The organism is Roseateles sp. GW821-FHT09G09 (genome assembly GCF_059415965.1).
Genome location: NZ_JBWKOG010000006.1, coordinates 389,736 through 474,372 on the forward strand (window position 1 = coordinate 389,736; position 84,637 = coordinate 474,372).

The 84,637-nt window shown below is 70.0% G+C and carries 65 protein-coding genes, 2 tRNA genes and 1 pseudogene (1 of these 68 running past the window's edge); 37 read left to right on the forward strand and 31 right to left on the reverse strand.

The window, feature by feature from the left end; all coding sequences use genetic code 11:
• Together AC07O8_RS18460 and AC07O8_RS18465 are read right to left on the reverse strand one after the other, a co-directional pair.
• Nucleotides 1-477: the 5' portion of a hypothetical protein gene (locus tag AC07O8_RS18460; protein WP_495049410.1), read on the reverse strand. 93 nt of this gene lie to the left of the window's left edge; 477 of the gene's 570 nt are visible here — the first part of the coding sequence; the start codon lies at nucleotides 475-477; its stop codon lies beyond the left edge, outside the window.
• Between the two features lie 160 nt (nucleotides 478-637).
• Nucleotides 638-1,360 carry a pirin family protein gene (locus tag AC07O8_RS18465; RefSeq protein WP_495049411.1) on the reverse strand — a complete coding sequence of 241 codons (723 nt, stop codon included), beginning with the start codon at nucleotides 1,358-1,360 and terminating at the stop codon, nucleotides 638-640.
• A gap of 131 nt (nucleotides 1,361-1,491) precedes the next feature.
• Between AC07O8_RS18465 and AC07O8_RS18470 the strand changes: the two genes are divergently transcribed.
• The 4 genes and pseudogenes from AC07O8_RS18470 to AC07O8_RS18485 all read left to right on the forward strand — a co-directional run bounded on the left by AC07O8_RS18470 (nucleotide 1,492) and on the right by AC07O8_RS18485 (nucleotide 4,177).
• Nucleotides 1,492-2,454 (forward strand): LysR substrate-binding domain-containing protein, encoded by a 963-nt coding sequence (locus AC07O8_RS18470; protein WP_495049412.1) that lies wholly within the window; start codon nucleotides 1,492-1,494, stop codon nucleotides 2,452-2,454.
• A complete protein-coding gene (gluQRS, locus tag AC07O8_RS18475; protein WP_495049413.1) occupies nucleotides 2,451-3,362 on the forward strand; it encodes a tRNA glutamyl-Q(34) synthetase GluQRS in 912 nt (303 codons plus the stop codon). Before AC07O8_RS18470 ends, gluQRS begins: the two co-directional genes overlap by 4 nt.
• An 89-nt stretch (nucleotides 3,363-3,451) precedes the next feature.
• Nucleotides 3,452-3,796: pseudogene (locus tag AC07O8_RS18480) on the forward strand (FKBP-type peptidyl-prolyl cis-trans isomerase); the annotation flags it as partial.
• Nucleotides 3,797-3,829: 33 nt separating this feature from the next.
• Nucleotides 3,830-4,177 carry an FKBP-type peptidyl-prolyl cis-trans isomerase gene (locus tag AC07O8_RS18485; protein WP_495049485.1) on the forward strand — a complete coding sequence of 116 codons (348 nt, stop codon included), beginning with the start codon at nucleotides 3,830-3,832 and terminating at the stop codon, nucleotides 4,175-4,177.
• 717 nt (nucleotides 4,178-4,894) lie between these two features.
• On the opposite strand, the gene mnmH is transcribed toward AC07O8_RS18485, so the two are convergent.
• The 4 genes from mnmH to AC07O8_RS18505 form a co-directional block, all read right to left on the reverse strand.
• Nucleotides 4,895-5,983, reverse strand: a complete 1,089-nt coding sequence (gene mnmH / locus AC07O8_RS18490) for a tRNA 2-selenouridine(34) synthase MnmH (protein WP_495049414.1) — start codon at nucleotides 5,981-5,983, stop codon at nucleotides 4,895-4,897.
• Nucleotides 5,984-5,987: 4 nt separating this feature from the next.
• A complete protein-coding gene (locus AC07O8_RS18495; protein WP_495049486.1) occupies nucleotides 5,988-8,687 on the reverse strand; it encodes a [protein-PII] uridylyltransferase in 2,700 nt (899 codons plus the stop codon).
• 47 nt (nucleotides 8,688-8,734) lie between these two features.
• Nucleotides 8,735-9,553, reverse strand: a complete 819-nt coding sequence (gene map / locus AC07O8_RS18500; RefSeq protein WP_495049415.1) for a type I methionyl aminopeptidase — start codon at nucleotides 9,551-9,553, stop codon at nucleotides 8,735-8,737.
• A gap of 153 nt (nucleotides 9,554-9,706) precedes the next feature.
• Nucleotides 9,707-10,534 (reverse strand): undecaprenyl-diphosphate phosphatase, encoded by an 828-nt coding sequence (locus AC07O8_RS18505; protein ID WP_495049416.1) that lies wholly within the window; start codon nucleotides 10,532-10,534, stop codon nucleotides 9,707-9,709.
• A 308-nt stretch (nucleotides 10,535-10,842) separates the two neighbouring features.
• Here AC07O8_RS18505 and AC07O8_RS18510 point away from each other — a divergent pair, with 308 nt between their 5' ends.
• The 6 genes from AC07O8_RS18510 to AC07O8_RS18535 all read left to right on the forward strand — a co-directional run bounded on the left by AC07O8_RS18510 (nucleotide 10,843) and on the right by AC07O8_RS18535 (nucleotide 16,325).
• Nucleotides 10,843-11,568 (forward strand): TetR/AcrR family transcriptional regulator, encoded by a 726-nt coding sequence (locus AC07O8_RS18510; RefSeq protein ID WP_495049417.1) that lies wholly within the window; start codon nucleotides 10,843-10,845, stop codon nucleotides 11,566-11,568.
• An 85-nt stretch (nucleotides 11,569-11,653) separates the two neighbouring features.
• The gene (locus AC07O8_RS18515; RefSeq protein ID WP_495049418.1) at nucleotides 11,654-12,307 is read left to right on the forward strand and encodes a protein-L-isoaspartate O-methyltransferase family protein; all 654 of its coding nucleotides are present in this window, start codon (nucleotides 11,654-11,656) and stop codon (nucleotides 12,305-12,307) included.
• 252 nt (nucleotides 12,308-12,559) lie between these two features.
• Nucleotides 12,560-13,930, forward strand: coding sequence for a TolC family outer membrane protein (locus tag AC07O8_RS18520; protein ID WP_495049419.1), 1,371 nt, complete (start codon nucleotides 12,560-12,562; stop codon nucleotides 13,928-13,930).
• A gap of 153 nt (nucleotides 13,931-14,083) precedes the next feature.
• Entirely contained in the window at nucleotides 14,084-14,869 is a 786-nt protein-coding gene (gene yaaA, locus AC07O8_RS18525; RefSeq protein ID WP_495049420.1) for a peroxide stress protein YaaA, read from the forward strand.
• A gap of 94 nt (nucleotides 14,870-14,963) precedes the next feature.
• Nucleotides 14,964-15,836, forward strand: coding sequence for a 2OG-Fe(II) oxygenase (locus tag AC07O8_RS18530; RefSeq protein ID WP_495049421.1), 873 nt, complete (start codon nucleotides 14,964-14,966; stop codon nucleotides 15,834-15,836).
• Nucleotides 15,837-15,926: 90 nt separating this feature from the next.
• The gene (locus tag AC07O8_RS18535) at nucleotides 15,927-16,325 is read left to right on the forward strand and encodes a hypothetical protein (protein ID WP_495049422.1); all 399 of its coding nucleotides are present in this window, start codon (nucleotides 15,927-15,929) and stop codon (nucleotides 16,323-16,325) included.
• 142 nt (nucleotides 16,326-16,467) lie between these two features.
• Here the strand turns inward: AC07O8_RS18535 and efp are convergent, their stop codons facing one another.
• Nucleotides 16,468-17,022: an elongation factor P gene (efp, locus tag AC07O8_RS18540; RefSeq protein WP_495049423.1), complete on the reverse strand. Its 555-nt coding sequence runs from the start codon at nucleotides 17,020-17,022 to the stop codon at nucleotides 16,468-16,470.
• Nucleotides 17,023-17,100: 78 nt separating this feature from the next.
• Nucleotides 17,101-18,210, reverse strand: coding sequence for an elongation factor P maturation arginine rhamnosyltransferase EarP (earP, locus tag AC07O8_RS18545; protein ID WP_495049424.1), 1,110 nt, complete (start codon nucleotides 18,208-18,210; stop codon nucleotides 17,101-17,103).
• 218 nt (nucleotides 18,211-18,428) lie between these two features.
• Here earP and uvrC point away from each other — a divergent pair, with 218 nt between their 5' ends.
• The 7 genes from uvrC to AC07O8_RS18580 all read left to right on the forward strand — a co-directional run bounded on the left by uvrC (nucleotide 18,429) and on the right by AC07O8_RS18580 (nucleotide 24,542).
• On the forward strand, nucleotides 18,429-20,411 hold the full coding sequence (uvrC, locus tag AC07O8_RS18550) for an excinuclease ABC subunit UvrC (protein WP_495049487.1): 1,983 nt from the start codon (nucleotides 18,429-18,431) through the stop codon (nucleotides 20,409-20,411).
• A 27-nt stretch (nucleotides 20,412-20,438) separates the two neighbouring features.
• Nucleotides 20,439-21,041 carry a hypothetical protein gene (locus tag AC07O8_RS18555; protein ID WP_495049425.1) on the forward strand — a complete coding sequence of 201 codons (603 nt, stop codon included), beginning with the start codon at nucleotides 20,439-20,441 and terminating at the stop codon, nucleotides 21,039-21,041.
• 62 nt (nucleotides 21,042-21,103) lie between these two features.
• Nucleotides 21,104-21,670 carry a CDP-diacylglycerol--glycerol-3-phosphate 3-phosphatidyltransferase gene (gene pgsA, locus AC07O8_RS18560; RefSeq protein ID WP_495049426.1) on the forward strand — a complete coding sequence of 189 codons (567 nt, stop codon included), beginning with the start codon at nucleotides 21,104-21,106 and terminating at the stop codon, nucleotides 21,668-21,670.
• Between the two features lie 267 nt (nucleotides 21,671-21,937).
• Complete coding sequence (locus tag AC07O8_RS18565) at nucleotides 21,938-22,210, forward strand: HU family DNA-binding protein (protein WP_067270581.1); 273 nt, start codon at nucleotides 21,938-21,940, stop codon at nucleotides 22,208-22,210.
• A 9-nt stretch (nucleotides 22,211-22,219) separates the two neighbouring features.
• Nucleotides 22,220-22,295: transfer RNA gene (locus AC07O8_RS18570), tRNA-Val, on the forward strand.
• Between the two features lie 138 nt (nucleotides 22,296-22,433).
• Entirely contained in the window at nucleotides 22,434-24,347 is a 1,914-nt protein-coding gene (locus AC07O8_RS18575) for a peptidylprolyl isomerase (RefSeq protein WP_495049427.1), read from the forward strand.
• A 119-nt stretch (nucleotides 24,348-24,466) separates the two neighbouring features.
• Nucleotides 24,467-24,542: transfer RNA gene (locus AC07O8_RS18580), tRNA-His, on the forward strand.
• A 122-nt stretch (nucleotides 24,543-24,664) separates the two neighbouring features.
• Here AC07O8_RS18580 and AC07O8_RS18585 read toward each other — a convergent pair.
• Both AC07O8_RS18585 and AC07O8_RS18590 read right to left on the reverse strand, forming a co-directional pair.
• Nucleotides 24,665-25,477 carry a sensor histidine kinase gene (locus tag AC07O8_RS18585; RefSeq protein ID WP_495049428.1) on the reverse strand — a complete coding sequence of 271 codons (813 nt, stop codon included), beginning with the start codon at nucleotides 25,475-25,477 and terminating at the stop codon, nucleotides 24,665-24,667.
• Between the two features lie 87 nt (nucleotides 25,478-25,564).
• Nucleotides 25,565-26,290 (reverse strand): Crp/Fnr family transcriptional regulator, encoded by a 726-nt coding sequence (locus AC07O8_RS18590; protein WP_495049429.1) that lies wholly within the window; start codon nucleotides 26,288-26,290, stop codon nucleotides 25,565-25,567.
• 190 nt (nucleotides 26,291-26,480) lie between these two features.
• Between AC07O8_RS18590 and AC07O8_RS18595 the strand changes: the two genes are divergently transcribed.
• Both AC07O8_RS18595 and AC07O8_RS18600 read left to right on the forward strand, forming a co-directional pair.
• Complete coding sequence (locus AC07O8_RS18595; protein WP_495049430.1) at nucleotides 26,481-26,609, forward strand: hypothetical protein; 129 nt, start codon at nucleotides 26,481-26,483, stop codon at nucleotides 26,607-26,609.
• Nucleotides 26,610-27,308 carry a hypothetical protein gene (locus AC07O8_RS18600; protein ID WP_495049431.1) on the forward strand — a complete coding sequence of 233 codons (699 nt, stop codon included), beginning with the start codon at nucleotides 26,610-26,612 and terminating at the stop codon, nucleotides 27,306-27,308. It abuts the gene before it with no gap.
• Between the two features lie 85 nt (nucleotides 27,309-27,393).
• Here the strand turns inward: AC07O8_RS18600 and AC07O8_RS18605 are convergent, their stop codons facing one another.
• From AC07O8_RS18605 to AC07O8_RS18620, 4 genes are all read right to left on the reverse strand, one after another.
• A complete protein-coding gene (locus AC07O8_RS18605) occupies nucleotides 27,394-27,897 on the reverse strand; it encodes a YciE/YciF ferroxidase family protein (RefSeq protein ID WP_495049432.1) in 504 nt (167 codons plus the stop codon).
• Nucleotides 27,898-27,986: 89 nt separating this feature from the next.
• Nucleotides 27,987-29,174, reverse strand: a complete 1,188-nt coding sequence (locus tag AC07O8_RS18610; protein ID WP_495049433.1) for an extracellular catalytic domain type 1 short-chain-length polyhydroxyalkanoate depolymerase — start codon at nucleotides 29,172-29,174, stop codon at nucleotides 27,987-27,989.
• A 112-nt stretch (nucleotides 29,175-29,286) separates the two neighbouring features.
• On the reverse strand, nucleotides 29,287-29,874 hold the full coding sequence (locus tag AC07O8_RS18615; RefSeq protein WP_495049434.1) for a hypothetical protein: 588 nt from the start codon (nucleotides 29,872-29,874) through the stop codon (nucleotides 29,287-29,289).
• Nucleotides 29,875-29,982: 108 nt separating this feature from the next.
• A complete protein-coding gene (locus tag AC07O8_RS18620; protein WP_495049435.1) occupies nucleotides 29,983-30,366 on the reverse strand; it encodes a hypothetical protein in 384 nt (127 codons plus the stop codon).
• Nucleotides 30,367-30,769: 403 nt separating this feature from the next.
• On the opposite strand from AC07O8_RS18620, the gene AC07O8_RS18625 reads away from it, so the two are divergent.
• Both AC07O8_RS18625 and AC07O8_RS18630 read left to right on the forward strand, forming a co-directional pair.
• Nucleotides 30,770-31,429 carry a hemerythrin domain-containing protein gene (locus tag AC07O8_RS18625; RefSeq protein WP_495049436.1) on the forward strand — a complete coding sequence of 220 codons (660 nt, stop codon included), beginning with the start codon at nucleotides 30,770-30,772 and terminating at the stop codon, nucleotides 31,427-31,429.
• Between the two features lie 111 nt (nucleotides 31,430-31,540).
• On the forward strand, nucleotides 31,541-33,988 hold the full coding sequence (locus AC07O8_RS18630) for a catalase (RefSeq protein ID WP_495049437.1): 2,448 nt from the start codon (nucleotides 31,541-31,543) through the stop codon (nucleotides 33,986-33,988).
• A 135-nt stretch (nucleotides 33,989-34,123) separates the two neighbouring features.
• Here AC07O8_RS18630 and AC07O8_RS18635 read toward each other — a convergent pair whose 3' ends face one another.
• From AC07O8_RS18635 to AC07O8_RS18645, 3 genes are read right to left on the reverse strand one after another with little or no spacing between them, the layout of a single operon-like run.
• A complete protein-coding gene (locus tag AC07O8_RS18635; RefSeq protein ID WP_495049438.1) occupies nucleotides 34,124-35,302 on the reverse strand; it encodes a PAS domain-containing sensor histidine kinase in 1,179 nt (392 codons plus the stop codon).
• Complete coding sequence (locus AC07O8_RS18640) at nucleotides 35,299-37,407, reverse strand: carbamoyltransferase family protein (protein ID WP_495049439.1); 2,109 nt, start codon at nucleotides 37,405-37,407, stop codon at nucleotides 35,299-35,301. Before AC07O8_RS18640 ends, AC07O8_RS18635 begins: the two co-directional genes overlap by 4 nt.
• A 47-nt stretch (nucleotides 37,408-37,454) precedes the next feature.
• Nucleotides 37,455-40,199 (reverse strand): ATP-binding cassette domain-containing protein, encoded by a 2,745-nt coding sequence (locus AC07O8_RS18645; protein WP_495049440.1) that lies wholly within the window; start codon nucleotides 40,197-40,199, stop codon nucleotides 37,455-37,457.
• A 439-nt stretch (nucleotides 40,200-40,638) separates the two neighbouring features.
• Here AC07O8_RS18645 and AC07O8_RS18650 point away from each other — a divergent pair, with 439 nt between their 5' ends.
• The 9 genes from AC07O8_RS18650 to AC07O8_RS18690 are packed head-to-tail and all read left to right on the forward strand — an operon-like array spanning nucleotide 40,639 to nucleotide 51,031.
• Nucleotides 40,639-42,015, forward strand: coding sequence for a glycosyltransferase (locus tag AC07O8_RS18650; RefSeq protein ID WP_495049441.1), 1,377 nt, complete (start codon nucleotides 40,639-40,641; stop codon nucleotides 42,013-42,015).
• A gap of 2 nt (nucleotides 42,016-42,017) precedes the next feature.
• Entirely contained in the window at nucleotides 42,018-43,031 is a 1,014-nt protein-coding gene (locus AC07O8_RS18655) for an amidohydrolase family protein (RefSeq protein ID WP_495049442.1), read from the forward strand.
• Nucleotides 43,032-43,071: 40 nt separating this feature from the next.
• A complete protein-coding gene (locus tag AC07O8_RS18660; protein ID WP_495049443.1) occupies nucleotides 43,072-44,301 on the forward strand; it encodes a glycosyltransferase in 1,230 nt (409 codons plus the stop codon).
• A 19-nt stretch (nucleotides 44,302-44,320) separates the two neighbouring features.
• A complete protein-coding gene (locus tag AC07O8_RS18665) occupies nucleotides 44,321-45,658 on the forward strand; it encodes a glycosyltransferase family 4 protein (RefSeq protein WP_495049444.1) in 1,338 nt (445 codons plus the stop codon).
• Nucleotides 45,655-46,908 carry a glycosyltransferase family 9 protein gene (locus tag AC07O8_RS18670; RefSeq protein ID WP_495049445.1) on the forward strand — a complete coding sequence of 418 codons (1,254 nt, stop codon included), beginning with the start codon at nucleotides 45,655-45,657 and terminating at the stop codon, nucleotides 46,906-46,908. Before AC07O8_RS18665 ends, AC07O8_RS18670 begins: the two co-directional genes overlap by 4 nt.
• Nucleotides 46,905-47,936 (forward strand): glycosyltransferase family 2 protein, encoded by a 1,032-nt coding sequence (locus AC07O8_RS18675; protein ID WP_495049446.1) that lies wholly within the window; start codon nucleotides 46,905-46,907, stop codon nucleotides 47,934-47,936. The genes AC07O8_RS18670 and AC07O8_RS18675 overlap by 4 nt, the downstream gene beginning before the upstream one ends.
• Complete coding sequence (locus AC07O8_RS18680) at nucleotides 47,933-49,180, forward strand: glycosyltransferase family 9 protein (RefSeq protein WP_495049447.1); 1,248 nt, start codon at nucleotides 47,933-47,935, stop codon at nucleotides 49,178-49,180. Before AC07O8_RS18675 ends, AC07O8_RS18680 begins: the two co-directional genes overlap by 4 nt.
• Complete coding sequence (locus AC07O8_RS18685; RefSeq protein WP_495049448.1) at nucleotides 49,104-50,054, forward strand: glycosyltransferase; 951 nt, start codon at nucleotides 49,104-49,106, stop codon at nucleotides 50,052-50,054. The genes AC07O8_RS18680 and AC07O8_RS18685 overlap by 77 nt, the downstream gene beginning before the upstream one ends.
• Nucleotides 50,051-51,031 (forward strand): UDP-glucuronic acid decarboxylase family protein, encoded by a 981-nt coding sequence (locus tag AC07O8_RS18690; protein ID WP_495049449.1) that lies wholly within the window; start codon nucleotides 50,051-50,053, stop codon nucleotides 51,029-51,031. The genes AC07O8_RS18685 and AC07O8_RS18690 overlap by 4 nt, the downstream gene beginning before the upstream one ends.
• Before the next feature lie 130 nt (nucleotides 51,032-51,161).
• Here the strand turns inward: AC07O8_RS18690 and AC07O8_RS18695 are convergent, their stop codons facing one another.
• Nucleotides 51,162-51,749, reverse strand: coding sequence for a DUF4142 domain-containing protein (locus AC07O8_RS18695; RefSeq protein WP_495049450.1), 588 nt, complete (start codon nucleotides 51,747-51,749; stop codon nucleotides 51,162-51,164).
• 273 nt (nucleotides 51,750-52,022) lie between these two features.
• On the opposite strand from AC07O8_RS18695, the gene gntA reads away from it, so the two are divergent.
• Nucleotides 52,023-52,709 (forward strand): guanitoxin biosynthesis heme-dependent pre-guanitoxin N-hydroxylase GntA, encoded by a 687-nt coding sequence (gntA, locus tag AC07O8_RS18700; protein ID WP_495049451.1) that lies wholly within the window; start codon nucleotides 52,023-52,025, stop codon nucleotides 52,707-52,709.
• Entirely contained in the window at nucleotides 52,702-53,316 is a 615-nt protein-coding gene (locus tag AC07O8_RS18705) for a DUF1989 domain-containing protein (protein WP_495049452.1), read from the forward strand. Before gntA ends, AC07O8_RS18705 begins: the two co-directional genes overlap by 8 nt.
• An 18-nt stretch (nucleotides 53,317-53,334) precedes the next feature.
• On the opposite strand, the gene AC07O8_RS18710 is transcribed toward AC07O8_RS18705, so the two are convergent.
• The 11 genes from AC07O8_RS18710 to AC07O8_RS18760 form a co-directional block, all read right to left on the reverse strand.
• On the reverse strand, nucleotides 53,335-54,513 hold the full coding sequence (locus tag AC07O8_RS18710) for a beta-glucosidase (protein ID WP_495049453.1): 1,179 nt from the start codon (nucleotides 54,511-54,513) through the stop codon (nucleotides 53,335-53,337).
• The gene (locus AC07O8_RS18715; RefSeq protein ID WP_495049454.1) at nucleotides 54,510-55,196 is read right to left on the reverse strand and encodes a D-sedoheptulose-7-phosphate isomerase; all 687 of its coding nucleotides are present in this window, start codon (nucleotides 55,194-55,196) and stop codon (nucleotides 54,510-54,512) included. Before AC07O8_RS18715 ends, AC07O8_RS18710 begins: the two co-directional genes overlap by 4 nt.
• Complete coding sequence (locus AC07O8_RS18720) at nucleotides 55,193-56,137, reverse strand: bifunctional heptose 7-phosphate kinase/heptose 1-phosphate adenyltransferase (RefSeq protein WP_495049455.1); 945 nt, start codon at nucleotides 56,135-56,137, stop codon at nucleotides 55,193-55,195. Before AC07O8_RS18720 ends, AC07O8_RS18715 begins: the two co-directional genes overlap by 4 nt.
• Nucleotides 56,134-56,643 carry an adenylyltransferase/cytidyltransferase family protein gene (locus tag AC07O8_RS18725; protein ID WP_495049456.1) on the reverse strand — a complete coding sequence of 170 codons (510 nt, stop codon included), beginning with the start codon at nucleotides 56,641-56,643 and terminating at the stop codon, nucleotides 56,134-56,136. The genes AC07O8_RS18720 and AC07O8_RS18725 overlap by 4 nt, the downstream gene beginning before the upstream one ends.
• A complete protein-coding gene (locus AC07O8_RS18730) occupies nucleotides 56,616-57,308 on the reverse strand; it encodes a D-glycero-alpha-D-manno-heptose-1,7-bisphosphate 7-phosphatase (protein WP_495049457.1) in 693 nt (230 codons plus the stop codon). Before AC07O8_RS18730 ends, AC07O8_RS18725 begins: the two co-directional genes overlap by 28 nt.
• Nucleotides 57,305-58,171, reverse strand: a complete 867-nt coding sequence (locus AC07O8_RS18735; RefSeq protein ID WP_495049458.1) for an SDR family oxidoreductase — start codon at nucleotides 58,169-58,171, stop codon at nucleotides 57,305-57,307. The genes AC07O8_RS18730 and AC07O8_RS18735 overlap by 4 nt, the downstream gene beginning before the upstream one ends.
• Nucleotides 58,172-58,457: 286 nt before the next feature.
• The gene (locus AC07O8_RS18740) at nucleotides 58,458-62,195 is read right to left on the reverse strand and encodes a chemotaxis protein CheB (RefSeq protein WP_495049459.1); all 3,738 of its coding nucleotides are present in this window, start codon (nucleotides 62,193-62,195) and stop codon (nucleotides 58,458-58,460) included.
• Between the two features lie 163 nt (nucleotides 62,196-62,358).
• Complete coding sequence (locus AC07O8_RS18745; RefSeq protein WP_495049460.1) at nucleotides 62,359-62,580, reverse strand: hypothetical protein; 222 nt, start codon at nucleotides 62,578-62,580, stop codon at nucleotides 62,359-62,361.
• Nucleotides 62,581-62,732: 152 nt separating this feature from the next.
• The gene (locus AC07O8_RS18750; protein WP_495049461.1) at nucleotides 62,733-63,332 is read right to left on the reverse strand and encodes a PEP-CTERM sorting domain-containing protein; all 600 of its coding nucleotides are present in this window, start codon (nucleotides 63,330-63,332) and stop codon (nucleotides 62,733-62,735) included.
• An 11-nt stretch (nucleotides 63,333-63,343) separates the two neighbouring features.
• A complete protein-coding gene (locus tag AC07O8_RS18755) occupies nucleotides 63,344-66,979 on the reverse strand; it encodes an alpha-1,6-glucosidase domain-containing protein (protein WP_495049462.1) in 3,636 nt (1,211 codons plus the stop codon).
• A 150-nt stretch (nucleotides 66,980-67,129) separates the two neighbouring features.
• Complete coding sequence (locus AC07O8_RS18760; protein ID WP_495049463.1) at nucleotides 67,130-67,990, reverse strand: helix-turn-helix transcriptional regulator; 861 nt, start codon at nucleotides 67,988-67,990, stop codon at nucleotides 67,130-67,132.
• Nucleotides 67,991-68,086: 96 nt separating this feature from the next.
• On the opposite strand from AC07O8_RS18760, the gene AC07O8_RS18765 reads away from it, so the two are divergent.
• Nucleotides 68,087-70,522 carry a hypothetical protein gene (locus AC07O8_RS18765; RefSeq protein WP_495049464.1) on the forward strand — a complete coding sequence of 812 codons (2,436 nt, stop codon included), beginning with the start codon at nucleotides 68,087-68,089 and terminating at the stop codon, nucleotides 70,520-70,522.
• A gap of 77 nt (nucleotides 70,523-70,599) precedes the next feature.
• Nucleotides 70,600-72,288 (forward strand): ATP-binding protein, encoded by a 1,689-nt coding sequence (locus AC07O8_RS18770; protein ID WP_495049465.1) that lies wholly within the window; start codon nucleotides 70,600-70,602, stop codon nucleotides 72,286-72,288.
• Between the two features lie 121 nt (nucleotides 72,289-72,409).
• Here AC07O8_RS18770 and AC07O8_RS18775 read toward each other — a convergent pair whose 3' ends face one another.
• Together AC07O8_RS18775 and AC07O8_RS18780 are read right to left on the reverse strand one after the other, a co-directional pair.
• Nucleotides 72,410-74,632, reverse strand: coding sequence for a TonB-dependent siderophore receptor (locus AC07O8_RS18775; protein ID WP_495049466.1), 2,223 nt, complete (start codon nucleotides 74,630-74,632; stop codon nucleotides 72,410-72,412).
• 265 nt (nucleotides 74,633-74,897) lie between these two features.
• Nucleotides 74,898-75,518: a cysteine dioxygenase family protein gene (locus tag AC07O8_RS18780; RefSeq protein WP_495049467.1), complete on the reverse strand. Its 621-nt coding sequence runs from the start codon at nucleotides 75,516-75,518 to the stop codon at nucleotides 74,898-74,900.
• A gap of 153 nt (nucleotides 75,519-75,671) precedes the next feature.
• Between AC07O8_RS18780 and AC07O8_RS18785 the strand changes: the two genes are divergently transcribed.
• The 3 genes from AC07O8_RS18785 to AC07O8_RS18795 form a co-directional block, all read left to right on the forward strand.
• A complete protein-coding gene (locus AC07O8_RS18785) occupies nucleotides 75,672-76,757 on the forward strand; it encodes an LLM class flavin-dependent oxidoreductase (RefSeq protein WP_495049468.1) in 1,086 nt (361 codons plus the stop codon).
• 37 nt (nucleotides 76,758-76,794) lie between these two features.
• Nucleotides 76,795-77,805, forward strand: a complete 1,011-nt coding sequence (locus tag AC07O8_RS18790; protein ID WP_495049469.1) for an ABC transporter substrate-binding protein — start codon at nucleotides 76,795-76,797, stop codon at nucleotides 77,803-77,805.
• Nucleotides 77,806-77,919: 114 nt separating this feature from the next.
• On the forward strand, nucleotides 77,920-84,637 hold a 6,718-nt coding region (locus tag AC07O8_RS18795), incomplete at its 3' end, for a hypothetical protein (RefSeq protein ID WP_495049470.1).

An 84,637-nucleotide genomic window follows, 5' to 3' on the forward strand; every position in this document is an offset into this window, starting at 1 on the left:
GTCGTTGTCGTTGTCGATCTCGCTGTCGAGGGCCAACCCCGTGGCTTCGGCAGGCGGCACGCCGTGCGGCCAGATCTCCAGCAGCGCAAGGGCACCCTGCAACAGCGCCGCCGCCGCCGCGGCGGTCAGGCCGCGCACCACCGCGCGGACGAAGCCGCCGTCCGACTCACCCTGGACCGAGGGCGGCAGGTCGAAGTCCGCGGACTGGCAGTTGGTGCACTCGTAGCGACCGGTCGAGGGATCGAACAGGATCTCGATCACGTGCCGCGACGTGGCGACGCGGCAGGCGGTGAGCGACGCTTGTCGGCCGACGCGTCGCACGCGGATCCCATGGTCCTTGGGCCAGTCGCTCAGGTCCATCAGCAGGTCGATCAGCGACGGCAAGGCGGACGGCAACGCGGACGGCGAGGGCCAGCCGGCGGGGCCGGCGTCGACGGCGAGCGGTGGAGTGGGGAAGGTCAAGCGGCCGGACTTCATGCGCAATCTCCATCCGGTGGCGGCCCGCCGCGGCATGCGACGGGTCCGTCCCGGAGTGAAGCGGCGAAGTGCCGGCCCTGCGCGGGCGGGTTCATGCCCGCCCGTGGCCGACATCGGGCTGCCTGGTCCGGCGGCCCAGTCGGCAGCCCAGTCCGGCAGCTCAGATGGGCAGGTCGAACACCAGCACCTCGGCGTCCTGGCCGGCCTCGATCGAGACGCCGGTCTCCTTGGCAAGCTGGAGCGCGTCCCCCGTGCCCAATGCCTCCCCGTTCACGGTCGCCTGACCGCGCACGACGTGCACGTAGGCGACCCGGTCCGCCGCGAGCGGCAGCTCGGCGCGTTCATCGCCGTTGAACAGTCCGGCGTACAGGCGCGCATCCTGATGGATGGACACCGAGCCCGCCGCGCCGTCCGGCGACGCCACCAGCCGCAGCTGGCCGCGCTTCTCGGCGTCGGTGAAGTGCTTCTGCTCGTAGCCCGGTTCGACACCCTGACGGTCCGGCATGATCCAGATCTGCAGGAAGTGGGTCTGGCCGTCCTTCGAGTGGTTGAACTCGCTGTGCCGCACGCCGGTGCCGGCGCTCATCCGCTGCACGTCGCCCGGACGGATCACGCCCGCGTTGGCGCCGCCCGGCGTGCCGTTGCCCATGCTGTCCTGGTGCGCCAGCTCGCCGCTGAGGACGTAGCTGATGATCTCCATGTCGCGGTGGCCGTGCGTGCCGAAACCGGTGCCGCCGGCGATGCGGTCCTCGTTGATCACGCGCAGCGGGCCGAAGCCCATCCGGCGCGGGTTGTGATAGTCCGCGAACGAGAAGCTGTGGAAGCTCTTCAGCCAGCCGTGGTCGGCGTAGCCGCGATCCGAGGACTTGATGACTTCACGCATGTCGATGCTCCTGGTGGGGCCCCCCCGGGGGGTGGAGGGGGCCTGCTTGTTGGCGATGGACTCACTGTAGGGACGCGGCCCTCTGCCGAGGGGGAGGGGGCTTGAAGCCAGCGTTCAAATAAGATGAAGCAATGGCTCAACAAGACAAACGACGGGTCCTGACGCCGGAAGCGCTGGCCATGATGGACAGCATCGCGCGCAGCGGCAGCTTTGCCGCGGCGGCCCGGGAGATGGGGAAGGTGCCGTCGGCGCTGACCTACTCGGTGCGGCAGCTCGAGGACGCGCTGGACGTGCTGCTGTTCGACCGCAGTTCGCGCCAGGCCGTGCTGACCGCCGCGGGGCACGAGCTGCTCACCGAAGGCCGGCGCCTGCTGCAGGAGATGGACGCGGTCGCGAACCGCGTCAAGCGCGTCGCCACCGGGTGGGAGAGCGAACTCACCATCGCGTTCGACGATGCGATCGCGCGGCGCGCGATCTTCGACCTGATGGAGGCCTTCTACCAGCAGGCCGAGGACGGCAAGCCGCCGCCGACGCGCCTGAAACTGCGCACGGAGGTGCTGTCGGGCACCTGGGAGGCGCTGATCTCGGGCCAGGCCGATCTGGCGATCGGCACCAGCGCGCAACCGCCGGGCAGTTCGGTCGTCTGCGAGGTGCTCGGACCGATGGAGATGGTGTTCTGCGTCGCGCCGCATCACCCGCTGGCGGGATTCGACGGGGTGCTGACCTCGGCCGAGATCGCGCGGCACCGCATCGTCGCGGTGGCGGACACGGCGCGCAGCCTCGCGCCGATGACCGTCGGCGTGGTGCCGGGGCAGGAAGTGCTGACGGTGCCGTCGATGGCGATCAAGCTCGAGGCGCTGCTGCGCGGCCTGGGCGTCGGGTCGCTGCCGACGCCGATGGTGCGGCGGCATGTGGACGCCGGGCGGCTCGTCCAGAAGGAAACCTTCCAGGGGAAGCGGATCTCGCCGATGCATTACGCGTGGCGCAACAGCAGCCAGCGCCCGGCCAAGGCGCTGGCCTGGTGGCTGGAGCGGCTGCAGAGCGAGACGACGCGGCGCTCGCTGATCGAGCAGCACGAGGGTCTGCTGCTGTGACCCAGGCGGGACGGGGCTACGTCGGCCGCTTTGCGCCGTCGCCCACGGGGCCGTTGCATGACGGGTCGCTGGTCGCCGCGCTGGCGAGCTGGCTCGATGCGCGTGCGCATGGCGGCCGCTGGCTGATCCGGATCGAGGACGTCGACCGGCCGCGCTGCCCGGCCGGCATGGACGCGGTGGTGCTGTCGCAGCTCGCCCAGGTGAGGCTGCTGCCGGACGAGCCGCCGGTCTGGCAATCGACGCGGGATGCGGCCTACCAGGCCGCGCTGGATCGGCTCAAGGCCTCGGGGTGGGCCTACCCCTGCGGCTGCTCGCGCAAGGACATCGCCGAGGCCATCGCCGCCCGGGGCGGTCAGCGGGAGCGGCATGGGGAACTCGTCTACCCGGGGACCTGCCGGCACGGACTCCGCGGCAAGCCCGCGCGGGCCTGGCGGCTGCGCAGCACGGCGACGGTGGACGGCGACGAGCCGCTGCGCATCGCGTGGCGGGATCGGCGGCTCGGTCCGCAGTCGCAGGACCTGACCGACGAGGTCGGCGATGTCGTCCTCCTGCGCGCGGATGGGCTCTGGGCCTATCAACTCGCGGTCGTCGTCGACGACGGCTGGCAGGGCATCACCGACGTGGTCCGCGGCGAGGACCTCGCCGACAACACGCCCCGGCAGATCCGGCTGCAGGAATTGCTCGGCCTGCCCCGTCCACGCCATCTGCACACGCCGCTGGTGCTCGGCGACAACGGCGAGAAGCTCTCCAAGCAGAACGGCGCCCAGGCCCTCGACCTGGGCAACCCGCTTGCCGCTTTGCAGCGCGCCGGCGCCCGCCTCGGGCTGCCGGCGCTACAGGCGCGGACGATGCCCGAATGGCTCGCCAGCGCCGTCGCAGCGTGGCCTGTACGGCAGCGCGGGGAGTAAGGACCCTCGGCGGCTGGCATGATCACGCCTTTGCTCCTGTTTCTGTTTCTTGGGACGCGGTCCGGCGTCCCCCTTTCAAGGAAAACTCGATGAAGACGACCGACAGCGGCCTGCAATACGACGACACCACCGCCGGTACCGGCGCGACCGCCCGCGCCGGCCAGGACGTGAAGGTGCACTACACCGGCTGGCTGTTCAAGGATGGCGAGAAGGGCACGAAGTTCGACTCCAGCAAGGACCGCGGCGAACCCTTCGAGTTCGAACTCGACGGCGGCATGGTCATCAAGGGCTGGGATGAAGGCGTCCAGGGCATGCAGGTCGGCGGCACCCGCGTGCTCGTCATCCCGCCCCAGCTCGGCTACGGCGCGCGTGGTGCAGGCGGCGTCATTCCGCCGAATGCGACGCTGATGTTCGAAGTGGAACTGCTGGGCGTGTCCGGCGGCGCGGAAGCCATCGAGCTGAACCAACTGGCCACCACCGCCAGCGGCCTCCAGTTCGAGGACGTCAAGGAAGGCGAAGGCGCCACTGCGGAAGCCGGCAAGCGCGTCACCGTCCACTACACCGGGTGGCTCTACAAGGACGGGCAGCGAGGTCGCAAGTTCGACTCGTCCAAGGACCGGCGCGATCCGTTCCGCTTCCACCTCGGCGCGGGGGAAGTCATCAAGGGATGGGATGAAGGCGTCCAAGGGATGAAGGTCGGGGGGACGCGGTTCCTCGTCATTCCGTCGGAACTGGGCTACGGCGCCTATGGCGCAGGTGGCGTCATTCCGCCTCATGCGACGCTGCTGTTTGAGGTGGAACTGCTGGCGGTTTGAGCCGGCTGTCTCTTTTACTCTCTTTCTCTTCGACTCTCTGCAGCCCGCCGGGTCTCGGCCCGGCTGCCGAGTCCCTTTGTCAGCCGACAAAGGAACCAAAACGGCCCTGACGACGCTCATATGCGCTCGCTGTCCGGCATTCGTCGCTCTCACGCTTCGCTCGCGAGACTCCTCCAACGATGCCCTCAAACGACCACCACCGGAGTCCTCGCACCACCTCTCTCTACAGGCTTGCTCGCTCCGCTCGTCGCGCCAGCCACTCAATGCGCCTTGCATCCGCCTTGCACGCTCGCCCCTACCGGGGTCTCGCAGCGATCGGTGACCAGCGATCGGTGACCAATGAACGAGGACCAGTGACGGAGACCGTTGAGCGCGGACCAGTGATCGGGGATCAGTCTTGGCGCTTCGGTGGTTTCATCAGGGCTTTGGCTGTTGAGCGACCTGTTGCTGCGAGACCCCGGTAGGGGCGAGCGTGCACGGCTGACGAGGGCCGCGTTGAGTGGCTGGCGCGACGAGCGAAGCGAGCAAGCCTGTAGAGAGAGGTGGTGCGAGGACTCCGGTGGTGGTTGTTTGAGGGCATCGTCCGAGGAGTCTCGGAGCGGAGTGACGAGCGACGAGTGCCGGACAGCGAGCGCATATGAGCGTCGTCAGGGCCGTTTTGGTTCCTTTGTCGGCTGACAAAGGGACTCGGGTGCCGGGCCGAGACCCGGCGGGCTCTCACGCGGTGAGAAAGCCCACCGGCAGCGCCGCCAGCGCGATGAGTTCCTGTGCGGCCCTGCTGGTTTCCCCCGCATTGCCGTCCACCAGCGTGACCCGAGGCGCGTTGACCAGTTTCGGGAAGTGGCTGGTGAGCGAGCGTTCATAGCCGGGGTCGTAGTGATCCCGCATGAGCTCCCCGAAGACTTCTGCCCAATGCCCACCGAGGGCCAGGTCTTGCCACCGTCCGACGCGCTCCCGTCCACGCAGGGCCACCAGTCCGCCGATCAGCGCGTTGAACGTCTCCGGCCTGTCCTTGAAGTGCGCATAGTCCTCGAGCAGCAACTGCACGCGCCCGGCGTCGGTCATGTCGATCCAGACGCAGCGCCCGTGCTGCCGCAATTGCAGGTGAAGCGACTCGGGCAGCTGCACGCCGCCGATCTTGCGGCTTTCGCTTTCCACAAAGACGGGCCGGGACGGATCGAGTCCGACCATCGCCTGCCAGAGCGCCGTGTCGAAGGCTTTCTGACTGGGTTGCGGCTGATCGGGCAGGGCGCCCAGCACGGAGCCTCGATGACGGGCCAGCGCCTCGAGGTCGAGCACCTGCGCGCCTGCCGCGGCGAGCGCCTGCAGCAGCCGCGTCTTGCCTGACCCGGTGCGCCCGCACAGCACGACGAAGTCGAACCGCGCCGGCTGCTCCGCCAGGGTCTTGATGACCTCGCCGCGGAAGGCCTTGTACCCTCCCACCAGTTGCAGCGACTTGAACCCGATCTGGTTCAGGAACCAGTTCATCGCCCCGGACCGCTGCCCGCCGCGCCAGCAATAGACCAGCGGCCGCCAATGCTTGCGCATCAACGGCCGGTTGGCGTCGAGGTGGTTGGCGATGTTGCGCGCCACGATCGCCGCGCCCAGCTTGCGCGCTTCCAGCGGATCCTGCCGGTAGAGCGTGCCGACGACGCGTCGTTCCTCGTTGTCCAGCACCGGCCAGTTCAGGGCGCCGGGCAGGTGGTCTTCCTCGAACTCCCCGGGCGACCGCACGTCGATCACGCTGCTGAACCCGTCGAGCCGGGCGAAGGCCTCGGTGGACGGGATCACGTGGTACTGGCTCATCGCCTCACTGCACCGACAGTGCGTCCAGCAGTTCCGTCTCGATCTGGAGCTGCATGCGGCTCTGCTGCAGCGCCGCGCCGTCGAGCAGGAACGTATCTTCCACGCGCTCGCCGAGGGTGGACACCTTGGCGAGCTGCAGGTTGATCCCGTGCCGCGCCAGCACGCGGGCGATCGCGTACAGCAGCCCCGCGCGGTCGGTCGCGCTGACGGAGAGGAGCCAGCGCTGCGCGCGCTCGTCGGGTCGCAGCGCGATGCGGGGCGTGAAGGGGAAGCTCTTCACGCGCCGCGAGAGGCGGCCTTTGCGGGGCTCGGGTAGCGGCCCCTGCGCAACCAGCGCCTGGCTGAGCTTGGACTCGACCAGCGCCGTGAGGTCGCGATGGTGGAGGTCGAGTTCGGGCGCGATCACCTGGAAGGTGTCGAGCGCATACCCGCTGCGGGTCGTGTGGACCTTGGCGTCGAGGATGTTGAAGCCTGCGCCGTCGAAGTAACCGCAGATGCGCGCGAAGAGGTCCTGCAGGTCCTTCGCGTACACCAGCACCTGCAGGCCTTCTCCGACGGGTGACGGCCGCGAACGCACGACGGGCTCGACGCTTTCGACGTGCCGCCACAACGCGCGGGCGTGCCAGGCGAGGTCGGGGGCGTCATGTCGCGCGAAGTAGCTGAGGTCCAGCGTCTTCCACAGCGCGTCCTCGGTGCCGGGCAACTGCGCCTTCAGCGCGAGCTCCTGCCGCGCCTCCTGCTTGCGCGCCTCGATCTCCGCGGCCATGTTGAGCTTGGCGCCGCCCAGCGCGCGCAGCGTCAGCCGGTAGAGGTCCTCGAGCAGCTTGCCCTTCCAGGCATTCCAGACCTTGGGTCCGGTGCCCCGGATGTCGGCCACGGTCAGCAGGTAGAGCGCCGTCAGCGTGCGTTCGTCCCTGACGAGCTGCGCGAAGTGCTGGATGACCTCGGGATCCGAGAGGTCCTCCTTCTGCGCGACGCGCGACATCGTCAGGTGGTGCTCGACCAGGAACACGACCAGCGCCGCGTCTGCCTTCGGCAGCCCGTGCGCGCGGCAGAAGCGCTTGGCCTCGGCCGCGCCCAGATCGGAATGGTCCCCGCCGCGTCCCTTGGCGATGTCATGGAACAGCGCCGCGACGTACAGCGACGACGGCCGGTCGAACTGCGCCGCCAGCTGCGAGCAGAACGGGTACTCGTGCGTGTGTTCGGGGATGAAGAAGCGCCGGATGTTGCGCAGCACCATCAGGATGTGCTGGTCCACCGTGTAGACGTGGAACAGGTCGTGCTGCATCTGCCCGACGATGCGCCGGAACACCCACAGGTAGCGCCCCAGCACCGAGGTCTGGTTCATCAGCCTGAACGCGTGCGTCTGTCCCTGCGGCTCCTCCAGGATGCGCATGAACATCGCGCGGTTGGCCGGGTCGCGCCGGAACGCGCTGTTCATCAGCCCGCGCGCGTTGTACAGCGCGCGCAGCGTCTTGGCCGACAGCCCCTTGATGCCGGGCGTCTGCTGGTAGATCAGGAAGGTCTCGAGGATCGCGCGCGGCTCGCGTTCGTAGAGATCGTCGCTGGCGATCTCCAGCATGCCGCTGCGCTCCAGGAAACGCTCGTCCACTGGCCGCAGCTCGTTGCCGACGGTGCCGTTGATCTGCTCCTCGAGGTTGAGCAGCGTGATCTGGTTGAGCTGCGTGACCGCCTTGGCCGCCCAGTAGTAGCGGCGCATCAGCTTCTCGGACGCCCGCAGCGACCGGGTCGACTCGTAGCCGAAGCGCTCGGCCACCGAGGTCTGCAGGTCGAAGACCAGCCGATCCTCGCGCCGCCGCGCCGCCAGATGCAACTGGCAGCGGATGCTCTTGAGCACGCCCTCGTTGCGCTGCAGCTGGCGCGCCTCGAAGGGCGTGATCAGCCCCCGGGTCGCCAGCTGGGGCCAGGTCTTGCCCAGGCCGGCGCCGCGCGCGATCCAGATCAGCACCTGCAGGTCGCGCAGACCGCCGGGGCTTTCCTTGATGTTGGGTTCGAGCGCGTAGGGCGTCTCTTCGTACTTCGTGTGGCGCTGGCGCATCTCCAGCGTCTTGGCGCGCATGAACGCGCGCGGATCCATCGCCGCACGGAAGGCCTGGTCGAAACGCTTCACCAACGGTTTGGCGCCCGCCAGCCAGCGGGATTCCAGCAGCGCGGTCTGGATGGTGACGTCGCCGGCGGCCTCGTCCAGGCATTCCTTGACCGAGCGCACCGAGGAGCCGATCTCCAGCCCGATGTCCCAGCAGGCGGTGATGAAGGCCTCGATCGCGTGCTTGAGCGGCCCGGGCTGGTCCGGCTGGATCGGCTGGATGGGCGAGGGACCGTCCTGCAGCGCATCGGGCAGCAGCAGCAGGACGTCCACGTCCGAGTGCGGGAACAGTTCGCCGCGCCCGTAGCCGCCGACCGCGACCAGCGCCGCGTCGGGCGCCGCCGCGGCGATGCCCGATTGCGCCCACAAGGCCTGCAGCGTGCCGTCCACGTGCCTGGCCAGCAGCCGCATCAGCCGCGCCGCCGCGGACACGCTGGCCTTGGCGGACGCGAAATCGTCCAGCAGCAGTTGCTTGCCGGCCTTGAAGTGCTGGCGCAGCTCGGCGACCGACAGGGTGGCGGCCGGCGCTGTGGGTACGTTCGGCACGTGGGGCACGTTAGGCACGGCAGGCACGTCGGGCGCGACCTTGGCACCCATGCCGACGTCGCCGGGCGTCCTGGCGTTCATGGGCGGCGTCGCGCGGATCAGGCCGGAACGGCCTGGGGCAGGGCGAAGGCCGGGGGCGGCGGCGTGCCGGCCGACTGCGTGAGGATCTCGAAGCCGGTCTCGGTGACCAGCACCGTGTGCTCCCACTGCGCCGACAGCGAGCGGTCCTTCGTGACGATGGTCCAGCCGTCGCCCATCTCGCGGATCTCGCGCCGACCGGCGTTGATCATCGGCTCGATCGTGAAGACCATGCCGGGCACCAGCTCCTCGAGCGTGCCGGGACGGCCGTAGTGCAGCACCTGCGGCTCCTCATGGAACTTCTGCCCGATGCCGTGGCCGCAGAACTCGCGCACGACGCTGAAGCCGGCGTTCTCCGCGAAGGTCTGGATCGAATGGCCGATGTCGCCCAGGCGCGCGCCCGGCTTGACCTTCTGGATGCCCTTCCACATCGCCTCGTAGGTGAAGGCGCACAGCCGCCTGGCGGCGATCGAGCCCTCGCCGACGACGAACATCCGGCTCGTGTCGCCGTGCCAGCCGTCCTTGATGACGGTGACGTCGATGTTGACGATGTCGCCGTTCTTCAGCGGACGGTCGTTGGGGATGCCGTGGCAGACCTGGTGGTTGATCGAGGTGCAGATCGACTTGGGGTAGGGCGTGTAGCCTGGCGGCTGGTAGTTCAGCGGGGCGGGGATGCCCTGCTGGACGTTCACGATGTAGTCGTGGGCCAGCTTGTCGAGGTGGTCGGTCGTGACGCCCGGCTTGACGTGCGGGGTCAGCATGTCCAGCACCTCGGACGCCAGACGGCCGGCGATGCGCATGGCGTCGATGTCGGCGCCGGTCTTGATCGTGATGGTCATGGGTTCGATTTTAGCTGCCGCCAGTCGGAAACGCCGGACCGTCGGCGGAGGCCCCGAAGGCGGCCGACTTTTCAAGCGGAGCCCGGCGATCTGGCTTTGCCAGGCGCACGGGCTCGCCCCCTTGGGGGGCCGGCGTAGCCGGTAGGGGGGAGCTTATTCAGCCCAGACGATCACGCCGGTGTAGGCGGTGATCAAGACCACGATCCCGAAGGCGATGCGGTACCAGGCGAAAGGCACGAAGCTGTGGCTGGCGATGTACTTCAGCAGCCAGCGCACGCAGATCCAGGCGCTGACGAAGGAGAAGAACAGCCCCACCGCGAACAGCGGGATGTCGCCCGTCGACAGCACCGAGCGCTCCTTGTACAGGCTGTACAGGCCGGCGCCGATCAGGGTCGGGATCGCCAGGAAGAAGCTGAAATCGGTGGCCGCCTTGCGCGACAGGCCCAGCAGCATGCCGCCGATGATGGTCGCGCCGGAGCGGCTGGTGCCCGGCACCATCGCCAGGCACTGGACGAAGCCGACCTTCAGCGCGTCCATCGGCGACATCTGGTCGACGTCCTGGATGCGCACGGCGGTCTGCTGGCGGCGCTCGGCCCACAGGATGATGAAGCCGCCGATGATGAAGGTGCTGGCCACCACGACGGGGGTGAACAGGTGTTCCTTGATGACCTTGCCGAACAGCAGGCCGAGGATCACCGCCGGCAGGAAGCCGATCGCCACGTTCAGCACGAAGCGGCGGGCGCGCGCGTCGCTGCCCAGCCCGGCGGCGGTCTCGCGCAGGCGCTGCCAGTACACGATGATCACGGCGAGGATGGCCCCGGTCTGGATCGCGATGTCGAACACCTTGCCCCGGGCATCCTCGAAGCCGCCGAGCAGCGAGCCCGCCAGGATCAGGTGGCCGGTCGACGAGATCGGCAGGAATTCGGTCAGGCCTTCGACGATCCCCATGATCGCGGCCTTGATCAGCAGCACAGTGTCCAAAACGACGACTCCAGAATGCCGCCTCGCTCGGGGTGGAGGCGGGTCGGCGGGGATCATAGCCGTGGCTCGAACCCGGTTTGCCGCAGTGCAGCACCCGGATGGGCGGTCCGGCGTAAGAGGGGCGTGAGGGGGGCGTGAAGGGGCAATGTGAAGGTCGTCAGTCCCTCCTGAAGGGTGCCGCGCCCGGGGGAGCGCTTGACCGGGTCGAAAGCTGGCCGCTACATTACTGACCGGTTAGTCAGTTATTGACTGCGCCGACCCCGCGCGCTGCGCGCGCCTCTCACCCCCTCTCCCGCAGTTCCTTCCACATGCCTCGCGCTTCCGCCAAGACGGCCGCTCCGGCGCCCTCGTCAGCTGCTCCGGCGCCGTCGTCCACCCGACAGCGGCGCAAGGAGGCGCGGCCGCAGGAGTTGCTCGAGGCGGCGCTGTCGCTGTTCGTGGAGAAGGGCTTCGCCGCCACCCGTTCGGAGGAGGTCGCCGCCCGGGCGGGGGTCTCCAAGGGGACGCTCTACCTCTACTACCCGTCCAAGGAGGAACTCTTCAAGGCGGTGGTGCGCGAGGCCATCGGCACCAAGATCGCCGAAGGCGTCTCGGAGCTGGGCAAGCACCAGGGGTCGATGGCGGAGCTGCTGACCTGGATGCTGTGGAGCTGGTGGGAACGCATGGGACTGACGCCCGCCGGCGGCATCCACAAGATCATGATGAGCGAGGCGGGCAACTTCCCGCAGCTGGCCGCCTTCTACAACGACGAGGTCATCGAGCCCAGCTGCGCGTTGCTGGCCGAGGTCGTGCGCCGCGGCATCGCCTCGGGCGAGTTCCGCGACGTGGACCCCGACGTCTGCGTGATGGTGCTGATCGGGCCGGTGCTGCATCTGGTGCTGCATCAGCACTCGATCGGCGCCGCGGGCGTGGTGCACGACCACAAGCCGGCGCCCGAGGCCGTGCTCAGGCTGCAGCTCGACCTGATGTTCGAGGGACTCCTCAACCGCCCGCGTCCCCCATCGGAGCCGGCCACGCCGCATCCGGCCGCCTAGAATACCGCCCGCATTGACGCCCCCGCTTCCTGACCGCTTCCTGACCGCATTTGGCGCGCCGTGCGGCGCCAGAGGATCAAAGAACATGAACTTCGAACAAGCCCGCTTCAACATGATCGAACAGCAGATCCGCCCCTGGGATGTGCTGGACACCTCGGTGCTGGCCCTGCTGGCCGTGGTCAAGCGCGAGGATTTCGTGCCCGCCGCCTACCGCAACGTGGCGTTCACCGACGTCGAACTGCCGCTGGCCCACGGCCGCAAGATGCTGCCGCCCCGGGTCGAGGCCCGCTGGATGCAGGAGCTGCAGATCGAGCGCCATGAGAAGGTGCTGGAAATCGGCACCGGCGCCGGCTACATGGCCGCGCTGCTGGGCCACAAGGCGCAGCAGGTCTTCAGCGTGGAGCCGGATGCGCAGCTGGCCGGCGCCGCCCGCGACGCGCTGCGCCGCAACGGCGTGCTGAACGTGACCGTGGTCGAGGGCGACGGCGTCAAGGGCCTGCCCGGCGAGGCGCCCTTCGACGTGATCCTGCTGTCGGGCTCGGTGGCGCAGGCGCCGCAGGCGCTGCTGGACCAGCTCAAGGTCGGCGGCCGCATGGGCGTGATCGTCGGCGAGGAGCCCGCGATGACCGCGCGCATCGTCACCCGGACCGGCGAGCGCGCGTTCACGACGAAGAACCTGTTCGAGACGGTGGTGCAGCGCCTGGACGGTTTCGACACCGGTTCGCACTTCACGTTCTGAGGAAGGCCGCGGCGGGGGGGCTTGCAGCCCGTCGCGCGGAATTGCCGTCAAGGGGTGCGAAGACTGCAAGTCGTCGCATTTCTTTCGAGACAAGCGGGGGAGGTGATCTATAACCTCGCCCGCGGCACCGGGGTCGGATCGGAGGCGATCGATCCGGCGGTGCCGAGGTACTGAATCCCGGTCGCGGACCCTCCGCGGCCGGTCCGCAGTTGGATCGATCCGAAGAACATCACATCGACACGAGGATGCCTCATGGCCGCTGAACGCCGTCCGTCTCCCATCTCCCGCCTGCCGCGGGTCTCGCTCCTGGCCGCGGCGCTCGCCCTGGCGGCGGGCGCGGCCCAGGCGCAGAGCCTGCAAGAGCTGTACGACGCGGCGCGTGTCTACGACGCCACCTACCTGGCGGCGCGCGCCACGGCCGACTCGGCGCAGTACCGCTACGGCCAGGCGCAGGCGCTGGCCCGTCCGAGCGTGGGCCTGGGCGTCGGCGCGACGCGCAACGAGGTCGACCTGCCGGCGATCGCCGACGGCAAGGGCGGCACGGTCAACTCCGGCTGGCAGGGCAACACGGTCAGCACGGCCGGACTGAACGCCAAGTACGCGATCTTCAACCGCCCGAACATCGGCAGCATCGAGCAGGCCCGCCTGGGCGTGGACGTCGCCCAGTCCGACCTGGACACGGCCGAGCAGGACCTGATCGTGCGCGTGGCGCAGGCCTACTTCGACGTGCTGGGCGCCAAGGACACGCTGTCGACCTCCAGCGCGAACAAGGCCGCGATCGCGGAGCAGCTGGCCTCGGCCAAGCGCAACTTCGAGGTCGGCACCGCCACCATCACCGACACCCGCGAAGCGCAGGCCCGCTATGACCTGGCGACGGCGCAGGAACTGGCCGCCGACAACGACCTGCGCGTCAAGCGCGTGACGCTGGACCAACTGGTCGGCCGCGTCGGCGTCGAGCCGCGTCCGCTGGCCGTGCCGGTGGCGCTGCCGCCGGTGGTGCCGTCGACGGTGGACCCCTGGGTCAGCGTGGCCGAGGGCGCCCATCCGGCCATCCGCAAGGCCCAGCTGGGCCTGGACATCGCCAAGATCGAGATCGAACGCGCCCAGGGCGCCCGGTGGCCGACGGTCGACCTGAACGCCTCGCTGGGCGTGCAGCGCCAGACCGGCGAGGGCGTCAGCTACACCGGCAACACCAAGCAGGGGTCGCTGGGCGTGTCGGTGAACCTGCCCGTGTACACCGGCGGCCAGATCACCAATCGCATCAAGGAAACGATGTCGCTGGAGGAGAAGTCCCGCAACGACCTCAACTTCGCCCGCCGCAGCGTCGAGGAAGGCACCAAGCGCGCGTTCTTCGGCGTGCAGTCGCTGCAGGCGCAGGTGAAGGCGTACGAGGCGGCCGAATCCTCCACCAAGCTGGCGCTGGAAGCGACGCAGCTGGGCTACAAGGTGGGCGTGCGCGTCAACCTGGACGTGCTCAATGCCCAGACCCAGCTGTACACGACGCAGCGCGACCTGGCCAAGGCGCGTTACGACGTGCTGGTGAACAGCCTCAAGCTGCGCCAGGCGTCGGGCCAACTGCGCCCCGAGGACGTGACGGCGATCAACACGCTGCTGGCGCAATAAGCAAAAGAAGTCACCCGCAATCCCCGGTCGCAAATCCGTCGAAGCACGGTGGTGGTCGGGGACGGCGGGCCAACGCTCGAACGTCTGCGGGTGGGCGGTCTTGCGCCGGCAAGGGCCAGGTCTTGCGCCCGGAACGAGCGACAATCAGCGCCCATGCTGTTTGTGATTTCTCCCGCGAAGTCCCTGGACTACGACACCCCGACCCCGGACACCCTCGCCGCGCTGGCGACCCGTCCGCAATTCGTGCCGCAGTCGGCCGAGTTGATCGAGATCCTCAAGACCCAGTCCGCGTCGGACATCAGCGGGTTGATGGACCTCTCCGAAGCCTTGTCGAACCTGAACGTCGCCCGCTACCACGCGTGGTCGACCCGCTTCACCGACAAGAACAGCAAACCGGCCGTGCTCGCCTTCGACGGCGACGTGTACGACGGCCTGCAGGCGTCGACGCTGTCGCTGGACGACCTGCAATGGGCGCAGCGCCACCTGGCGATCCTGTCGGGCCTGTACGGCGTGCTGCGGCCGCTGGACCGGCTCCAGCCCTACCGGCTGGAGATGGGCACGGCGCTGAAGAACGACCGGGGCGGCAACCTCTACGCCTATTGGGGCGACACGATCGCCGAGCATCTCAACGCGCAGAGCGCGCAACTCCAGTCGCCGGTGATCGTGAACCTGGCGTCGCAGGAGTATTTCAAGGCCGCCGCCCGCAAGGTGCTGAAGCCGCGCGTCATCGAATGCCAGTTCGAGGACTGGAAGAACGGCCGCTACAAGATCATCAGCTTCTTCGCCAAGCGCGCGCGCGGCCTGATGGCGCGCCATGCGATCCAGCATCGCATCGGCACGCCGTCCGGATTGCAGGACTTCGCCGCCGACGGCTACGCCTACGCGCCCGAGGCGAGCGAGCCGGACCGGCTGGTGTTCCGTCGCCGGATCGCCGAGTGATCATCGATGAGTGAGCGGCCACGCGTCAGCAGGACCTGCTTTCGGGCACACCGGGATACAGGCACAGACCGATCAGTTTGATACCGTCGCGGATATGAGCAACTCGCAATACCTCACGCCCGAACTGCGCGACTGGGTGGCCACGCAACTGCGCAATGGCATCACCCGCGAGGCGCTGTACCAGGCCATGCTGACCAGCGGCTGGCAGCCCGACATGGCGCAGCAGGCGCTGGCCGAGCATCGACCGTTCGAGGCGCCGATCGAGACGCCCTTGCGGCTGCCGGAGCTCCCGGAGCCCGCGATCGCGGCCGGCTCCCTGCCCGAACCCGACCTCAGCGAGCAGCGCAGCGTGCTGCTGCCGGACGGTCATCGGGTCGAGATCCTGATGGCGCTGCAGCGGCCGCGGGTGATCGTGTTCGGGAACCTGCTGTCCGAGCAGGAGTGCGACGCGATCGTCACGAACGCCGGGCAGCGTCTGGCGCGCTCGGAAACGGTCGCGGCGCAGCGCGAGGGCAGCGAGGTCAACGCCGCCCGCACCAGCGAGGGCATGTTCTTCGAGCGCGGCGAGAACGAGGTCGTGGCCCGCATCGAACGCCGCATCGCGACGCTGCTGAACTGGCCGGTGCGCAACGGCGAGGGCCTGCAGGTGCTGCGCTACCGCGCCGGTGCCGAGTACCAGCCGCACTACGACTACTTCGACCCGCGTCACGCCAGCAGCAAGGCGATCCTGGAGCGCGGCGGCCAGCGGGTCGCCACCATCGTGATGTACCTGAACACGCCAACGCGCGGCGGCGCGACGGTGTTCCCGGACATCAAGCTCGACGTGATGGCGCAGAAGGGTAACGCCGTGTTCTTCAGCTACGACCGGCCCGACCCTGCGACGCTGACGCTGCACGGCGGCGCGCCGGTGGTCGATGGCGAGAAGTGGGTCGCCACAAAATGGTTACGCCAGGGCGAGTTCGTTTGACGCGGCCTTCACCGGCCGCCCGCTAGACTCGTGTCCATCGCCACGAGCGCCGGCCCCGGCCGGCGCGTCCCGAAGAAGAAGGAAATCCCCATGAAGTCGTTGATCGCCGCCCTGAGCACCGCCTTGCTGGCCACCGTCGCGCAGGCGCAGGTCCAGCCGCAGGCGCAACCGGCGCCTCCCGCGACGGCGCCTATCCCGGCCGCGCGTGCCGAGATGGCGGCCCCGGCCGCGCCCATGGCCAAGCCGGCCGAGGACACCCACGGCGCCGGCAAGCACAAGGCGGCCGGCAAGACGGCGAAGCAGGGTGCAAAGCAAGGCGCGAAACAAGGCGCTAAACAAGGCGTAAAGCAAGGCGGCAAGCACGCTGGCGCCAAGAAGTCCGGCGCCAAGAAGAAGCCGGCGCAGCATGCCTCGTCGGGCAAGTCGGGCTCGAAGAAGGTCGCCAACGCCAAGCCGAAGAAGAGCAAGCAGCGTCACGCTGCGGCTTGATGCCGGCACGCCTGGCCCCCTCCGAGGGGCCGTGCCGGAGATCGGGTCGTGGATCGCGGATCTCGAAAAGCAAAAAGCAGCCCGCGGGCTGCTTTTTTCGTGGGGCGCCGGGCCGTTCAGGCGCTGGCGCGTTGCCGTCGACTCAGACGCGCTTGCGGTACTCGTGCGTGCGCGTGTCGATTTCGATGTTGTCGCCTTGCGCCACGAAGATGGGCACGGGGATCTCAAAACCGGTGGAAATCTTGGCGGGCTTCAGGACCTTGCCCGAGGTGTCGCCCTTGACGGCCGGCTCGGTCCAGGTGACTTCACGCACGACGCTGGTGGGCAGTTCCACGGAGATGGCCTTGCCGTCGTAGAACACCACTTCCACTTCCATGCTGTCCTGCAGGTAGTTGATGGCGTCGCCCATGTTCTCGGCTTCCACCTCGAACTGGTTGTACTCGGAGTCCATGAACACGTACATCGGATCGGCGAAGTACGTGTAGGTGCACTCCTTCTTCTCCAGGATGATCTGGTCCATCTTGTCGTCGGCCTTGAAGACGACTTCGGTGCCCGAGTTGTTCAGCAGGCTCTTGAGCTTCATGCGCACGGTGGCGGCATTGCGGCCACCGCGGCTGTATTCGGTCTTCAGCACGACCATGGGGTCCTTGCCGTGCATGATCACGTTGCCGGCGCGAATTTCTTGTGCGATCTTCATGATGATTCCGGGAGAAAGAGTCCGAAAGCCGCGCAATCAGAACGCGGAAAAGCCGCGCATTCTAGCTCGAAAGGCCCCTCACGCGCCAACCGGCGGCCCGGCGAAGTCCCGCAGGCGGGCGGTCAGGGCCGGTCGGGCGGCCAACCCGGCGCGCCACGCGCGGGCATGCGCCGTGGCGGCGCCCAGGTCGCGGAGGGCCTGCGCAGCGTCCGGCGCCCACGGCGCCAGGCCGTTCCAGGCGCGGGAGAGTGCGCCCCAATGCGTCCGCAGCGGCGCCGGCGCGCCGGCCAGCGATTGCGCGAGGAAGGCCTCCAGCTTCGGCCCGTGGGCGCCGTCGTCCTGGAAATAGATCTGCCAGAGCATCGGCCGCCCGGCCCACTGCGCGCGGACGAAGGAGTCCTCGCCGCGTACGAGGTTCAGGTCGCAAGACCACAGCAGCCGGTCATAGTCGGCCTGGCTGAGGTGAGGCAGGGCGATGGCGCGCTGCCCGGTCCGCAGCAGCGGCGGGAGTTCCGCCTGCGGTGCGCCCGGGCACAGCAGCAGCAGCAGCCATCCCGGGCCGAGCGCGTCGAGGAACGCCGCCAGCGACGCGTGCGGGTAGGCGAACAGGCTGAGCACCCGTTCGCCGGGCGCCGCTGCCCAGCCGCGTTCCCGCAGCCAGGACGCGCCGTCATGCGCGTCGACGGCCTCGACCAGGCCCGGCTCCCGCAGCAGTCCGCCGGTGCGGTCGTTGAAGCCGGGGTAGAAGAAACGCTTCTCCAGGCCCGCGCCAGGCCCGGAGAACTGCGGCGAACTCAGGCCGTGGCTGCGCTCGACATAGCTTTCGGCGCTGAGGTATTCGAGGTTGATCCACGCCGGCTTCACCGCGCGGGCGGCCATCGCCGCGACGAAGGACGCCGGCAGCTCGCAGCCGAAGGTCTCGAGGACGACATCGCCCGGCTCGGCCTGCGCGCTGCCGGCCCAGGGCAGGCAGGCCAGGCCCTCGACGGCGTCCGGCTGCATCCACGCCAGCGGCGACAGATCGTCGCTCCACAGCCGCACCCGCGCGCCGTGTCGCGCGAGGTCGCGCGCCAGGCGCAGGCACACGCCGAGATCCCCGTAGTTGTCGATGACGCGGCAGAAGATGTCCCAGGTCCGTCCGTCAGGCGTCTGCGCGTCGGGAGAGGATTCGGCGGGGGTGTCGGGCATGGCCGGATTATCCGGCGGCACAATCGCGCCCCATGAGCACGACCCCCGCCGGCGCCAGCGAAGTGCCGGAGCCGACCCCCGATCCTTCCCTCGGCCCATCCGGCCCATCCGGCCCCGCCGCCGCCGCCGCCCCCGCCGCGCCCGCGGCGTCCCCTGCCGACGAGTGGAACGCCCAGTCGACCGCCATCGAGGCGGCCGAGTCGCGCCGCGTCGCCGACATGGAGCGCGCCGCGCGCGAAGGCCGCGACCGCCTGCTGGCCGAGGTGCTGGCGCTGCCGGCGCTGCCCGGCGTCTACCGCTACTTCGACGCGCAGGACCACGTGCTCTACGTCGGCAAGGCGAAGAACCTGAAGCGGCGCGTCTCGAGCTACTTCCAGAAGGACCACGGCGGCACGCGCATCGGCATGATGATCGCGCGCATCGCGCGGCTCGAGACCACGGTGGTGCGCACCGAGGCCGAGGCGCTGCTGCTCGAGAACAACCTGATCAAGGCGCTCAATCCGCGGTTCAACATCCTGTTCCGCGACGACAAGAGCTATCCCTACATGCGGCTGTCCGGCCATGCCTGGCCGCGCATCAGCTACTACCGCGGCGCGGTCGACCGGCGGCACCGCTACTTCGGCCCGTTCCCGAGCGCCTGGGCGGTGAAGGAATCGATCCAGCTGATCCAGAAGGTCTTCCAGCTGCGGACCTGCGAGGACACCGTCTTCAACAACCGCAGCCGGCCCTGCCTGCTGCACCAGATCCATCGCTGCACTGCGCCCTGCGTGCCGGAAGGCCAGAACGACGACTACCGCCGCAACGTCAGCAACGCGGAGCGCTTCCTGCTCGGCGAGACGCAGGAAGTGATGGACGCGCTGCAGGCGCAGATGATGACGCACGCCGAACGCTTCGAGTACGAGCAGGCGGCGGGCATCCGCAACCAGATCACCGCGCTGTCGAAGGTGCTGCAGCAGCAGGCCGTCGACGAGAACAGCGCGACCGGTCGCGACCGCGACGTCGACATCCTGGCCGTGAAGCTGCAGGGCGGGCGCGCCTGCGTGAACCTGGCGATGGTGCGCGGCGGCCGGCATCTGGGCGACCGCGCCTACTTCCCCAAGCACGTCGACGATGCGACCGCCGTCCAACTGCTGGACGACGATGAGCTGGCGCCCGTTGAAGTGGAAGGCGAAGGCGAGGGCGGCGTCCAGGGCGGCGTCCAGGGCGACGGCACCCGCCGCACCCGCGTGGAGCCGCCGAGCCCCGAACGCCTGGTGCTGGAAGCCTTCATCGCGCAGCACTACCTGGAGATGGCGGTGCCGTCGCTGCTGGTGCTGTCGGAGGCGGTCGACCCGGCGCTGGCCGAGGCGCTGAGCGTGCAGGCCGGCTACCGCGTGACGACGCAGGCCCAGCCGCGCGGACAGCGCCGCATCTGGCAGGAGATGTGCGTCAAGGGCGCGGAGATCGCGCTGGCGAGACTGCTCTCGGAAGAGGGTTCGCAGCAGGCGCGCACGCGCGCGCTGATCGACGCGCTGGACCTCAGCGTCACCGAGCTCGACAAGTTCCGCATCGAGTGCTTCGACATCAGCCACACGGCCGGCGAGGCGACGCAGGCGTCCTGCGTCGTCTTCGAGGGCCACCAGATGCAGAGCGCCCAGTACCGGCGCTTCAACATCGAAGGCATCACCGGCGGCGACGACTACGCCGCGATGCGCCAGGTCTTGACACGCCGTTACAGCAAGATGGCCGAGGCCGCCCAGAATGGCACCGGCCGGATGCCGGACCTGGTGCTGGTGGACGGCGGCAAGGGCCAGGTGTCGATGGCGCGCGAGGTCTTCGAGGAACTCGGCGTCGACCTGGGCCTGATCGTCGGCGTTGAAAAGGGCGAGGGGCGCAAGGTCGGTCTCGAGGAGCTGGTCTTCGCCGACGGCCGCGAGAAGGTGTACCTGGGGCGCGACTCGGCGGCGCTGATGCTGGTCGCGCAGATCCGCGACGAGGCCCACCGCTTCGCCATCACCGGCATGCGGGCCAAGCGCGCGTCCATCCGCACCGGCGGCTCGCGCCTGGAGGACGTGCCCGGCGTCGGCCCGAAGAAGCGCGCGCAGCTGCTGCAGCGTTTCGGCGGCGTGCGCGGCGTGGCCGGCGCGAGCGTCGAGGAGCTCTGCAGCGTCAAGGGCATCTCGCGCGAACTCGCGGAAGAAATCTATCGCGCGCTGCATTGAACGGCGCGCGGCTTGTTGGGAACAGACATGACATCGATCCATCGAACTTCCGGGCGCCGTTCCTGGCTGCTTGCGGCGCGCTGGAGCGGCAAGCTGGCGCTCGCGCTGTCGCTGGCGGCCTGCGGCTCGCCGACGCAGCGCCAGCCGGAGCGTCCTCCCGTGCAGGAGACGCCTCGCGCGCCGGTCGCCACCCCGATCGCCACCCCGATCGCCACCCCGATCGCCACCCCGATCGCGCCGGGCGGGCCGGTGCCGACCTCGCCGGCGGTGCGCCGCGGCCTGCCGCTGCCGGCACCGCACGCGGTCAGCTCGCATGAGGACCTGCGCCGCCAGGCCGCGCAGCGCATGGTCGCCGCCAATCCGGACGGCACCTACATGGGCGAGGTGCCGGCGGAGCTGCTGGCCATTCCGGTGCTGGAGGTCGAACTGAACCAGGACGGCTCGATCAGGCACATCCGCGTGCTGCGCAAGCCGACCCAGGCCGAGGACACCATCGAGGTCGCCATCGCGGCGGTGCGCCGCGCCGCGCCGTTCGGCGACGTGAGCCGCCTGTCCAAGCCCTGGAAGTTCGTCGAGGTCTTCCTGTTCGACGACGACCGGCGCTTCAAGCCGCGAACGCTGGACGATTGAGGCTCGACGATTAGGCGTCGACCGACGGTTCCTCGCCTGGAAACGTGGGCACAATGCCGCCCATGTTCTGGACGCTGCCAACCTTGCTGACCTGGGCCCGCATCGTGGCCATCCCGCTGATCGTCGGGGTGTTCCACCTGCAGATCTCGCCCGCCCATCAAAACCTGCTGGCCACCGTCCTGTTCATCACGGTGGCCTTGACCGACTGGGCGGACGGCTACCTGGCGCGCAAGCTCAACCAGACCTCGTCCTTCGGTGCGTTCCTGGATCCGGTGGCCGACAAGTTCCTGGTCTGCGCGGCGCTGCTGGTGCTGCTGGAGCAGCAGCGCGTCGACGCGCTGGTCGCGCTGGTGATCGTCGGGCGCGAGATCGCGATCTCCGCGCTGCGCGAGTGGATGGCGCAGATCGGCGCCTCGCGCTCGGTGGCGGTGCACGTGCTGGGCAAGCTCAAGACGACGGTCCAGATGGTGGCCATCCCCTTCCTGCTGTTCGACGGCAAGGTGTTCGAGGTCATCAACACCCGGATCTGGGGCACCTGGCTGATCTACCTGGCCGCGGTGCTGACCATCTGGTCGATGGTCTATTACCTGCAGAAGGCGCTGCCCGAGATCCGGGCCAAGGCGCGTTGAACCCCCGGCATCGGCGGGCACGTCGCCGTCCACGCTGAAAGTCACGTTGCATCGCACGTTGCAGTGCACGCTGAAGTCCACGTTGCAACAGCGTGTGACGTGTGCGTTCGGATGCGCGATTTCAAGCCGGCCGCTGTCCCCTGGGTGACCGTCGGACACCCCCCTCGTATCGGGACTTCCCCCTTGTCTGGGCCGCGGGTCAATGCGTCTAGAATCCGCTTCCCGCGCCGTTCGGGCGGCCTGGCAAACCAATGAGGGGGTACCTTCGTGAACAAGTCCGAATTGATCGAGCACATCGCCAAGCAGGCGGACATTTCCAAGGCGGCCGCGGGGCGCGCACTGGAAGCCGTCATCGGCGGCGTGAAGACCACGCTCAAGAAGAACGGGACGGTGTCGCTGGTGGGCTTCGGCACCTTCAGCGTCACGAAGAGAGCGGCCCGCACCGGCCGCAACCCGCGCACGAACGAGGCGATCAAGATCAAGTCGGCGAAGGTGCCGAAGTTCCGTCCGGGCAAGGCCCTGAAGGACGCCGTGAACTGACAAGTTTCCGGGCGCTTAGCTCAGTTGGTAGAGCACCTCCCTTACACGGAGATTGTCGGCGGTTCGAGCCCGTCAGCGCCCACCAGAAAACCGAGGCCGGTCCACGTGATCCGTGGACTAGAATGCCGCGGCCCAAAGGCGAACCCCGGTTCGCCTTTGTCGTATGTGACGTGCCACTGAGACGTGTCTTAGAAACGTGTCTTAAAGAGACCTGAGGTTGTTGATGTTCGATTTCGTACGCAAGCACACGCGGCTGTTCCAGTTCCTGCTGCTGATCCTGATCGTGCCGTCCTTCGTGCTGGTCGGCGTGGAGGGCTACAGCCGCTTCATGGAAGGCGGGAACACGGCGGTCGCCTCCGTCGACGGCCACAAGATCACGCAGGCCGAGTGGGACCAGGCGCAGAAGACGCAGGTCGAGCGCATGCGCATGGAAGCGCCGACGGCGGACCCCAAGGTCTTCGACTCGCCGGAAGTGCGCAAGGACGTGCTGGAGAACCTGCTGCGCGAACGCGTGCTCGCCGCCGTCGTGGCCGACGAACATCGCACCATCAGCAACGACCAGTTGCTGGAGCTGATCCGCACGGATCCGCAGCTCGCGCCGCTGCGCGACGTGGAGACCGCCAAGCGCATCGCCGCGCAGCAGGGCCTGACGGTCGACGGCCTGCTGCAGAACGTGCGCCAGAGCCTGCAGATCAACGGCGTGCTGGGCCCCATCGCGCAGAGCGCGCTGCCCACGCAGGCGAGCGCCGGCCTGGCCTTCGACGCGCTGCTGCAGCAGCGTGAGCTGCAGTTCCAGACCTTCGCCGCGAAGGATTTCGCCGCGACGCTGACGCCGAAGGACGCGGACCTCGAGGCCTACTACAAGGACCCGAAGGTGGCCGCGAAGTTCCAGTTGCCTGAAAGCGCCGACATCGAGTACGTCGTGCTGGACGCCGGCGCGCTGCAGGCGGGCGTGACCGTCAACGCGGACGACGTGCAGAAGTACTACGACGAGAACAAGGCGCGCTTCACCAGCGACGAGGAACGTCGCGCCAGCCACATCCTGATCAAGGCCGGTGGCGACATGCCGGCCGCCGACAAGGCCAAGGCGAAGGCCAAGGCCGACGAGCTGCTGGCCGAGGCGCGCAAGAACCCCGCCGGCTTCGCCGAGCTGGCGAAGAAGAACTCCGAGGACCCGGGCTCGGCCGCGAACGGCGGTGACCTGGACTTCTTCGGCAAGGGCGCGATGGTCAAGCCCTTCGAGGACGCGGTCTACGCGCTGAAGAAGGGCGAGATCAGCAACGTGGTCCAGTCCGACTTCGGTTACCACATCATCATGCTGACCGACGTCCGCGGCGGCCAGGTGCGTCCGTTCGAGACGGTCAAGGCCGGCATCGAAGCCGACCTGCGCCGTCAACTGGCGCAGAAGCGCTACACCGAGCAGGCGGACAGCTTCAGCGACACGGTCTACAGCGACGCCGATTCGCTGAAGCCGGCGGCTGACAAGTTCAAGCTGACGATCCAGAAGGCGACCGTGCAGCGCAAGGCCGCGCCGGACGCGACCGGCGTCCTCGCGTCGCCGAAGCTGCTGGAGGCGGTGTTCGCGGCGGATTCGCTGAAGGACAAGCACAACACGGCCGCGGTCGAGGCGGGCGGCAACCAGCTGGTGTCGGCGCGCGTCATCGCCTACAAGCCGGCGCGCGTGCCGCCGCTGGCGGAGGTCAAGCCGATGCTGACGATGGCGTGGGTGGCCGATCACGCCGCGCAAGCCGCGAAGAAGGCGGGCGAGGCCCGCCTGGCCGAACTGCAGAAGGGCGGCGACGCCAAGGGCCTGGGCGAGGCGCTGACCGTGTCGCGCGCCAAGCCGGGCGTGCTGCCGCAGAAGGCGCTGGACCAGGTCCTGCGCGCGGATGCCTCGAAGCTGCCGGCGTATGTCGGCGCGGACGCCGGCAACGGCGACTTCCTGGTGGTGAAGATCGCCAGGATCCTGCCGCGCGATCCGGCGCTGATCGATGCCAAGCGCGCGGCGGACCAGTACGCCCGGGCGTGGAGCGCGGTCGAGATGGCCGGCTACTACAACGTGCTCAAGGCCGACTACAAGGCCGCGATCAAGCCGGCGGTGCTGAAGGCGACGGCCGCCTCGGCGCCGGCGAACTGATCGCTCGCCAGACAAGGCAAAGGGCGGCACTCGCGCGATTCGAAGGGTTTCTCAAAAGAATCGCAGAAAGTGCTTCCCACAGAGGAGAAAAGTGGCCATAATCTAAGGCTTCTCCAGTGGTGGCTATAGCTCAGTTGGTAGAGTCCCAGATTGTGATTCTGGTTGTCGTGGGTTCGAGTCCCATTAGCCACCCCACCGAATGAAGAACGCCCGCAAGACGCAAGTCCTGCGGGCGTTTTGCATTGCGGCGTCGACAGCGGGTCGGACGGGTCCTGCACCGGTGCCGGGGCGTCCGGCATGCACCCCCCGAGGAGACGTCAGATCGCCTTCGGCGCCTCCCAGAGGGGCAGCTTCAGGCAGAACTCGCTCCCGTGGCCCAGGCCCTCGCTGTGGGCCGTGATCGCGCCGTCATGCAGCTCGGCGATGGCCCTGGCCAGCGCGAGTCCCAGACCGAGGCCGTGGTACTCGGTGTTGAGCGGATGTCGGCCCTGGACGTACGGTTCGAAGATGCGCCCGATCTGATCGACCGCAATCCCCTGGCCGTTGTCCTTCACATGCACGACGCAATGCTGGGCGGACTTCACCGTCCACACCTCGATGCATCCGTCCGCAGGCGTGTACCGGGTGGCGTTCGCGAGAAGGTTCCTCATCACCTGCGCCAGCCTCGTGGCGTCGCCGCAGACCTGGAGCGAGGCCTCCGGCAGCATCGTCATCAGCCGGTGCCGCTTGTGCGCCCGTCCAGGTTTGGTCGCTTCCAACGCATTCGACAGGAACTCGCGAACGGACACCGGCACGCGGTGCACCGCCAAGGTGTTCCGCGAGACCAGCGCGTGATCCAGCAGGTCCTCCACCAGGCGTTGGCAGGTGGTCAACTGACGTTCGATGACGGCGCGCTCCGCCGTGTCGTCCGGGCTCGACCTCATGTTGAGCACCCGCAACGCGGAGCCGATCGCCGCCAGCGGATCCCGCAGTTCGTGCGCGACGAGCGCCAGGATGTCGCTACGCCGCTGCTCCGACGCCTGCAGGGCCAAGGCACCGAATCTCAGCGTCTGGTCGAGCGGCGCGCCGGGCGTCATCCCCGCGCTCGCACCATGCCCGTCGGGCTGCGGGAAATCGTGGGAGGGCGGCATCGCGGATCCTGGAGGCAAGAAGGACCTCCACGCTGATCCTGCTGGACGGATCCGTCTGTACGGCGGCGAACCGATCGCCGACGGGACTCACAGGTCGGGGACAGGCGATGCCGTCAGCAGCCGGTTGTACTCGTTCTTCACGACCGCGTAGCACTCGCAGGTGCGCAGCTCCAGCCCGGGGCGGTCCAGCACCGTGATGTGGCCGCGTCGATATCGGATGAGGCCGGCATCCTGCAGGTTGCCCGCGGCTTCCGTGACCCCTTCGCGGCGCACGCCCAGCATGTTGGCGATCAGTTCCTGGGTCATGACCAGGTCGTCGCCGTGCAAGCGGTCCAGGCTCAGCAGCAGCCAGCGGCAGAGCTGCTGATCCAGCGAATGGTGGCGATTGCACACCGCCGTCTGCGACATCTGCGTCAGCAGGGCCTGCGTGTAACGCAGCAGCAGCTGCATCACCTTGCCGGCGCGGTTGAACTCCTTGAGCATCAGGTCCGCGCGCAGCCGCAGCAACTGGCCGGCGCTCTGCACGACGCCGCGGCTCGGCGTGGTCTGGCCGCCCATGAAGAGCGCCACCCCCAGCACGCCCTCGTAGCCCACGACGGAGATCTCGGCGGAGCCGCCGTCCTCGAGCACGTAGAGCAGGGACACGATGCAGCTCGTGGGGAAGTAGACGTGCGTCAGCTGTCCGCCCGACTCGTAGAGCACCTGCCCGAGCGAGGCCTCCACCACTTCCAGATCCGGCAGCCACCGGGCCAGTTCGTCGTCCGACAGCGCCGCGAGGAGCCGGTTCCCGCGTGCCAACTGCATGCTCACCATCAGCGCTCCTTGCGGCCGGGGGGCCGTCGATCGAGTATAGGGGGAGGGGGGCGGGAGCTCAGGACCGGGGTTCCCCGCGTCCGCGGCGTCCGCGGCCCGGCGTGGGTACGGTGGCGCACCGACCCGGCGGGCGCATCGGCGCAGGCTGCGGGCTGATCGCTGTCATTCCCCCAACCGCCCAGGAGCCCCCATGTCCAAACGTCAACACGGCAACAAGGAAGCGAAGAAGCCCAAGCAGGCCCGGCCGCCCATGCCGACGCCCGCCATGCCCGTCCCCGCGACCCTCCCGGTGGCGCCGCCGCGCGTCGGCCGGCGGTAGATGGCCTCGCCCAGCCCCGGCCGCCTGGACAGCCTGAGCCTGCTGCATGGCTGCAAGGTCACGGGCAACGACGGCGACATCGGGCATGTGCGTCTCGCGCTCTTCGACACGACGGACTGGCGCATCCACTTCCTGGTGCTCGAATCCAGTCCCTGGCTGTTCGGTCGCTGGGTGCTGATCCTGCCGTCCCTGCTGCTGCAGCCGATCGAGCGCGGCAGCATGCACATGGACGTCATCCGGCGCACCGTCAGGACCAGCCCCACGCTGCATCCGCTGCAGGGCATTTCCGCGCAGCAGGCCCAGGCCGCGCTGATGCACTACGGTCAGGCGGCGCCGGCGGCCGCGGACCTCCCGCTGCTGATCGAGACCGCGCTGCTGGACTGCGAGCTGTCGTCGGACGGCGTCGGCATCGGCCGCGTGGTGGATCTGGTCTACGACGACGTGGACTGGACGCTGCGCTATCTGCTGGTCGACACGAGCGCGTGGTGGCCGGGCGGTCACCGCGTCCTGATCGGCGTACGATGGATCGAGGCGATCGACGTCGAGGCGAAACAGATCCGCGTGTCCGTCGACCGTGCCGCGGTCCGTGCCAGCCCGCCGTTCCAGGACGTCGCCTCCATCGATCGCGATTACGAATCCCGGCTGCATGACGGCCACGGCCGCGAGCGCTACTGGATCGAGCCGTCGCTGGCCGCTTGAGCAGCCGCATGCCGCCGGTGCCGACGGCACCGCCAGCGCCGCCGAAGCGGGGACACGACGTGTCCCCGCCCGGCCGCGCCCCGGTTCACTCCTCGGCGGCTTCGCGGTTGACGGCCGCCTCGGCCAGCTCCGACATCAGCTCGTCCGCGTCATACATGTCGTCGACGGCGTCCTTCAATTGCCGGGCGTCGTCGTCGAGCTGCAGCGCATTGGCGAAGGCGGCGACCGTGCCGAAGCCGGTGATGCCGTAATGCGTCATGCGCTGGTACTGCGCAATGATCGCGGCGTCCAGCACCGGACCCTGTTCCGGCGGGTCCTCGAGGACGTGCTTGAAGGCCTCCTTCACCAGGCCCTCCATCCCCTTGCAGTGCTCCTTGGACACCTCGTCGCCCTGATTGGCGATCAAGGCCTTCAGCAGGGCGGTGTGATCGGCGAGGCCGGTCTGCGCCTCCTCGAGCATCTGCGACAGCTTCTCGTTGGTGGCTTGCGGGGCGATCTTCTCGAGGGCCCGCGCCATCTGGTCGTTGGCGGACCAGAGGTCCTTGAGCTCGTCGAGGTACAGGTCTGAAAGCGTGGAGATGGTGGCCATGGTGGCGCTCCTGGAAGTGGGGGGACGGGAAGGGACGGGAATCCGGCGGGGCGGGCGCCGACGGCATGGCGTCGACGCAGGGCCTGCGATCACGCGTCGCCGGTGCGCGGATGCGCGGAGAAGAAACAGAGCATCTGGCCGGCCGCGTCAGGCCCCTGCCAGTCGGCATGGGAGCCGCGCCGGTCGCCGCCGGACCAGGCATGGCCGGCGCCGTCGACGAGCCAGAGCTCGGCGAGGGTGCGGCCGTCCGTGGCGACGCTGGTCTTGCGCGTGTAGGCGCGGCCGCCTTCGCGTCCGTGTTCGACGCGTTCCGAGGTCTTGAGGCCGGCCGTCGCGTCGGCGTAGACATGCTCGCCGTTGAGCGGATGCACGGTCATGTCGCGGGTGCCGTGGAAGACGATCGTCGGCACCGCCCGCGGGGGGGATGCGGCAGGATGCGCGGTGTTGCGCGCCGACTGGCCGGTCCGCATCACGGCAAGCGCTTCGGGCGCGCTGGCGACCACGCCGCAGGGCAGTCCCGAATGCACGCCGACCGACGCGAACAGCTCCGGATAGGTCTGTCCCAGTACCGCCGCCATCGCGCCGCCGGCGGACAGCCCCGCCACGTGCACGTGCCGCGCGTCCACGCGGTGGCCGGCCATGACGTGGTGCGTCAAGGCCGCGAGCAATGCCGGCTCGCCGCGGCCGCGCGCCTGATGGCTGGCCTTGAACCAGTTCCAGCAGCCCTGCGGATTCACCTTCGTCGACTGCTGCGGATAGAGCACCAGCCAGCCGTTGCGCCTGGCGACCTCGTTCATGCGGGTCCCGATGGCGAAGTCATCGGGGTTCTGCGTGCAGCCATGCAGCATCAGCAGCAGCGGCCGAGGCACCGACGGATCGCCGGGCGGCACGTAGAGCTTGTAGTCGATGGACACGCGGCCGTGCGCGTAAGTGGCGGCGAGGAAGCGTTCCTCGTCCCTGACCGGCGCGCGGGCCACGCGGGCGTCCCGCACGTCCTGGACGTTCGGAGCGTGCGGCGTGTCCTGCACGGGGGGGACCTCGCGCCGGACGGGTGGGGGACGCAGTCCCTCCGCCATGCCGAGTTCGACGTGGCGATCCTCGATCACGCGCGCCTCGACATCGATGACGTCGCCGTCCGGTGCGTCGGTCTCCGTCTGGGTGGCGGTCTCGGCCGCGCCGGCCAGGGCGTTCTGGATGGAACGCGTGGCCCCCATCAGATCGCCGCCGCGCGTCTGCAGGGCAGCACGCGACATCATTCGTTGGAAGTCGGGATTCATCACGGTTCTTTCTTGACGCAGGGACACCGGGCGAACCCGGCGACCCCGGCGAACGCCGCGCGGGCGGCGGCGCCCCCAGGGGCGGCCGGGAAGGCGAAGGGAAGGCGGCGCATCACCGGGTCACGTTCTGGCCGTTGGCCGCGGTCCAGCTGCGCTCGAAGTGCTCCGCGTCCTCGTCGTTCTTCGCGCGCAGGCCCATCAGGATGCCGCCGTTGCGCACGCCTTCCTCGTAGTGCTTGACGCGCTCCTCCGGCATGTTCCAGCCGACCAGCGCGCCGATCAGGCCGCCACCGGCCGCGCCGGCGCCCGCGCCCGCGGCGGCGGCCGCGAGCGGACCCGCGATGACCAGGCCCAGGCCCGGCAGGGCGATGCTGGTGCCGACCGCCGCGATCGCCGCGGCGATCGCGCCCACGGTGCCGCCGATCGCGCCGCCGATGCCGGCGCCCTCAGCGGCCTTGTTGCCGAGTTCCGTCTCGACGCTCTTGTCGCTGAAGTGACGCTGACGGGTGTCGTCGGACATGACCAGGTCGATGTCCTTCGGGTCGTAGCCCCGCTCGCTGGCCGAGCCGTAAGCCGACTCCGCGCTGGCGCGATCGGGGAAGAGGCCGGTGACCAGACGGTCCTTGGAAGTGGAGGTGCCGGCGGTGGTACCGGCGGTGGTGTCAGTGGTGGCGCCGGTGGGGGTGGTGGGGATGTTCATGACGAGTTCCTTGTTCGAGGAGGAGAGGCCGATGACCGGCAAGAGGGGCAGAGGCGGGCGGAGACAGACAGAGACGGGCAGAGAAGGACAGAGAAGGGCGGACCGGGATCAATGACGATCCGCGCGGGGAGGCAGGTCACCGGTGGGCGTCGTGCCGGAAGCCGCGGTGCGGGCGGACCCCGCCGTGCGCTTGCCGTCGGTGCTCATCTGCCGGCTGGCGCGCGTGGCCTTGTCGGCGGCGGACGGTCCGGTGCGGACCACCGTGGCCGTGTCGCTGCGCGGGATGGCCTTCTGCTGCGCCGCGCTGGCGGCCTGCGGCGAGACGCCGATGGCCTGGGGTGATGTCGTGCCGGTGGTCGCGGTGGCGGCGGTGCTGCCGGAGGTGGTCGGCGCCGTCGCCGGCGCGCCCGAGGCGGCGGTGCCCTGTGCGCCTGCGGCGTGTGCCGCGGTGGCGAGCACCAGCGCACTGAGCGTGGTTGAGATGCGGTTCATCTTGATTCCTGCTTGTTGATGAGGCCGATGTGGCCTGCATGCCCGGACAAGGCATACCGGGCCCCCGCCCGCCCGTGCCGGTGTGCCCGGGCCGTTTGCCTATGGGGGCGGCCCCGGCGAGCACGGACGGGCCCGGGAAGTTCTCTCTACGGTTCCTCGGTATCGGTGTGGATTACCGATCGCGTGCGGACCACGCGACATCCATGCTGGGGCATGGATGGCCGTCACCTTGGCTGACGCCAAGCGATCCGGTCTTTACACGATGGCCACGGGGAACGGCCTCGATCTTGCGTACGGAAGGGCACCGCGCGCCGGGCGCCACGAGGCTTCCGGCTCATCCTCTCCATCCCCCCCTCACCCACGCCAGGCAAGCCCCATCGGGCTTCCCAGCCAAGGACCGACCATGCCCGCCAGCACCACCAAGACCTCCACCAAGTCATCCGCGAAGTCATCCCCCAAGACCGGGCCCTCCAAGGCCTCCGACAAGAGCTCCGACAAGCCCTCCGACCGGACGGCCGACAAGGCCGGCAGCCAGGGCGCCAGCGGGTCCGACGAGCCGAAGGCCGCGGCGCGCGCCTCCGACGGCGCGGTCGACGCGATCAAGCTGCTGACCGACGATCACAAGGACGTGCAGGCGCTCTTCAAGGCCTACCAGAAGCTCGTCGATGACGATGGCGAGGACGATCTGCGCGAGCAGCTCGCCCAGGAGATCTGCGCCCAGCTGACCATCCACGCGACCATCGAGGAAGAGATCTTCTATCCCGCCGCGCGCGACGCGCTCGAGGACGATGAAGGCGACGACCTGCTGGACGAGGCCGAGGTCGAACACGCCAGCGCCAAGGAACTGATCGCGCAGATCGCCGAGGGCTCCGCCGCCGACGAGCTCTACGACGCCAAGGTCAAGGTGCTCGGCGAGTACATCGCCCACCACGTCAAGGAAGAAGAGAAGGCGCTGTTCCCCAAGGTGCGGCAATCCGCGCTGGACCTCGACGCGCTCGGCGACGAGTTGAGCGCCCGCAAGGCGGAACTCCTCGTCGAGTCCGAGGAAGAAGCCGCCTCGTGAGGCTGTCGCCCACAGGCATGACACCGACCGGCGCCGCCGGTCTCGACGCGCCCGGCAGGAACGGTTTCTGCCGCATGCCGTCGAGCTTTCCGCAGAACCAAGAGGACGACCATGCCTAAATCACCCACTCCGCCCGCTTCCCCTTCCCGCAAAGGGTCGGCTGCCAGCAACGCCCCGGGCGATGCCGGCCCCAAGGCCGCCGCCCGCAACACGGACAGCGGTCCCGCCACCGCGCCGTCCGATGACGGCGGCGATGTCGCGCTGCAGAAGGCCGTCGAGACCGGCCAACTGGCCGCGGCCTTTCCGTTCAACGCCAACAAGGCCGGCGAGCACGGCTTCGACCAGGGCGTGAAGCCGCAGGCCGGCGCGACCGCGACGCCGCCGTCGCGCGTGCCGCTGGGCAGCACCTTGTCCGAGCGCCAGACCAACGAAAAGGTCGGCACGCAGGCGCCCGAAGGACGCAACGCGACCATCGCGCCGCTGGACCGCGTGCGCGTCGATTCGTCCGGCCAGATGCTGACGACCAACCAGGGCGTGCGCATCGCCGACAACCAGAACTCGCTGAAGGCCGGCCCGCGCGGCCCGGCGCTGCTGGAGGACTTCATCCTCCGCGAGAAGATCACCCACTTCGACCATGAACGCATCCCCGAGCGCATCGTGCATGCGCGCGGCTCGGCGGCCCACGGCTTCTTCGAGTGCTACGACGCGTTGACCGACCTCACCAAGGCGGCGCCGTTCAAGGAAGCCGGCAAGCAGACGCCGGTGTTCGTGCGCTTCTCCACCGTGCAGGGCGAGCGCGGCAGCAAGGACACCGCGCGCGACGTGCGCGGTTTTGCCGTCAAGTTCTACACCGACGAAGGCAACTGGGACCTGGTCGGCAACAACATCCCGGTGTTCTTCATCCAGGACGCGATGAAGTTCCCCGACCTGGTCCACGCGGTCAAGCCCGAGCCGCATCACCAGATGCCGCAGGCCGCCAGCGCGCACGACACCTTCTGGGACTTCGTCTCCCTGATGCCGGAGTCGACGCACATGCTGATGTGGGTGATGAGCGACCGCGGGATCCCGCGTTCCTACGCCACGATGCAGGGCTTCGGCGTGCACACCTTCCGCCTGGTCAACGAGGCCGGCGACAGCGTGTTCGTGAAGTTCCACTGGACGCCCAAGGCCGGCACGCATTCGCTGGTCTGGGACGAGGCGGTGAAGATCTCCGGCGCCGATCCGGACTACCACCGCCGCGACCTCTGGGAGCGCATCGAAGCCGGCGCCTTCCCCGAGTACGAACTCGGCGTGCAGGTCTTCACCGAGGAGCAGGCGGACCAGTTCAGCTTCGACATCCTGGACGCGACCAAGCTCATTCCCGAGGAACTCGTGCCGGTGCGCCCGGTCGGCCGCATGGTGCTGAACCGCAACCCGGACAACTTCTTCGCCGAGACGGAACAGGTCGCGTTCTGCACGGCCCACATCATCCCCGGCATCGACTTCAGCAACGACCCGCTGCTGGCGGGCCGCATCCACTCCTACGTGGACACGCAGATCACGCGGCTGGGCGGGCCGAACTTCCATGAGATCCCCATCAACGCACCGGTCGCGCAGGTCCACAACAACCAGCGCGACGGCGCCCATCGCCAGGCGATCCCGCGGGGTCGCGTGTCCTATGAGCCCAACTCGCTCGCGGGCGGCTGTCCGTTCCAGGCGGGCGCGGCACAGGGGTTCACGTCCGTGGCCGCGCGCCAGCGCGGATCGGACGAGCAGGCCAAGGTGCGCGCCAAGCCGGAGCTCTTCGCCGAGCATTACAACCAGGCCCGGCTGTTCTTCGACAGCCAGTCCCCGCCGGAGCAGGCGCACATCGCGGCGGCTTTCCGCTTCGAGCTGAGCAAGGTCACGGTGCCGGCGATCCGCGAGCGCATGCTGGCGTCCTTGCGCAACGCGTCGGAAGAACTGGCGGCGAAGGTGGCCGAGGGCCTGAACATGCCGCTGCCGCCGGCGATGCCGCTGGCCATCGAGGCAGCGCCCGAACCCGAGGTGCGCGTGTCCCCGGCGCTGTCGCTGATGGCGCGTCCCGGCGACGGCTCGATCGCCGGCCGCAAGGTCGTGATCCTGGTGGCTGACGGCGTCAACGGGCAAGGCGTCACCGACGTCCACGCCGCGCTGTTCGCGCAAGGGGCCGTGCCGCGCTTCGCGGCGCCACGCATCGGACCGGTGCAGACGGCCGACGGCGTCGCGGTGGAAGCGGACGTGTCGCTGGAGAACGAACCCGGTTTCCTGTTCGACGCGCTCGTCGTGCCGGACGGCGAGGAAGCGATCCGCGCCCTCGGTCGCGACGCCCATGTCTACGAGTTCATCCGCGACCAGTTCCGGCATTGCAAGCCCATCCTGGCCCTCGGTGCCGGTGTCTCGCTGCTGCGCGCCGCGGGCCTGGGACCGGCGCTGGAACCCGACGTCATGACGCCCGGGCTCATCACCGGCGACTCGGCGGCCGAAGGCGCCAAGGCGCTGATCGAAGGCCTGGCGACCCACCGCCACTTCGAGCGCGAGTCCGACCCGCCGAAGGTCTGACGTCAGGTCGCAACGCAAGGCGCCCTCGCTACCGGAGTGGCGTCACTCCCTCTCCCGCTTGCGGGAGAGGGCCGGGGTGAGGGCCAGCGGCCGCGGCAGTCCGCAAGCCTGCTGATTCCCTCCCCGCGCCCGTCATTACGGCGGCGCCGCCACCGGATGTTCCGACGCATCGAAGGTCGGCGGCTTGTCCAGCGGCATCCGCACGAGGAACTCGCTGCCCTGGCCGACGCCTTCGCTCTTCGCCTCCACGGTGCCGTGGTGCAGCGAGACGATCTCCTTGACCAGCGCCAGCCCGATGCCCAGGCCGTCCCCGCGATGCGTCGTCGCGCCGTCGGCCTGCGTGAACATGTCGAAGATGCGCGGCTGCAGCGCCGGCCCGATGCCGCGTCCCGTGTCCTGCACCTTCAGCACGAAGTGGGACTGGTCCACATTCAGCAGCACCGACACCTGGCCGTCGCGCGGCGTGAACTTGATGGCGTTGTTCAGCAGGTTCATCACCACCTGCTGGAGACGTCCCGGATCGACCTCCACGAGCACCGGCATCGGCGGCAGCACGCCGATCAGGGCGACGCCGCCGGCCTCGGCGGCCTCCCGGCTGGCGTCTAGCGTCTCCTGCAGCAGCCGCTGCAGATCCACGCGCTCGTAGCTCAGCGTCATCTTGCCGTGTCCGGCGCGCGTCATGTCGATCAGATCCTCGACCAAGCGGTCCATCAGGGCGAGTTGCCGGGTCAGGATCTTGACCGCCTGTTCCTGCCGCGGCGGTTCGACGGGCGGCGACAGCAGCCGCGTCGCCAGCCGCATCGGATGCAGCGGATTGCGCAGTTCATGCGCGATGGTGGCGAGGAAGACCTCATGCTCCTGCCGCTCGCCCTCGAGGCGCTGCGCCTCGTTCTCGAGACGCAGCGTCCGCAGCTGCAGATGGGTGGCGTCGCGGAACACCTTCGCGAAACCGTGGAAGTGGTCGCCGTCGTGCATCGGCAGCGTGAGCCCGCTGGCCCAGAACCGCGAGCCGTCCTTGCGCATGTGCCAGCGCTCGTCTTCGGCGGCCCCGAGCGTGCGCGAGGCATTGAGCTCATGCACATGCTGCCCGCGCGCGACATCGTCGGGAATGAAGAGGAGCGAGAACGGCTGGCCGATGACCTCGTCGGCCGTGAACCCGGTGACGGCGTGGGCGCCCTCGGTCCAGCCGGTGATCGTGCCGTCCGGGTCCAGGAAGGTGATGCCGTACTGGCACTCGCGCACGGTGAGCAGCGCGAGGATGAGGTCGACGTCGATGGGCGACCATGCGCCGTGTTCGGTTCGATGCAAGGTCATGGCGTCTCTTTTTCCAGGATGAACGACCCGATCGCCAGCGCATCGATCGGCGTGCTGAAGAAGGCGTCGATCGCCGCCTTCGGCGTGCCGACGATGGGTTCGCCGCGCACGTTGAAGGAGGTGTTGACCAGCACCGGCACGCCGGTCCGCTCGCCCACCGCCTTCAGCAGGCGGTGGAACAGCGGGTTCGTGTCCGCGTGCACCGTCTGCACGCGCGCGCTGCGGTCGGTGTGCAGCGCCGACGGGATGCGCGCCGCCTGTCCCGGCCGCACGCCGTAGACGAACAGCATGAAGGGGGAGGATCCGCCGTTGGCGTCGGCAGGTTCGAACCAGTCCGCGAAGTCCCCGTGGTTCACCGACGGCGCGACCGGCCGGAAGTCTTCGCGGTCCTTCAGGTCGTTGAGCCGCGCCTGCATCGCCGGGTCGATCGGCGAGGCCAGCAGCGATCGCGCGCCGAGCGCCCGCGGTCCGAATTCCATCCGGCCCTGGAACCACGCGACGATCTTGTCCTGCGCCAGCAGCGCGGCCGTTGCCGCCGCCACGTCGTCGACGCGCCGGTAGCGCAGCTGCGCCCAGCGGAGCAGGGACTCGATGGCGTCGTCATCGTACGAGGGGCCCAGGTACGCGTGGTCCATCTGCCAGCGGCGCGGACCCAGCGTGAAGCTCTCGCTGCTGCTGGTGCTGCTACTGCTGCTGCTGGTGCTGCTACTGCTGCTGCTGGTGCTGCTACTGCTGCTGCTGCTGCTGCTGCTGCTGCTGCTGCTGCTGCCGCCGCCGCCGCCGCCGCCGTCGACCTCCCGCGTGGGGGGCCGCGTGGAGGTCCGCGTGTGCGCGAGTGGTGTCGCGGACGGGGGACTGCCCCCGTCGGCCGCGATCCCGCCGCGCGCCCGCGCGTCGATCCAGAGGGCGGCACCCAGCGCGGTGCCGGCATCGCCCGCCGCCGGCTGCACCCACACGCGCCGGAAGAGGCCGGCGTCGCGCAGCGTCGAGTTCATGACGCAGTTGAGCGCCACGCCGCCGGCCATCGCCAGCTGATCCTCGCCGGTGCGCTCGCGCAGCCAGGTGGCCAGGCGCAGCACGGTCTCCTCCAGCACCAGCTGCACCGAGGCGGCGAGGTCCAGAAAGCGCTGGTCCAGGGTCGAGCCCGGCACGCGCGCCGGACCGAACCGTGCCACCAGGTCCAGCGGCAGGTTGCGGTACTGACCGTCGGCATCGACGACGAGGTGCTCGCGCAGCACGTCGATGTGGCGCGGCTGGCCCATCGCCGCCATCGCCATCACCTTGTACTCGTCGCTCGAATGCAGGAAGCCGAGGTAGGTCGTCACCCGTTCATACATCAGGCCGAGCGAATGCGGCACCTGCACCTCGCCCAGCGACTCGTAGCGGCCGTCGCGATACCGGCCGTACGCGGTGGTGGCGCGCTCGCCGCGACCGTCCAGCGTCATGACGGCGCAGCGCGAGAACGGCGCCGCGAGGAAGGCGCTGGCCTGATGGCACAGGTGATGCGGCACGAAGTGCCAGCGATAGGGCGCATCGGCATGACGCACGCCGGCGAAGCGCCGCCGCAGGTGATGCGGCACGCCGTCCGTCAGCAGTCGCGGCGCGCTCAGCACGTAGGCCGCGAACAGCGGGTCCCAGGGGTTCTCCCATGGGCTTTCCGATGCGTCCGCCGCCGCCGCCGCGTCCGACGGCCGCAGCGGCAGCGTGAAGCGTCCTTCCGGCGCGCGGTCGCCGATGAAGCGCTGTGGGTCGAAGCTGTAGGCCACGTCCGTCACCTCGGCCAGCGTCACGCCGGCCTGCTTCAGGCAGTCGTCGATCGCATGCCAGGGCAGCTCCCAGGCGGTGAAGGGCAGGGGACGCTTGCCGTGCTTGATCCGGGTGAAACGCTCTTCCTCGACGGCCGCGACGACCTCCCCGTCGCACATCAGCGCGGCGGCGGAATCATGGAAGGTGGCGTTGATGCCGAGCGTCCAGAGGCGCGGAGCCGGGACGCCGGAGACGCCGCCGATGCCGGCGATGCCGGCGATGCCGGGCGCATTGGGCGCAGCAGGAGCAGCGGGAGCAGCGGGGACATCGGGGACCGCGGGGGGCGGTTGGGGTGGCATGACGGTTCCTCACAAGGGATGGTCCGGCGCTCGGCCGGGGGCGGCGTTCAGGGAGGCGCCATGGCCATGTCGTGCAGCGCGCGTATCAGTTCCTGCGGCATGACCGGCTTGGCCATGTGGCGCTGGAAGCCCGCCACCAGCGCGCGCAGGCGGTCCTCCGGCCGGGCCATGCCGGTCAGCGCGATCGCGGGCAGGCGCTGTCCGAGCGGCACCTCCCGCCGGGCCTCCAGCACGCGGATGCCGCGCACGACCGCGTGGCCGTCCTCGGGACCCAGGGCGATGTCGCACACCAGCGCCTGCGGCCAGGCGTGGGCCTCGCGTTCGTTGAGGCGGCGCAGCGCCTCGTGGCCGCTGCCGATGCGTTCCGTGCGCGCGCCTTCCAGTTCCAGCAGCTGGCTCAGCGAGTCGAGCGCGTCCTCGTCGTCGTCCACGCACATCACCTGCAGCCCGGCCAGCGGGTGCGGCGACAGGCCGAAGCCCGTCTCCATCGCCGTGGTCTCGGCGATCAGCGCGGCCTCCACGACCGCCTGGGGAGAGGCGCGCAGCGCCTCGCGCGACAGGGGCGCATCGGCCAGCGCGGGCAAGGGCAGCTCGAGTTCATACCGTTGCACCCCGCCGGCCGGATCCCGCTCGATGGCGAGGTGGCCGCCGGCCTCGTTGATCAGCGTGCGCAACTCCAGCGTGTCGGGCGGCGCCGCGTCCGCATCCAGCCGCCCCTGCACGCCGACGGTCAGCCGGCTCGCGCGGTCCTCGCGCTCGAGCCGGCCTTCCATGCGACCGCGGCTGGCGCCGTGCAGCGCCAGCAGGCAGATCAGCTGCACGATGCGCGCCAGTCGGCTGGCATCGCCATGCGCGCTGGCGACGTCGAGGTCGATGTCCGTGTAGAGATCGATGTCGGCCTCGGCCAGCGTCTCGCGCAGCCCGTCCAGGCTCAGCACCAGCAGGCCCGCCAGGTTGACCGGGTGGTGGGCGATGCGGCGCTCCAGCGTCTCGGTCTGCTGCTGCTGGCGCTGCAGCTCCCACAGCTGCGCGTAGAGCCCGCGATGCGCGAGCAGCTCCTCGTGGCGTCCGCGCTCGGCGATCTCGCCCCGCTCCATCACGATGATCTGGTCGGCGTCGACCACGGTGGACAGCCGGTGCGCGATGATCAGCGAGGTCCGGTCCCGCGCCACGCGCGCCAGCGCGCCCTGGATCGCGCGCTCGGCCTTGGAATCCAGCGCAGAGGTGGCCTCGTCCAGCACCACGATGGGCGGATTCTTCAGGAAGGCCCGCGCGATCGCGATGCGCTGCTTCTCCCCGCCCGACAGGCGCGCGCCCCGCTCGCCGACGCGGGTCGCATAACCGTCGGGCAGTTGGGCGATGAACTCGTCGGCCTGCGCGGCCCGTGCGGCGGCGACGATCTCGTCCTCGCCCGCCTCCGGCCGGCCGTAGCCGATGTTGTACGCGATCGTGTCGTTGAACAGCACGGGATCCTGCGGCACGACGCCGATCGCCTCGCGCAGGCTGTGCTGCGTCAGTCCCTTCAGCGGCTGGCCGCCGATGCTGACTTCGCCGCCGTCCGGGTCGTACAGCCGCATCAGTAGCCGCGCCAGCGTCGACTTGCCGGAGCCGCTGCTGCCCACGACGGCGTAGGTCTGTCCATGCGGGATCTCCAGCGTCAGGCCGCTCAGGATGCGCCGCTGGCGGTCGTAGCCGAACGTGACGTCGTCGAAGCGGACCGTCGTGTCCGCACCCGCGAGCGGGCGGGCGTCGGGCGCGTCGCGGATGTCGGGCCGGCGGTCGAGCAGCGCGAACAGCGTCTCCGTGTTGAGCAGCGCGTCGCGCGTTTCCCGGAAGACGAAGCCCAGCGTGTTCAAGGGCAGGAAGACCTGGATCAGGTAGGCGTTGACCATGACCAGGTCGCCGATGCTCATGCGCCCGGCCACCGTGTCGCGACCGGCCATCAGCATCACCGCCCCCACGCCCACGGCGATGATCGCCGCCTGGCCCAGATGCAGCAGGGACAGCGTCCGCTGGCTGCGCACGCTGCCGTCGATCCAGCGCGAGAGCACGCCGGCGTAGCGCTCGCGCTCGCCGGCCTCGCGGCCATGCGTCTTCACCGCCTCGTAGTTCAGCAGGGTGTCGACGAGCAGTCCGTGCGCCTGGGAGTCATGTTCGTTCATCAGGCGTTGCCGGGCCACGCGCGTGCGCGTCATCACGGTGGTCCATGCGCCATAGGCCACCATGCTTGCGGCGACGACCAGGACGTACGGAACGCCAAAGCTGGCGAGGATGATCAGCAGCACCGCGCCGAACTCCACCGCCGTCGGCACCACGGTGAAGACCCCGGCGCCGAGCAGATAGCCCAATCCATCGGTGCCGCGCTCGACTTCCCGGATCAGCGAGCCGGTGTTGCGTTCGGCATGGAAACGCGGACTCATGGCGAGCAGGTGCGCGAAGGCCCTCTCCGAGAAGCTGCCGACGACCTGCTTGCCGACCCGCGCGAAGGCGAGGTCGCGCAGCTCCGTGAACAGCGTGCTTGCATAGCGCAGCAGCGCGTAGCCGATCAGCAGCGCGACCGGGATGGTCAGTGCGGAGGCCTGCGGCGTGAGGTGATCGACGATCGCCTTGAGCAAGGCCGGCACGCCCACCGCCGCCAGCTTGGACAGCACCAGCAGCAGCACGGCCAGCAGCGTGCGCATGCGCCAGCGCCACAGGGCGCGGCCCAGACCGACCAGCACGCGGCGACCTGGGGAAGGGGCGGGGTCGGCGCCTCCGGAGGAGCCGGAGGGACCTGAGGCGGGGATGTCCATCCTCGCGATCCTTCGCAAGACGGATGCCCGGAGAATTCGGTTGAGATGACCGAGAACCACGATGGAATCGGTAATCCAAGCCGATCGGTGCTTGTCGCGTCGGTCGTTCGACGACGCCGCGCCGGCGGCACGACGGCGCGATGTCGCGCGTTTCTCCCCGTCCGGCGATGCGTCGAATCGAGCAGCGCTGCTCTGAGAACCGGTTCCCGCCGCCGGTCCGCCGGCCGCGACGGGAAGGCCGCATGACCAGGCACGACCGGGCATGGGCCCCGCTCTTGCCGAACCGGTATTCACAAGCCCTCCGTGGCGCCACCCCCTCATCGCGACGGGGCCGTCGGACAACGAGGAGGGACCTTGCCCTCGTGGCCTGCCGTACCCGCCCCGTACGCGCCACGTTCTTCACCCAGGCGCCGCGCAGCGCGCGCCAACGGGAATTCCCATGTCACCCTTGATCGTGTTCTCGCACCTGCGATGGAACTTCGTCTTCCAGCGCCCGCAGCATCTGATGTCCCGCCTGGCGGCGGACCACCGCGTGATCTTCATCGAGGAGCCGATCCTCGATGCGAACGGCCCCGCCCGCGTCGAGGCGCGATTCGAAGCCGCGGACGACGGCGCCGAGGTGGAGGTGCTGGTGCCCTTCACGCCGGTGGCGGCGCCCGGCTTCGACGACGCCCAGTTGACCGTGCTGCTGCCGCTGCTGGAGCGAGAAATCGCGCGGCGGGAGATCGTCGATCCGCTGGTGTGGCTGTACACGCCGATGGCCTTGCCACTCATCGCCAGCCTGGGTCCGCGGGCGCTGATCTACGACTGCATGGACGAGCTCTCGGCCTTCCGCTACGCCCCCGCGCAACTGCGCCAGCGCGAACGCGCGCTGATGGCGTCGGCGGACCTGGTGCTCTGCGGGGGGCCATCGCTCTATGCGGCGCGGGAGGGCCTGCATCCGAATCTGCACTGCCTGCCCAGCGCGGTGGACCCGGCCCATTTCGCGCCGCCGACGGCGCGGCCGGTGGGCGGTGACGCGGCGGACGGCGGGCGTGAGGGCGAGGGCGAGGGCGAGGGCGAGGGCAAGGACGCGGGAGAGTACGCGGGCGCGGGTGAAGGCGATGCCGACGGCGATCCGCTGGCCGCGCGCGCGGCCGAACTGCAGGGCGACCTGGCGCGCCCGCGACTCGGCTACTTCGGCGTCATCGACGAACGGATGGACCTCGAGTTGGTCGCGGCCCTCGCGGACGCGCGGCCCGACTGGCAGATCGTCATGGTCGGACCGGTCGTGAAGATCGACGCAGCCTCGCTGCCGCGACGTCCCAACATCCGCTGGCTGGGGATGCAGAGCTACGCGCAGCTGCCGCAGCTGTTGGCGGGGTGGGACCTCTGCCTGATGCCGTTCGCGCTCAACGAATCGACGCGCTTCATCAGTCCGACGAAGACGCTGGAATACCTGGCCGGCGGAAAGCCGGTCGTCAGCACGGCGATCCACGACGTGATCAGCCTGTACGGCGGCGCGGTGCGCATCGGGCGCGACGCCGCGGGTTTCATCGCCGCCTGCGATGCGGTGCTGTACGAATCGCCGCAGATGCACGCGAGCTGGCAGAAGGCCGCCGCCGCCGTCGTGGCGGCCGGCACCTGGGAAGTGGCGGCCGGTCGCGTGCGCGGCTGGCTGGCCGCACTGCCGGCCGCCGCGCTGCCGAGCGCGCCGACGGCGACCGTGCCGGCCCGGACGGCGCCGGACAAGCGTGGACCGGACCCGATCGCGCCGGACCGGACGGCGTCGAGCCCGAGCGTGCCTGCGACGCCCTCCGTGCGGCGGGCGGCCTGACCATGATCATCGACGCCCATCTGCACTGCACCGGCCGCGAGACGACCGACGACGTGCTGCGTACGCTGGACGAGGCCGGCGTCGATGTCGGCGTGCTGCTGGCGCCGTTCCTCGGCGACGGGTACTCGCTCGACGACGCCGCCTCGCTGCGGCGCGGCAACGCGCACCTGTCGCGGCTGGTGCGCGATCACCCGGACCGGTTGATCGGCCTGGCCGTCGTCGATCCCCGCAGCCCGGACGCGCCGGCCGACCTGCGCCACGCGATCGAGGACCTCGGCCTGCGCGGCGCGAAGATGGTGCCGACCGGCTGGTACCCCCATGAGGCGCGCGTGCAGCCGGTCTTCGCCGTCGCGGACGCGCTGGCGCTCCCGCTGCTGTTCCACAGCGGCATCTTCATCGACGGGCGCTCCGGCCGCTTCTGCCGGCCGACCTATTTCGAGGCGCTGCGCGACCACCCCCATACGCGGGTCACGCTCGCCCACATGGGCTGGCCGTGGACCGACGAGGCCCTGGCCGTCGCGCTGATCGACCGCATCCACGGCGTGCCGCATGCGCAGGCGCAGTTCCGGCTGGACATCTCCTTCGGCCCGCCGCCGCCGTACCGGCTCGAGGTGCTGTCGCGGATGCTGGCGGTGCTCGGGGCGGGGTCGCTGCAGTTCGGCAGCGACTGCTTCCTGCCGTGTCCCGGCGCCGAGCTGCGCGAGCGCATGCAGTGGGTCGCGGACCTCATGGACCAGCTGACGCTGGGCGAGGGCGACCGGCGGCAGATCTGGAGCGGCACCGCCGCCGCGTGGCTGGGGTTGGCCGAAGCCGCCCGCCCCGCCGCCCCGGTCCCATCGCCCAGTTCGCTCAATTCGCCCAGTTCGCCGAGTTCGCCGAGTTCGCCCAGTTCGCTCAATTCGCTCGGTTCGCTCGGTTCGCTCGGTTCACTCCCTCCGCGCCATCCGCTCCCTCCGCGCCATCCGCCATTTGCCCTCGAAGCCGGCGCCGGACGCTGGCGGCCCATGTGCTGCTGAACGTCGAGGCCCGATCCCCCGTCACCCACCAAGACCCATCATGGACACCGCCTCCCCCCACGCTGTCGCCGCGCTCGTCGACGACGGTCACGCCTCGCTGCACCCGGTGCCGAGCTCGCATGCGCCGCTGCACGTGCTGGAGGTCGTCGGCAACGACATCGTCGGCGGCATGGAGCGCTGCGTGGAGCGGCTGGTGGCGCACCTGGGCCGGGAGGGCGGATTCCGCTTCACCGCGCTGTGCCCGTCGGAGGGCGCCTTCGCCGAGCGGCTGCGCCGGGCGGGGGCGATCGTCGTCATCGTGGCGATGCCCGAGGACCCGCCGTGGTCCTCGATCCAGCTGGTGGCGAGCCTGATCGCGGCGGAACGCGTCGACCTGCTGCATGCCCACCTGCCCAACGCGCACCTGCTGGCCGGGCTGGCGGGCCGGCTCACCGGCGTGCCGGTGATGACGACCATCCATGCGCGTCAGGCCGGCCTGTCCGACCTCGAGCTGCACCGCGCGACCGGGAGCTTCCTCAGCGTGGTCTGCCGCCAGAGTTACTACCACGCGCTCGGCCTGGGCGTGGAGCGCCGTCGCCTGAGCCTGGAGCCCAACGGCGTCGACGTCGACGCCTTCCAGCCCGGCCCGCGGCCGGCGCAGGGCCTGCGCGCCTCGCTGGGACTGCCGGCGCACGCGATGCTCGCCGGCCTCGTCGGCCGCCTGTCGCCCGAGAAGGCGCCCGACCTGTTCGTGCGCGCGGCCGCATTGCTGCGGCCGTCGCTGCCCGACGCGCACTTCGTGCTGGTGGGCGAGGGGCCGATGAAAACCGGCCTGCGCGAGGCCATCGACGGTCAGGGGCTGGGCACGCATGTCCACGTCGCCGGCGGCGTCGACGACGTGCGGCCCGTCTATCACGACCTGGACCTGCTGGTGTCGAGTTCCCATTCCGAGGCGATGCCGCTGGCGCTGATGGAGGGCATGGCCAGCGGGCTGCCGGTCGTGGCGACCCGCGTCGGCGGCGTGCCCGAGATCGTCGAGCACGGCGGCACCGGCTGGCTGGTCGCGCCGCGCGACGCCGAGGAGCTGGCGGGCCGCATGCACCAGATGCTGACGCAGCCCGAGCTGCGCCGGCGCATGGGCGAGCAGGCCCGCGCGCGCATGGTCCGCCACCACCGGCTCGATCGCCAGCTCGACGCGCTCGGCGAGCGCATGCGGCACATCACCCGGCCCGGCGGCGCGCTCGAGGTGGCGCGCGCCACGCGCGTCACGGCGCCGGCGCGCAAGCGTTGAGGCATTCCCGAATCCCACCATGGAGCAGTTCATCATGGAAGCACCCTTGAGAGTCGCGCTGATCAGCGAACACGCCTCGCCGCTGGCCCAGCAGGGCGGCGTGGATGCCGGCGGCCAGAACGTCTACGTGGCGCACGTCGCCGCGGCGCTGGCGCGGCGCGGGCATCACGTCGACGTCCTGACCCGGCGCGACCACCGCGCGCTGCCGACGGCGGTGGACATGCGGCCCGGCGTGCGCGTCTTCCATATCGACGCCGGCCCGCCGGCCTTCGTGCCCAAGGAGGAACTGCTGCCGCACATGCGCGCCTTCGGCGCCGCCGCGCTGCGCCTGATGCGCGGCAGCCTGCGCCATGACGTGATGCACGCCAACTTCTTCATGTCGGGGCTGGTCGGCCTGCGGCTGCGCCGCGTGGTCGGCGTGCCGCTGGTGCAGACCTTCCATGCGCTGGGCGCCGTGCGCCGCCTGCATCAGAAGGAGGCGGACCGCTTCCCGCAGGAACGCATCGCGATCGAACGCCGCATCGCCGAGGAGGCCGACTGCGTCATCGCCGAATGTCCGCAGGACGCCGAGGACCTGATCCGGCACTGCGGCGCGTCGCCCGACCGCATCGCGCAGGTGCCCTGCGGCGTCGACCTGGACGAGTTCGGACCCGGCGACCGCGCCGAGGCGCGGCGCAAGCTGAAGCTCGCCCAGGACGAGTTCATCGTGCTCCAGCTCGGCCGGCTGGTGCCGCGCAAGGGCGTGGACAACGTGATCCGCGCCGTCGCGCGTCTCCCTGCCGGCACGCCGTGGCGGCTGCTGATCGTCGGCGGCGAATCGACGCAACCGGACGAGACCCGCACCCCCGAGATTGCGCGCTTGCGCCGCATCGCGCAGGACTGCGGCGTGCAGGCGCGCGTGACCTTCGTCGGGCGGCGCGACCGTCCCCAGCTGCGCGACTACTACCGCGCCGCCGACGTCTTCGTGACGACGCCGTGGTACGAGCCCTTCGGCATCACGCCGCTGGAGAGCATGGCCTGCGCGACGCCGGTGATCGGCGCGGCGGTCGGCGGCATCCAGCACAGCGTGGTGGACGGCCTGACCGGCTTCCTGGTCCCGGCGGAGGATCCCGCGGTGCTGGCCCTGCGCCTGGACGATCTGCGCCGCCAGCCCGAGCTCGGTCGCCTGATGGGCCGCGCCGGACTGCAGCGGGCGCAGCGGGAGTTCACCTGGGACAGCGTCGCGGGCCGGCTGGCCGCGGTCTACGGCGCGCTGGCGGCGCGGCGCGAGCCGCGCCAGGTGGCGGGCCTCCACCGCCTCGCGGCCGCGCGTCCCCCCTCGATCGCCGCGATGCCGGTCGTGGAGGCCAAGGGATGACGAGCGCCGTCACCCCCGCCGCCGTGACCCCCGCCATCGGGATGACCGCCGCCGGGATCACTGCCGCTGGGATGACCGCCGCCGGGATCACCGCCGCCGTTCGCGGCGACGAGCGCCGCGCCCATCGATGGCGCGCGGCGCGCCGCGTGCTGCTGATCCGCCTGGACAACCTCGGCGACGTGCTGATGACGACGCCGGCGATCGCGGCCGTGCGGGAGTCGCTGCCGGGCGCGCATCTGACCCTGCTGGCCGCGCCGTCGATCGCGGCGCTCGCGCCGCATCTGCCGATGGTCGACGAGATCGTCGGTTTCGACGCGCCCTGGACCAAGGCCGGCGCGGCGGCGTCGGACGCCGGCGACCCGCCGCGCGGCTGGACCGAGCGGCGGTTGGTGCAGCGCCTGTGCGGCGCCGACGGCGGCGACCGGGAACGCCCCGACGCCGCGATCATCTTCACCGTGTGCACGCAGAGCGTGTTTCCGGCGGCGACGCTGTGCCGGCTGGCCGGCATCCCGCTGGTGCTGGGACATGCGCGCGAGCGCGCCTACGGCCTGCTCAGCGACGAGGTCGCCGACCCGGACGCCATCGGCCCCGGCATGCGCCACGAGGTGCGTCGCCAGCTGGACCTGGTGGCGAGCGTGGGCTGCCGCACGCAGGACGAGCGGCTGCGCTTCGCGCTGCGCGAGCGCGACCGCCTGACGGTCCGCGCGGTCTTGCGCGAGGCCGGACTGGCCGAGGGGCGGCCCTACGTGGTGTTCCACCCGGGCGCGAGCGCCCCGTCGCGCCGCTATCCGGCGGACCGGCTGGGGGAGGCCGCGGACCGCATCGTCCGCGAGGACCGCACCGGCCGCACCATGGCGGTCCTGTGCGCGGGACCGGGCGAGATGGCGCTGCTGGCGGAGATGCGGCGCGCGATGCGTGCGCCCGCCATCGTGGTGGCGGCGACCGCCGGCATCGGCGAGCTGGCCGCGCTGATCGCGGACGCGCGGCTGCTGGTGGCCAACAACAGCGGCCCGGTGCATCTCGCCGCCGCGGTGGGGACGCCGGTGGTGGATCTCTACGCGCTGACCAATCCGCAGCACACGCCGTGGCAGGTCGCCTCGCGCGTGCTCAGCCACGACGTGCCGTGTCGCGACTGCCAGCAGAGCGTCTGCCCGCAGGTCCACCACGCCTGCCTCCGCGGCATCGCCCCCGACCGGATCGCCGAGGCGGCCGGCGCCCTGCTGCGGCCGGCGATGGGAGCGGTGGCATGACGGCCGTCGCGGAACCCGGACGCGCCCCGCGCCCGTTGGACGTCTCCGTCGTCATTCCCACCTGCGGGCGGCCCCAGTTGCTGGAGCGCTGCCTGATGGCCCTGCTGGCGCAGACGCTCGCGCGCGAGCGCTTCGAGATCATCGTGGTCGACGACGGCCATGACAGCCGCTGCCGGGACCGCGTGCACGCGATCGCCGCGCTGGAAGGCGCGCCGCACATCCGCTACCTGTGTCCGATCCTCGGCAAGGGGCCGGCGGTGGCGCGCAACTGCGGCTGGCGGGCGGCCAACGCGCCCGTCGTCGCGTTCACCGACGACGACACCCGGCCCGAGACCGGCTGGCTGCGCCTGGGCCTGACCGCCATGGCGCGGCATCCCGATTGGGTGGCCGCGTCCGGCCGTGTCCGCGTGCCACCGGTCACGCGCCGTCGGCGCGGCGTGCATCGCGCGCCGACCGACCATGAGCTGATGACCCGCGGCCTGGAGATCGCCGAGTTCGTCACCGCCAACGCCTTCGTCCGGCGCGCGGCGCTGGCGACGATCGGCGGCTTCGACGAGCGCTTCCGTCGGCCGTGGCGCGAGGACTCCGACCTGCAGTTCCGGCTCGAGCCACTCGGCCCGGTCGGGCAGGCGACGCGCGCGCTGGTCTGGCATCCGGTGCGGCCGGAGCGCTGGGGCGTGTCGCTGCGCCAGCAGCGCAACGTCTTCTTCGATGCGCTGCTCTACCGCAAGCATCCCGCGCTGTATCGCAGCCGCATCCGTCGGGTGCCGCCGTGGGACTACTACGCGATCGTGGCGTTGACGCTGGTCGCCGCGGTCATGGCGGGCACCGGGCTGATCGGCGCGGCGACGATGCCGATGGCCGGCGCGCTCCTGCTGGTGCTGCGCCTGGCGGCACAGCGCCTGCTGCACACCTCGCGCGCGCCCGCGCATGTCGTGGAGATGCTGTGCACGTCGGCTGCGATCCCGTTCCTGTCGGTGTACTGGCGGCTGCGCGGCGCCTGGCATTTCCGGACGCCGTTCCTGTGACGAGCCGCGCTGCCACCGTCCCGGTCGACGCGCCGATCGATGTGCCGATCGATGCGCCGATCGATGTGCGGATCGATGCGCCGATCGATGCGCCGATACGGCGCGTCGTCGTGCTGCGCGCGCTGGTCCTGGGCGATCTGATCTGCGCCGTGCCGGCGCTGCGCGCCTTCCGCGGCGCGTGGCCGCGCGCGCACATCGCGCTGATGGGGCTGCCGGCCGCCCGCGAGTACGCCTCGCGCCTGGACTGCATCGACGAATGGATCCCGTTCCCCGGCTGGCCCGGCCTGCCCGAGCAGGCCCCGGACCTGGCGGCGCTGCCGGCATTCCTCGCGAGGATGCAGGCCGTCGGCTGGGACCTGGCGATCCAGCTGCACGGCAGCGGCGAGCGGACGAATCCCTTGCTGGCCCTGTTCGGCGCGCGCCGCAATGCCGGCTTCCATGGCCCGGGCGCCTGGGTGCCGACACCGGATGCCGGGCGCTTCCTGCCCTGGTCCCCAGGCGGGCACGAGACGCAGCGGCTGTTGTCCTTGTGCCGCCATCTCGACCTCCCGCCGGCGGGCGAACAGCTGTCCTTCCCGCTGCGCGAGGACGACGAGCGTCACTTGCGCGAGGCCTGGCCCGGCCGGGACGCGGCGCCGTCTTACGTCTGCCTGCACGCCGGCGCGCAATTGCCATCGCGGCGCTGGCCGTTCGCGCGCTTCGCCGCCGTCGGATGGGCGCTGCACGACGCCGGCCACACGATCGTGTTGACCGGCACCGCCGACGAGCGTGCGCTGGTCGCGGCGCTCGCGGACCGGCTGGCCGCGTTCGGCGTCCCCAGCGTCGATCTCGCGGGCCGGACCTCGCTGTGGAGCTTCGGCGCGTTGCTGCGCGGCGCGCGGCTGCTGGTGTGCAACGACACCGGCGCGTCGCATGTGGCCGCCGCCTTGCGCGTGCCCAGCGTCGTGACCTCCTGCGGCGGCGAGGCCGCGCGGTGGGCGCCGGCCGACCGGCGCCTGCACCGCGTGCTGGCCAAGGCGGCGCCGTGCCGTCCCTGCGCGTTTTCCGACTGTCCTTACGGACATCCCTGCGCCGAGGCGCTGACCGTGTCCGAGGTGCTCGCCGCGATCGAGGACCAGCTCCGGCAGCCGCGCCCCGACCCCGGGCCAACGATCAAGGAGGGCTTCCATGCCCCGACGCTTGCGCATCCTGACGTGGCACGTCCACGGCAACTACCTCTTCAACCTGACGCAGGTCCCGCATGATTTCTATCTGGTGACCGACCCGGGCCGCACGCCGGGCCGCGTCGGCCGCGTCGGCGCGCTGCCGTGGGGCGACAACGTCCACGAGGCGCCGATCGACGAGATCGCGCGCATGCCCTTCGACGTGGTGCTCTACCAGCATCGCGCCGGCTGGGATGAGGACCGGGTGCGCTGGCTCGCCGGGGCGCAGCAGCGGCTGCCGCGCCTCTACCTGGAGCACGATCCGCCGCAGCAGCATCCGACCGACACGCGGCACTGGGTGCAGGACCGGGAGGCGCTGCTGATCCATTGCACCCCCTTCAATGCGCTGATGTGGGACGCGGGCGAGACGCCGTCGCGCGTGATCGAGCACGGCGTGCTGCCGCTGACGCGCCAGAGCTGGACGGGCGAGGTCGAGAAGGGCCTGGTGGTGGTGAACCACCTGGCCCGGCGCGGCCGGCGTCTGGGTGCCGACCTGTATCGGGAACTGGGCGGCCGTCTGCCGCTGGCGCTCGTGGGCATGGGCAGCGACGACATGCCGGGCGGGCAGGGCGAGGCCTCGCCACTGGCGTTGCCCGCCTGGATGGCCTCGCACCGCTTCTTCTTCCATCCGGCGCGCTACACCAGCCTCGGCCTGGCGCTGATCGAGGCCATGCTGATCGGGCAGCCGGTGATCGGCCTGGCGACCACCGAGCTGAGCACGGTGATCCGCAGCGGTGAGAGCGGCTTCCTCGACAACCGGCCCGACGCCCTCGAGGACGCCATGCGGCGCCTGCTGCGCGATCCCGGCCTGGCGCGCGAGTGGGGCGCACGCGGCCGCGCGCTGGCCAGGGAACGCTTCAGCATCGACCGCTTCGTCGCGGACTGGATGCGGACACTGCATGAGGTGAGCACATGACCGAATCCCCGCAGGCCGCGCCCACCGTGCTCGTCACCGGCGCCGCCGGCTTCGTCGGCAGCCATCTGTGCGAGGCGCTGCTGCGCCGGGGCGACCGCGTGATGGGCGTGGACAACCTGAGCACGGGAGAGGCCGCGCACCTGGACGCGCTGCTCGGTCATCGGGGGTTCACCTTCCAGCGCCGCGACATCTGCCAGACGGTGACGCCGGAGATGGCGGGCGCGACACGCATCTTCAACCTGGCCTGCCCGGCGAGTCCGGCCTATTACCAGACCGCCCCGGTGGAGACGGTGCTGAGCAGCGTGCTGGGCGTGTGGCGGCTGGCGACGATGGCGCAGGCCAGCGGCGCGCGGCTGCTGCAGACCTCGACCAGCGAGGTCTACGGCGACGCCGAGCGCCATCCGCAGCGCGAGGACTACTGGGGCAACGTCAATCCGAACGGCGCGCGCTCCTGCTACGACGAGGGCAAGCGCTGCGCGGAGGCGATGCTGATGGCCTACCACCGCGAGCGGCAAGTGGACGTGCGCCTGGCGCGGATCTTCAACACCTACGGTCCCCGGCTGCGGCCGGGCGACGGCCGCGTCGTCAGCAACTTCATCGTCCAGGCGCTGCAGGGCGAGCCGCTGACGATCTACGGCGACGGCGCGCAGACCCGCAGCTTCTGCTTCGTCGACGACACCGTGCGCGCCTTGATCCGGATGATGGACGGCGCGCACATCGGCCCGATCAACGTCGGCAATCCAGGCGAGCACACCATGCTCGCGCTGGCCGAGATGATCCTTCGCCTGACCGGCAGCCGGTCGCCGCTCGTGTTCATGCCGCTGCCCGAGGACGATCCGCGGCGTCGCTGCCCGGACATCGACCTCGCGCGGGCCGAGCTGGACTGGCGACCCGAGGTCAGCCTGGAAGACGGGCTGACGAGGACGATCGAGCACTTCCGCGCCGTGCTCGGGGGTCGCACGCGGACGGTGGCTTGAACCAGTCCTCGATCGATCGCATTCCCCTTCCGGAGAACATCGCGGCCAGCCGCGGAATCCGAGCGATGCGCCGGCCGCCACCCCGGCGTCGCCTGATGGCGTCACCGAGCTTGACGGCCGGCAGCGCCCCTCACTTCTTCTTGTCGGCGGCCTTGGTGCTGGCCTCCAGGGCCTGGGCCTCCTGCAGGTGGTGTTGCAGCGTGGGCAGGGTCTTCGCGGCCCAGGCCTTCACGTCGGCATCCTTCGCGTCCTTGGCGGCCTTCTCGAACAGCTTGACCGCGTCCTTGTGGGCCGATACCTGGTTCTCGGCATAGGCGTGGTCGAAGCCCGTGCCGTCGCGCTTCTCCAGGAGCTTGGCCTTGCCCTTGGCCACCATGGTGGCCTCCGTCGGCAACTTCACGCTCTTGGACGCCGCCAGGCCTTGCAGCTCACCGTCCGCCTTCTTGTGGTCGTCGACCATCTTCTGCGCGAAAGCCTTGACCTCCGCGGCACTTCCCTTCTGCAGGGCCAGGTTGCCGGCGTCGATCTCGGCGAAGCTCGATTCGGCGGCGTTCTTCATGAAGCTGCTGTCCGCATGCGCTGCACGCGGCGCGGACGCGCCGGCCGGTGCCGTCGCCTGGGCGGAGATGGCGCCGGACGCCAGCAGGCTTCCGAGGGCGATGGACACCGCGGCGATCGCGGAGAGAGCGGGGCGGCGCGAGGTACGGGTGATGGCCATGAGGCACTCCAGGAATTGATGATGCCCCTCGCCAGCAATCGGTGCGCCTGCGATGCCCGACACCCCGCGGCGCTCCTCGCCGCCGTCCTGGTTCCCCGCACTTGCCGGAGGAGAGGGGCCGGCACTGGCGCCGTACGCCACACGCGGATGCGGGACCGCGCCTACGTGGATCCGCGTCCGCCTCCCACCGGTGATGGGCCCCGGCGCCTGCTTCTCGCGACCTTGAAATTCCTTACCGTGGAGGCCTTGCAGTACACAACGATCAACGTCCCCATGACCCCTCCCTCCGCGCTCCCTGTCCGCGGCGATCGAACGGCCTCCGAGCAGTTCGACGCCTTTGTCAACGACGCCGCCTTTCCTTGTGTGGGCGCACGGTCCGCACTGAACAAGGGTCGCCTGTGGCACGGGCAATATGGGCGATTCGGCGACCCGGCCGATGTGCGCGCGCTGCGGGAGGACCTGCGGCGCTTCTCCGCGACCTTCCCCGAGCCGGGACCGCAGCCCGTCAGCTTCGTCGCCTTGTTCGATCAGGCCATCGCCACCGAGGCGGCGTTCGAGCGTCACCTCTGGACGCAGCTGCAGCTGCTGGCTGACCTGGATCGCGGCGAGTGCTGCTGGGACCAGAGCGTCAGCGACGATCCCGCGAGCCAGAATTTCTCGATGAGCATTGCCGGCCGGGCATATTTCGTCGTGGGCATGCACCCCCAGTCCTCGCGACTGGCGCGCCGCGCGCCGATGCCGAGTCTGGTCTTCAACTTCCACAACCAGTTCGAGCTGCTGAAGGCGACCGGCAAGTACGGTCCGATGCAGAGCGCCATCCGCAAGCGCGATGTGGCGCTGCAGGGCAGCGTGAATCCGGTGCTGACCCGCTTCGGTGAAGCGTCCGAGGCCCGCCAGTACGCCGGCCGCGACGTGCCGGCCGACTGGGTCTGTCCGTTTGCCAGGAGCCGCCATGTGTGACGCCCATGGCGGCACGCGCCGCATCGCGCCTCAGTCGGGCACTGCGTTCACCCTGGACAAGGGCGATGTCCTGCGCATCATCGATCCGCTCGGCGAGCAGGTCGCCGATCTGTTCGCCTTCAAGCGCGACGACTTCTCCTGCGTGCTCTCCTCCGGCCGTTCGATCGACTACGCGTCGAAGATTTACCTGAGCACGGGGGATGTGCTGTATGCCAACGACAGTCGGCGCATGTTCACCCTCCTCGAGGATCAGGTGGGCCGTCACGATTTCCTGCTGACGCCGTGCAGCCAGGAGATGTTCGAGATCCTCTACAAGGTCCGGGGTCACCACCCGAGCTGTTTCGAGAACCTGTACACCGCATTCGCGCCGCACGGGATCCGTCCCGAGCAGATCTCGACCACCTTCAACGTCTTCATGAATGTGCGGGTGAAGGAGGACGGCACGGTGAGCGTCGAGCCGCCGACGTCGAAGGCGGGACAGTGGGTCGAGTTGCGCGCCGAGATGGACCTGCTGTGCGCGTTGACCGCCTGCTCCGCGGAGAACTCCAACAACGGCGCGTTCAAGCCGATCGAGTTCGAGATCTTCCGCGGCGGACGCGACAGGTAACGCCGGACCCGGTCAGCGTCATCGCCCGTGGCACAGCGCGGCGAGCGCGCGCGCATAACGGGGGACCACGCGCCGGCCGTGTACCACGCCCTGCGCATTGCGCGTGGCGTGCCACACCCCGCTGCGGTGCCAGCGCCCGGGCTCGTTCCAGTCCGGCCGGTCGAGCAGGGGATACAGGCACACGCCGAGCAACGGCAGCCCGAGTGCGGACGCGCGTCGCGCTTCTCCCGCGATGTCGGCGAGCCAGTCCGCGCGGCCCCGTCCGAAGTGCCCGGTCTCGGCGACGACCATGGGCCGGCCATACCGTTCAAACACGAGCTGCAGCATCTCCGACAGCGGCATGCGCCGCGGATCCTGCAGATGCCAGGCGAGCCGGCGCTCGGTCGGCACTTCCCACTGGCTGCTGTGGTAATGGTTGACGCCGATGAGGTCGAGCGCCGCGGGATGCCCGCCGATCTCCGGCGCGAGGCGGCCCGCGAGCATGTCCAGCGACTGCCACTGGTAGGACGCGATGCGTTGCGCGAGTTCGCGCAACTCGTCCGTGTCCTGCGCCGGCACGACATGCACGACGGGCTCGATGTGCAGGAAGCGCGCGTCGGGATCGACCTCGCGGATCGCGGCCATGCCGGCGAGCGCGGCGTGCGCGAGCCGGCGCTTCATCTCGAAGCCGCTCACGCCCGTGTCCTCGTGACCGGCGTCGCCCAGCACCCCCGCCGGCCCCATGCCGTTGGTGGCCGAGGCCGCCCAGGCGAGGAAACTGATCTCGTTGACCGGCGTGTAGATGCGCGGCGCCGGGCAGAGCGGCATCAACGCGCGCGCCGCCTCGGCCGCGAACCGGGCGAAGCGCGGGATGAAGCGATCGTCGCGCAGCGAGAGGTCGGGCGGGACGCCGTAATGCATCAGCGTCCACAGCACCTGCAGGCCTTCGCGCCGCGCGGCGCGGGCCATGTGGCGCGCGCGGGAGAAATCCCAGCGGCCCGGCCTGCGCTCGCTCAGCCGCCAACCGACGCTTTCGCGCACGCAGCGCAGGCCGAGGCGGCGCGCCGCGGCGTAGTCGCCGCGCACCAGGCGGTCATGGCCGGTGCCACGCACCATGTCGAGCGCGTCGCCCGCTTCGTTGACGTGATCGGCGCCTTCATAGCCGCCCATCCAGAACGAGCGGAACGGCGACGCGGGGTCCTCCGGGAAGCCGCTCACGACGGCGCGGCGAGTGCCTGCTCCACCAGCGCACACCAGCTGTGCCCGATGAAGATGTGGGCTTCCTGGATGCGGGCGGTGTCCCCGTGCGGCACGATCACGTTGAGGTCGCACAGCGCCTTCATCGCGCCGCCGTCGCGTCCGCTCAATCCGATCGTGCTCATGCCGAGCTCACGCGCCTGCGCCAGTCCCCGCAGCAGGTTCGCGGAGTTGCCCGAGGTGGAGATGGCGATGACGCAGTCGTCCGCGACACCGAGTCCGGCGATCTGCCGTGCGAAAACCTCGTCGAAGCCGTAATCGTTGCCGATCGCGGTCAAGGCGGAGGTGTCGGTCGTCAAGGCCATCGCAGCCAGCGGCGCGCGTTCCGCGCGGAAGCGGCCGACGAACTCCGCGGCCAGATGCTGGCAGTCGGCGGCCGAGCCGCCATTGCCCATCAGCAGCAGCTTGCGCCCGGCCCGCAAGGTGTGGGTCACCAGGATCGCCGCGTCGGCCACGGCCGGCCAGAGGGTGTCGAGGCGGTCAAACAGGGCGCGATGATCCCGCAGGCCCTCGTCGAAGAGGGCCGTCGCCGGCGAAGGTCCGGGGGGCGGGCGGGGCAATGCGCGCCGGCCCCGGGCGGCCGGCGCCACGGGGGTCGTCGAATAAGGCGCGGGGAAGGGCGCGGGGAAGGACAGGGCTTTCATGAAGGCACTCCGAGTTCGTCCAAGGTGACCGAGGCCGTCCCGAACTTGCCGACGACGAGACCCGCCGCCTGGTTGGCGGCACGCACCGCGTCCTCCAGCGTCTCGCCGCGCGCGAGGAAGCAGGTCAGCGCGGCCAGTACCGTGTCGCCGGCGCCGCTGACGTCGTAGACCTCGCGCGTCTGCGCGGCGATGTGCAGGCCGGCGCGACCGCGCGAGTACAGGCTCATCCCGGCGTCGCCCCGCGTGAGCAGCAGGTGATCGATGTCCAGGCGCGCCAGCAGCGACGCGACGCGCTCGTCCAGCTGGGCCTCGTTGGGCCAGTCGCCGAGCACTTCGTGCAGTTCGGCCAGGTTGGGCTTGATCAGCCAGGCGCCGGCGTAGGCGTCGAGGTCGCGACGCTTGGGATCCACGAGCACCTGGCGCGACGTGCCGCGGCAGCGCTCGATCAGCACGCTCGCGTCGCGCAGCGCGCCCTTGGCGTAATCCGACAGGACGATCCAGCGGTGGCGCTCCGTCAGGGTGACGGCCAGCAGGGTCAGCTCGTCGACGGCCTCGGCGGGCGGCGTCGACTCGACGTCCATGCGCAGCAGCTGCTGGCGCCGGCTGACCAGGCGCATCTTCTGCGTCGTGTCGACGCCGGGACTGCGCACGAAGCGCTGCGTGATGCCCGGCTGGTCGAGCAGCGCGATCAGGCACGCGCCCGCGTTGTCCGCGCCGACTAGGCCGGTGAGCGTGCAGGGGCAGCGCAGCTGGGACAGGTTGAGCGCGACGTTGGCCGCGCCGCCCGCCCGTTGCGTCTGGCGATGCAGCCGCAGCACTGGCACCGGCGCCTCCGGGGAGATGCGCTCCACGGCGCCCTCGAGGTACACGTCCAGCATGCAGTCGCCCACGATCAGGACCGCGGGCCGCGCCGGTTCGGGCATGGCGGCCGGGGGCGTCATGGCGCCGCCGCCCGCAGATGCTCGATCAGCGCGGTGCTGGAATGCCCCGGCAGCAGCGGGCCGATCGTCACACGGCCGCCCCAGCTGCGCACCAGCGGCGTTTCCGGCAGGTCCTCGATCCGGTAGTCGCCGCCCTTGACGTAGACCTCGGGACGCAGCGCCTGCAGCAGCAGGGCCGGCGTCGCTTCGTCGAACCAGGTGACCCAGGACACGCAGGCCAGCGCCGCCACGACGCGGGCCCGGTCGGCGAGGGCGTGGAATGGCCGTTCGCCGGGTAGGCCCGATGGGCCCGACTTGCCCAGGCCGCGCGCCGAGCGGTCGCTGTTGAGCGCGACCACCAGGCTGCTGCCCTGCGCGCTGGCGGCCTCCAGATAGGCGACGTGGCCGGCGTGGAGGATGTCGAAGACGCCGTTGGTGAAGACCAGCGGCCGCGCCACGCGCGAGACCGTGTCCCGCAGCCGCTCGGGCGGCAGGACCTTCAGCGTGCTGTTCCATTTGTCGAGCATGACGAGCTCCCTTGCGTTGGGTCGCCGAGCCGCGCGAGCAGGTGTGTCGCCAGCGCGTCCCAGTCGGTGAAGACGGCGTCGGGCTCGCGCAGCGGCGAACGGCGCCACACGGTCTCCCCGCCGCTGTCGAACAGCAGGCCGCCGGCGCCGGCGCGATGGCCGGCCTCGACGTCGTCCAGGGTGTCGCCCACCATCCACGAGCGCGACAGGTCCAGGTTCAGCCGCCGCGCCGCGCCGATCAGCATGCCGGGCGCGGGCTTGCGGCACAGGCAGGCGGGACGGCCCTGGGCATCGGGTTCGTGGGGGCAGAGCATGAGATCGTCGACGGCGACACCGGCCTCGTCGCGCAGTCGTTGCAGCAGCACCTCCTGCAATTGCGCAAATTGCGCGCGCGAGAAGTAGCCCCGCGCGATGCCGCTCTGGTTGGTGGCGATCACCAGCGCCAGCCCCGCCGCCTGCAGCCGCGCCAGCGCCGCACCCACGCCGGGCATGAAGCGCAGGCGCGCGGGATCGACGTTGTAGGGCACGTTCTCGATGAGCGTGCCGTCCTTGTCGATGAACAGGCAGGGTCGCAGGGGCGCGCCGCGGGCGCGTTCCGAGGCCGGCGCGGCCAGGTCCAGGTCCTGGACCGGCAGCATGCCGAGCGGATCGAGGGGCAGGCTCACGGCCAGGAGCTCTCGCGCATCGGCAGCACCGTCACCTCGGGCACGACGGTGCCGGCGGGCTGCGTCAGCACCCAGCGCACGGCGCGGGCGACGTTGATGGGGTCCTGCAGCGTGGCCTCGTCGATGTCGGGGAAGCGGTCGAGCAGGAAAGGGGTCTTCATGCCGCCGGCCACGATCGCCGAGACGCGCACGTTCCGCTCGCGCAGCTCCGCATGCAGCGCGTGCGACAGGCCCAGCAGGCCCCATTTGGTCGCGTGGTACGCGCTGGCGTTGGGCCAGGCGCGCTTGGACGCCGTCGAGGCGATGTTGACGATGTGGCCGCCGCGCGGCTGCCCGAACATCCGCGCCGAGGCGAACTTGGCCATCAGCAGCGGCCCGGACAGGTTGGTGGCGAGCACGCGGTGCCAATCCTCGACGCTGAGCTCGGACAGGGGCGCGGTGACGTCGATCGCCGCGTTGTTGATCAGCACGTCGAGCCGGCCCAGTTCGCGGACCGTGTCGGCCACCGCCTGCTCGCACTGCCGCGCGTCGGCCACGTCCAGCGCCATGGGCATGGCCTGGATGTCGAATTCGGCCAGGACCGCGGCGTGGTTGCGGGCGCGCTCGACGTCAAGGTCCGCGAGCACGACGCGCATGCCGGCTTCGCCGAGCACCTGCGCGATCGCCGCGCCCAGGCCCCGGCTGCCGCCCGTGATCAGGGCGACCTGGCCGGCCAGCGAGGGCGTGTCGGCGGTTTCAGCCGCCGAGGTGGGGGTCGACGCAGGGGGCGGCGTGGGGGTCGACGTGAGGGGCGGCGTGGGGAGGCGGTCGTCGGACGCGCGTGGCGAGGGGAACGACGGGGACGTCGCGGCGGTGGCAGTCATGGCGAGGCTCCAGGGAACGTGCGGCAGGCGGGCGGCCATCGCCGGCCGGTACTGCGCACGATGGGAGGAGACGAGGGACGGACACCAGAGACCTCACGGTCTACCCAGCAGAAGCGGCTCGGATCGACTTCCCTTCAGCAAGGGGCGTACCCGCTGTTGTCCGGCGGACGATCCGCCCGGCGCCCCGGACCGTCCGGCCCGCTGTCTGGCCCGTCGGCCGCCCGGTATCTGGCTTGGTGTCAGGCCGGGTGTCAGGCCGGGTGCCCGGCCGGGTGTCCGGCCCGGTTCAGCTCTCGAGCAGATGCTTGAGTTCTTCGGGGTCCGCGGGCTTGGTGAGGTAGTGCGTCACGCCGGCCTCCCGGCCGCGATCGACGTCGTCCAACTGGCCGTACCCGCTGACGGCGATCACCAGCGTGTCCTCGTGACCGGGCATCTCGCGCAGCTGCCGGCAGACCTCGTAGCCGTTCATCCCCGGCAGGCCGATGTCGAGCACCACGGCGTCGGGCTGGAAGCTCCGCACCTGCTCGAGCGCGGACGGCCCGTCGTCGGCGATCTGCACCTCGTGCCCGGCGAGTCTCAGCAACGCGGCCGTGCTCTGGCTCGCATCGACGTTGTCGTCGACCACCAGCACCCGGCGCGCCGTCGTCGCCCCGCGCTCGACCGGCGGCGGCGGGTTCGCGTCGGGCAGCCACGTCTCTTCCTCGGCGTACGGCAACCTCACGACGAAGCGGCTGCCGTGGGTCAGCCCCGCGCTGAAGGCGGTCACCTGCCCGCCGTGCAGTTCCGCCAGGCGGCGCACCACGGCCAGCCCGATGCCGAGGCCGCCCATGTTCTGGCCCGCCGACCGGTCGGCCTGGACGAACACGGTGAACAGCTCGGACTGGAATTCCTCGGTCATGCCGATGCCGTTGTCCGCGACGGTCAGCACGGCGTCCTTGTCGCCGCGCTGCAGCGACACATGGATGACGCCTCCGGCGGGCGTGTACTTGATGGCGTTGCCGATCAGGTTGGTCACGATCTGCTCCAGCCGCACGGCGTCGCCGTTGATCAGGACCGGACGCGGCGGCACGGTCACGGTGACCTCGTGGCGGCGGGCGACGAAGGCCTGGCGCAGCGCATCATGCGCCTGCTGCACGATCTGCGAGAGGTCCAGCAGTTCCATGTGCAGCGTCACCATGCCGCGGCTGATGCGCGAGACGTCCAGCAGGTCGTCCACCATGCGCGCCTGGTTGCGCAGCTGGCGCTCGATGGTGGCCACCGCCTTCTGCTTCAACGCGTCGTCGGCGCCTTCATGCCGCCACACGTGCATCGCGTTGTTCATGGCGGCCATCGGGTTGCGCAACTCGTGCGCGAGCATCGCCAGGAACTCGTCCTTCTGCCGGTCCGCCTGCGTCAGCCGGTCGAAGGCCCGGTGCTTGGTCGTGACGTCGTCGATGGTCAGCAGGATCAGCGCGCGGTCCGGCCAGGCCACGCGGGCGGCGTTGAGCTTGACCGTGCGCGCGCCGATGTGGGGGAAGACCGCGCTGACCTCGAAGTCGCGCACCTTCGTGTGGCGCGGGACCAGGGTCTCGAGCAGTTCCCGCAGCGCGGGGATGTTCCATTGCCCGTCGCCCAGCTCGTACAGCACGCGGTGCAGGGTTTCGCGCGGACTCGTCTCGTAGCAGGCGTAGAACGCCTGGTTGGCGCGCGTGACGCGCAGGTCCGGCATCAGCACCAGCAGCGGCTGCGACATCGTCTCGATGATCGCGTCGGCGAAGTCGCGTCCCTGCGTCACCTCGTCGTGCAGGACCTTCAATTCGCGGTTGCGGAAGCGCAGCTCGTCGTTGGTGGTAGAGAGCTCCTCGTTCAGGGACTGGAGCTCCTCCTTGGCGGTCTCCAGTTCCTCGTTGGTGCTCTGCAGCTCCTCGTTGCTCGACTGCGTTTCCTCCTCCAGCGCGCGGAGCGACTCCATCGCCCGGTCGTGTTCCTCGAGCATCTCGCGGGTGTGCTCGCGGGAGGCGCGCAACTCGTCGGTCAGGCGCCGGATCTCGCTGCGATCGGCGTCGTTGCGGCGCGCGGCGCCGCCCGCGAGCCGCGCGAGCACCGCGGCCCGGACGGCCTGCGAGATGCCCGCCTGGACCGCGGTCTCGGGCAGCGGCACAACGTCCTCGGAGAGGATGAAGAACACCAGGAACCAGCGCGACTCCGTTTCGCCCGGGTACAGGGGCACGACCTCGATCGAGGCGTCGCGCAGCTGGCCCGACCCGGTGTCGATGCGCAGGCCGCTCCGGCGCACCGGCACCGAGTCCGCGCGCGCCCGGCGCACCGCGTCGCCGATGGCGCTGAACACGCCCGGCCGGGCCAGGCGTTGCAGCTGCTGCGTCGGCGCGCCGGCCGGCAGCGACAGGAAGGCGCTGGTGTCGCCGCGGAACTCGAGCACGTTGAGGTCGTCGTCGCACAGCACGCACGGCGGCGCGAAACGCGCGATCGAGACGCGGTCGATCTCGCGCCGCAGCCCGTCGCGCTCGGCGGTCACGGAACTGCCGGCCCGGCGCAGGCCGGGAGGCGGCGCGATCGAGGGCCGCGTCGGCCGGCCGATCGCCGCGAGGATGCGATGCGGCACCGAGCGCTTGAGGAACAGGCGGGTGCGTTTGCCTTCCAGCGCGGTGAAGAGCTCGGAATAGGCGCCGACGCTTTCCGACAGGCCCAGCATCAGCAGGCCCTCGCGCTGCAGCGCGAAATGGAAGGCCGGCATGACGCGCTTCTGCAGCGTGGGATCGAGGTAGATCAGCAGGTTGCGGCAACTGATCAGGTCGATGCGGGAGAAGGGCGGGTCGTAGGCGACGTTCTGGCGGGCGAAGGTGCAGCAGTCGCGGATGGTCTTGGAGACGCGGTAGTGATCGCCGTCCCGGACGAAGTAGCGGGCCAGGCGGTCGGCGCTGACGTGGCGGGCGATGTTCTCGATGTAGCGGCCGCTGCGCGCGACGGCCAGCGACTCTTCGCTGACGTCGGTGCCGAAGATCAGCACCTCCCGGTTCGACGCCTGTTCGGCCAGGTATTCCAGCACGCAGATCGCGATGGAGTAGACCTCCTCGCCGGTGGCGCAGCCGGGCACCCAGATCCGCAGCGGCATCGCGGGATCCCCGTGCTGCATCAGCCGCGGCAGCGCGGTGTCCGACAGCGCGGCGAAGGCCTCCGGATCGCGGAAGAACTCGGTGTAGCGGATCAGCAGGTCGCGGCACAGGGCATGGGCCTCGGCCGGGTCCGCCTCCAGGACCGTCAGGTAGTCCGACAGGTGGTCGAGGCCGTGCAGGGCGAGGCGGCGCCCCAGGCGCCGCTCGACCGTGCCGCGCTTGTAGTGGGTGAAATCGACGTGGCAGACCATGTGCAGCCGGCGCAACACGCGGTCCATGAGCACGAGGTCCTGCACGCCGCCGCGGTCGTCGGCGTCCAGCGCCTGCACGTCGAGGAAGGGGTTGCGCACCAGCCGCAGCAGCGCCGCGGCGATCTGCGCGGGCGGCAGCGTGAGGTCGACGCCGCCCAGTTCGACGGCGGCGCGCGGCATGCTGGTGAAGCGCGCCGAGTCGTCGTCCTGCGCGAAGCCGATGCCGCCGCAGCCCTTGATCGCCTGCATGCCGATCGCGCCGTCGGTGCCGTTGCCGGAGAGGATGACGCCGACGGCCTTGCTGCCCTGGTCCTTGGCCAGCGAGTCCAGCATGTCGTCGATCGGCATGGGCGGGCCCAGCGTCTCGCCGCGGGGGCGCAGCACCAGGCGGCCCTGCGCCAGCGTCATGCTGGTGTCGGGCGGGATGACGTAGACGTGGTTCTCCTCGACGGGCTGGCCGTCCGTCGCTTCCGTGACGGCGAGCGGCGTGCGCTGGGCGAGGATGTCCGTGAGCAGGCTGGGATGCGAGCGGTCCAGGTGCTGCACGACGAGCAGCGCCATGCCGGCGTTCGCAGGGAGGTGGGCGAGCAGGTCGCTCAGGGCATCCAGACCGCCAGCGGAGGTGCCGATGCCCACGATGGGGTAGGCCTGCTGGGTCACATCGGCGCTTTCGTGAGGGGAGGATCCGGACCCGGTCGGGTCAGGGAGAACGCCGCTTGTCCCGGTCGGGCGCTGCGGCTTGTCGTCAGCCGGGTGCAATGCTACGCCACTCCCGCGCCTTCCACGGCGACGACGGCGCCCGGCGCCCGGCGCATGGTGCGTGTCAGGCGATCCGGCGGATGCAGGTCATGAACGCCGCGTAGAGGGACACGGCGTCGCGATCCTGCTGCCTGTATTCGGTCCACACGTCGGCCAGGAAGCTCACCTGCGTCAGGGCCACGGCGAACAGCCAGAGCGACACGCCCCAGCCGAATGCGCCGTAGCCGACGAGCACGGCGCCCAGCACGGCCAGCGCGGCGATTGAGAAGGCGAACAGGGTTTTCATGGACTGGATTCCCGCGACAAGGTGGAGGCGACATGCCGAGCTTGAGTGCGCGCGGCTGCGGGGTCTGTGGGCTGCCACACGCAAGGTCGGATCTCCACCGGGCGAGGAACGGAACCGGGCCGCGGCAGCGGCGGCGCCCCTGGCCCGCGGATTCAGCCGGCGACGGGCCGACGCGCGGCCTGGGCCTTCGCCTGGCGCGCCCGGACGCCGAGCAGGCCCAGTCCGAGCAGCACCAGCGCCGCGCTCGCCGGCTCCGGCACCGCCGAGGCGGTCGTCACATCGAAGGTCAGGTTCCCGCGCAGCCATTCCCCTTCGGCGACATCCAGCGCGAAGTCCTTGTACGCCTCGCTGAATTCCAGTCGCAGCAGGCCGTCCGCGCCGACACTCAGGCCGAACGGGCTCAGGTCCAGCGAGCCGCTGTAGCTGCCGACCCCGCTCGCGAAGTCGGCCCCGCCCGGCGCGAACGTGAGCAGGTCCAGGCCGCTCGATCCGCCGAAGCTGACCTGCATCTCCGACAGCACGCTCGGCGCGAAGGCATTCAGATCGAGCGACCACGACAGCGCGTTCAGCACCGCGTTCGCGCCCACATCGATGAACCAGACCGTGTTGCCGGCTTCGCCCTGCAGGTTGATGCTCTGTGCGCCGCCGACATCGACGACGACGGGCGTGGCCTGCGCGGGCGCGCTGGCGAGGCCCAGCAGGGCGGAAGCTGCCACGACGGACGCGGCGACGAGGTGAGGGAGGCTCTTCATGACGTCGGCTTTCAATGGGAAACGGTGGCGCCTGGGGTGGCGGAAGCGGCGGCGGGGACCACGAACACGACCGCCGTGCGCGCCGGCACGTTGAAGCGGCCCGTCGTCCGGTCGAAGCTGGCTTGTCGAGCACGCGAGTCGGCAGCCGTCGGCGCCGTGTGGACCGGATGCAGCACCAGCGCATGTCCCGCGAGCGCGGGCAGCGTCAGGTCCTTGGCCGTCTTGTCGACGTTGATCAGGTAGACCAGTTCGTTGAAGTTGGCGCCGGGGTAACCGGCGCCGTCGAGGCGTCCGACCAGCACCGTGGCCTCCTGCGACGAACCCGTGTTCAGGAAGGTCAAGCGCGCCTTGATGTCCTCGGCCGTGCGCAGCCGCAGCAGCGTCGAGCTCTTGCGGATGCGCAGCAGGTCGCGGAAGGCGTCGCGCGTCCACGCGATGTCCGCCGCGGTGGGCTTGATCAGCGGATTGGCGAGCAGCGGCTTCGCATACGGCCAGTTGTCGGCGTTGTCGCGCGACGGCGGCAGGCCGACGCCGAAGTTGTTGTCCGCGTAGGTCCAGTCCAGCCGGTTGAACCAGTCGCCGCTGTCGTAGCTGTTGCGGTCCAGCGACTTGCTGCGCAGCGTGTCCGTGCCCGCGTGGAAGTAGGCCACGCCCTGACTGAACGCGTTGATCGCGCTGGCCAGGATCTGCACCCGGGCGCGGTCCTCGCGGCTGGTGCCGACCGGCAGCCGGAACGCGTTGTTGTCGAACAGGGTCAGGTTGTCGTGGTTCTCCACGTAGTTGACGACCTCGCCCGGCTCCAGCACCCAGCCCGCGGGGATGCCGCCGACGTCGATCTGCTCCAGCCGCAGCGTGGCGTCCCAGCTCGTCTGCATCTGGAAGCTGCGGATCGAGCCCGCCAGCGCCGCGCGGAGGCGGTCGGCCTGCCACATCAGCTCGCCGCGCGTCTGGCCGCCGTTGTGGCCGTTGCTGTCATAGAAGAAGCCGTTCACGTAACCCTGGCTGGCGAGCAGCGCCTCGCCCGAGTCGCAGCAGCCGCCGCCGCGCACCGCGTCGCGGATCAGCGGATTGAAGCTGCCGATGCCCGAGCCGTTCAGCGACAGCATCTCCGCCTGCACGAAGCGCGCGCCGTTGGCGACCTCGCCGAAGTTCCAGCCCTCGCCGACGATCTGCACCTCGCGGCCGGCGGCCTGCATCACACGCGCCTTCAGCGCTTCGATGACCGCGCGCGGGTGGTGGCCCATGATGTCGAAACGCAGCGAACTGATGCGGTAGTCGCGCGTCCAGGTGACCGCCGAATCGATCATCAGCTTGGCCATCATGAGGTTCTCGGAGGCGGTGTTCTCGCAGCAGGTCGAGCGTTCGATGCCGCCGGCGGCGTTGTAGCGGAAGTAGTAGTTGGGCACGACCTTGTCGAGCACCGAGGTGGCGTTCTGGCCCGACGACGTCGTGTGGTTGTAGACCAGGTCCATGCCGACGCGCAGGCCGGCGGCGTTGAGCGCCTGCACCATGCGGCGGAACTCGACGACGCGCGCGACCGGGTCGTTCGCGTTGCTCGAGTAGCTGCCCTCCGGCGTCGAGAAGTGCTGCGGGTCGTAGCCCCAGTTGAAGCAGTCGGTGCCGGCGGTGGCGGCCACGGCGGCCTGCTGCGATTCGCCGTCGGGCGCGCCGGCGGGCGAGGGCGTGACGCAGCCTTTCTCGTTGACGGTGGCGAAGTCGAACACCGGCAGCAGGTGCACGTCGGTGAGGCCCGCGGCGGCGAGGGCGCCCAGGTGGCGCATGCCGTTGGAGCCCGACTCCGCGAAGGCGAGGTACTTGCCGCGGCGCGCGGCGGGCACGGTGGCGTCGTTGATCGAGAAGTCGCGCACGTGCAGCTCGTAGATGCTCAGGTCCGACGGCGCCGACACCGTGGCGGGCGGCGCGCCGGCGTCCCAGCCCGCGGGCTTGGTCGCGGCGGACTGCAGGTCCATCACCACGCTCTGCTGGCCGCCGAGCGTCACGCCCAGCGAGTACGGATCGGCGACCAGGTTGCGCACCAGGCCCACGCCCTTCACGAAGACCTGCACCTGGTAGCGGTAGGTGGCGCCCTGCAGGCTGCCGGGCTTGCTGAGGCGCCAGACGCCGGTCGCCGCGTCGCGCGCCATGGGCTCGGTGGTGGTGCGGGTGAGCGTCGAGCCGGCGATCGGCGTCGTCAGCACGAGGGCCACGTCTTGCGCGGTCGGCGCCCAGAGCTTGAAGCTGGTCGAGCCGTTGGCCACGACGGCCCCGAGGTCCGGCACGTCGCTGGCGGCGGCGTAGAGGTCGTCGAGCGCGCCGGCGATCTGCGCGGTCGTCGCGTTCTGCACACGGCCGTCGGCGTCCTCCTGCACGAGCACGAGCTGGCGCTGGTGCAGCCCCGGCAGTCGCGCGACGTCGGCCGCGCGCACCGCGAAGACCGCGCCGCTGGCCACGTACTTGAAGCGCAGCGCGTCGGCCGGCGGCACGGTGCCGGTGAACAGGTCCAGCGTGATGAAGCCGTCGGCGCCGCCCACCGGTGCGCCGGCGGCGACGCTGATCTGTCCCGTCGCCGAGTGGTACAGGCGCACGGTGCCGGAGCCCGTGCCGGAGGCGCCGATGCGCGGCCACTTCACGAGCGTCTTGTCGAGCCACACGGCGCGCGCGTCGGTGCTCGACACCTGACGCAGGTCCGGCGTCGCGGTGTAGACCGTCGCATCGCGCTCCACCAGCCACACGTGACCGACCTGGTTCTGGATCGTCAGCGCGGAGAACTCGACGCGGATGTTGTTGTCGCGGCCGTCCTTGTCGTTCTCGTTGGGCGGCATGCCGTGGACGATGAACTCCAGCCCCTTGCGGCTGGCGTCGCCCTGCGGATTGAGCACGGGGATGTCGAAGACGACCTCGTCGCTGCCGGCCGCGTAGCCCGGCATGGCGCTGAAGGCGACGGGCTGGGTCCAGTTGTCGATCGTGACGCCGCCGGGCAGGGCGGCCACGTTCAGGCCGCTGCCGTTCCACAGGTGCAGGCCCCAGGCGGTGTACGCGCCGTCGAAGCGCTTGTAGTGGACCCGCACCGTGGTGATGTCGGGCGTGGCCAGCTGCAGCGGATTGCCCGGGTAATTGGTGCTGTCGCCCTGCAGGCGCCAGACTTCGTTGGCGCCGGCCTGGAGCACGAGGCTCTGGTCCGCGCCGCCGTTGTCCTTGTTGTCGCCGTTGTGGAAGAGGAAGCCCACGGTGCCGCTCGTGGCGGCCAGCGGCACGTCGTAGTAGACGCCGAAGGCGTCGCTGCCCGCGGCGTTCCAGCCCTCGTTCCAGTTGGGGCTCTGCGCGGCGTTCCAGGTGTGGATCTGCCAGCCGGCGGGGTTGCCGTCGGCGCGGCGGTAGTGGACGCGCAGCGAGGTGGCCGGGGTGTCGGGGGTTGCCGCCGCGGCGATCCGCGCGCGTGTCGATGCCGACGGCGGCGTCGAGCCGGTCGGCACTTCCGCGATCAGCGCGACGCCGTTCTCGTCGACCGCCACCGCGCTGGTGCCGGCCTTCTGGGCGAGTCCCGCCTCGCCGCCGCCACACGCCGCCAGCAGCCCGCACAGGCTGATCGCCAACGCACCCGCCACCCGTCGCGCCGTGCGCGACCAACCGTCAGCCCATGCCTGCATGTCCGAACCCTCCTCAAAGGTGGGCGGATGCTAAGGAAGTAAAACTACATCATGTGACCGTGAAATCCCGAAGTCGGACTACATGTCGAACGTTCATGGGACACGGATGGGACAGGACTTAGGCAGGATCCTGGTGAAAAAGCCACGGTTTCAAACCGAGGGCTGTAGTTTTGCTTCAGCCCTGAGCGCTCGCGGAGAACAGCCGAACTCACGCCGGAAGGCGCGGTTGAAGTTCGACAGGTCCGCCCAGCCGCTGTCGTAGGCGACGTCGGTGACGGGGCGGCGGGTGTCGCGCAGCAGGCGCAGCGCGTGCATCAGCCGCTGGCGGATCAGGTACTGGTGCGGCGTCACGCCGATGGCCTGGCGGAACACGCGCAGCAGGTGGAAGGGGCTCAGCCCGGCGGCCTGCGCGACGTCGTCGAGCGTGAGCGCCTCGGCGCTGCGGGTCTCGATGCAATGCGCCGCCGCGCGGGCGCGCTCGTTTTGCCGGGGCAAGGGCGCGGGCGCCTCGCCGCCGTCCAGCGCGCGGCGCACCTGGGCCACGATGGCCAGCGCCGCCTCCTCGAGCGCGAAGCCTTCGTCGCCGCCGTTGTCCAGGCCGTGGAAGAGGGCGGCCACCCGGGGCAGCGGCGGCAGGCAGGCATGCGTGAAGCGTTCAGCCGCCAGCATCCCTTCGAGCATCGCCGTCGACATCGACAGCACCGTGCAGTCGTCGCCCGTGCCGTCGCTGTCTTCGTGCGAACAGGCGTAGCCGTCGCCGGCGTTGCCCAGCATCAACCAGCCGGGTCCGAGCACGGCGCCGCCCGTGCGCGTCCGGTACGTGAAGCGGCCGCGGTCGACCAGCGTGATCGAGCACTGCAGGTGCGCTTCGTCCACCGGCCGCTCGCCGCGGGCGGCGTGGCACTGGCAATGCATCAGGCGCAGGTCGGTGCCCGATTGCAGCTGGCGGTAGTGGCGGTCGCGGCGGTCGTGCGGAACGGCGTCGACCAGGGCAGGGCGGGGTGGCGGCATGGTCGGGATGCTAGGGAGCGATGGTTCCAAAGCCTGTCAGCAGGCATCGCAGTTTTTGCCAAGTTTTCTGCGGCGCCCGTCCCTAGGCTTGCCAGCATGAAACACCTCGCTGCGCCAACGATGTTCAACGCCGACGCCAACGCCAACGCCAACGCCAACGCCAACGCCAACGCCAACGCCAACGCGATCGCGACCACCGACGCCTTCCCGCTCGCCGCGCTGCTGCGTCGCTGGGCGTGGACAGGGCTCTTTCTCCTGGCACCGGCCCTGGCCGCCGATCACCTCGACACGCCGACCGTCATTGCCGACCCCGCCGCCGACATTGGCGATCTCTACGCCTGGACGTCCGCCGACGGCAAGCGCCTGAACCTTGTCATGGACGTCGTCGGCAAGCGCTTCTCCGACCAGGTGCAATACGTCTTCCACGTCGACAGCGGCCAGCGCTTCGGCGCCACGACCGTGGGCACGCGCCTGCTCTGCCAGTTCGATGCCGCCGGCCTCGTCACTTGCTGGGCCGGTCGCGAGGACCGCGTGCAGGGCGACGCCGGCCTGTCGACGGGCCTGTCCAGCCGGGACGGGCGCCTGCGCGTTTTCGCCGGCCAGCGGGACGATCCCTACTTCAACAACGTGCGCGGCACCCGCGCGGCGCTCAACGCGGCGGCCGATGCCGTCCGCACCGGCCTGGCGTCGAAGGACGCCAGCGGCTTCCATCGCTTCGACGGGAAGACCTTGAAACGCGTCGCCGCGCTGTGGGGCCAGACCGAGGGCGGGCCGGCGCGCAACTTCCTCGCGGGATGGACCACGTCGGCGCTGGTCGTCTCGGTGGACCTGGGCCTCGTGAACGCCGGTGGGCCGATGCTGGCCCTCTGGGGACGCACGGAGCGGCGTCAGGCGGCCGGCGAGGCCGGTCCGCCGCCGCCCGGCGCGCCCATCGACCGCATGGGCCGCGCGCTGACCGGCAACGCGCTGCTGGCCACCCTCGGTTCGGACGAGGCGGCGAACGCGCTGAAGGAGGCCTACAACCGCGCCGGTCCCGCCGGCTGGCAGGACTTCGCGCCGGAGATCGGCCGCAACCTCGCGCTGTACGACGGCTTCGACGGCGTGGTCGGGAACCAGTGGCTCGCGGACGCGAAGGACACGTCGCGCGGTCGCTATCGACGTCTGGCCGCGCTGCTGGCCGACGACCGTCTCTGGGTGGACAGCCGGGAGACGCGTTGCGTGCTCTACCTGGCGGTGGAGCGACGCGCCGCCGGGGCGACGATTCCGCCCGACTGCGGCGGCCGCACGCCGCTGGTCAACGTCAACGCGGTGTTCCGCTCGCTGCTGATCCGTGGCACGCCGGACATCGCCGACGACGGCGTCACGCAGGACGATCGCGCGCATTCCACCGTGGCGTTTCCGTTCCTCGCCGCACCGGCGAATGCGGCGGCGTCCGCGACATCGACGCCAACGCCAACGCCAACGCCAACGCCGATGCCGACGCAGACACCGTCACCGACACCCACGGTCGCCACGCCGCGGAACCCGGCCACGACGCAGGGCACGATCGCCGTCGCCAACCTCGATCACCTGATCCGGCAGCACGGCGACGATCCGGCGGCGTTGGAGTTTTCGCTGATGCGTCTGCAGTTCCTGGCCGACTACCGCGTGCTCGATCGCGCGGCCGCGCTCGGCGCGGGCTCATTCGGCGGTGCGGCCGGCAAGACCGCCGGGCTGCGTCGGGCGCGTGCCCTCATGACCCTGCATCGTTTCCAGGAAGCGGAGGCCCTCCTCGACGCCGTCGATGCCACGCCGCTCGAGCGCGCGCCGTTGCTGGTCGCCACCGGGCGGGCGGGTCAGGCCTTGCCCGCGCTGAAGGACGAGGCCGCGCGCCGGCCGGACTTCGCGAGCCTCAGCGCGCTGGCCCGCGCCGAAGCCGCGGTTGGCCGGCTGGAGGAGGCCGACCACCATTACACCCAGGCATTGGCGGCGCTCGACACGACGTGGCCGTTCCCCGCGGCGGCCATTGCGTTCGCTCGTGGGCAGATGTGGGCGGAGCAGGGCGATGACGCCGCCCGCGGCGCAGCCTTCTACGAGGAGGCGCTGCGCCTGCTGCCCGACTACGCGGCCGCCGGCATCCATCTCGCCGAGTTGGATCTCGCCCGCGGCGACGAGGCCGCGGCGCTGGCCAGGCTGACCCGCGTCGTCCGCAACAGCGACGAGCCCGAGGCCCTCGCGCTGCTCGGCGAACTCCACGTGCGGCAGGGCCGGACCTCGCTCGGCCGTGGCGAGATCGCCCGCGCCAGGCGTCGCTACGAGGTCTTGCTGTCCCGGCATCCGCAGGCGTTCGCCGACCACGCCGCCGAGTTCTACCTCGGTGCCGGCCGCAATCCGCGACGCGCCCGGACCTGGGCGCAGGCCAACCTGCGCGAGCGTCCCACGCGGCGCGCCCACCTGCTGGCGATCCGCGCGGCGCAGGCGAACGGCCTGACCCTCGAAGCCGCGTCGCTGCGCGATCGCCTGGGCGCCCGCCACCCACCACGGGGGGCCTGAGCGCGGGCGTCGCCGCACCCGGCTGCGATACTGCGGCGCCCCTTCACTCCGGAAGGGCTCAGCGCCAGCCGCCCGCCATGACCGACGATCCCCGCCACCCTGCCGATCTCCCCGCCGCCGCGGCGAACCCCGAAGCGAGCGCCGAATCGGCATCGCGACACCGGTCCGACGACCTGGCCCAGTTCAGGACGCTGTTCGAGCGCATGGACGAGGGTTACTGCGTCATCGAGTTCATCGACGGGCCGCACGGCCCGTTGAGCGACTACGTGCACGTGCTCGCCAACCCGGCCTACGCCGCCAACGCCGGCATCCAGGACGTGGTCGGCCAGACGGTCCGAGAGATGGTGCCGGACGAGGCCGGCGCCTGGGTCGAGATCTACCGCGAGGTCCTGCTCAGCGGCGTGCCGGTGCGCTTCGAGCGCCAGCTCGAACGGACCGGCCGCCATCTGGAGCTTTCCGCCTTCCGCATCGAGCCGGTCGAGCGCCGCCAGGTCGCCGTGCTGTTCCAGGACGTCACCCGCCGCCATCGCGCCGACCAGGCGCTGCGCGAGCTCAACGAAACGCTGGAGCGCCGCGTGCAGGAAGAGGTCGACCAGCGCCTGCGCACCGAGGAGGCGCTGCGCCAGTCCCAGAAGATGGAGGCCGTCGGTCAACTGACCGGCGGCATCGCGCACGACTTCAACAACATGCTGGCGGTGGTGGTCAGTTCGCTCGACCTGCTGGCGCGCAAGTTCCTGAAGGACGACCCGCTCGCGATGCGCTACGTCAACGCCGCGCGCAACGGCACGCAGCGCGCGGCGCAACTGACGCAACGGCTGCTCGCGTTCTCCCGCCAGCAGCCGCTGCGGCCCGAGGCGATCAACGCCAACCGGCTGGTGGCGGGCATGTCGGACCTGCTGCGCCACTCGATCGGGGGCGCCATCGCGCTGGAGGCCGTGCAGGCCGGCGGCCTGTGGCGCACGCACGCGGACCCCCACCAGCTGGAGAGCGCGATCCTCAACCTCGCGGTCAACGCGCGGGACGCGATGCCCGAGGGCGGGCGTCTCACCATCGAGACCGCGAACGCCCACCTCGACGAGCGCTACGTCGCCGAGCAGATGGGCGTGCTGCCCGGCCAGTACGTGATGGTCGCGGTGAGCGACACCGGCAGCGGCATGACGCCCGATGTCCTGGCGCGGGCCTTCGATCCCTTCTTCACGACCAAGGAAGTGGGCCGCGGCACCGGCCTGGGCCTCAGCCAGGTCTACGGCTTCGTCAAGCAGTCCGGCGGCCACGTGAAGATCTACTCCGAGCCCGGCCAGGGCACGACGGTGAAGATCTACCTGCCGCGCCTGCTCAACGATCACGAGGAGGAGATCGAGTCGCAGCGCGTCCCGCTCGCGTCCGCGAAGCTGGGCCAGGAGACGGTGCTGGTGGTGGAGGACGAGGCGGCGGTGCGCGCGTCCTCCGTCGACGCGTTGACGGAGCTGGGTTACCGCGTGCTCGAGGCCGACGGCGGCGAGGCGGCGCTGAAGCTGCTCGACGCGCATCCCGAGATCGCGCTGGTCTTCGCCGACGTCGTGATGCCGGGCATGAACGGTCGCAAGCTCGCCGACGAGGCGCGACGTCGCCGGCCCGGACTGAAAGTGCTGTTCACCACCGGCTACTCGCGCAACGCCGTCGTGCACAACGGCGTGCTCGATCCCGGCGTGGACCTGCTGGGCAAGCCGTTCACGCTGGACGAACTCGCCGCGGCTGTCCGCGCGGTGCTGGATCGGCCGGACTGATCTGACTGCGGAGGCCGCTGGCCCTCACCCCCCGCCCTCTCCCGCAAGCGGGAGAGGGAGTCCACATCCTCGACCGGAGCGTCGAGGAGACTCTCGATCGAAGCGTCGAGGAGATCCTCGCTCAGAAGCGGTAGGTCGCGTTGACCGACACGGCGCGCGGCGCGCCCCAGGTGTAGGTCGAATACCAGCTGAAGATCGTGTAGTACTTCTTGTCGAAGAGGTTGGTCACGTTGATCGAGGCGGACAGGTTCCTGTTGAACTCGTAGCTCGCCATTGCGTCGAAGATCCAGTAGCCGTCGACGGTGTGGCGCATCGTGCCGCCGCTGGGCGTGGCGATGTCGCCCCAGGTCTTGTCCTGCCAGCGCGCGCCGCCGCCCACGCGCAGTCCGTTCAACGCGCCACCGAACGCGCCACCGAAAGCGCCACCGAAAGCGCCGTCCAGCTTGTGCGTGGTGTACAGGCTGAACTGGTTGGCCGGCGTCAGCGTCGTGACGCGTTCGCCCTGCTGCTTGGACACGCTGTGCGTGTAGCCCGCCTGCAGCTGCCAGCTTGGCGTGACCTGGCCGGAGATCTCGAATTCCACGCCCTTGGTCTTGATGCCGTCTGCCGCGCGGTAGGCGATGCCGCCGGTGGGCGTCTTGCCGCCGGTCTCGATCGCGAAGTTGTCCTGCTGCAGCTGGAAGTAGGCCGCCGACGCATTGAGCCGGCCGTTCAGCCACGAGGCCTTGGCGCCGGCCTCGTAGTTCTTGCCGCGCAGCGGATCCAGCGTGCGGCCGGCCTCGTCCTGCGCGGACTGCGGCGTGAAGATGTCGGTGTAGCTCGCGTACAGCGCGACTTCGCGGGTCAGGTCCCAGACCGCGCCGGCGTAGGGCACGAACACGCCGGACTCGTCCAGCCCCTGCGCCTTGTTGCGATAGGCCGACCAGCGGCCGCCGGTGATCAGCTTCAGGTCGGCGGGCAGGTTCCAGCGCGCGGCGGCGTAGAGGCCGCGCTCGCGCGTCGTCTCGTCGTTGGTGAAGTCCGGCGTGCTGTTCCACACCGGCGCGGGCACCTGGCCGTTCCACTGGTAGTAGTCGGGCACGCTGGTGTCGTAGCCGTTGGCGACGTAGTAGCCGTCGTTCTTCCACTGCCGGCGTGCCAGGCTGCCGCCGACCACCAGCTCGTGCTTGCGGCCGGCCAGCGTGAAGGGGCCGCTGACGTAGACGTCGGCCGCGTCGCTGGTCGTCTTGCCGATGTACTGCCCGATCCACATCGACACGCCGGCGCCGGTCGCCGGATCGGGGAAACCGGAGGCGCCCGCGCCGAGGTTCGCGTCGTAGCCGTTGATCTGGTGATTCAGCTGCAGCTTGGCGACCCAGCCGTTGTCGAAGTCGTGCTCCAGCGTCGCGAAGCCGGTGCGGGTGTACTGCTCCCAGCGGCTCCAGGTCGCGCCGTTGTTGAACGAGCGCGGCCGGTCGTTGAACTCGCCGAGCGAATTCAGCAGCGGGATGCCGCCCCAGCTCGATCCCCTGGGCTTGCTGTCGAGGTAGTCGAAGCCGACGGTGAGCAGCGTGTCGGGCGTGAGGTCGGCCTCGACGATGCCGTAGAGCACCGTGGTCTTGCGCTCGTAGTGGTCGACCTGCGACTGCCGGTCGGTGTAGGCGGCGACGCCGCGGGCGCGGAGGCTGCCGCTCTCGTTGAGCGCGCCGCCGACGTCGACCTCGCTGCGCCACGTGCCCCAGCTGCCGATGCTGGCCGAGGCGTGGCCGCGGAATTCGCGCGTCGGCTTCTTGCGGATCAGGTTGATGGTGGCGCCGGGCGAGCCGCTGCCGGTCAGCAGGCCGGTCGCGCCCTTGAGCACTTCGACGCGGTCGTAGATCGAGGTGTCGCTGAGCGTGTTGCCGGCGGAGTACGACGAATCGCGCGTCATCGGCACGCCGTCGTACTGGAAGTTCTGGACCGCGAAGCCGCGCGAGTAGTACTCGGTGCGTTCGCTGTCGTAGGTGACGATGCTGATGCCCGGGGTCTGCGCCATCACGTCGTCGATGGACGTGAGGTTGAAGTCGTCCATCTTCTGGCGCGTGATCACGCTGATGGATTGCGGCGTCTCCTTGGGCGAGAGCACCAGGCGCGTCGCCGTGGCGATGGTGCCGGAGGCATAGGAGCCGGACTTCTCGGTGATCTCGCCGAGGCGGTTGGCGTTGACGGTGACCGAGGGCAGCGCGACGTCAGCCGCGGCGGCGGAGGCCGCCGACGCCGCAGGCGCAGCGGCAGCGGCAGCGGCAGCGGGCTTGGCCGGCGCTTCCTGCGCCAGGACCGGCGTGGCGATCAGGAGGCCGGCGCCGGACAGGGCGGCGGCGAGCAAGGGAAGCGCAGGGCGGGGCAAGCCGCGCGAGGACCGGAGTGAAGTGGGCATGGCAGGGCGTCTCCTGCCGTGGCCCTCAGGGGAGGGGCATCACGTCGGCCTGTGCCGCGGAGATCTAGGTGATGAGGTGAGACATGGTCGAGCGGACCGCGAGTTGTTGATAATAATTCTCAATTGAGAAGTTTCTCATTTGAATTGGTCGTGTATTCGCACAAGCGCCAGCAGGGGCACGTCTGTTGACTGCTGCAGCTGCTCGCCCCGGCAGTCAGGCCGGCGGCGAATACCCTGACACGAAGCGATGTGGCGTGCCATCGGCGTCGTAGGTCGAGCGCTCGATGCGGCCGATATCGGCGCCATAGACGTGGATGCTGATGGAGACCTGACCCTCGACCGCGTTGTGCACGCGGTGGATGTCCCCGAGCCGCGGTGAGACGGCTTCGACCTGACCGGGTGACAGCCGCACCGGCGGACCGTCCGGCACCAGCGCGTGAGGGCCGGTGAAGCGGTAGCCCTGCGAGTCCTCCGCGCCGCGCAGCATGCCGATCAGTCCCCAGACGGTGTGATCGTGGATGGGCGTGGCCTGCCCCGGTCCCCAGACGAAAGACACGACCGAGAAGCGCCCCTGCGCGTCGACGTGAAGCGGGTACTGCCGATAGCGATCGGCGCCCGGTTGCGCGTGGCTCGACGGCAGCCAGTCGTCGCGCGCGACCAGCTCCGCGAGCAGCGGGCGCAACGCGGCCAGCAACTCGGACTCGCGCAGGCCTTGATCGAGCAGATCTTCGGTGCCGTCGATGAAGCGTGCCAAAGGCGCCGGTGCGGCGGATGGCGCGGATGTCGTGGAAAGCGCGGACGCCGCGTCGGGCGTCTCGACCTCGGGCTGTGGCATGTCGATTCCCCTCATCGGACCGGCCCAGTGTGGGCTTGGCGCTGGCGGCCGTGAATCCTGCAATCCGAGCATGGAAAGTCGGATTCGTTCTTTGCGGGCCGCCGCCCGGGTCCCTACGGTCTGGTCCTGTCCGACCCACGCAGAGCACGCAGCATGAGCATCCAATTCATCGGCATGATCCAGTCGCAGAAGACCTCCGAGATCCACCCGGCCAGCGGCCCGGTCGTCGATCCGCACTATGTGACCGCCTTCGCCCAGGCGCACGAGGCGGCGGGCTTCGACCGCATCCTGGTGCCGCACCATTCCACGGGGCCGAGCGCGCAGCTGACGATCGCCCACGCGGCGGCGCACACCTCGCGCATCGGATTCCTGCTGGCCCACCGGCCGGGCTTCGTCGCACCGACGCTGGCCGCGCGGGAGCTCGCGACGCTGGATCAGTTCACCGGCGGCCGGCTGGCGGTGCACGTGATCTCCGGCGGCTCGGACGCCGAGCAACGCCGCGACGGGGACTACCTCGACCACGACCAGCGCTACGAGCGGACGGACGAGTACGTCGGCCTGCTGCGGCGGTTGTGGACCAGCGACCAGCCCTTCGACCATGCGGGCACGCATTACCGCTTCGACGGCGGATTCAGCGAGGTGAAGCCGCGCCAGTCGCCGCACCTCCCCGTGTTCTTCGGCGGCGCGTCCGACGCGGCGCTGCCTGTGGCGGGCAAGCATGCGGACGTCTATGCGCTGTGGGGCGAGTCGCTGGAGCAGACCGCCGACCTGACGCGGCGCGTGCGCGCGGAGGCGGCGCGACACGGGCGGGGCATCGGGTTCTCCGTGTCCTTCCGGCCCATCCTCGCAGACAACGAGGAGGCGGCCTGGGCGCGCGCCGAGCGCATCCTGGCGGACACGCGCCGCCTGCGCGTCGCCGCGGGCTACAGCCGCGGCGGGCCGCAGCAGAGCGAGGGCGCGCGGCGCTTGTTGGCCGCGGCGGAGAAGGGCAGCCGCGTCGACAAACGCCTGTGGACCGAGATCGCGCGCGAGACCGGCGCGCGGCACAACAGCACCGCGCTGGTCGGCACGCCGGAGCAGGTGGCCGAGGCGCTGCTCGACTACTACGACCTGGGCGTCACGACCTTCCTGATCCGGGGCTTCGATCCGCTCGAAGACGCGATCGACTACGGCCGCGAGCTGATCCCGCGCACCCGGGCGCTCGTCGAGCAGCGGCTGGCGCAGCGCCAGGCCGCTTGAACGGGACCCGCTTCACCTTCTCAGCTTCGAGGACTGCATGAGCATTGATTTCAAGGACGACGTCGTCGTCAACGGCACCGACGATGCCAAGAGCCGGTCCGAGGCTCACGACCGGTCGCGCCGTCGCGTGCTGTCCGGCGGCGCCGCGCTCGCGGCGCTCGCCGCCGTTCCCTACGTGCGCTCCGCGCGCGCGCAGGGCCGCGTCGTGGTGAAGGCCGGCGACCAGAAGGGCAACCTGCGCGCGCTGCTGGAAGCGGCGGATGAACTGCGCCAACTGCCCTACGACATCCAGTGGAGCGAGTTTCCCGCCGCCGCGCCGCTGGCCGAGGCGCTCAACGCGGAAGCCGTCGACTTCGGCCCGATCGGCGACGCGCCGCTGCTGTTCGCGATCGCCGCCGGGACGCGCATCAAGGCCTTCGCGGTGAACCGGTCCGATGCCTACGGCACGGCGGTGCTGGTACGGCCGGATTCGCCGCTGACCACGGCGGCCGACCTGAAGGACAAGTCCATCGGCACGAACCGAGGTTCGATCGGTCACTTCATCGCGTTGAAGGCGCTGGCCTCGGCGGGACTGAAGCCGGAGGACGCGCAGGTACGCTTCCTGCCGCCGGCCGAGGCCAAGCTCGCGTTGACGCAGGGCTCGCTCGACGCGTGGGCGACGTGGGAGCCTTACACGGCGCTCGCGGAGACGGCCGGCCATGCGCGCGTGCTGGTGAGCGGGCGAGGGCAATGGTCGGGGCTGAGCTTTCTGGCGGCGACCGACAAGGCGCTCGCGACCAAGCGCGAAGCGCTGGCGGACCTGGCGCAGCGCGTGAAGCGTGCGCAGGCCTGGTCCTATCAACACGTGCCGGAGTTCTCCGCGACGCTGGCGCGGATCATCGGCATTCCGGTCGAGGCGGCGCGTCTGCAGTTCGAGCGTCGCGCCACGCGCTGGATCGCGCTGGACGACCAGGTGCTCGCGGACCAGCAGCGCAGCGCGGATTTCTATCTGCAGGTGGGGCTGCTCAAGCAGCGCCTTGACGTGCGGCCGACCATCACGCGGGTCTGAGTCAAAAAAATTTGCGGATCGCCTAAACCGCTCTCCAAAAGTCCGGACAACTTCCCCAGAGGCTGCTTTCCTGCGGCCCGTACATGGGGCGGCACGGGCCGCGGGGAGTGAGAGATGGTGGCGATCGTTGCGGGCAATGGCCTGGGTCTGAGTCTGGGTTCGCTGGGCGGGCTGGGGTCACGGGGATCGTTCGGGGACTCGACGCTGGGTCGGGCGGGAGCGCTGGCCTACGTCAACGCGTCGACCGGCAACCTGATCCTGCAGAACCAGGACGAGCTGCTCGCCGGACACGGCCTGAGCGCTTCCAGCCTGCGGACGTACAACAGCCAGGGCCAGCTCAACGACGACAACGGTGACAACTGGACGCTGGGGCTGTATGCCCGCCAGATCCAGCTCTTCGGCACGGTCAACACGGCGGGCAGCACGATCCAGCGCATCGGCCGGGATGGCGCGGTGCAGGTGTTCAGCTTCAACACGAGCACCGGCACCTACCTCTCGACGGCGGGCGCTGGCGCGCACGACGTCATCGAGTACGTCGCGGGGACCGGGGAACTGGTCTGGACCGAGGGCAGCACGCGGCTGCGCGAGCGTTATGACGCGCAAGGTCGGCTGATCGCCACCAACGACGCTGCGGGCAACTCGCTGCAGTACACGTACGGGTCCAACGGCCTGGTGTCCCTGGTCAGCCATGGCAACGGCACGCAGCGGACCTACTACGACTACAACGGCACGCTGCTGACGCAGATCCGTACCGTCGGCCAGGACGGTACGAGCGAGACGCGCGTGCGCTATGGCTACGACGCCAGCAACCGCCTCAGCACCGTCACGGTGGACCTGACGCCGCAGGATGGCTCGATTGCCGACGGCAAGGTCTACCAGACGACCTACACCTACGACGGCGCGAGCACGCGCGTGGCCAGCGTCGCGCAGAGCGATGGCACGAGCCTGGCCATCACCTACAGGCTCGTGGGCAGCGACTACCGGGTGGAGACGCTCACCGACGCGCTGGGCGCGGTGACGCGCTTCGCGTACGACACGGCCAACCGCCGCACGGCGGTGACCGACGCGCGGCTGCAGAACACCGTCTACACCTACGACGCACAAGGGCAGTTGCTGCAGGTCGACGCGCCGGCGGTCAACGGGATCATCGCCAGCACGAGCTTCCAGTACAACGGCAACGGCGATGTGACGCGCGTCACCGACGGGGAAGGGCGCTGGGTCGCGACCGACTACGACGGCTGGGGCAATGCGACGAGGCAGACGGATAGCGCTGGCAATGTCGTCGTCCGTGCGTACAACGGGTCGCAGCAGCTCATCGCGGAATCGGTGGCCGGAGATGGATCGAGCACATCGGCTTCGACGCGCTTCATCTACGCCCAGTCCAACCCGACGCAACTCCGCTTCCAGATCAGCCCGGAAGGCCGGGTGACCGAGTACCGCTACAACGGCTTCGGCGAGCGGACGGCGGCGATCCAGTACGCCGCAGGCGCTTACGCGGTGGCAGGCCTTGCCTACGACGCCGTGCCGAGCGAAGCCACGATGGCAACGTGGGCCTCGGGCCGCGATTTGACTCGCACGCAACGTCAGGACTTCGAGTACGACGGCCTGGGGCAACTGGCGAAGTCCATCGAGTACGGCAAGGTCGACGCACAAGGCGTCGGCATCGCGGATGACACGCGCTCGGTGACCCAGTACGTCTACGACCGGCACGGCAAGCTGCTCTCGACGATCAATCCGCGCAACGGAACGACGAGCTACACGTACGACGGTCTGGGGCGAGTGCGCACGACCACGGACGCCGCGCAGCGCCTCACGACGACGATCTACGACGATGCCAATCGCAAGATCCAGGTCTCGGCGTTCAACGGGCTGATCACGACGAGCAGCTACGACCGCGGGGGGCGTTTGGTCTCCGTGCTCGAAGGCAGCGCGCAGACGACGAACCTCGGCGAGACCACCTACGCCTACGAGGCGCGCAACCAACTGCTGATGAGCAAGGATGCGACGGGGAATCGGCACTGGTACGTCTACGACGCGGCGGGCCGCCGAGTCGGTGATGTGGACGCACTCGGCACCTTGACCGAGTACCGCTTCGACAGGAACGGGCAGATCACGTCGACGCTGCGGTACGGCACGTTGATCAATACCGCGGTGCTGGTGGACGGCTCAGGCAATCCGCTGACGGTGTCCATCGACGCATTGCGTCCCGCGGTGACCGCGAAGGACCAGCGCGGCTGGCGCGTGTACGACGAGGTCAACCGGCTCGTGAAGGAAGTGAGCGCGTTGGGCGAGGTGGTCGAGTACACCTACGACCGGAGCTCACGCGTGGTGATGACCCGCCGGTACGCGACCTTGATCGATGTCTCGACGCTGGGTGACAAGCCGGTCGCCAGCGCGATCGCACCCGCGCAGAACGCGGGCGACGGCTGGACGCGCACGTTCTACGACGCGGACGGCCGGGTGGCCGCCACGCTCGATGCGGTCGGGACGGTGGTGGAGAGCCAGTACGACGACGCCGGCAGACTCGTGACCACGGTGCGGCGCGCCAACCGTGCGCCGAGCGCGCTGATGGCGACGGGGACCTTGGCACAGGTGCGTCCGACGCCGGCCGATGGCGATGCGACCACACGCTACTTCTACGACGCGCAAGGCCGTCTGGCCGCCACGCTGGACGCGCTCAACTACCTCACCGAGAAGAGCTACGACGCCAACGACAACGTGGTTCGCGAGCTGCGGTATTCGGCGAAGAGTCCGGCTGCGACGTCAGCCAGCAGCGTCGCCTCGCTGCGCAGCGGCGCGGTGATGCAGGAATCGGGCTGGAGCTACGACGCGGTGGACCGCGTGCTCACGCAGAGCACGGATCCCGCGGGTCTCAACCTCACGACGCGCTACCAGTACGACGATGCGAATCGGCGCCTCGACGTGACCGACCCGGCGGGCACGGTGACGCGAACGGTCTATGACGTGCAAGGCAACGCGCGCAGCGTGACGGTGGACCAGGGCGGGCTCGGTCTGACGACGTCGTCGACGTACGACGCGGAAGGCCGGGTGCTCACGACCACCGATGCCGCGGGGACAGTGACGCAGTACGGGTATGACGCGCTGGGGCGGAAGGCGTCGCAGCGCGTCGATCCGGCTGGACTCAACATCACGACCGGCTACACCTACGACGCGCAAGGCAACCTCGCCCGGGTCACGGATCCGAACGGGAAGGTGACGCGCTACGTCTACGACGCGCAGGGGCGACTGAAGTACACGCTCGATGCGGAGTACGGGTTAAGCGAGAACGTGTATGACGGACTGGGCCGCGTCGCGGAGACCGTCCGATACGCCGCAAAGCAGACCGGCATCGATACCTTCGACATCGGGCAGGGGCTGATCTCCAACAGCTTTGTATCGATCACTCGGAACGCAAGCTCTGATCTGGTGACTCGTTCCGTCTATGACGCGGCGGGTCGTCAGACCTACAGCGTGGACGCGGCCGGCTCGGTCACTCAGTTCGAGTACGACACGGCTGGGCGTGTGATCGCCAAGCGAGAGCTGGCCAACGCCGTTCCCTCCGGCAAGGGCTTGAAGATCACGAACAGCGACGGCGGCTGGCACATTGCGTCGAAGGCCCTGGGCACCTTCAGCAAGGGGGACGTGGTCACGGCGACCATTCGCTACAAGGCCACGCCTGGGCTGCGGGGAGAAATTTTCCTTGGGGATGCCGGCGGGCCGGACCCTTACGACAACGACACATCGACAGCCTCGTACGAGGTTGACGGCTGGCGCACGCTGACGCTCACGCAAGTGATGTCGCACGACGATGCGATGTACGTGTACCTGTACAACCTGGTGCAGTCGGCGGATCCGAACGCCGGGGTGATCTACGACGGTCTTCGCATCAGCAGCGTGATGAAGGGTGGGGTGGTGTCGGAGGACTTCGAGCAGCCCGACATCCAGAGCCGCGGCTGGTGGCTGGAGCCCGGGGCGTTCGTGAGTACTTCGGACTTCGTCGGAGCGGGCAGCTCGGCGGCGTTCAACGGGTTCCTGTCGACGTTGTCGGATCCGGTGCGAGATCGCATCACGCGCTACGTCTATGACGCAGCGGGTCGTCAGACCTACAGCGTGGACGCGGCCGGCTCGGTGACGCAGTTCGACTACGACGCGGCAGGGCGGGTGATCGCCAAGCGCGAACTCGCCAACGCGGTGCCTTCAGGCAAGGGCCTGAAGCTGAGCAACACGGACGGTGGCTGGCATATCGCCTCCAAGGCGCTGGGAACCTTCAGCAAAGGCGATGTGGTCACCGCGACGGTCCGGTTCAAGGCGACGCCGGGCACGCGCGGAGAGATGTTCCTCGGGGATGCGGGGGGACCGGATCCCTATGACAACTCGTCGTCGACCTACTCTTACGACGCGGACGGCTGGCAGACACTGACCCTCACGCAGGTGATGTCGCACGACGACGCGATGTACGTCTATCTGTACAACCTGGTGCAGTCGGCCGATCCGAGTGCGGGGGTGATCTACGACAACCTGCGCATCAGCAGCGTGATGAAGGGCGAGGTGGTCTCGGAGGACTTCGATCAACCGGGCGTCGCGGATCGCTGGTGGGCCGAGCCGGGCTGGTCGCTGGCGACGACGGAGGCGGTCGGCGCGGGGAGTCAGGTGGCGTTTGCGAAGTTGCTGCCGACGCTGCTGGATCCAGTGCGGGATCGCACGACGCGCTACGTCTATGACGCAGCGGGTCGTCAGACCTACAGCGTGGACGCGGCCGGCTCGGTGACGCAGTTCGAGTACGACGCGGCGGGGCGTGTGATCGCCGAGCGCGAACTGGCCAATGCGATGCCGTCGGGCAGGGGCCTGAGGCTGAGCAACACGGACGGTGGCTGGCATATCGCATCGAAGCCGCTGGGCACGTTCAGCAAGGGCGACGTCGTCACCGCCACGGTGCGCTTCAAGGCGACGCCGGGGACGCGCGGCGAGATGTTCCTGGGAGACGCGGGCGGGCCGGATCCTTACGACAACTCTTCGTCGACCTACTCTTATGACGCGGATGGTTGGCAGACGCTGAAGCTCACACAGGTGATGTCGCACGACGACACGCTGATGGTCTACCTGTACAACCTGGTGCAGTCGGCGGATCCGAGTGCGGGGGTGATCTACGACAACCTGCGCATCAGCAGCGTGATGAAGGGCGAGGTGGTCTCGGAGGACTTCGATCAACCGGGCGTCGCGGATCGCTGGTGGGCCGAGCCGGGCTGGTCGCTGGCGACCACGGAGTCGGTGGGTGCGGGAAGCCAGGTGGCACTTGCGAAGCTGCTGCCGACGCTGCTGGATCCAGTGCGGGATCGAACGACTCGCTACGTCTATGACGCAGCAGGTCGCCAGACTTACAGCGTGGATGCGGCCGGCTCGGTGACGCAGTTCGAGTACGACGCGGCGGGGCGTGTGATCGCCAAGCGCGAGCTTGCCAATGCGGTGCCGTCGGGCAAGGGCCTGAAGTTGGTCAACGCCGATGGCGGTTGGTATACCGCATCAAGGCCCTTGGGCACATTCAGCAAGGGGGACGTGGTCACTGCGACGGTGCGGTTCAAGATGACGCCAGGGCTGCTGGCGCATATGTTCCTGGGCGACGCCGGCGGCCCGGATCCGTATGACAACAATGTGGATCAGTACGCCACCGACGCCGACGGTTGGCAGACGTTGACACTGACACGGGTGATGTCTCACGACGACGTCATGTTCGTGTACCTGTACAACCTCTCGCCGTCGGGTGATCCCGATGCCGGCATCATCTATGACAACGTTCGCGTCAGCAGCACGCTGAAGGGCGAGGTGCTGACGGAGGACTTCGAGCAGGCCAACCTTCAAGGTCGAGGCTGGTCGTTCGCTCCGAATGCATTGCTGGTGGCGACAGAATCCGTCGGCGCTGGGAGTCATGCAGGTTTGTCGAGGTTCCTGCCGACGTTGCTGGACCCGGCTCGGGATCGCACCACGCGTTATGTCTATGACGCTGTCGGACGTCAAATCTACGGCGTGGACCCGGCCGGTTCGGTGACGAAGCTCGAGTACGACGCGGCTGGGCGTGTGATCTCCAAGCGAGAGCTCGCCAACGCCATTCCCTCCGGCAAGGGCTTGAAGATCACGAACAGCGACGGTGGCTGGCACATTGCGTCGAAGGCCCTGGGCACCTTCAGCAAGGGGGACGTGGTCACGGCAACCATTCGCTACAAGGCCACGCCTGGGCTGCGGGGAGAAATTTTTCTTGGGGATGCCGGCGGGCCGGACCCTTACGACAACGACACGTCGACAGCCTCGTACGAGGTTGACGGCTGGCGCACGCTGACGCTCACGCAGGTGATGTCGCACGACGATGCGATGTACGTGTACCTGTACAACCTGGTGCAGTCGGCGGATCCGAACGCCGGGGTGATCTACGACGGTCTTCGCATCAGCAGCGTGATGAAGGGCGTGGTGGTGTCGGAGGACTTCGAGCAGCCCGACATCCAGAGCCGCGGCTGGTGGCTGGAGCCCGGGGCGTTCGTGAGTACTTCGGACTTCGTCGGAGCGGGCAGCTCGGCGGCGTTCAACGGGTTGCTGTCGACGTTGTCGGACCCGGTACGAGATCGCATCACGCGCTACGTCTATGACGCAGCGGGTCGTCAGACTTACAGCGTGGATGCGGCCGGCTCAGTGACGCAGTTCGACTACGACGCGACAGGGCGAGTGATCGCCAAGCGCGAACTCGCGAACGCGGTGCCTTCAGGCAAGGGCCTGAGGCTGAGCAACACGGACGGTGGCTGGCATATCGCATCGAAGCCGCTGGGCACGTTCAGCAAGGGCGACG

Excerpts from the sequence above, each read along its gene's own strand:
- AC07O8_RS18605 (WP_495049432.1), bottom strand. The coding sequence starts at position 27,897 with ATGGCCACCATCTCCACGCTTTCAGACCTGTACCTCGACGAGCTCAAG.
- AC07O8_RS18720 (WP_495049455.1), bottom strand. The coding sequence starts at position 56,137 with ATGACGCCCCCGGCCGCCATGCCCGAACCGGCGCGGCCCGCGGTCCTG.
- AC07O8_RS18735 (WP_495049458.1), bottom strand. The coding sequence starts at position 58,171 with ATGACTGCCACCGCCGCGACGTCCCCGTCGTTCCCCTCGCCACGCGCG.
- AC07O8_RS18535 (WP_495049422.1), top strand. The coding sequence starts at position 15,927 with ATGAAGTCGTTGATCGCCGCCCTGAGCACCGCCTTGCTGGCCACCGTC.
- AC07O8_RS18665 (WP_495049444.1), top strand. The coding sequence starts at position 44,321 with ATGGAGCAGTTCATCATGGAAGCACCCTTGAGAGTCGCGCTGATCAGC.
- AC07O8_RS18495 (WP_495049486.1), bottom strand. The coding sequence starts at position 8,687 with ATGGGTGCCAAGGTCGCGCCCGACGTGCCTGCCGTGCCTAACGTGCCC.
- AC07O8_RS18610 (WP_495049433.1), bottom strand. The coding sequence starts at position 29,174 with ATGAATCCCGACTTCCAACGAATGATGTCGCGTGCTGCCCTGCAGACG.
- AC07O8_RS18670 (WP_495049445.1), top strand. The coding sequence starts at position 45,655 with ATGACGAGCGCCGTCACCCCCGCCGCCGTGACCCCCGCCATCGGGATG.
- mnmH (WP_495049414.1), bottom strand. The coding sequence starts at position 5,983 with ATGAGCCAGTACCACGTGATCCCGTCCACCGAGGCCTTCGCCCGGCTC.
- AC07O8_RS18690 (WP_495049449.1), top strand. The coding sequence starts at position 50,051 with ATGACCGAATCCCCGCAGGCCGCGCCCACCGTGCTCGTCACCGGCGCC.
- AC07O8_RS18635 (WP_495049438.1), bottom strand. The coding sequence starts at position 35,302 with ATGACCTTGCATCGAACCGAACACGGCGCATGGTCGCCCATCGACGTC.
- uvrC (WP_495049487.1), top strand. The coding sequence starts at position 18,429 with ATGGAGCGCGCCGCGCGCGAAGGCCGCGACCGCCTGCTGGCCGAGGTG.
- AC07O8_RS18755 (WP_495049462.1), bottom strand. The coding sequence starts at position 66,979 with ATGCAGGCATGGGCTGACGGTTGGTCGCGCACGGCGCGACGGGTGGCG.
- yaaA (WP_495049420.1), top strand. The coding sequence starts at position 14,084 with ATGCTGTTTGTGATTTCTCCCGCGAAGTCCCTGGACTACGACACCCCG.
- AC07O8_RS18530 (WP_495049421.1), top strand. The coding sequence starts at position 14,964 with ATGAGCAACTCGCAATACCTCACGCCCGAACTGCGCGACTGGGTGGCC.
- AC07O8_RS18790 (WP_495049469.1), top strand. The coding sequence starts at position 76,795 with ATGAGCATTGATTTCAAGGACGACGTCGTCGTCAACGGCACCGACGAT.
- AC07O8_RS18555 (WP_495049425.1), top strand. The coding sequence starts at position 20,439 with ATGACATCGATCCATCGAACTTCCGGGCGCCGTTCCTGGCTGCTTGCG.
- AC07O8_RS18465 (WP_495049411.1), bottom strand. The coding sequence starts at position 1,360 with ATGCGTGAAGTCATCAAGTCCTCGGATCGCGGCTACGCCGACCACGGC.
- map (WP_495049415.1), bottom strand. The coding sequence starts at position 9,553 with ATGACCATCACGATCAAGACCGGCGCCGACATCGACGCCATGCGCATC.
- AC07O8_RS18520 (WP_495049419.1), top strand. The coding sequence starts at position 12,560 with ATGGCCGCTGAACGCCGTCCGTCTCCCATCTCCCGCCTGCCGCGGGTC.
- AC07O8_RS18660 (WP_495049443.1), top strand. The coding sequence starts at position 43,072 with ATGGACACCGCCTCCCCCCACGCTGTCGCCGCGCTCGTCGACGACGGT.
- pgsA (WP_495049426.1), top strand. The coding sequence starts at position 21,104 with ATGTTCTGGACGCTGCCAACCTTGCTGACCTGGGCCCGCATCGTGGCC.
- AC07O8_RS18600 (WP_495049431.1), top strand. The coding sequence starts at position 26,610 with ATGGCCTCGCCCAGCCCCGGCCGCCTGGACAGCCTGAGCCTGCTGCAT.
- AC07O8_RS18760 (WP_495049463.1), bottom strand. The coding sequence starts at position 67,990 with ATGCCGCCACCCCGCCCTGCCCTGGTCGACGCCGTTCCGCACGACCGC.
- AC07O8_RS18745 (WP_495049460.1), bottom strand. The coding sequence starts at position 62,580 with ATGAAAACCCTGTTCGCCTTCTCAATCGCCGCGCTGGCCGTGCTGGGC.
- AC07O8_RS18770 (WP_495049465.1), top strand. The coding sequence starts at position 70,600 with ATGACCGACGATCCCCGCCACCCTGCCGATCTCCCCGCCGCCGCGGCG.
- AC07O8_RS18645 (WP_495049440.1), bottom strand. The coding sequence starts at position 40,199 with ATGGACATCCCCGCCTCAGGTCCCTCCGGCTCCTCCGGAGGCGCCGAC.
- AC07O8_RS18695 (WP_495049450.1), bottom strand. The coding sequence starts at position 51,749 with ATGGCCATCACCCGTACCTCGCGCCGCCCCGCTCTCTCCGCGATCGCC.
- AC07O8_RS18630 (WP_495049437.1), top strand. The coding sequence starts at position 31,541 with ATGCCTAAATCACCCACTCCGCCCGCTTCCCCTTCCCGCAAAGGGTCG.
- AC07O8_RS18590 (WP_495049429.1), bottom strand. The coding sequence starts at position 26,290 with ATGGTGAGCATGCAGTTGGCACGCGGGAACCGGCTCCTCGCGGCGCTG.
- AC07O8_RS18625 (WP_495049436.1), top strand. The coding sequence starts at position 30,770 with ATGCCCGCCAGCACCACCAAGACCTCCACCAAGTCATCCGCGAAGTCA.
- gntA (WP_495049451.1), top strand. The coding sequence starts at position 52,023 with ATGACCCCTCCCTCCGCGCTCCCTGTCCGCGGCGATCGAACGGCCTCC.
- AC07O8_RS18715 (WP_495049454.1), bottom strand. The coding sequence starts at position 55,196 with ATGAAAGCCCTGTCCTTCCCCGCGCCCTTCCCCGCGCCTTATTCGACG.
- AC07O8_RS18765 (WP_495049464.1), top strand. The coding sequence starts at position 68,087 with ATGAAACACCTCGCTGCGCCAACGATGTTCAACGCCGACGCCAACGCC.
- AC07O8_RS18575 (WP_495049427.1), top strand. The coding sequence starts at position 22,434 with ATGTTCGATTTCGTACGCAAGCACACGCGGCTGTTCCAGTTCCTGCTG.
- AC07O8_RS18685 (WP_495049448.1), top strand. The coding sequence starts at position 49,104 with ATGCCCCGACGCTTGCGCATCCTGACGTGGCACGTCCACGGCAACTAC.
- AC07O8_RS18675 (WP_495049446.1), top strand. The coding sequence starts at position 46,905 with ATGACGGCCGTCGCGGAACCCGGACGCGCCCCGCGCCCGTTGGACGTC.
- AC07O8_RS18780 (WP_495049467.1), bottom strand. The coding sequence starts at position 75,518 with ATGCCACAGCCCGAGGTCGAGACGCCCGACGCGGCGTCCGCGCTTTCC.
- AC07O8_RS18510 (WP_495049417.1), top strand. The coding sequence starts at position 10,843 with ATGCCTCGCGCTTCCGCCAAGACGGCCGCTCCGGCGCCCTCGTCAGCT.
- AC07O8_RS18750 (WP_495049461.1), bottom strand. The coding sequence starts at position 63,332 with ATGAAGAGCCTCCCTCACCTCGTCGCCGCGTCCGTCGTGGCAGCTTCC.
- AC07O8_RS18515 (WP_495049418.1), top strand. The coding sequence starts at position 11,654 with ATGAACTTCGAACAAGCCCGCTTCAACATGATCGAACAGCAGATCCGC.
- earP (WP_495049424.1), bottom strand. The coding sequence starts at position 18,210 with ATGCCCGACACCCCCGCCGAATCCTCTCCCGACGCGCAGACGCCTGAC.
- AC07O8_RS18725 (WP_495049456.1), bottom strand. The coding sequence starts at position 56,643 with ATGCTCGACAAATGGAACAGCACGCTGAAGGTCCTGCCGCCCGAGCGG.
- AC07O8_RS18640 (WP_495049439.1), bottom strand. The coding sequence starts at position 37,407 with ATGCCACCCCAACCGCCCCCCGCGGTCCCCGATGTCCCCGCTGCTCCC.
- AC07O8_RS18785 (WP_495049468.1), top strand. The coding sequence starts at position 75,672 with ATGAGCATCCAATTCATCGGCATGATCCAGTCGCAGAAGACCTCCGAG.
- AC07O8_RS18705 (WP_495049452.1), top strand. The coding sequence starts at position 52,702 with ATGTGTGACGCCCATGGCGGCACGCGCCGCATCGCGCCTCAGTCGGGC.
- AC07O8_RS18620 (WP_495049435.1), bottom strand. The coding sequence starts at position 30,366 with ATGAACCGCATCTCAACCACGCTCAGTGCGCTGGTGCTCGCCACCGCG.
- AC07O8_RS18470 (WP_495049412.1), top strand. The coding sequence starts at position 1,492 with ATGGCTCAACAAGACAAACGACGGGTCCTGACGCCGGAAGCGCTGGCC.
- AC07O8_RS18655 (WP_495049442.1), top strand. The coding sequence starts at position 42,018 with ATGATCATCGACGCCCATCTGCACTGCACCGGCCGCGAGACGACCGAC.
- AC07O8_RS18595 (WP_495049430.1), top strand. The coding sequence starts at position 26,481 with ATGTCCAAACGTCAACACGGCAACAAGGAAGCGAAGAAGCCCAAGCAG.
- AC07O8_RS18585 (WP_495049428.1), bottom strand. The coding sequence starts at position 25,477 with ATGCCGCCCTCCCACGATTTCCCGCAGCCCGACGGGCATGGTGCGAGC.
- AC07O8_RS18615 (WP_495049434.1), bottom strand. The coding sequence starts at position 29,874 with ATGAACATCCCCACCACCCCCACCGGCGCCACCACTGACACCACCGCC.
- AC07O8_RS18650 (WP_495049441.1), top strand. The coding sequence starts at position 40,639 with ATGTCACCCTTGATCGTGTTCTCGCACCTGCGATGGAACTTCGTCTTC.
- efp (WP_495049423.1), bottom strand. The coding sequence starts at position 17,022 with ATGAAGATCGCACAAGAAATTCGCGCCGGCAACGTGATCATGCACGGC.